The sequence below is a fragment of the Albidovulum marisflavi genome, assembly GCF_025751435.1.
GTDB lineage: Bacteria > Pseudomonadota > Alphaproteobacteria > Rhodobacterales > Rhodobacteraceae > Albidovulum > Albidovulum marisflavi.
In genome coordinates this window covers 1,568,883-1,679,958 of record NZ_JAOWKY010000001.1, presented here as the reverse complement: position 1 = coordinate 1,679,958, position 111,076 = coordinate 1,568,883, and the positions used below count along the sequence as shown (strand labels likewise).

The following is a 111,076-nucleotide window of genomic DNA, read 5'->3' as shown; positions in this document are numbered from 1 at the left end:
GGCAGCGGCCTACACCCTGAAGGAAAATGAACACATCCGGATCGACATTTTTTACGGCACCCGGTCCCGGCGGGCGCAGCACTGGATCGATCTGATTGGTCACCTCCTGTTCCTGACACCCTTCGTGGTCCTGATGACCTGGATGACGGTGCCCTACGCCTACCAGGCGTGGAAGATCGGACAGATCTCGACCAATGCCGGGGGGCTGATCATCTGGCCCGCGCGGGCGATCCTGGCCGCGGGCTTCGCGCTTCTGACGCTGCAGGCGATATCCGAGATCATCAAGAAGATCGCCGTCATGCGCGGCCTGATCGAAGACCCGCATCCCTTCGTATCGCACCAGCAGGCGGCCGAGAAAGAAGGCGCCGCCTTGGCAGGCGACGCCGCCGGCCGGAACGGGGAGAAGCCCGAATGATCGAGTTCATCGCCATCAACATGGCGCCCATCATGTTCGCCTCGCTGGTGATCTTCCTCCTGCTGGGCTACCCGGTCGCGTTTTCGCTGGCCGCGAACGGGCTTCTGTTCTTCGCCATCGGCGTCTGGCTGGCACCCTGGTCCGAACAAACCATCACGCTGGATTGGCCGCTTCTCTTCACCATGCCGCAGCGATTGTGGGGGGTCCTGTCGAACGAGACGCTCCTTGCGATACCCTTCTTCACCTTCATGGGCATCGTGCTTGAAAAGTCCGGCATGGCCGAGGACCTCTTGGACACCATCGGCCAGCTCTTCGGTCCTGTGCGGGGCGGCCTGGCCTATGCGGTCATCGTGGTGGGCGCGCTGCTGGCCGCGACCACGGGCGTGGTCGCCGCATCGGTCATCGCGATGGGGCTGATTTCGCTGCCGATCATGCTGCGCTACGGCTACGACCGGCGTGTGGCGACGGGGGTGATCGCGGCGTCGGGCACGCTTGCGCAGATCATCCCGCCCTCGCTGGTGCTGATCGTTCTGGCCGACCAGTTGGGCCGCTCGGTCGGCGACATGTACAAGGGCGCGCTCATTCCCGGCCTGGTCCTGACGGGGCTCTATCTTGGCTACGTCTTCCTCGTGTCGCTGTTCCGGCCCAAGTGGGTCCCTGCCCTTCCGCAAGAGGCGCGCACTCTGGGGCAAGGCGTGGTGTCCCTGATCGTCGCGATCATCGCCGCGATCGCGATCGGCTATGGCGCGCATGTCTGGCTTGCGCCGGTTCACGGGGCGAACGCGGATATCCTTGGCGCGGCGATGGCGGTCGCCATCATCTATGCCTTCGCGGTTCTGGACCGCGCCATGGGCCTTGGCCTTCTGAGCCGCCTTGCAGGTCAGGTGATCATGGTGCTGATCCCGCCCCTTGCGCTGATCTTCCTGGTTCTGGGAACGATCTTCCTTGGCATCGCCACCCCGACCGAAGGCGGCGCGATGGGGGCGGTCGGCGCCCTGATCCTGGCGGCCTCGAAACGGCGGCTGAACCTGGAGGTCGTGCGACAGGCTCTGATCGCGACGACGCGCCTGGCATCGTTCGTGATGTTCATCCTGATCGGTGCGCGGGTGTTTTCCCTGACCTTCTACGGGGTGAACGGCCATGTCTGGGTCGAACACCTGCTGACCGGGCTTCCGGGCGGCCAGATGGGCTTCCTGATCATCGTGTCGATCCTGGTCTTCGTGCTGGCCTTCTTCCTGGACTTCTTCGAACTGGCCTTCATCATCGTGCCGCTGCTTGCGCCGGCGGCCGAGCAGTTGGGCATCGACCTGATCTGGTTCGGCGTGATCCTTGGCGTCAACATGCAGACCTCGTTCATGCATCCGCCGTTCGGCTTTGCGCTGTTCTACCTGCGCTCGGTCGCCCCTCGGGGGGCCTACAGGGACAAGGTGACGGGTCAGGAGCTTGCGGGCGTCACCACGGGCCAGATCTACTGGGGCGCCGTCCCCTTCGTCGTGATCCAGGTCGTCATGATCGCGATCGTGATCGCCTTCCCCGGCATGGTCATGCACTACAAGGGCAAGGTCGTGGACCCCTCGACGGTCGAGATCACGATCCCCTCGCTCCAGCCCATGGGCGGGGGCATCGGCAGCGGGCTGAACGGCCTGCCCACGCTTGGAGCGCCGAAACTGGAGCCCCCCAAGGTCGATCCCTGAGCTTGCGCCAGACCAAAGGAAAAGGCCCCGGGAACACCCGGGGCCTTTCAGTTTCAGACCGCTCCCTCAGAGCTTGCCGGCTTGCTGCTGGCTCATCATGAAGACGTCGTAGTTGTATTCGGCCGTCTGCGCGTTCAGGTAGGCATCGCGGCGGAACGCGTCCTGCGAATCCTTGATCTTCTTGAACATCGCGTTGCTGGCCGAAACCTCTTCGTAGGTCGCCTGCGCCGCATCGAAGGCGGCGGTCAGGACGTCCTGCGGCAAAGGCCGCAGTTGCGCGCCGTTGGCGACAAGCGATTTCAGCGCCGTCGGGTTCTTCCAGTCGTAGCTGGCCAGCATGTCGGTGTTGGCCACGACGCAGCCCGCGCGCAGCGCCGCCTGGTAGGCCTTGGGCAGTTCGTTCCACTTGTCCAGGTTGATCATCGTGGCGATCGACGGACCACCTTCCCACCAACCGGGATAGTAGTAATAAGGCGCGACCTTGTAGAAGCCCAGCTTTTCATCGTCGTAGGGGCCGACCCACTCGGTCGCGTCGATGGTGCCCTTCTCAAGCGCAGGATAGATGTCGCCACCGGCGATCTGCTGCGGCACGACGCCAAGCTTTTCGATCACCTTGCCGGCGAAGCCGCCGATGCGCATCTTCAGGCCCTGCAGGTCTTCGACGCTGTTGATCTCCTTGCGGTACCACCCGGCCATCTGCACGCCGGTATTGCCGGCCGGGAAGGCGATCAGGTTCTGCGTCGCGTAGAATTCGTTCATCATGTCGATGCCGCCGCCGTAGTACCACCAGGCGTTCATCATCCGCGCGTTCAGCCCGAAAGGCACGGCCGCGCCCAAGGCGTAGGTCGGATCCTTGCCCCAGAAGTAGTAGGGAACGGTGTGGCATGCCTCGACCGTGCCGGAGGACACGGCCTCGGCCGCTTCCAGACCGGGAACAAGCTCACCCGCCGGGAAAACCTGGATGTTGAATGCGCCGTCCGTCATTTCGTTGACGTACCGGGCCATCGTGTCCGCCGCGCCGAAAATGGTATCGAGAGCCTTGGGGAAGGACGACGTCACGCGCCATGTGATCTGAGGATTGGACTGTGCCAGCGCGGGCGCGGCAAGCGCGGCCGAACCGGCGGCACCGCCAAGGGCAGCCTTGGTCAAGAAAGAACGACGATCCATTAAGAAGAAACCTCCCGGTTATTTTGCGGCGTCTGGACGCTCTTCGCCCCGACGCCCGAACAATAATCGGAACGTCCCGCCGTTCAAGCACGCGTTCGCCGCTGCGCGCGGTTACGCCGGGTCAACCGGAGCGTGCCGGTTGTCAACTGGCGATTTTCTCGACGAATCCTTGCGCCACCTCTTGCAATGCGCCTTGCCCGCTCGATCTTTTAGCGAAGACAGACCGGAGCATATCTTGACCTTCATCTTGTTCTTCATTGGCCTTGCGGGACTGATTGTCGGCGGGGAGTTGCTGGTTCGCGGCGCGGTGGGCATCGCGCAACGCTTTCACGTGCCCCCACTGGTGATCGGATTGACGATCGTAGGCTTCGGCACCTCGATGCCCGAGCTGTTGGTCTCGGTCCAGGCGGCGCTTGGCGGGTCCCCTGCGCTGGCGGTCGGCAATGTCGTGGGCTCGAACATCGCGAACATCCTTCTGATCCTCGGGCTTTCGGCGCTGATCATTCCGGTCACCCTGAACTTTTCGAGCCTGAAGCGCGATTTCATCTTCCTGATCGGCTCGACCTTTGCCCTTTGGGGCGTGCTGATGGATGGCGACGTAACGCGGATCGAGGGCACGGTTCTGGTTCTGGCGCTGGCCGTCTACCTTTGGATCAGCCTTTGGGGTTCGCGCGAAATTCCCGAAACCATCATTCCCTCCCGCCCCGTCTGGCAGTCCGCCCTTCTGCTTGCGCTTGGTTTCGCTGGCCTGCTTCTGGGCGCCAAGGCCCTGGTTACAAGCGCAACCGAAATGGCGCGCGCCTTCGGTGTGTCGGAGGCGGTGATCGGTCTTACCATCGTGGCGATCGGCACGTCGCTTCCCGAAATGGCAACTGGGATCGTGGCCGCGGTCAAGAAGCACCCGGAAATCGCCATTGGCAACATCCTGGGGTCGAACATCTTCAACATCCTCGGGATCCTGGGGATCACCGCGGTGATCACCCCCATTCCGGTCGGGTCCGAGTTTTCGAGCCTGGACATCGGACTTGCCGTCGCCTCGGCGCTTGCCTTCCTTGCCCTTGCGGTGCTGCCGGGGCGCGTGGGCAGGCTGGCCGGCGGCGGTTTTCTGGCAAGCTACGGCGGCTACCTGGTCTTTCTGGGGATGAGCTGAGATATCCGGGATTCGCTTTCTTGCGCCATCAAGCCAAGCTCGCGCAACAAAAGTTCAGCAAAATGATGCCCTGCGACACTTTATTCGCGCTTTTGCAGGTTGACGCTGCAATCAAGCGTGCATAATGTCCGCCGCACAGCAGCGAAAGGACCCGGGGGCGATGAACGCGATCCTCGTACTTCTTGAAAGGACGCGCATGGGCCGGTGACGGTTGCCACAAAGGTTCCCATGCGCCCCGGTCCGAATGAGCCGGGGCTTTTTGTTGCCACAGACGATGCACGAATGGAGCGATAGATGTCAGGGCAGATGACCGGCGCGAGAATGGTGGTTCAGGCGCTGAGGGATCAGGGGGTCGACACGGTCTTCGGATACCCCGGAGGCGCGGTACTTCCGATCTATGACGAGATCTTCCAGCAGAACGACATCCGCCACATCCTTGTGCGGCACGAACAGGGCGCGGTGCATATGGCCGAGGGCTACGCGCGTTCGACCGGCAAGCCGGGCGTCGTCCTGGTGACTTCCGGCCCCGGCGCCACGAACGCCGTTACCGGTCTGACCGACGCGCTTTTGGATTCGATCCCTCTTGTGGTGCTGACCGGACAGGTGCCGACCTTCATGATCGGGACCGACGGCTTCCAGGAGGCCGACACCGTCGGCATCACGCGCCCCTGCACCAAGCACAACTGGCTGGTCAAGGACACCGACAAGCTGGCCGAAACCATTCACCAGGCTTTCCACGTCGCCACCCAGGGCCGTCCCGGCCCCGTGCTGATCGACATCCCCAAGGACGTGCAGTTCGCCACCGGTACCTACGTCGCGCCCAAGGCCACCCGCACTGGCCACTATCAGCCGAAGGTCAAGGGCGACATCGACCTGATCACGGAACTGGTCGAGTGGATGGAAACCGCGCAGCGCCCGATCCTTTATACCGGCGGCGGCCTGATCAACTCCGGCCCCGGCGCCAGCCAGCTTCTGCGCGAACTGGCCGATGCGACCGGTTTTCCGGTGACATCGACCCTGATGGGTCTTGGCGCCTATCCCGCAAGCGGCAAGAACTGGATCGGCATGCTGGGCATGCACGGCCTTTACGAGGCCAACCTGGCCATGCACGGCTGCGACCTGATGATCAACCTGGGCGCGCGCTTCGACGACCGGATCACCGGGCGCATCGCAGACTTTTCCCCGCGATCCAAGAAGGCGCATGTCGACATCGACCCGTCATCGATCAACAAGGTCATCCATGTCGATCTGGGCATCGTCGGGGACGTTGGACATGTGCTTGAAGACCTTCTGAAGGTCTGGAAGTCGCGTGGCCGCAAGGTCAACAAGGAAGGCCTTGCCAAGTGGTGGGCGCAGATCGACGAATGGAAGGCGAAGAAGTGCCTGACCTATCGGAACTCCGATCAGGTGATCAAGCCGCAGTATGCGCTTGAACGGCTTGAGGCGCTGACCAAGGGGCGCGACCGCTACATCACGACCGAGGTCGGACAGCACCAGATGTGGGCCGCGCAGTTCCTGGGCTTCGATGCGCCGAACCGCTGGATGACCTCCGGTGGGCTTGGCACCATGGGCTACGGCCTGCCCGCATCCATCGGCGTGCAGGTCGCGCATCCCGACGCGCTTGTCATCAACGTCGCGGGCGAGGCGTCCTGGCTGATGAACATGCAGGAAATGGGCACGGCCGTTCAGTTCCGCGCGCCGGTCAAGCAGTTCATCCTGAACAACGAACGCCTGGGCATGGTGCGCCAGTGGCAGCAGCTTCTGCATGGCGAGCGCTATTCGCACAGCTGGTCGGAAAGCCTGCCCGATTTCGTCAAGCTGGCCGAAGCCTTCGGCTGCAAGGGCGCGAAGGTGGACAGCCCCAAGGACCTGGATGACGCGATCATGGCGATGATCGAATACGACGGGCCGTTCATCCTCGACGTTCTGGTCGAGAAGCATGAAAACTGCTTCCCCATGATCCCGTCGGGTAAGCCGCACAACGAAATGCTTCTGGGCGACGCCTCGACCGAGGGCGCGATCCAGGCTGGCGGCGCCGTTCTGGTCTGACACGAGGGGGCGGCAGGGTCTGCCCGCCCCCAGCACATTGCACCATGAAACATGCACTGCGAGAGGATGAGGGCTCATGTCCGCGCTGAAGATCAAGAAAGGCTCGTCGAGCCACTCCGCTTATGACCTGCGCGACCCCAACGCCGAAATTATCGAAGCCCACACGCTGGCCGTGATGGTCGATAACGAAGTCGGGGTCCTGGCGCGCGTGATCGGGCTTTTTTCGGGCCGGGGCTACAACATCGACAGCCTGACCGTGGCCGAGGTCGACCACAAGGGTCATCGGTCACGCATCACGGTCGTCACGCGCGGCACGCCGGCGGTGATCGAGCAGATCAAGGCGCAGCTTGGCCGCCTGGTCCCCGTGCACGAGGTTCACGATCTGACCGTCGAGGGCCCCTCGGTCGAACGCGAACTGGCACTGTTCAAGGTGGTCGGCGCAGGCGAAAAGCGCATCGAGGCACTGCGCCTGGCCGAAATCTTCCGGGCGAACGTCGTGGACAGCACCTTGGAAAGCTTCGTCTTCGAGATCACCGGCACGCCGGAGAAGATCGACGCCTTCGCGGAGCTGATGCGCCCTCTGGGCCTGAGCGACGTGGCGCGCACGGGTGTGGCGGCACTGGCGCGCGGGGCCTGACGCACACTGCACGCAGCGCCGCGGATCGAGACGGCGCGACCTGAAAACACTAGGCCCCGGCGCTTCCGCTCCGGGGCCCTTTCGTCTTTGAAGGTCGAGGCCCGATCAGGCCGCGATCTTGCCAGCTTCCTGCGCGGCAGCCAGTTCGTCGGCGTCAACCGCACCGTCTGCGTTCGCGTCGATCTCGGCGAAAAGCTCCGGCGTCAGGTCCGGGTAAGCAGCGGTCAGCTCTTCGATCGAGTAGGTGCCGTTGCCGTCCGCGTCGGTGACGACCGTCTGGGCGTTGGCGGCAGAGGCGATAGCGGCCATGGCGCCGAGTGCCAGAACGAACTTCTTCATCTTCGTTTGTCTCCGGGTAAGGGCATTTGCCCTGGAATCAGTGGCTTAAGCGCCACCGCGCGCTATTTGCTCCTCGGCCCGGATTCCCGCAAGAGCATGTTTGATGTCGGCCCCATGCAATCAGAGGGCATCGGCAATCCTTTGCCGATGCCCCGATCCGCAAGGCGATTCCTGGCTGATCGGCCTTACCCGACCAGCCCATTTTCGAGCGCCGCCTGAAGTTCGTCGGCGTCGATCTCGCCCGAGCCGTCAACGTCGATCTGTGAAAACAGCGCAGCAGTCATGTCCGGATAGGCCGCCGTCATCTCTTCCATCGAATAGGTGCCGTTGCCGTCGGTGTCACTGACCGCGGACTGCGCATGGGCAGAGGCCGCAGCGGCCAGAACGAATACGCCCGACAGGACAAGTTGCGAAAGCTTCATCGTCGTCTCCTTGGAGCAATGGGCGCAGGATCCACGCGCCCCTTCGCGTGAAAGATGGGCCGGACCGATCTGTAAGGCAATAACATCGGCCCGGAAAACCGATAACGTCGGCACACTCCGCGCTTTGACCCTGAGATAGGCAGCCTGTCCGATCCGGACCGCTGGACAGGTGGAGCTTGTTGCTAGAAAATGCCTTGATTGACGTCATTCACATGAAATCATTCGCTTATGGCAAATCATGATACCTTTGCCCCCAAGCTGGGCGACTTCACGTCCTCGGCGCCTCCTGCACGGCTGAGTCCCCTTCGCCTGGTCGTGGCCGCGATGGTATTCCTGCTGTCGGTGGTGATGGCGGCGGGTATGAATGCCAGTGTCGACGACACGTTCATCACGCTCACATATGCGCGCAACCTTGTAGAGACGGGGTTTCCGTACTGGCATCCGTCCCTCCCCCCCGTTGAAGGTTTCACCAGCCTTGGTCACGTCCTGCTGATCGCCCTGGTCCATGCGACAGGTCCGGATCCGGTGGTGGCCAGTGCCGTCGTGACCCTGACATCGCTGGCGCTTCTGTTCGCGGCACTTGCCCATGCCTTGCGCGGCATGACCTTTCTGGCCTACGCCGCCGGACTGCTGACTTTCGGCGCATGCACGAGCCTGAACACCTGGGTCAGCAACGGGCTGGACGCCGTCCCCTACACCCTCGCCTTTTTCCTTGCTTACCTGTCCACCCTTCACGCGCATGAGGCCCGGAGACTTTCGATCCTGACGGCCTTAGCGCTGATCGGGCTCGTGCTGATGCGGCCGGAAGGGATGATCATCGCGCCGGTCGTGCTTGTCCACTTCTGGCTGACAAACCGGCCCACTTCAGCGGACCGGAGGACATCGGTTCTGCTGACCGCGGCCCCGATCGTCGTGATCTTCGCGCTGACGGCCTGGCGGCTGTGGGCATTCGGGTATCCGCTGCCGAACACCTTCTATGCAAAGGCCTCGGCGACGCGGACGATAGAGGTCTTGCAGGGCCTTGAATACACCTGGACCTGGGTCAGCTCGTCGTTCGGCGCCTTGGTGCTTGCAACCCTGATCGCGATGCGGCTGGGCCTGACCCCTGTCGTGCATCTCTGTTTCGTGTTCGGGACGATCGCGCTTGTGATCTTGGAGGGGGGCGACAGCCACCCGGAATCGCGCTTCTTTCTGCCGCTGCTGCCGCTTCTTGCTGTCGACGTTGCGCGGCTGGTGAATGTCTGCTCACACGTCCCCGGAGGCAACCTCCGAGCAGTCGCGATCATCATCGCCTCACTGCTCTTCGTCCGCCAAACTGACAACGCGGCGGTTCACCATGGGTCAAGACTTGTGCCGCCTCATCTACTTCGCGGCGTTGATAAGATTACTTCCGATCAAAAGGGTACCCTCGAAATGGTGCTGGGGTCCGGCGCTTCCGCATGGGCCGCGACCGCGCAGCGGCTTGCTGCGGTCGCTTTTACCGACGACCAAATCGGTGCGGTCGACGTGGGCGCCATCGCCTACGTTACGCGGCGTCCTGTTCTGGACGCCATGGGGCTCAACCACGCCGGCATCGCCCATGCGCCAAGGCCCGAAGACTTCGCCAACAAATGGGGCAATCTAAGGTTTGATAAGGTCGCCGAGGCGGCCCCGCCGATCATATACCCAGCATTTCCATGGCAAACGGATTTCTCGTTCGACGATCTCGTTACGGGGAGGCACGCCTGCGGCCCTCTTGCGCGCGATCTTTCGTTTCGCGTCGCGCCATTTGTTGATGCTCTGGAAGAGTCCTATCTTTGCACGGCCGTCAAGGACGCCGACAGCGGCCTGGTCTTGAATTTCCTCGCGCACAGGACCGCTTACGACACCGCGCGCCTGTCCGGTCTGGACTACACGCAATCAAACTGCCTGCCCGGACTGGTGGCCGCCTGCCCCTACTAGGCCCCCGCCCGGCCGACAAAAGAAAAGGCCCCATCAGAAGATGGGGCCAGTTTCGCCGTCCAGGCTCATCCTTCATACCGCTCGGTGTTCTGCCTGCGGCCTGAACGTCGTCGAGGGCGAGCGCACCCGCCCCGGAACCACCCCCCGCGCCGTCTGTGATCCGGCGCGGAGGTTTGGATTTCTCAGCTACACCCCGACGTCCCGCCGCAGGTGTTGCACTTCATGCAGGTGCCGTTGCGCACCAGCGTGTAGTTGCCGCATTCGCCGCAGGGATCGCCCTCGTATCCCTGCATCTTGGCCTTGGCGCGGGCGTCCATCGTGACCGTGCCGGTGACGATCGCCGTGGCCCCGGCTGCGGAAGCCGCGGCCGTGACGGGCACCAGCGTGTTGAGCGCAGCGATCGGATCGCCCGCAAGCGCCGTCGCGCCCACGCCGCCCTGCAGCACCACCAGTTCCTGCGGCAGACGCTTCCTCAGGTATCCGGGAGAAGCGACCTGCTTGAGCATTTCAAGCGACTTGGAGGCTGCCGTCTCGGTTACCTCCGTGACGTTGGCCTTGCCCTCTTCGGCACCGCCGCCGAGGTCGTCGAAGGTCGCGCCCTGCGGCTTGACATGCGCAAGGTCGGTCCGGTCCAGGTAGCTGACCGCCAGTTCGCGGAAGATGTAGTCGAGGATCGAGGTCGCATTCTTGATCGAGTCGTTGCCCTGGACCATGCCCGCCGGTTCGAACTTGGTGAAGGTGAAGGCGTCCACGAACTCTTCCAGCGGCACGCCGTACTGAAGGCCGACCGAAACCGCGATGGCGAAGTTGTTCATCATCGCCCGGAAGCCCGCACCTTCCTTGTGCATGTCGATGAAGATCTCGCCCAACTGGCCGTCCTTGTACTCCCCCGTCCGCAGATAGACCTTGTGTCCGCCCACGATCGCCTTCTGGGTATAGCCCTTGCGGCGCTCGGGCAGCTTTTCCCGGTGGCGACGGACGATTTCCTTGACGACGATCTTCTCGACGATCTTTTCGGCCAGCACGGCGGCTTTTTCCTGCGCCGATCCGGTTGCCAGAACCTCTTCGGCCTCCTCGTCGTCCTCGACCAGCGCCGAGGCGAGCGGTTGGGACAGCTTGGATCCGTCGCGGTAGATCGCGTTGGCCTTCAGCCCGAGGCTCCAGCTCAGTTCATAGGCCGCCAGCACGTCCTCGATCGTCGCCGAGTTCGGCATGTTGATGGTCTTGGAGATCGCACCAGAGATGAAGCTTTGCGCCGCCGCCATCATGGTGATGTGGCTGTTGACCGACAGGAAGCGCTTGCCCTTCTTGCCGCAGGGGTTCGCGCAGTCGAAGACGTGGTAGTGTTCGGTCTTCAGATGCGGCGCCCCTTCCAGCGTCATCGTTCCGCAGACGTGGTCGTTGGCGGCTTCGACCTGCGCGCGGGTGAAGCCCAGGTGCCGCAGCAGATCGAAGGTCGGGTCGTTCAGTTTTTCGGCCGGGATGCCCAGCGTGCCGGTGCAGAATTCAGACCCCAGCGTCCACTGGTTGAACACGAAGCGGATGTCGAAGGCCGTGGGCAGGGCTGCCTCGATCTTCTCAAGCTCCGCCTGGCCGAAGCCATGGCCGATCAGCGCCGTGTGGTTGATGCCGGGGCAGTTGCCAAGCGAGGCATGGCCGACGGCATAGGCTACGATCTCTTCGATCTGGGCCGAACCGTAGCCCAGAGTTTCCAGGGCCGCCGGGACCGAGCGGTTGATGATCTTGAAGTAGCCGCCGCCCGCGAGCTTCTTGAACTTCACGAGGGCAAAGTCGGGCTCGATGCCGGTGGTGTCGCAGTCCATCACCAGGCCGATCGTGCCGGTCGGGGCGACGACGGTGGTCTGGGCATTGCGGTAGCCGTGCTTTTCACCCAGGGCCAGGGCCTCGTCCCACGCCGACTTCGCAAGGGCGACAAGGGATTGGTCGGGAACGTTCGCGTGATCAAGCGCGACCGGCCTGACCTCCAGCGCCTCGTAGCCATCGGTGCGGCCGTGGGCGGCGGTGCGGTGGTTCCGTATCACGCGCAGCATCTGGTCACGGTTCTGAGAATAGGCGGGGAAAGCGCCAAGCTCGCCCGCCATCTCGGCCGATGTCGCGTAGCAGACACCGGTCATGATCGCGGTCAGCGCGCCGCACAGCGCCCGTCCCTCGTCGCTGTCGTAGCCCAGCCCCATGTTCATCAGGAGGCCGCCGATGTTGGCATAACCCAGGCCCAGCGTCCGATAGTCGTAAGACCGCTGCGCGATTTCCTTCGAGGGAAACTGCGCCATCAGCACCGAGATTTCCAGCGTAACCGTCCAAAGGCGCGTGGCATGGACATAGCCTTCGGCGTCGAATTTGCCGCCCTTGTAGAAGGTCAGCAGGTTCATCGACGCCAGGTTGCAGGCCGTGTCGTCCAGGAACATGTACTCCGAGCACGGATTCGATCCGCGAATCTCGCCATCCGCCGGGCAGGTGTGCCAGGCGTTTACGGTGTCGTGGAACTGGATGCCCGGATCGGCGCAGGCCCAGGCGGCGTGGCCGACCTGCGCCCAAAGTTCGCGCGCCTTCACGGTCTTGGCGACCTTGCCGTCGGTGCGGCGGATCAGTTCCCAGGGCGCGTCGTCCTTCACCGCCTTGAGGAAGGCGTTGGTGACGCGAACGGAGTTGTTGGAGTTCTGGCCAGAAACGCTCGCATAGGCTTCCGAGTCCCAGTCGGTGTCGTAGGTCGGGAACTCGATGCTGTCATAGCCCTGCTTGGCGTAGTCCAGCACGCGCTTGACGTAGGTTTCCGGGATCATCGCGCGCTTTGCGCCGCGGATAGCGGCCTTCAGCGCGTCGTTCTTCGCCGGGTCGACCGCATCCTCGGTCGAACCGTCCCATTGGCGAATTGCCGCGAAGATCTCGTTCAGTTGCTTTTCATGCGACTTTGAACCGGCCACGAGCGAGGCGACCTTCTGTTCCTCGATCACCTTCCAGTTCACGAACTGCTCGATATCCGGGTGATCCATGTCGCAGATCACCATCTTGGCCGCACGGCGCGTGGTTCCGCCCGACTTGATCGCGCCCGCCGCGCGGTCGCCGATCTTGAGGAAGCCCATCAGACCCGAGGACTTGCCGCCACCCGAAAGCTTTTCGCCCTCGCCACGGAGAGACGAGAAGTTGGTGCCGGTGCCCGAGCCATACTTGAACAGCCGCGCCTCGCGGACCCAAAGGTCCATGATCCCGCCCTCGTTCACCAGGTCGTCGGCGACCGACTGAATGAAGCAGGCGTGCGGCTGGGGATGTTCGTATGCCGACTCTGATTTGGTCAGCTTGCCGGTCTTGTAGTCGACGTAGAAGTGCCCCTGCCCCGGCCCGTCGATCCCATAGGCCCAATGCAGCCCGGTGTTGAACCATTGCGGGGAGTTCGGCGCGGCCATCTGTTCGGCCAGCATGCAGCGCATTTCGTCGTAATAGGCCTCGGCATCGGCCTCGGTCGTGAAGTAGCCGCCCTTCCAGCCCCAGTAGGCCCAGGCACCCGCCAGGCGGTCATAGACTTGCTTGGCCGAGGTTTCGCCGCCGTAGCGCATCTCTTTGGGAAGGCGCTGAAGCGCCTCTTCGTCGGGCACCGAGCGCCAGAGGAACTCCGGCACACCCTTTTCCTTCACCTTCTTCAGGCAGGCGGCGACGCCGGCCTTCCGGAAATACTTCTGCGCCAGAACGTCGGACGCAACCTGGCTGAAGCCCTTCGGCACCTCGACGGAGTCATTGCGGAATACGATCTTGCCGTCGGGGTTGCGGATTTCCGAAACGGTCGTGGTGAACTCGATCTCGGAATAGGCGCCCGAACCAGCTTTGGTAAACTTTCTTTCGATCTTCATCTCTGCCCCGTTTCGCTTGCGGTCGTCTGCCGCTTCGTTGCTTCCCCTTCGGGCGGCGCCTTCAAGCACTCTTGCCCGTTTCGCCGTAGGGAAAAGCTATCCCGGCATCCGCAGATCACCCCGCGGACCGGCACCGCAACCCAGGCGGCTTTTCTTTTCGCTTTCCCCGTCAGGACCACTAGATTTAGTGGCGTCCGTTTCGGCCTGCACAAATTGACGTGTAACCGCACGTTGGGTCAACATCATTTTTCGTTCACGCGGGTGTTATTTTTCGTTGACCTTTGGGCCAGGCGCCAATCGGCAGAACGGGCAATGATTCATGCACAGGTCATGACGAGTCGGGCGCGCCCCGAAAAGCCGAAGAAATGAGGGGGCTTGGCCTCAGATGTTCACCAATAGCTTGAAATTATCCACAGAGACCCATCTCGTCGCTCTGCCGTAACGATCGAGGGGACTATGGCAAATAAACGACAGAAGGCAGCGATTACCTTTTTCGCGATCCGGCATGATGTCTTCAGGAGGATGGTCGGGGCGAGAAGATTCGAACTTCCGACCTACGGTACCCAAAACCGTCGCGCTACCAGGCTGCGCTACGCCCCGATGCCCCGTCTCTAACCGCTTGGCGGCCTATTGGAAAGGGCTGTTATTCGCCCACGCAGCTCCAAAGCGCGTGATCCTGGTCCAGCGAGGGATGGCGCAGCTCGGCACCTTCGGCGATGCCCAGACGGCGCGCCAGGCCCCCGTTGATCTCAAGCACGTATTCGATGTTGTCTCCGCCCGGAATCAGGGTTTCGTCGAGCGGGACGGCGCCTTCATGCACCTTCGCTACCCGCCCGTCCGGTTCGATGAAGATCATGTCCAGCGGAATCAGCGTGTTCTTCATCCAGAACGACACGCCGCGCGGGCCATCGAAGATGAACAGCATCCCCGCCCCCGACGACATGCTTTCACGGTGCATGAGTCCTTTTGAGCGTTCTTCCGGCGTCTTCGCAAGCTCGACGCGGAAACGGGCCTTTCCACCATCCCAACGAAGTTCGGCCACATCGTCCGAGCAGACTGCGAACGCCGGCGCGCCGGCGAATGCCACGGCAAGGCACAGGAGCGCGCTGCGGATCACTTGGTTTCCCTCAGCCCCGCTTCCCACGACGTCACCTGAGCGGCCATGCGGCCGCGCTTGCCCTCGATCACGCGCAGACCCACCGCCTCCCCCGGAGCGAGATCGGCAAAGCCCGAGCGGCGCAGCACTTCGATATGGATGAAGACATCCTCGGGCCGGGCGAAGATGTTGGCGAAACCGAAGCCCTTTCCCTTGTCGAACCATTTGACCCGGCCCGGCTCCAGCGGAAGCGAGAGAATCATGGCCATGTCGCTGTCGCCCAGATCCTCGATCGGCGGCGCCGTTTCGCCCTCGGGCGGAAGGATCTCAAGCACCTCGACAGCCTGGGCCCCGCGCCCCGTCACCTGGACCATCACGGTGATGCGCGCGTTGTCCGCGACCGATCCCTGACCAAAGTTCCTTAGTACATTGGCATGCAACAAAATGTCACCGGCATCATCGTTGCCGATAATGAACCCAAACCCCTTCGCCGGGTCGAACCACTTCACCCGTCCGGAAACCCGTTTCGATGCGGGTTCTTGTTGCGTCATCTGCGTGCCCAGTCTTCCACGTTTAGGAGTAATATATCGGCCTTCGGTAACTCGCATGACGCGCAGCGCCAATCAAGCAAACAACGTGAAGACCGAAAAATTAACCTCCGCCATTTTTTTTGCTCCACCGCTACGGGTTGAGTCGCTGAATGTGCCAGTCATGCAACAAGCTTTCCCTTGTCCACCTGAACCTGTCGTGAAGCCGAAACGCGCCGTCTGCCCAGAACTCGATCTCGAGCGGGCGGATACGAAAGCCGCCCCAGAACGGGGGACGCTTGGGGTTCGGGCCGTGCTCGGCGGTGACGCGGGCGACTTCGGCCATGAGCGCAAGACGCGAGGACAGCGGCTGCGATTGATCCGAGGCCCAAGCGCCAAGCCTGCTCTTGAGCGATCTTGACGCGTAGTAGTCATCCGCCAAGGGCCCTTCTTCGCGGGTGACAAGCCCTCTGACCCGGACCTGCCTGCGAAGGGACTTCCAGTGCAGGACAAAAGCCGCCTTGCCAGCGCCCTCGATCTCGCGGGCCTTGGCGGAGCCGTAATTGGTGTAGAAGACAAAGGCATCGGCCTCAATCTCCTTCAAGAGAACCATCCGCACGTTCGGAAGGCCGTCTTTGTCTACAGTCGCAAGCGCGATTGCATTGGGATCGTTGGGCTCGGTGCCCTCGGCCTCGGCGAGCCAGGACCGTGCAATCGCGAAAGGATCTTCCCCGGCAAATATACCGCTTCTGTCCGCCATCGGCCACCCTTGTCTGCATCGGAAAGTCGATCTGTCCGTTTTCGCGAGGTCATGTTTGCACAATTAAAGCCCTGCCGATCAACCCTTGCGTTACACTTGCGGCATTCTGCGACATGTCCTAATGGGATAACTCGCAGAACAAGCCGTCGGGGGCAGACATGACAACGAAGCTGATGGCTGGGAAGCGCGGCCTGATCATGGGGCTGGCGAATGACAAGTCCATCGCGTGGGGAATCGCCAAGGCTGTCGCCGAACAGGGTGCCGAGCTTGCATTTTCCTACCAGGGGGAAGCGCTGAAGAAGCGTGTCGAACCGCTGGCGGCAGAGCTTGGATCCAACCAGATCATGGAATGCGACGTGTCCGACGAGGCGTCTCTGGACGCGCTTTTCGACCGGCTCTCGAAGGACTGGGGCAAGCTCGACTTTGTCGTGCATGCAATCGGCTTTTCGGACAAGAACGAACTGCGCGGCCGCTACGTCGACACCAGCCCCGCCAACTTCCGCATGACGATGGACATCTCGGTCTACTCCTTCACCGCTGTCTGCCAGCGCGCGGCTGCGATGATGCCCGATGGCGGCAGCCTGCTGACGCTGACCTATTACGGCGCGGAACGCGTGATGCCGCACTACAACGTCATGGGCGTCGCCAAGGCCGCTCTTGAAGCCTCGGTGCGTTACATCGCCGAGGATCTGGGCAAGGACGGCATCCGCTGCAACGCGATCTCGGCCGGCCCGATCAAGACCCTGGCCGCCAGCGGGATCGGCGATTTCCGCTACATCCTGAAGTGGAATGAGCTGAACTCTCCGCTTCGCCGCAACGTCAGCCAGGACGAGGTCGGCAAGTCCGCGCTCTACCTCCTGTCCGATCTGGGTTCGGGCGTCACGGGCGAGGTGCATCACGTCGATGCCGGCTACCACCTTGTCGGGATGAAGGCCGTGGACGCCCCCGACATCGACGTCGTGACCGGCCGCAAGGAGTGATCAGATGACCGACCGCCTGCCGCATGAAAAGGGGTTCCACGTTTCCTGGGACCAGATTCACCGGGACGCACGCGCATTGGCCTGGCGGTTGGACGGCAAGGGCCCCGATGATGGCGGCTGGCGGGCGGTCGTAGCGATCACCCGCGGCGGGATGGCGCCCGCGATGATCGTGAGCCGCGAACTGGACATCCGCGTCGTCGACACGATCTCGGTCAAGTCCTACAACCACCAGGCGCAAACTCAGCCGCGCGTGATCAAGGCCCCGCAGGCCGACATCATGGGCGACCAGGGCGAAGGCGTGCTGGTCGTCGACGACCTTGTCGACACCGGCAAGACGCTGGAACTGGTGCGCAAGCTTTATCCCAAGGCGCATTTCGCCACCGTCTATGCCAAGCCCGAGGGGCGCGGAATGGTGGACACCTACATCACCGAGGTCAGCCAGGACACCTGGATCTTCTTTCCCTGGGACATGGCGCTGCAATACGTCGAGCCCTACCGCGGGCGCGACTGACCGCTCAGGGGGGCGCCGACGATGGTGCGCCGCAATGCAGCCCGTATCGCCCGGTGGCTCCACGAGCTTTTCGAAGCCTCGCTTGTCATCAAGGGCCTTCTCGCGGCCGCCGAGGGGGCTGCAGGACTTGGCCTGCTTCTGACCTCGAACGCGGTCATCCAGAATTTCGTCGACTGGATGACGCGGAACGAGCTGGCGCAGGATCCGACGGACCCGATGGCCCTGTGGGCGCAAAGCCTCGCACAGGGTTTTTCGTTCCAGGCGCAGCATTTCTACGCGATCTACCTGCTCAGTCACGGCGCGCTGAAGCTTGCGATGGTGCTTCTGCTTGCCGTGCGGGTCGTGTGGGCCTATCCCGCATCGATGGCGGTGCTGATGGGCTTCATCGTCTACCAGGTGCACCAGTGGTCGGCGTCGGGATCCTTGCCATTGCTGGCGCTTTCGGCCTTCGACGCGATCATGATCGCGCTGGTCTGGCGCGAATGGCGGGCGCTTCGGAGACCGGATCATCAGGGCTGAGGCTTCGGCGGCCATTGCCTGACCGCTCGGCTTCCGCCAAAACAGGCCAAACGAACAGGAGCTGGCCGTGTCACTTCCCCTGAACCCCGCGATGGCCGCAACGTTTGCCCCGCCGGTCATGGAAGCGCGCCGCTGGCTTGACGGCGTCAGCTTCCCGGCAGACCGGCCGCTCCTGAACGTAAGCCAGGCTGCCCCGGTCGATCCGCCGCCGGATGGCCTGCGCCAGGCTTTGGCCGAGGCCGCGCTCAACAATCCTGCGGCCCATCTGTACGGGCCGGTGCTGGGCTTGCCTGATCTGCGGGCCGAGGTCGCCACGCAATGGTCCGCGGCCTATGGCGGCGCCATCGCCGCGGACGAAGTCGCGATCACCCAGGGCTGCAACCAGGCCTTCTGCGCCGCGCTTGCGACGCTTGCGGGCGCCGGGGATGAAGTGATCCTTCCAACCCCTTGGTATTTCAACCACAAGATGTGGCTGGACCAGCAGGGCATGAAGGCCGTTCCCCTGCCGACCGGCGAACGACTGATCCCCGATGCCGGCGCGGCAAGCCAACTGATCACGCCCCGCACGCGGGCGATCGTCCTGGTGTCGCCCAACAACCCCGGCGGCGTCGAGTACCCGGCCGAGACCTTGCGCGCCTTCTTCGATCTGGCCCGTGCGAAGGGTATCGCGCTGATCGTCGACGAAACCTACCGCGACTTCGATGCCCGCAGCGGCGCGCCCCACGACCTGTTCACCGACGACGATTGGCGCGGAACCCTGATCCAGCTTTATTCCTTCTCGAAGGCTTATCGCCTGACCGGGCACAGGGTCGGCGCGATCGTCGCGGATCGCGCACGACTGGCGCAGGTCGAAAAGTTCCAGGACTGCGTCGCCATCTGCCCCAGCCAGCTTGGGCAGATCGGCGCGCTGTGGGGGATGCGGAATCTTTCCCAGTGGGTTGCGGGCGAACGGGACGAAATCCTGGCCCGGCGCGCAGCGATGAGCGCGGCCTTCGCCGACCTTCCCGGTTGGCGCATCCTGGGCTGCGGCGCCTATTTTGCCTATGTCGAACAGACCACCGGCGTCGCATCCCCCGATCTTGCCAAAAGGCTGGTTCGCGAAGCGGGCGTGCTGATGCTGCCCGGAACGATGTTCATGCCCTCGGACGACCCGCGCGCCGCGCGCCAGATGCGCATCGCCTTCGCCAATGTCGACCGTCAGGGCATCGCAGAGCTTGCCCAACGCCTTGCTTCCTGGCGGGCGTGATCCAGCGGTCCCTTGCCCCCTGCGGGCCTCTGCCCTAAACACCGTCAAAACCCTCTGACCGGAGCCCCGCGACATGTCCACCAAGCTGCGCAACAACAAGGGCAAGAATACCGTCATCTGGATCCTGATGGGCCTGATGGTGGCGGGGCTTGGCGGCTACGGCGTCACGAACTTCGGCGCGGGGATCGGGTCGATCGGATCGGTGGGCGGGCGCGACGTCGACCTTCGCGACTATGCACGCGCGCTGAACCAGGAAGTCAGGGCCATGTCGGCACAGCTTGGCACGCCGATCAGCTTCGCCCAGGCGCAGCAGTTCGGGGTCACGGCACGTGTTCAGGCGCAACTTTTCGCGGCCACCGCGCTTGACGGCGAAGCGGATGACCGGGGTCTGTCCGTGGGCGACGCCGAGGTGCGCCGCCAGGTGACGGGGATCCAGGCGTTCCGCGGCCTTGACGGCAGCTTCGACCGCGAAGCCTACAAGCTGACTCTGCGCCAGGAGGGGCTTACGGAAGCGGAGTTCGAAATGCGCCTTCGGGCGGACGCGGCCCGTGGCCTGTTGCAGCGCGCGATCATCGGCGCGGCCGCGGCGCCCGAAACCTTTCTGACCTCGGTCGCGAACTGGACGAACGAAACCCGTGACTTCACCTTGGCGGAACTGATCGCCTCGGACCTTGACGCGCCGGTCGAGGCGCCTTCGGAAGACGCGCTGAAGGCCTATTACGACACCCACCCCGAGGATTACACGAAACCCGAAACGCGCCAGATCACCTATGTCTGGCTGTCGCCCGAGATGGTCCAATCCGACATCGAGATCGACGAGGCCACGCTGCGCAACGCCTACGAAGAGCGCATCGACGAATTCGTCGTCCCTGAAAAGCGGCTGGTCGAGCGCCTTGTTTTCGCGAGCGAGGATGAGGCCAAGGCAGCAAAGGCGCGACTCGAATCCGGCGAGGTCAGTTTCGAACAGCTGACCGCGGAACGCGGGCTGACGCTGGCCGACATCGATCTGGGCGAAATGTCCAGGCAGGAACTGGGCGCGGCGGGCGACGCGGTCTTTGCCATGGAGGAGCCGGGCGTGGTCGGGCCCCTGCCCTCGAACCTTGGACCCGCGCTGTTCGCGATGAACGGGATCCTCGCCGCGCAGGAAACCTCGTTCGAGGAAGCGCGCGACATGCTTCTGCCAGAGCTGACCATCGACCGCGCCCGACGCCTGATCCTTGACCGCAGCGAATCCATGGCGGACGTGCTGGCGGGCGGCTCGACGCTGGAACAGGTCGCCGAGCAGGAAAAGATGCAGCTGGGCCAGATCGAGTTCAACACCGAAACAAGCGAGGGCATCGCCGCCTACGCCGACTTCCGTGACGCCGCCGAACAGGCCACGGCGGAGGACTTTCCGCAACTTGTAGAGCTGGAGGACGGCGGGGTGTTCGCGCTGCGCCTTGACGGGATCGACCCGCCGACCGTGCGCCCGATGGACGACGTGCGCGAGGCACTGATCGCGGACTGGATACGCGCGGAGACGCACAGCCGTCTGCTGGCGAAAGCGACCGAGGTGCAGGCCGCGCTTGACAACGGCAGCACCCTTGCCGCGCTTGGGCTGGTGACCACGCACTACGATGGCTTCGCGCGATCGGGCCATCTGGCCGACACGCCGGGCATCGTCGCCGAGCGCGCCTTCGAACTGGAAGAGGGCAAGGCAAGTGTCGTTGACGCCGCCGCACGTGTCTTCGTCGTGCAGGTGGACGCGATCCATGCCGCGGATGCGGCAGAGGCCGCCAGCTACGCGAATGCCCTTGAGCCGCGCATCGAACAGTCGGTCGCGGGCGATATGCTAGAGCTGTTCACGACGGCGCTTGAAAACGAAAAAGGCGTCACCGTCGATCAGTCCGCGATCAACGCCGTGCACGCGCAGATGCAGTAGGACCGGACACGTGGCTCTTATCCCCTCTTTCGCGGAATTCGAGGCCGGCTGGAACGCGGGCAAGAACCAGTTGGTCTTCACCCGGCTTGCCGCCGACCTCGACACGCCCGTGTCGCTGATGCTGAAGCTTGCCGACGCCGGTCGGATGAGCTTCATGCTGGAAAGCGTGACGGGCGGCGAGGTCCGCGGCCGCTATTCGGTCGTCGGGCTGAAACCGGATGTGATCTGGGATTGCAGCGGCACGCGAAGCCGCATCAACCGGCAGGCACGCTTCGACGCCGAGGCGTTCGAACCGCTTGACGGGCATCCGCTGGACACGCTGCGCGCCCTGATCGCCGAAAGCCGCATCGACATGCCCGAGGGCATTCCGGCGATCGCGGCGGGGCTTTTCGGCTATCTCGGCTACGACATGATCCGCCTGGTCGAGCATCTGCCGAACATTAAGCCCGACCCGATCGGCGTTGCCGACGCGACCCTGATGCGCCCGACGATCATCGCGGTCCTTGACGGGGTCAAGGGCGAGGTGACGGTCTGCTCGCCCGCATGGATCGCCTCGGGCCTGACCGCGCGCGCGGCCTACGCCCAAGCGGCCGAGCGGGTGATGGACGCGGTCCGCGACCTGGAGCGCGCGCCGGCAAGCGAAACCCGCAGCCTGGGCGACACCGCGCATCTGGGCGAGATGAAATCGAACTTCACCCCCGAAGGCTATCGCGCCGCGGTCGAGAAGGCCAAGGAATACATCCGCGCAGGGGACATCTTTCAGGTCGTGCCCTCGCAGCGCTGGACGGCGGATTTCAAGTTGCCGCCCTTCGCGCTCTACCGCTCTCTTCGCCGCACCAACCCCTCGCCGTTCCTGACCTTCTTCAATTTCGGAAGCTTCCAGATCGTCGGCGCCAGCCCCGAAATCCTCGTGCGCCTGCGCGATGGCGAGGTGACGATCCGCCCCATCGCCGGCACCCGTCCCCGCGGCGGAACGGTCGAGGAAGACAAGGCGCTGGAAGCCGACCTGCTGGCCGACAAGAAGGAACTGGCCGAGCATCTCATGCTACTGGACCTTGGCCGCAACGATGTGGGCCGCGTGTCAAAGGTCGGCACGGTCCATCCCACCGAGAAGTTCATCATCGAGCGCTACAGCCACGTCATGCACATCGTGTCAAACGTCGTGGGTGAAATTCGCGAGGATGAGGACGCCCTCTCGGCCCTGCTGGCGGGACTTCCCGCAGGCACGGTTTCGGGCGCGCCCAAGGTTCGCGCCATGGAGATCATCGACGAGCTTGAGCCGGAAAAACGCGGCGTCTACGGCGGCGGCGTCGGATACTTCGCCGCGAATGGCGAGATGGACATGTGCATCGCGCTGCGCACGGCGGTGGTGAAGGACGAAAAGCTTTATATCCAGGCAGGCGGCGGCGTCGTCTATGACAGCGACCCCGAGGCGGAATTCCAGGAAACCGTCAACAAGTCCAAGGCGCTAAAGAAGGCGGCCGAAGACGCGGGCCTGTTCATCCGCCGGGGCAACGCCTAGACGGGCGGGAAAGCATCCCGCCCGTTCCGGCACGGCGGCGTCACCGTTCGCCAAGATCCGCGATCATCCCCGCTGATACAGGGGCAAGCGTGACACCTTTCGGGCCTGTCGCAACCCAGGCTTCCAGCGCCTTCAAGGTCTCTGGATAGGCATGCGCGACGATGACCGAGCGGCCCTTCTGCCCGGCGTCGAAGGCGGCGCGCTCCAGAAGCCGGCGAACAGCGTCGGCGTCTTCCTTGTACTCGTCGACCACGCGGTCGACGCTTGCGTGGGGCACGCCGGCCTGCTCGGCGGCCTGGCCCGCCACGTTCAGCCCGCGCGCGTAGGTGATCAGACCTCGCCCGTCATCCTTGAGCGCTATGGCCAGGTGCTTGACGACTTCGCGGTCGATCTGGAACAGCGCGTCCGGGGCGGGGATCATGGCGATGCTTTCGGGCAGCGAGGCCGAAAGCGCCTCGACCGCCACCTGGATGTCCTTGCCGGTCATGCCGCGCTGCAACCCGTTGCGGGCAACGATGGCAATCTCGAAACCGGCGGCGCGGTAGTCGGCAGCACGCGCACGCGCCTCGGAACTGTTGGGGTCGACCGCGATGGTCACAGGGAAGCCAAGCCCCCGGATCGTCTGCTCGTCCACGCCGTCGAACCCTTCGCCCGGATCCAGAAGGACGATCGACACCGTCGGGCCCACCCCTGCAAGATCGAAGGGCGCGGCATTGCGCAGCAGCGGGGGAAGCTCTTCGCTGTCCTCCTCGGTCGCGGCCGGCAGAGGTTCCTCCGCGTTGCCGTCGGCCTGCGTGCCGATCGTGGGCAGTTGGGTGACCTTCTGGCCCGGCATCGCGCCGTCGGTCGTGCCAGTCGATGACAACTGCTCCGCCAATCCTGCCTGCGGCACCGTCGGTTCGGCCTCGGCCTCGGCCTCGGCGGCCACGGCCGGCTCTTCCTTCGGCTCTTCCGTCAGCTCTTGCGATGCCTGCGCCGACTCCGCGGCGCCTTCACTTGCCGGCTCGTCCGAGGCTCCGCTGGCTTCGGGGATCTGCGGCAAGGCATTGCCCGCGCTTTCCGCGACGGGCTGGGAAACCGGCTCGGTCGCCTCGGCATCGACCGGGGCGCTGGCGTCTTCCTCGGGCGCCGCTGACGCGGTCGTCTGCTCGGTCACCTGCGGCGCCTCTGGAGCGGCGGGCGCTTCCGTCTGGCTTTCGGGCTGGTCGGCGGTGCTGACTTCGGCCAGTTCCGGCGCGCCCTCCGCGGCAGGTTCCGAGACCATGGGCACCTGCTGGTCGGCGGCGGTATCTTCGGCCGCGGCAACGGTCGCCGCCTCGTCAGGCTTGGCCTTCGCGAATTCCGATCCGGCTGGCACCTCGACGATGGGCGTCTCCGGTGCAGGCTGCCCCTCCTGGCTTGCGCTTTCCGAGGGCGCGGGTTCGACCTCCGGCTGCACCTCGGTCTGGGCCTCGGGCTCCGGCATCGCGGCGGGCGCTGAATTGCCTGGCGCCCTGGCCGCTTCGCCCGCGGCGCGCACGGCCGCAAGCTGCGCGCCCGGAGGTGCCGCCTGCAGCGACAGGATCGCCGCGGTTGCCCCCCCCAAAATGGTTCCCATCAACAGTCCCGCCAATACACTTTTGCCCAATTTAGCCTCCGGCTCATGGATGCCCAGACCGCTTCCGCCCTTGACCCCGGCGCGCGGCTCTGACCATGTATAGCCCGACCTGCCACGGGGTTCATCCCCAGAATGCCGTTAGACCGACCGGGACCCGCGCCATGTTGCTGCTGATCGACAATTACGACAGTTTTACCTACAACCTCGTGCATTATTTCGGTGAACTGGGCGCCGATGTCGTCGTTCAGCGCAACGATGCACTGAATGTGCAGGAAGCCATGGCGATGCGGCCGCAGGCGATCGTCCTGTCGCCCGGCCCGTGCGATCCGGATCAAGCCGGGATCTGCCTTCCGCTGACGCACGCCGCCGCCGAGACCGGAACGCCGCTTCTGGGTGTCTGCCTGGGGCATCAGACCATTGGTCAGGCCTTCGGGGGAAAGGTCGTGCGCTGCCACGAGATCGTGCACGGCAAGATGGGCGCGATGCACCATGAAGGTAAGGGCGTTTTCGCGGGGCTGCCCTCGCCATTCCAGGCCACCCGCTATCATTCGCTGGTGGTCGAGCGTGACAGCCTTCCCGACTGCCTTGAGATCACCGCGTGGCTTGAAGACGGGACGATCATGGGCCTGCGCCACCGAGAGCTGCCGATCGAAGGCGTTCAATTCCATCCCGAATCCATCGCATCGGAACACGGGCACCAGATGCTTCGGACCTTCCTGGAAGGCGCGGGCGTGGACCTGAAGGTTCCGGCATGAGCGATATCCGTCCGCTGATCGGCCTTGCCGCCGAACGTCCTCTGACCCGTGATGAGGCCGAGGCGGCATTCGAGGCGCTGTTCGAAGGGGCCGCGACCCCCAGCCAGATGGGCGGCCTGCTGATGGCCCTGCGCACTCGCGGCGAAACGGTCGAAGAGATTGCGGCCGCGGCGCGCGTCATGCGCGCCAAGTGCAACAAGGTGCGCGCGCCCGAAGGCGCGATGGACATTGTGGGCACCGGGGGCGACGGCAAGGGAACCCTGAACATCTCGACCGCCACGGCCTTTGTCGTCGCAGGCGCAGGCGTGCCTGTCGCCAAGCATGGCAACCGCAACCTGTCCTCGAAATCCGGGGCGGCCGACGCGCTGACGCAGATGGGCGTTAACGTCATGGTGGGGACCGAGGTCGTCGAGAAGGCGCTGAAAGAGGTTGGCATCGCCTTCATGATGGCGCCGATGCACCACCCGGCGATCCGCCATGTCATGCCGACGCGCGCAGAGCTGGGCACACGCACGGTCTTCAACCTGCTGGGTCCCCTGACCAACCCCGCCGGGGTGAAGCGTCAGTTGACGGGGGCCTTTTCGCGCCAGTGGATCCGGCCGATGGCCGAAACGCTTGCCGCGCTTGGCTCTGACCGGGCCTGGCTCGTGCATGGCGGCGACGGGACGGATGAGCTGTCGATCGCGGGCGTAAGCTGGGTCGCCGCGCTTGAGGACGGAGCGGTCCGCGAATTCGAACTGCACCCCGAGGACGCCGGCCTGCCGGTCCACCCGTTCGAGGCCATAATGGGTGGCACGCCGGAAGACAACGCGACCGCCTTCCGCGCGCTTCTCGACGGAGCGAAGGGCGCTTACCGCGATGCGGTCCTCCTGAACGCCGCTGCGGCGCTTGTGGTTGCGGGTTCGGTAGACGACCTGAAGGCGGGCGTCGCCAGGGCCGCCGAAAGCCTGGATTCCGGCGCGGCCAAGGCCAAGATCGACGCGCTGGCACGCCTCACATCGGACGCATGATCCCGGAAGCCTGGGCACACCTGCCCTTCTTCAGCCGCGATTGGCCGCGGATCGCGGCGGCCTTGTCGAATGAAACGCGCGCGGTCCTGCCGCCCGAGGCGCAACGCTTTGCGGCGCTGACACTGACGCCGCCGTCAGCCGTCCGTGCAGTGATCCTGGGACAGGATCCCTACCCCACGCCCGGCCACGCCCATGGCCTGGCCTTTTCCGTGGAGCCGGATGTCAGTCCGCTGCCCCGATCGCTCAGGAACATCTTTGCAGAGATGTCCGCGGACATCGGCGCCTGTCCCGGCAACGGCGATCTCAGGCCATGGGCGCGGCAGGGTGTCTTGCTGCTGAACACCTGCCTGACGGTGCCCGCGGGTTCGGCGGGCGGCCATTCAGGGCTGGGCTGGCAGCGGCTGGCGCAAGAGGTTCTGGCCGAGGTGTCGCAGCGCCCGTGCGCCTTCCTGCTGTGGGGCGGTCACGCGCAGGCGTTGCGCGGCCACATTCGGGATGGCGATCATCTGATCGTCGAAACCGCCCATCCCTCTCCCCTTTCTGCCCGGCGCGGATTTTTCGGCTCTCGTCCCTTCAGCCGGGTCAACGGGTGGCTGACGGCCCGAGGCCGGCCGCCGATCAACTGGACCGGCTGATGCGCCGCCGCCGCGACTTCACGGCCCGCGTCCGGGCGGGGTATTTGTGCAATCAGGTGGCAGAGGGGCTTTTCGCCCCGCAAGCGGACGGATAAGACAAGGCATGGACATTCTCGACAAGATCAAGGCCTACAAGCTTGAGGAAATCGCGGCGGCGAAGGCCGCCCGGCCCCTTGCAGAGGTCGAAGTGGCAGCGCGCGCGGCTGGACCCGTGCGCGGCTTTCATGCGGCGCTGACGCGGGCAGAGGCGACGGGCTATGGCCTGATCGCCGAGATCAAGAAAGCGTCACCTTCCAAGGGGCTGATCCGCGCTGATTTCGATCCCCCCACGCTGGCGCGCGCATACCAAGCCGGCGGCGCGACCTGCCTGTCGGTCCTGACCGATGCGCCATCCTTTCAGGGCGCGCCCGAATATCTGACCGCGGCACGGGCGGCCTGCGCACTGCCCGCGCTTCGCAAGGATTTTCTCTACGACACCTACCAAGTGGCCGAGGCGCGCGCCTGGGGCGCGGACTGCATACTGATCATCATGGCATCGGTCGATGATGCGCTGGCGGCCGAACTGGAAGACGCCGCGCTTCACTGGGGCCTAGATGCGCTGATCGAGGTGCATGACGAAGCCGAGATGGAGCGGGCGCTCAGACTCAAGTCTCCCATGATCGGGGTCAACAACCGCAACCTGAAGACCTTTGAGGTATCGCTGGACACGACGCGGCGCCTCGCGCCCATGTTGGACGAAGGGCGCATGCTGGTCTGCGAAAGCGGGCTTTTCACGCCGGGCGACCTTGCGGAAATGGCTCAGGTCGGGGCGCGCAGCTTCCTGATCGGGGAAAGTCTGATGCGCCAGGCCGACGTGACGGCCGCGACACGGGCGATCCTGGCCGATCCGGTGGGTGTCTGACATGGCGCTGACGCATTTCGACAACGAGGGTAACGCGCACATGGTCGATGTTTCGGCCAAGGACGTGACCGATCGTGTCGCGGTCGCCGAAGCGCGGGTCGAGATGCTGCCAGAGACGCTGGCGCTGGTGACCTCAGGCACGGCCAAGAAGGGCGATGTGCTTGGGGTTGCACGGCTGGCCGGCATCATGGCCGCGAAGAAGACCGCTGACCTGATTCCGCTTTGCCACCCGCTTCCGATCACGAAGGTCGCCGTGGACCTGCACCCGGACCCGAACCTGCCGGGCGTGCGGATCACCGCGACCGTCAAGACAACGGGTCAGACAGGGGTCGAGATGGAGGCGCTGACCGCTGCCTCGGTCGCGGCGCTGACCGTCTACGACATGCTGAAGGCGGCAGAAAAATCGATGCGGATCGAAGGGTTGCGCGTCGTCCTTAAGGATGGCGGCAAGTCCGGCCGCTACGAGGCCGCGGAATGATCCAGGTCCAGGAGGCGCTTGAGCGGGTTCTGTCGCTCGTCAACCCAACCGGAATCGAAAGCGTGCCACTCCGCCAGGCCGCGGGCCGCGTCCTGGCCGAACCGGTCTCGGCGCGCCTGACCCAGCCCCCCTTCGCCGCCTCGGCCATGGACGGCTATGCCATCCGCGAAGGCGACCACCACGCCGGGCGGGTCCTTACGGTCATCGGGGAGGCTGCGGCCGGCCGTGGATATTACGGCACGATATCTGCGGGACAGGCCGTGCGCATCTTCACCGGCGCGCCCGTGCCCGAGGGCGGCGAGCGCGTTGTGCTGCAAGAGGATGTGGCGCGCGAAGGCGATCGCATCACCCTTGGCCCGCGCCTGGAGGAGGGCCGCCACATACGCGCGGCGGGCCAGGATTTTGCCGCAGGGGACCGGATTGATGCGCCGCGCCGGATCGGACACAAGGACATCGCGCTTCTGGCCGCGATGAACGTCCCCGAGGTGTCGGTGCGCCGCCGTCCCGTGGTGGCTTTCCTGTCCACTGGCGACGAACTGGTCATGCCCGGCGAAGAACCCGGTCCCGATCAGATCGTCGCGTCGAACGCACTGGCCCTTGCCGCCTTGGCCGAGGCGGAAGGCGCCGAGGCGCGCGTGCTGCCGATCGCCAAGGACACCGTTGCCTCGCTTCGCTTCGCGCTGTCGCTGGCCGAAGATGCCGACATGATCGTCACCATCGGTGGAGCCTCGGTCGGTGATCATGATCTGGTTGGCAAGGTGCTGGCCGAGTTGGGAATGGAACAGGCGTTCTGGAAGATCGCCATGCGCCCCGGCAAGCCGCTGTTGGCGGGCAGGCTGGGCAATACCGCGATAATTGGATTGCCAGGAAATCCCGTATCCTCAGTTGTTTGCGGACATATCTTCATGGCGCCCGCAATTCGCGCCATGCTGGGCCTGCGCGATCCGGCGCCCGTGCCGATGCGGGCCACGCTGGCCGAGCGCGTCGATCCGAACGGGCCGCGGGCGCATTACATGCGGGCGGTGGTCACACCGCGCGACGGCATGCCCGAGATCCGCGCCCTGCCGCGCCAGGACAGCGCACTCTTGTCGGTCCTGGCGCAGGCAAACGCGCTCCTGATCCGTCCCGTAGGCGATCCGGCGCGGGCAAGCGGTGAGACCGTCGACTACATCCCGATCTGAAAGGTGTTGTCCCCTATCCGCCCGACTTGTTGACACAAATCGGGAACACGCGTAGAACATTTGCGAACACATACACCGAACCAACCGGGGAAACGGTCGCGATGTTGACACGCAAGCAGTTGGAACTTTTGGATTTCATCCAGACCCGCATGGCGCGCGATGGCGTCCCCCCCTCGTTCGACGAAATGAAGGAGGCGCTGGACCTCCGGTCCAAGTCGGGCATCCACCGGCTCATCACCGCCCTGGAGGAACGGGGCTTCATTCGCCGTCTTGCCCATCGCGCCCGCGCAATTGAGATCGTGAAGCTGCCCGAAACGATGGAAAAGCGCGGATTTCAACCCCGCGTGATCGAAGGCGACAGGCATTCCCCGCCCGCAGGCGCCATGCCGGTCGAGGCGGCACATGCGCTGGAACTGCCGGTCATGGGCCGCATCGCCGCCGGCGTCCCCATCGAGGCGATTTCCGAGGTGTCGCATCACGTTGCCGTGCCGGGTTCGATGCTGTCGGGCAAGGGCGCGCACTACGCGCTTGAAGTTCGCGGAGACTCCATGATCGACGTGGGCATCAACGACGGCGACATCGTGGTGATCCGCGAACAGGGCACGGCCGAGAATGGCGACATCGTCGTAGCGCTGGTCGAAGGCCACGAAGCAACGCTCAAGCGGTATCGCCGCCAAGGGGGAATGATCCTGCTTGAGGCGGCGAATCCGGCCTATGAAACGCGCGTCTTGCCGGAAGCGATGGTGAAGGTGCAGGGACGACTGGTTGGACTTATCCGCTGCTACTAGGTTCGACACCCGCCGCGTTGCTGCCATTTCCTCAGTTGTCCAGCCGCCAGGCGCGAAGCGCCCTGTCGTTCCAAAGCCGCTTGCCAGACAGATCGCGCGCCGCAAGTTGCTGAACGCGCCCGCTTTGGTCCAAGCCCAGAGCCAGCGCGCCGGTCCGCGCAAGCGACTGCGCATCGTAAAGCAGGCACTGCGGCCTACCCCCGTGCCAGTATCCTTCCATCACGACAATGGCGCCCGGCCGGCACAGATCCTCGGCACGGCGAGCTGCAAGCTTTCCGGTCACGTGCCACAGGGTGAAGGGCCCAAGCCCTGCGCTGACCTTGCCACGTATGCCGACAAAGGCTTTGCGGGCGTAGGCCTCGGCCTGTTCCGCTTGGTCACCGTCAGCCTCTAGCCAACTGGAGGCGACGAAGCTTGCGCCCGTTTCCTTTGACAGCGCCCTGCCCCGTTCCGTCATGACACCTACAAGGCGTCCCTCGGCTGCAACCAGGACAAGCGGACGTTCGGCAAGGCTCCAACTCAGAAGACCCAAGGCGACCCCCGACGCACCCAGCAGGTTCAGCCATCGGGCACGCGACAGAGCGATCGCAATGGCCCCGAGACTAACCAGCGGCATCACCGAAGCCGCCGGTGCCGGAACAGGGATCACCGCGCCATCCAGCCCAGCGACTGTCTCTGCTATCGTCAGGATCAATCGGCACCCCGTTTCCATGACCCAAAGCGCCGGTCCGGCCAGCCCCAAGGGGGCGAGCAAGCCCGCAATGACCCCCGCGGGCATCACCGCGAGCCCCATCAGCGGAACGGCGGCCAGGTTGGCGACAAAGCCGTACTCGGCGATCCGGTTGAAATGCGCCGCCGCGATCGGGGCGGTGGCGGTGCCTGCCGCCAATGAGGACAGGCACAGCGCAACCGCAGGACGCAGCAGGGACGGAACGCGATGCGCGATGCCTTTCCAGTGCTGGAAGGCGACGATGAGCGCGACCGTGGCGCCGAATGACATCTGGAATCCCGGCTCCACAAGGCTTTCGGGCTCAAGCCCCAGCACGATCATCGCGGCGATCGCGACCGATCGCAGCGACAGCGCCCTCCGGTCAAGAAGAACGGCCGAAAGCATCACTGCCGCCATTATGAAGGCCCGCCGCGTGGCGACGCTGGGACCGGCAAGGAACAGGTAGAAGCACGCGGCCAAAAGCGCCGCGATCGCTGCGATCTTCTTGGTGTCAAGCCGAAGCGCGACGGGTGGGACAAGCGCCAGCCCGTATCGGCACAGGGCAAAGACAAAGCCTGTCAAAAGCCCCATGTGCAGCCCCGAGATCGAGATCAGGTGAGAAAGATTCGAGTCGCGCAGCGCCTCGGTCGTGGCGCGCGAAACCCCGGAGCGGTCGCCGGTCATCAGGGCCGCTGCGAAGGCGCCTGCCTGCCCCTCCATCCGGGACTGCATCGCGCGCGACAATGCGATGCGGGCGCGAAAGGCCCAAACGTCCGTCTCGCGCTGCGCCGACGCCAGGATCGTCACCGGGTCGCGCGTGTAGCCCACGGCCCCTAACCTTGCGTACCAGGCGATGCGCTGAAAATCGAAGCCCCCAGGCTCCACCGGGCTGTCAGGGGGCGAGAGGTGGGCGACCAGGCGCACCAATTGGCCCGGTTCGGCCGCGAATCCGTCATCCCCGTGCAGCGCGATCCGGACCCGCTCAGGCGTGCGCGACCTTGCGACGACGTTCAATGTAACATCGTCCAGGGTAAGCCGGACCTGGTCGGAAAACGACCGGTCGATGCCGACGACCCTTCCGGTCACGGGCCCATAGTAGCGATCGGCAAGAACCGGCGCCGCCACCATCTGGGTGCGCGCCATCGACGCCAGCAGGCCCGCCAGTACCAGCACAAGGGCCACGGCGGGCACATGCCATCGCTCAGCCCCCCTGACGCGGAGAACCAGACCGGCCGCGATTCCCACCGCGGCGAGCAGCGCGGACGCCACCCCCGGCTCTTCGGATGCCGAGAAGAAGGCGCCGATTCCCAGTGCGAACACGACCGGAGCCCAAGGCAAGAGATCGCCACGTGACGCCGCCAGATCGTCGAGCAGGCTGCCGAGACGCCGCGCCGCTGCCACCATCGCACCTTGTTTCCCAGCCGGGCTTTGCCTAATGAACGCGGGTCAGCCTGAACGCTTTTAGTTTCCGAAAGGTTAACGCGCCCATGACCCAGATCGTGACCCGTTTCGCCCCATCGCCCACGGGCTATCTGCACATCGGTGGCGCGCGCACCGCGCTGTTCAACTGGCTTTACGCGCGCGGCCGCGGCGGCCGGTTCCTTCTGAGGATCGAGGATACCGACCGCGAACGGTCGACGCCCGAGGCGACCGACGCCATCCTGCGCGGGCTGACCTGGCTTGGGCTGGACTGGGACGGCGACGTGGTCAGCCAGTTCGAACGCCGCGACCGCCATGCCGAGGTGGCGCACGAGATGCTGGCGCGAGGCCATGCCTACAAGTGCTATTCCACGCAGGAAGAGATCGAAGCCTTCCGCGAGGCCGCGCGGGCCGAGGGCCGCTCGACCCTTTTCCAGAGCCCGTGGCGCGATGCGGACCCCGCCACGCATCCCGACGCTCCCTACGCCATCCGGCTGAAGGCCCCCCGCGACGGCCAGACGATTATCGAGGACCAGGTGCAAGGCACCGTCACCTTCCGCAATGACCAGCTGGACGACATGGTTTGTTTACGTTCGGACGGTACCCCCACATACATGCTGGCGGTTGTCGTGGACGACCATGACATGGGCATCACGCATGTGATCCGGGGGGATGACCACCTGAACAACGCCGCGCGCCAGACGCAGGTCTACAATGCGATGGGCTGGACCGTGCCGGTCTGGGCGCACATCCCCCTGATCCACGGGCCGGACGGCAAGAAGCTGTCGAAACGTCACGGCGCGGTCGGGCTCGAGGAATACCAGGCCATGGGATACCCCGCAGCCGGGATGCGCAACTATCTGGCCCGTCTGGGCTGGGCGCACGGCGACGCCGAATTCTTCACCGACGAACAGGCCCGGGAATGGTTCGACCTTTCGGGAATCGGGCGGGCGCCTGCACGGCTCGACTTCAAGAAGCTTGAAAACCTGTGCGGCCAGCACATCGCGGTCACACCCGACGATCAGCTTTTGCCTGAAATTGAGGCATTTCTTGAGGCCGCCGGGCAACCCGCGCTTTCGCAGTTGCAGAAAGATGGCTTGGCGCGCGCGCTCTACTGCCTGCGCGAAAGGTCAAAGACGTTCCCGGAACTCATTGACAAGGCTCACTTTGTGCTGGCGTCTCGCCCCTTGGTCATCGAGGAGAAGGCACAGGCGGCACTCGATACGGTATCCCGTGGTATACTGCACGAATTGACGCCGCAACTGCAAAATGCTAGCTGGTCAAGAGATGAACTGGAGGCTGTCGTCGCCGCCGTTGCGGGTGCTCACGGGCTGGGTCTTGGAAAGATCGCAGGTCCCTTGCGCGCCGCTTTGGCCGGGCGGACGGTCACACCCAGTGTCTTCGACATGATGCTTGTCCTGGGGCAGGAAGAAACCATTGCCCGCCTCATGGACGCGACGGCCTGAGCCTTGGAATGGGGCACGGCCAACAGGGTCACGTTTGCCGGTCCTGAACCGGTGAACCATGAAGAGAGGGACGGACATGGCCGAGACGAAGAAGACCGCTACAATCACGATCGACGGGAACACCTTTGACCTGCCGGTGATGTCGCCCACCGCCGGCCCCGAAGTGATCGATATCCGGAAGCTCTACGCGCAGGCCGGCGTGTTCACCTATGATCCCGGCTTCACATCGACCGCGGCGTGCGACAGCTCGATCACCTATATCGACGGTGACCTTGGCGAGCTTCTGTATCGCGGTTACCCGATCGAACAGTTGGCCGAAAAATCCCACCATCTTGAGGTCTGCTACCTGCTTCTCTACGGCGAGCTGCCGAATGCCGCGCAGATGCGGGATTTTGAGAACCGCGTGACACGGCACACGATGCTGCACGAGCAGATCCAGTACTTCTTCCGCGGCTTCCGCCGCGACGCCCATCCGATGGCGACGATGGTCGGCGTCGTGGGCGCGCTGTCCTCGTTCTACCACGACAGCCTTGAAATCTCGGATCCCTGGCAGCGCGAGGTCGCGGCGATCCGGATGATCGCGAAACTTCCGACCATAGCGGCCTGGGCCTACAAGTATTCGATCGGCCAACCCTTCGTGTACCCGAAGAACTCGCTCTCCTACGCGGGCAACTTCCTGCACATGTGCTTCGCCGTCCCGTGCGAGGACTACGTCGTTCGCCCTGAACTTGAGCGTGCGATGGACCGCATCATGATGCTGCACGCGGACCACGAACAGAACGCCTCGACCTCGACCGTGCGCCTGGCGGGGTCTTCGGGAGCGAATCCCTTCGCCTGCATAGCGGCCGGGATCGCGTGCCTGTGGGGACCCGCGCATGGCGGCGCCAACCAGGCCTGCCTTGAAATGCTGCGCGAAATCGGCTCGGTCGAGAACATTCCCGACGCGATCCGCCGCGCGAAGGACAAATCGGACCCGTTCCGCCTGATGGGCTTCGGCCACCGCGTCTACAAGAACTTCGACCCGCGGGCCAAGGTCATGAAGGAATCGGCGGACGAGGTGCTGGACCTTCTTGGCGTGAACGACAACCCGCTGCTGCAGGTCGCCAAGGAGCTTGAGCGCATCGCGCTTGAGGATGACTACTTCGTCGAGAAGAAGCTGTATCCCAACGTCGACTTCTACTCCGGCATCATTCTTGAGGCGATGGGCTTCCCGACCTCGATGTTCACGCCGATCTTTGCGCTGTCGCGCACTGTCGGCTGGATCTCGCAGTGGAAGGAAATGATCGGCGATCCGCAGCAGAAGATCGGTCGTCCGCGCCAGCTTTACGTCGGCCCCACCCGTCGGGACTACCGCAAGGTGCAAGAGCGCTGATCCTTGCCTCGCATGGAAATCGGGCCGCCCTTCGGGGCGGCCCTTTTCATTTGCGCGGATCCAACGGCAAGGGGCGCGCGACCATCAGGCCACGGCATGTTCCTTGCTGATCTTGTCGGCCTCCTTGCCATAGATCTCTTCATAGTGATCGAATTCGGTCTCGTGCCACGCCGTCCCCTGCGTCGAGGACCCGAGCGCCATCACCAGATCCTCGGTCGCCGAGGCGGGGATAAGCGCGCGGAAGATATCCCAGCCGCGGAACGCCGGGTCGGCATCGAAGCCCAGCACCTGCCCCTTCATGGACGAAACCAGCGACACCATGGCGCCCGAATAGATCGACGGGACATGGATATCGACCCGCTCGATCGGCTGCAGAAGAACCGGGCCCGCCTTCTGAAGCGCCTCGCGCACGCCCATTCGCCCGGCCGTGCGGAACGCGTAGTCGGAACTGTCGACCGAATGCGACTTGCCGTCGGTCAGGGTCACTGAAATGTCGATGACCGGAAAACCCATCGGTCCCTTCGTCAGCGCCTCGCGTGCCCCCTCCTCGACCGAAGGGATGTAGTTGCGCGGCACCGCGCCGCCCTTTACGACCTCGTCGAAGCGGAAGCCTTCGCCGCGCCCGACCGGGCTGACGGTCAATGCGACATCGGCGAACTGCCCCGCGCCGCCAGACTGCTTGCGGTGACGGTAGTGCTCCTCGACCCGAGATGAGATCGTTTCGCAATAGCGTGGCGCGGGCGCGTCGATCGTGACCTCGATCCCGAAATCCTCGGCCAGCGCAGCAAGGGTCTGACGCTGGTGCATGGGGCCCTGAAGCCGGATAGCGACGTGGCCTGTGCCTTCATCCTGTCCGACGGACAGCGTCGGGTCGGCCTCGGCCAGACGTGACAGGGCCGTGGACAGGCGCACCTCGTCACGTTCGTTCGCGGGCTTGACGATGCGCGTCAGCGCTGGCGGGCATCCCCGCGCCCAATCCGGCGCGGCATGGACGGCGGAACTGGAAAAGAGCTTTCCGGCGTCAAGCTGGTCGGACTTGACGGTCAAGGCGATCTCGCCCGGCGGCAGCCTGTCGACTTGGCTCTTGCCGCCCATTTCGGTCATCCCGCCAAGGTTGTCGCCGCCAAGCTGCGCCCCGACCGCCACACCCTCGGCCAGCGCTCGAAGGAACACGCATTTGCCCAGGTGCTTGCGGTTCTGCGCATGGAAGCCGACAGCAAGCGCGTCGGACTGTCCCAGCCGGGCCTTCAGCGCGTCGACCTGAGGCGCTTCGTGCCGGAGCGCCTTCATCAGCCGCATGACACCGTTCATGTGACTTGCGGCACCCATGAAGGTCGGGATCAGGACGCTGTCCTGTGTTTCGCGGCGGGCGATCGCGAACAGGGCGCCGGTCGCCGGTTCGTGATCCTCGATCAGTTCCTCAAGCAGCGCATCGTCGAAATCGGACATGTGCTCCAAGAGTTCCGCCCGCGCTTCGTGTTCGCGGTCGACCTCTGCCTTGGGGATGGCGACGAGTGTCGAGGGCTGGCCTTCGCGGTAACGCCACGCCCGTTCCGATATGAGGTCGATGGCGCCCACGACCTGGCCGCCCTCGCGGATCGGTATCTGGCGAAGAACGATGGCGTGATTGGTGTAGGCCTGAAGCGCCGATACGATGTCGCGCACGCGCCCCTTGGGTGCGTCCATCCGGTTGATGAATATCATGCAGGGCACACCCGCCTCTTCGATGGCCCGAAGCCAGGGGGCGGCTAGAACCGCCTCATCCGGATCGGCGGCAACGCAAAGGATCGCAACGTCGGAAGCCAGCAGCGGCGCCCCCGCCATGCGCGCGAATTCGGGGCCGCCCGCCATGTCGATCGCGCACCAGTCTTCGCCCATGAAACCGAAGCGGGTCAGCGCCAAGTGACCCGCGGTTTCGACGCGCGCGGGCGTGCCGTCCAATGTGGCGAGCTGTTTGACCAGCTCGCTCTTGCCCGAATGCGATGGGCCGAGAACCGTGATGCAGCGCATGAAAACCTCCCCGTTCGGCACATTGAAGAGGGTGCGGCGCAACGCCGGCCCCCCGTGCCAAGGGGCCATGCGCCCTCTGGTTCAACCTTCGGGCGGGAAAGGGGCTTGGTCAAGCGGGGACATGGCCGGGTTGCGGAAAAGCGCCCCTTGGCGGGTCAGCGGCCTTCGAAATGCGCGGGGCGTTTTTCAAGGAAAGCGATGACGCCTTCCTTGAAATCGTTGGTCATGCCGCATTCGCCCTGCAACTTGGCCTCGAGCGAAAGCTGACCGTCAAGATTGCGGTCCCAAGCCCCCCTGAGCGCGGTTTTGACGTTGCGGTAGGCGACGGTCGGTCCCTTGGCCAGATGATCGGCCCTGGCGCGCCAATGCGCGGCGAAGTCGGCATCCGGCACGCATTCCCAGATCATGCCCCAGTCCGCCGCCTGGCGGGCGGGTATGCGGTCGGCGAACAGCGCCGCCCCCATCGCCTTGGCAAAGCCCATCTGGCGCGGCAGCCACCAGGTGCCGCCCGCGTCTGGCAAAAGCCCGATCCGGGTGAATGCCTGGCTGAAAAACGCGCTTTCGGCGGCGATGACAACATCGGCTGCAAGTGCAAGGTTCGCCCCGGCGCCGGCAGCCGCGCCATTTACGGCGGCGATGACTGGCACCGGGCAGTCATAGACCGCACGCAGCATGGGTTCGTATTCATCCCTGAGCGTGCGCTCCAGATCGATTTCGGCGATCTGCGCCCGGTCGCCCAGGTCCTGTCCCGCGCAGAAGGCACGCCCCGACCCTGTCAGCACCACGCAGCGCGCCGCTTGCGCCGCGCTGCGCAGGGCATCGGTGATCTCGGCGCGCATCTGGGTATTGAGCGCGTTCATCACATCGGGTCGGCTGAGCGTGATGACGGTCAGTCCCTCGTTCGCTTCGGTCGTGATCGTCTGATAGGCCATCGCCGGCTCTCCCCTTCTTGCCGGCGACAGATTAGCGGCAGCGGCAGGAAGGGGAAGGGGAACGGTGCGTCACTCCTTCAGGATTTCCCGAAGGCGCCGCGCTTCGTCGTCGTTGAGTGGGGCTGGCGCGGGTTCGGCTGCGCTGCCGCGCCGGCGCAGGTATATCGCCGCGCCGCCCATCGCGATCAGCAGCATCGCCGGGCCGGCGAACCACAGAATGATGTTGGCGCCCCTTGCCTCGGGTTCGAACAGCACGAACTCTCCGAACCGGTCGACGACATAGTCGATAACCTCGTCATCGCTGTCGCCCGCAACCAGCCGTTCGCGCACGACAAGGCGAAGGTCGCGCGCGACAGGGGCGTTGGAGTCGTCGATCGTCTCACCTTGGCAGACCGGGCAGCGCAGCACGGCGGAGATGTCGCGCGCGCGCGCCTCGAGCGCGGGGTCGGACAGGATTTCGTCCGGCTGCACGGCAAGCGCCGGCGCCGCGGCAAGGAAAAGGATCAGCAGGATTCGCTTCATGCGACCTACTCCGCCGGTGCCGGGGACGCCGCGGCGTTGCTGCGTCTTGCCCCGGCCGCCACCCTGTAACGGCGGTCGGACAGGCTGAGCAGGCCGCCGATCGCCATCAGGATCGACCCGGCCCAGATCCAATTGGCAAAGGGTTTGACGTAGGTGCGCACTGCCCAGCCACCGTCCTTCTGCTCATCTCCGATCACGAGATAGACGTCGCGCAGGAAGCCGTTGTCGATTGCGGCCTCGGTCGTCGGCATGTTGGCGACGGGGTAGAACCGCTTTTCCGGATAAAGCGTGGCGATATGTTCGCCGTGAAGGTCGACCTCCATCGTCGCCATTGTGGTCATGTAGTTTGGGCCCTGCTTCTTTTCCACGGCGGCAAGGGTCACGTCGTAGTCACCCAGTGAGAAGGTTTCGCCCACCTTGGCAACGCGGATATCCTCGACATTCCACGCCATGAGCGTCGAAACCCCGATGAAGACGATGCCAAGGCCGGAATGGGACGCGGCCTTGCCCCAGTCGGCGCGCGGCAGCCGCTTGAGTCGGGCAAGGCGGCGGCCGGAGCGGTGCCACAGCTCCGAGGCCGCGCCCGCGACCAGCCACGTGCCCAACGCGATGCCGACCGGCGCCAGAGCGGACCGGCCCGTCTGCAGGGCGAAAGCCAATGCGCCAAGTGCAAAGGCAAGGACAAGCGCCCCCGACAGCGGCCGCAGCGTCTTTGCCAGGGATCCCCGCTTCCACGGCAGCATCGCCCCGATGGGCAGGAGGATCGCAATCAGAACCATGAACGGCGTGAACGCCTTTTCGAAGAAGGGCGGCCCGACAGACAGCTTGCGATCAAAGAACATCTCGGCAAAGAGCGGCCAGACTGTGCCGATGAAGACAACGAAGGCAGAGACCGCCAGCAGGACATTATTGATGACCAGCGCCGATTCGCGGCTGACCAGCCCGAAGACGCCGCGCGCCTCAAGCGATCCTGCGCGCGCCGCATAAAGCGTAAGCGCGCCGCCGATGAAGACCGCAAGGATCGCCAGGATGAACACGCCCCGCTCCGGATCGTTTGCGAAGGCGTGCACGCTTGTAATGACGCCCGAGCGCACGATGAACGTGCCGATCAGCGAGAAGCCGAAAGCAAGGATCGCAAGCAGGATGGTCCAGCTTTTCAGCGACTCGCGCTTTTCCACGACGACGGCGGAATGAAGCAGCGCCGCCGCCAGCAGCCAGGGCATGAAGCTGGCATTTTCGACCGGATCCCAGAACCAGAAGCCGCCCCAGCCCAGTTCGTAGTAGGCCCACCAGGACCCCAGCGCGATGCCGATCGTCAGGAACATCCAGGCGGCAAGCGTCCAGGGCCGCACCCAGCGCGCCCACGCGGCATCGACACGCCCTTCGATCAGCGCTGCGACCGCAAAGGAAAACGCCATCGAAAGGCCGACGTACCCGAGGTAGAGAAACGGCGGGTGGAAGGCCAGGCCGGGATCCTGCAGCAGCGGGTTCAGATCGCGCCCGTCGAAGGGCGGAAAGGCAACGCGGTCGAATGGATTCGACGTCAGCACGATGAAGGCCAGGAAGGCCACGCCGATCATCGCCTGGACCGACAGAACCCGCGCCAGAAGCCTGGGTGGCAAGCCGTCGCCGAAAACGGCTGCCGCTGCGCCGAACAGGGCCAGGATCAGCACCCAGAGCAGCATCGATCCTTCGTGGTTCCCCCAAACGCCCGCGACCTTGTAGAGCATGGGTTTCAGCGTGTGGGAGTTTTCGACGACCACGCGCAGGGAGAAGTCCGAGGTGACGAAGCCGAACGTCAATGCCGCGAAGGCTGCCGCGATCAGGACAACCTGCATCTTGGCCGCCGGCACCGCTACGGCGATCCAGCCCGGCCAGCCCTTCCAGGCGCCGATCAGTGGAATGACGGCCTGCACAAGGGCGACGCCCAAGGCCAGGATGAGGGTGAAGTGGCCAAGCTCTGCTATCATGGAGACGCAGCATAATGTGTCGGCGCGGCAGGGCCAATGGGCTGCGCGCGCATGTCGCGGGATATCCGGCCGCCGCCCTCCGTGATCGGTATTCGATATTGTTATCCGATTTTTTCACTCAGGTATTGACGGGGCGCGCACGATGATACAACAGAGCAGCATGCTATCCGACAAAAGGACTCAGGATATGAAAACCCAGCTGATGCTGTCGCTGCCGCTCATGGCGATCGCCCTGCCCGCACTGGCGCAAGAAGTGAACGTCTATTCCCATCGCCAGCCCGAGCTTGTTCAGCCGCTGTTCGACGCCTTCACCAAGGAAACCGGCATCGACGTCAACGTGGCCTTCGTCGACAAGGGCATGGTGGAGCGCCTGGTGTCCGAGGGCAGTCGCAGCCCCGCCGACCTGGTGATGACCGTGGACATCGCGCGGCTCGCACAGATCGTCGACGCCGGCGTGACGCAGCCCGTCGAGTCCGAGGTGCTGACCGCCAGCATCCCCGCCGAGTTCCGCGATCCCGGCAACCAGTGGTTCGGCCTGACGACGCGCGCGCGGGTCGTGTACGCGTCGAAGGACAGGGTGGCCGATGGCGAGGTCACGACCTACGAAGATCTGGCCGATCCGAAATGGCAGGGCCGTATCTGTACCCGTCCCGGCACACATGACTACAACCTTGGCCTGATGGCCGGCGTGATCGCGCATGACGGCGAAGAGGCCGCGAAGGAATGGGCCACGGGGCTGCGCGCCAACCTGGCTCACAAGCCCGAGGGCAACGACCGCAGCCAGGTCAAGTCGATCTGGGCGGGCGAATGCGATATCTCGCTTGGCAACACCTACTACATGGGTGCGATGCTGGCCGATCCCGAACAGAAGGAATGGGCCGACAGCGTTCGTATCGTCTACCCGGTCTTCAAGGACGGCGGCACCCACGTGAACGTTTCCGGCGTGGCGATGACCAAGGCCGCGCCGAACCGCGACGACGCGCTGAAGCTGATGGAATTCCTTGCGTCCGACGAAGCCCAAGCGATCTACGCCGAACTCAACCACGAATTCCCGGTCAAGCCGGGTGTCGCAAAGTCGGAACTGGTCCAGAGCTGGGGCGACTTCACGCCAGACAGCGTGAACCTGGCAGAACTTGCCAAGCTTAGGCCGGCAGCGCTTCGGATCATGGAAGAAGTGAACTTCGACGGCTGAGTCTCCCTTCCCGGCTGTCAAGATGAGGCCCCGGCAGAACCTGCCGGGGTCTTTCCTTTGGCGCTGGACAAGCCGGCGCCACCGGGCCAAATTCGGCGCCTCGGAGGGCTGGACATGGCGCGCAAGATCATCATCGACACCGATCCTGGGCAGGACGACGCGGTTGCGATCCTGCTGGCGCTGGCCTCGCCAGAGCTTGATGTTCTGGGCATAACGGCAGTCGCGGGCAATGTTCCGCTGGACCTTACGGCGCGAAACGCCCGCATCGTGTGCGAGATCGCGGGCAGACCTGAGGTGCGTGTCTACGCGGGCTGCGACCGGCCCATGGTGCGAAAGCTTGTCACGGCCGAATATGTGCACGGCAAGTCCGGCCTTGACGGGATCGAGCTTTTCGAGCCGGGAATGCCCCTGCAGCCCGACCATGCCGTCGACTTCCTGATCGACACGTTGCGGCGCGAAGCGCCGGGAACGGTGACGCTCTGCCCGCTGGGCCCCCTGACAAACATAGCGACGGCTTTTGAACGCGCCCCCGACATTGTGAACCGCGTGGCAGAGATCGTCCTGATGGGCGGGGCCTATTTCGAGGTGGGCAACGTCACGCCCGCTGCCGAATTCAACATCTATGTCGATCCGGAGGCCGCGGACATCGTGTTTTCGGCAGGCGTACCGATCGTGGTTGTTCCGCTGGACGTCACGCACAAGGCGCTGACATCGCGGGCGTGGGTCGAACGGCTGCGCGCGATGGGCACGAGCGTCGGCAATGCCGTGGCGGGTCTGACCGATTTCTTCGAACGCTTCGACATGGCGAAGTACGGCAGCCAGGGCGCGCCGCTGCATGACGCCTGTGTCATCGGCTATCTGCTCAAGCCCGAACTGTTCACGGGCCGCCACGTCAACGTGATGATCGAGACCAAGGGTGAATTCACCGTGGGCATGACGGTGGCGGACTGGTGGCGCGTGACGGGACGGGAACCCAACGCGATGTTCCTGGGCGGCATCGACCGGGACGGGTTTTTTGAAATCCTGACCGAACGGTTGGCGCGGCTTTGACCGTTTTGCTGACGCTCGCCGCGCCAGAGGATCTGGATCGGCTTTTGCCTCTGGTCGCGGCCTATCAAGACTTCGAGGGGATCGAGACGTCAGAGGCGTTTCGCCGTGCGGCGCTGGTTCCGCTTCTGGACGGCACGAAACTTGGTGCGGTGTGGCTGATCGGACCGCGCGCGGCGCCGGTGGGCTACATCGCGATGGGGCTTGGCTGGTCGATCGAACTTGGCGGGCCAGATGCGTTCGTCGACGAACTTTTCGTTCTGCCAGAGGCGCGCGGGCAGGGTGTTGGCCGCGCGGCGCTTGCCCACCTGAGCGCGGAACTGAAGGTGCGCGGCGTTGTCGCCCTGCACCTGGAAGTGGCGCGAGACAACCGTGACGCACAGAGATTTTACGAGCGTGAGGGCTTTCAGGCGCGGGATCGCTATTTTCTCATGACCAGACAGCTCTAGATTATGAACATGACCTTAGCCCTGCCCTTCGACAATTCCTATGCGCGGCTGCCGGACCGCTTCCATGTGCGGCAGAACCCCGTTCCCGTGGCCGATCCTGGCCTGATCGCGGTCAACGATGCGCTGGCGCGCGACCTGGGGCTGGATCCAGACGCGCTGCGCACCCCCGAGGCGATCGCGGCCCTTGCCGGCAACACCGTGCCTGGGGGCGCGCAACCGCTGGCGCAGGCCTACGCCGGACACCAGTTCGGCGGATGGGTGCCGCAGCTTGGCGACGGGCGCGCGATCCTTCTGGGCGAGGTTGTGGCGCCGGACGGGCGCCGCTTCGACATTCAGCTGAAAGGCGCGGGACGGACGCCGTTTTCGCGCAGCGGAGACGGGCGTGCCTGGATCGGCCCGGTGATCCGGGAATACATCCTGTCCGAGGCCATGGCCGCGCTCGGCGTGCCGACCACGCGGGCCCTGGCCGCGGTGACGACGGGCGAGCCGGTCTTGCGCGACTCCGCCCTTCCCGGGGCGGTTCTGACGCGTGTGGCCGCCAGCCATATCCGGGTCGGCACGTTTCAGTATTTCGCGGCGCGCGAAGACGCCGAGGCTTTGGACATCCTGACCCGCCACGTCATCCAGCGCCATTATCCGGATGTGGAGGGGCCGCTTGGGCTGCTGGATGAAGTGACCGCGCGTCAGGCGCGGCTGATCGCGCGGTGGATGAGCCTGGGGTTCATCCACGGGGTGATGAACACCGACAACATGGCCGTATCCGGAGAGACCATCGACTACGGCCCCTGTGCCTTCATGGATGCCTACCACCCGCGCAAGGTCTTTTCGTCGATCGATCAGTTCGGACGCTACGCCTATGGCAACCAGCCGCGGATCGCGGTCTGGAACCTGGCGCAGTTCGCATCCTGCCTGCTGCCATTGATGGGCGAAGAAGCCACCGCGGTCGAGGCCGCGAGCGACAGCATCAACCGCTTTCCCGCGATCTACGAAGACGAATGGCTCCGCCTGTTCCGCGCGAAGATCGGGATCACCACCGCGGCGGATGGTGACTATGCCCTGATTGCGGGGCTACTTGATATCATGGCGGAACAGGGCGCCGACTTCACAAGGGTTTTCCGCGGACTGGGCACTGGCCTGGCCGTGGCCGAGTTCGCCGACACCACGCTTTTCGCGGAATGGGAACAGGTCTGGCGCACGCGCATCGCCGATGAGCACGATCCCCAAGCGGTCATGCAGGCCGCGAACCCCGCCTACATTCCCCGCAACCACCGTGTTGAGGAAGCGATCCGTGCCGCAACGTCGGGCGACCATGCCCCGTTCCACCGGCTGAACGCCGTGCTTGCGCGCCCCTTCGAGGACCGGGAAGAAGACGCGGCCTATGCGCTTGCGCCCCTGCCCGAAGAAGAGGTCCGCCGCACGTTCTGCGGAACCTGATCCGTCCTACCGCCGCTTGCGAAACAGGCGGCGGTTGGCGGCAATGAATTCCCTAAGCGCCGCGGTCAGTCCGCCAAGCTCTTGCCCTTTCAGGTAGGCGAGGCCCGCGATCGCGCCGATGCTGGCCCCGATCGTGTCCACGATCAGATCCCCCATGGTGTCGAGCAGGCCAGACTTTTGCATGTTGAAACCGAAGAGTTGGTCCATCGCGAACTCGAAGATTTCCCACAGCGTGCCAATGGACAGGGCAAAGCAGAAGCTGATGAAGGCGACGGCCCAGGCCGGCGCGGCATAGCGGTCGCCCTTGAAAAGCATGAAGACGAACAGGAACCCGGCCAGCCCGAAGCCCACTGCCGAGCCGCCGTGCAGGATCACGTCCCACCACCAGTAGCGATGGTAGAAATCAAACGCCTCGCCCAGGAAGATCGTGCCGAAGATGAAAAGCACGATCCAGGCGAAGAAACGGACCGGCAGGCGTATCCCGAACCGGCGCGAAGCGACGACGGGAAGGATCGACAGGCCAAAGGTCGCGGCGGACACGAAGGCAAGCGACCAGCGGCCCTGGAACAGCGCCAGGACGAACGCTACGACCAGCACCGCCCAGATCATCTGGACCAGTATCGGCTGACGCAGGATGCGACGGTACAACATCAAAGAAAGAAAGGTGCGACCTTGTACGGCTTCAAGTCCCGCGCCGGGGGCGCTACACCGGGACCATGAAACTGCGTCTCGCCTCTTACAACGTCCACAAGTGCGTGGGTCTGGACCGCCGCCGCAAGCCGCATCGGATCATCGATGTCATCAACGAGGTCGACGCCGACATCGTCGCGCTTCAGGAGGTCGACCTACGACTGGGCAGCCGCCCGGCGGCCCTGCCCCTGCCCCTGGTCGAGCATGAGACCGGCTACCATGTTCCCGATTTCGCCCCGGAAAGTCCAAGCCTGGGCTGGCATGGGCAGGCGATCCTGCTGAGGCAGGGCATCGAGGTCACGGAAATCCGCCGCATCCTCTTGCCTGGGCTTGAGCCGCGTGGCGCACTGATGGCCGAACTGGCCTGCGACGGCCTGCGCTTTCGCATCATCGGCGCCCATCTGGGGCTTCTGCGCCGCTACAGGCTGATGCAGATGGCGGCGATCCGGGCCGCTGTATCGGCCCGCGCGGTCATGCCGACGGCAATCCTGGGCGATTTCAACGAATGGTCGTCGCGCTACGGCATGACCCCCTTGACCGATGACTTCCGCGTTCACGCACCCGGCCGGTCCTTTCCCGCGGCGCGGCCGATCGGACGACTTGACCGGATCGGGCTGTCGGAGGGCTGGCATCTGAAACAAGCGGGCGTTCATGCCTCGACGCTCGCTCGGATCGCCTCGGATCACCTGCCGGTCTGGGCCGACGTCACGCTTTCCTTGGACGGTTGATCAGGACGATCCCCACGGCGACCAGGATCAGCGCCGCGAACAGCCGCGGCCCGACGGGTTCGTCCAAAAGCAGCCAGCCAAGCGCGACGCCGAAGACCGGGGTCAGGAAAGCAAAGCTTGCCACGCCCGAGGCCGGATAGACGGACAGAAGCCAAAGCCAGAAGGCGAAGCCCGCCGCTACGACGACCACGCCCTGATAGAGCAGCCCCGCCAGGTGAATGGGTTGAAGATCCCGGATGAAGGGGCCGAAGAACGGCGCGGCCAAAAGCAACAGAGGCACCGACACAAGCACCTGCCAGAACAACTGCATGTCCGGGCGCAGCCGCGCCAATCGCGTGGCGCGCGCCAGGATCGCGATCGCGGCCCAGCACATCGCCGCGACGACCGCGCAAAGGTCACCGGCCAAGCTTGACTGTCCGCCGGGGACGCGATCGCTGAGCGCAAGAGCAACGCCGGAAAAGGCCGCGGCAAGACCGACGATGCGCATCCCGTTCAACCGTTCGCCTGGCAGCAGGAAATGCGCGGCCAGCGCCATCCAGACCGGCATCGAATACAGAAGGACGGCCGTTCGCGTCACCGTGGTAAGGTCAAGCGCAAGGAACATGAACAGGAATTCGAACCCGAAGACGAGCCCCACCGCGACCCCGGGCCCCGCCATGTCGCGCGAAAGCCGCGCCGGGCGTCCACGCCAGCGCATCCAGCCCCAAAGCGCCACCACGGCGATCAGCGATCGCAACCCCGCGAAGAACACCGGCTGAAGCCCCGCGTTGACCATCTTGATGATGATCTGGTTGAACGCCAGGAACAGGGCAAATCCGCCAAGCGCGACTGCCCCGAAAGCGTCGATGCCGTTGCTGCGCTCCATGTTCCCCCCTCGACCGCCTGCGCGACCGGAAGCGCTTGACGCCCCGATGTCAAGGGCCGGCGGCCCGAAACCGGGGCTCCCGGAACGGGAAAAACGCGCTTTAACCTTGGTCGCTATGGGCTTAAACCCGGCATCGGACTCGGGGAACCGGACGCATGGCGAAAAGCATCATCGCGCGCTGCGAGGCCAAGGGCCTCAGACTGACCGAACAGCGTCGGGTGATCGCGCGCGTGCTGGAGGAGTCGGACGACCATCCCGATGTCGAAGAGCTTTATGCCCGCGCCTGTGTCGTCGACCCCAAGATTTCGCTGGCCACGGTCTACCGGACCGTGCGGCTTTTCGAAGAGGCGGGGATCCTTGAAAAGCATGAGTTCGGCGATGGCCGCGCGCGCTACGAGGATGCCGAGCGGGCGCATCACGACCACCTGATCGACCTGAACACGGGCGAGGTGATCGAGTTCTGCGACCCGGAGATCGAGGCGCTTCAGGAAAAGATCGCCGCGCGCTTGGGATACAAGCTCAAGGGCCACCGGATGGAGCTTTTCGGCGTTCCTGTAAAGCCCCGGAAAAAGGGCTGAGTGGGATGTCCAACCTCCGCGGCATCGCTCTTATCCTCTACGCGATGGTTGTCTTTTCCATCGAGGACGCGCTGATAAAACTGCTGTCGCAAACCCTGCCCATCGGTCAGATCCTGGTGATCGTCGGGGTTGCCGGCGCGCTTGTCTTCTTCATCGCGGCGGGGGATGGTGGCAGGGCCGCGACGGTCCGCGCGGGGCTTGTGCCAGTCGTTCTTCTGCGAACCGTCGGCGAAGGTTTCGGCGCGCTGACCTTCGTCACTGCCCTGTCGCTCCTGCCCTTGTCGACGGTCGCCGCAGTGTTCCAGGCCACACCCCTTGCCGTGACGGCCGGCGCCGCGATCTTCATGGGAGAGCGCGTCGGATGGCGGCGCTGGATCGCCGTCCTCCTGGGGTTCGCGGGCGTCCTGATGATCATACGCCCCGGAACCGAAGGTTTCCGGATCGAGGCGCTTCTTGTCGTCATCACGGTCATCGTCATCGCCATGCGCGACCTGGTCACGCGGCGCATACCCCCGCACGTCCCGTCGGTCGCAGTATCCTTCTACGGCTTCCTGGCCGCGGCAGTGGCCGGCGCGGTCCTGATCGCACTTGGGGAACGCCCCATCATGCCGGGCAGCAACGAGTTGTGGATGATCGCCTTGATGATCGCCGCCTCCACTACCGGCTACTATGCCATCGTCGCCGCGATGCGGCTGGCAGAGGCGTCCGCGCTGATGCCCTTCCGCTATGCCCGGCTTGTGCTGTCGCTTGGGATCGGTGTCGTCGTCTTTGCCGAGCACCCGGACGCGATGACGCTGGCCGGCGCCGCGGTGATCGTTGGCGCCGCATTCTACACCTATGTTCGCGAACGACGGTTAGCGCTAACGCTTCAGGTTGCCTGATTCCTCTTTCCCTCGCGCGGGCAAGCGCGTAAACACCGCCGCAACAGTCATTTCCGGCGCCAGGGAGAGCCTCATGAGCACGATCATCGACATCCACGCCCGCGAAATCCTCGACAGCCGCGGCAATCCGACCGTCGAGGTCGACGTGACGCTTGAGGACGGAACACTGGGCCGCGCCGCGGTTCCCTCGGGGGCGTCCACGGGTGCGCACGAAGCGGTTGAAAAGCGCGATGGCGACAAGACACGCTATCTGGGCAAAGGCGTGCTTGAGGCGGTCGCGGCCGTGAATGGCGAGATCGCGGAAAACCTGCTGGGCGCGGACGCGACCGAACAGGTCGAAATCGACCGCCTGATGATCGAAATTGACGGCACGCCGAACAAGGCCCGTCTGGGCGCGAACGCAATCCTTGGCGTGTCGCTCGCTGTCGCCAAGGCCGCGGCCGATTTCACCAGTCAGCCGCTTTATCGCTACGTGGGCGGCACAAACGCCCGCGTCCTGCCGGTGCCGATGATGAACATCATCAACGGCGGCGAACACGCCGACAACCCGATCGACATCCAGGAATTCATGATCATGCCCGTCGCCGCCGCGAACATCGGCGACGCGGTGCGCATGGGATCCGAGGTCTTCCATACGCTGAAGAAGGAACTTTCGGCGGCGGGCCTGGCCACGGGCGTCGGAGACGAGGGTGGTTTTGCCCCCAACCTGTCGTCCACCCGCGCGGCGCTGGACTTCATCCTGAAGGCGATCGAGAAGGCGGGCTACAAACCTGGCGACGACATCTACCTTGCGCTGGATTGTGCCTCGACCGAGTATTTCAAGGACGGCAAGTATGTCCTGTCCGGCGAAGGCAAGACCCTGTCACCCGAGGAAAACGTCGACTACCTGGCAGCGCTGGTCGCCGATTATCCGATCATCTCGATCGAGGACGGCTGTGCCGAGGATGACTGGGCCGGCTGGAAACACCTGACCGACGTTCTGGGCAGCAAATGCCAACTGGTAGGCGACGACCTGTTCGTGACGAACCCCGCACGCCTGTCGCAGGGGATCAAGCAGGGCGTGGCGAACTCCATGCTGGTCAAGGTCAACCAGATCGGCACGTTGACCGAAACGCTTCAGGCCGTCGATATGGCCCACCGTGCGCGCTACACCAACGTCATGTCCCACCGTTCGGGCGAGACCGAGGACGCAACCATCGCCGACCTCGCGGTCGCCACCAACTGCGGCCAGATCAAGACCGGATCGCTTGCGCGCTCGGACCGGCTTGCGAAATACAACCAGCTGATCCGGATCGAGGAGATGCTGGGCGAAACCGCAGAATACGCGGGCCGGTCGATCCTGCGCGGATAAGGCATGCAGGCATGGGCCTTGCGCTCAACAACGCTTTGGCTTTGCTGATCGAGGCGTGGCTGGTCTGGGCTGTGGCACGGGCCGGCTACGCGGCCAGCGACGCCGCGCTGTTACGCTGGCCGCTCGCCCTGATCGCAACGACGCTCGTGGTTGCGCTTTGGGGGCTGTTTGCGGCACCCAAGTCGGCACGAAGGCTTGGCGACAGCGGATTGATTCTGTTCAAGATCGGGGCCATCGCCGTTGGCGCCACGGCCACGGCCCTGGTCTACGGCCCGGTTCAGGCTGCCGTTTTCGCGGCCTTTGCGGCCACCCAACTGGCGCTGGCGGTGCGCCTTGGCGTTCTTTAGCGCCACGCCCTTACAGCGCGACCTTGTATTCCTGGATCGTGTTGCCGCCATCCACGACGATCAGCTGACCGGTCATGTAGCTTGCCTCCTCTGCGGCGAGGAACAGGACGGCGTGGGCCACTTCTTCGGGGCGGCCGGGACGACCCAGCGGCGTGTAGCGGCCAGCCGTGATCTCGGCCTCGCTGGACGATCCGGTCTGAATCCATCCCGGGCCGACGCAGTTCACGGTCACCCCCTTTGGACCTACGTCGATCGCCAGGGCGCGCGTCATGCCCAGGATGCCGGCCTTGGCCGTGGCGTAGATCGACGATGTGGGAATGCCGACCACCGGCCCCGTGACCGAGGACATCTGGACGATGCGTCCGTAGCCGCGCGCCGTCATGCCCGGCAGCACCGCCCGCGTCATGCGAAAGACCGAGGTCAGGTTGATGTCGATGCCGCAGGCCCAGTCGGCGTCGGGCGTGTCCGCCAGACCAAGGGACTCGGTATCGTGCCCCGTCTGCACCATGCCTGCGTTGTTCACAAGGATCTCGATCGGCCCAAGCGCGGCCTCGGTCTGGGCAACAAGCCGGTCCACGTCTGCCTGACGCGTCAGGTCGGCGGTCGTGGCGAAGGTACCGTCGGCCCCAAGCTCTGCGTGCCGGTCGTGGATGCGGTCGGTGGTCGAGGTGATCGCGACCTTCGCCCCCTGCGCCTTCAGCACCTTGGCGCAGGCAAAACCGATGCCGCTGCCGCTGCCCGCCCCGGTCACAAGCGCCACCCTGCCCCGCACTCCCGCCATGTCCGTCTCCCCGCCAGGTCACTCCACTCCAGACTAGCTGCCCGAAGCATCGGCAAGCAACGGGCTTGCGGGCGGTCCGGACTGGCGTCATGGTCCAATCCATGACTGCCGATGATATCATTCAGACGCTGGACCTGCGGCCGCACCCTGAAGGGGGCTGGTACCGCGAAACATGGGTTGCGCCTGGAGAGGGCCGCCCGTCGGGCACCTGCATCTACTTCCTACTGCCCGCGGGCGAGCGGAGCCACTGGCACCGCGTCGATGCCGATGAGATTTGGCACCATTACGCAGGCTCCCCTGCGATAGTTTCCACATCAGAAACGGAAAAAGGGCCCGCCACGGACAGTGTGCTTGGAAAGCATATCTTGGAGGGGGAAAGGCCCCAGATCGTGGTCCCCGCTGAACACTGGCAATCCGCGCGGACGACCGGCGACTGGACGCTGGTGGGCTGCACCGTTTCGCCGGGCTTCCGTTTCGAGGGTTTCGAGCTTGCGGCACCCGATTTCGACATCTCCCGCGGCTGACCATTTCGCGGGCCTGAACGGAAAACGACGCATAAGGCGCGAAATGGCGGATCACCGAGACTTTCTTTCCGGCCTGTCCCCCGACCACAAGGCCGATCTGACGCGAACCAGTGACTGGGCGGGGCTCATCCATCTGGCCCTGCACGGCGGGCTGATTGCGCTTTTTGGAACGCTGATCGCGCTCCAGATTCCGCTCTGGCCGCTGCTTCTGCCGGTTCAGGGCATCCTGATCGTCTTTCTTTTCACGCTGGAGCACGAATGCACGCACCGGACGCCCTTCCGTTCACCGGCGCTGTCGGATTGGGTCGGGCGGGTCAGTGGGCTGCTGATCTTCCTGCCGTTCGAGTGGTTTCGCTACTTTCACCTGGCCCATCATCGTTTCACAAACATTCCGGGACAGGATCCGGAGCTTGAGGGCACCAAGCCCAGGACGCCCGGCCAATGGATCCTGCATGTCTCCGGTCTGCCGCTGTGGCGCGCCAATCTGGCGCTGATCCTGCGCCTGACGACGGACCGGGAGCGGGCGGCCTACCTGCCCGAGCGCGCCCTGCCCCGGATGAACCGCGAAGCGCGTATCATGCTTGGTCTCTACGCGCTTGCGGCCATGTCGCTCTGGTGGTCGCCGCTTCTGCTTTGGGTATGGCTGCTGCCCATCGTGATCGGGCAGCCTTTCCTTAGGCTTTACCTGCTGGCCGAACATGGCGATTGCGCCTTTGTGGCCAACATGTTCGAGAATACCCGCACCACGTTCACCAACGCCCTTATCCGGTTTCTGGCCTGGAACATGCCCTACCACGTGGAACATCACGTCTTTCCCGCGGTGCCCTTCCACCGCCTGCCTGACCTGCACCAGCTGATGCGGCAGAACCTGAAGGTGACGGCCAGGGGATACACCACCTTCACGCGCGACTACCTGGCGCGGCGGCTGCGCTGAATGTGTCGGTGACAAAGTGACGGTGGCGGGCAACGGAGCGTTCCGCTAGTCAGGCCGCGAGCCAGGGGGGTCGCGATGGCAGAGGTACGGACACCGGGAATTCAGACTGGCGACACCTTGCCGGGCTTCCTGTTCGCGCTTGCGGCCTACGTGCTTTGGGGATTCCTGCCGCTTTACATGAAGGCGCTGGCGCATATCCCGCCGCAAGAGGTGATCGCTCACCGCGTCCTGTGGTCGGTTCCGGTGGCCGGCGCGATCCTGATCGCGACGGGCCGCACCGCGGATCTGATGCGTGCGTTGCGCACGCCACGAATGCTGGGCATGGCGGCCGTTACGGCGGCGCTGATTTCGCTCAACTGGGGGATCTATGTCTGGGCGATCGGGTCGGGCCATGCGCTGGACGCGGCGCTTGGCTATTACATCAACCCGCTGTTCTCGGTCTTTCTCGGCGCGGCGCTGTTGGGCGAACGGCTGTCCAGGCTGCAGTGGCTGGCAATCGCGCTGGCCGCGCTTGCCGTGGCGATCCTGACGATCGAGGCGGGGCGCCTGCCGATGGCCGCGCTGGCGCTGACCTTGACCTGGGGTTGCTACGCCTTTTTCAAGAAGTGGCTGCCGATCGGACCAAATCAGGGCTTCATGCTGGAGGTGCTGCTGCTGACGCCCCCGGCGCTGGCCTATGTGGTGTGGCTTGCCGGTAGCGGGCAGGGCCATCTGCTTGCAGGTTCGACCTTCGATAGCTGGATGCTTGCAGGTTGCGGCGTCGTCACAGCGGTTCCGCTGGTGCTTTACGCAAACGGCGCAAAACGGCTGACGCTGTCGACCATCGCGATCATGCAGTACATCGCGCCAACCATGATCTTCCTGACCGCGGTCTTCGTCTTCGGCGAGGAATTCGATACGACTCGCAAGATCGCGTTCCCCCTGATCTGGGCTGCGCTGGCGATCTACACCACGGCGATGGTGCGCGGCCGCCGGCGCGTCGCGGTTTAAAGCCGTCTATATCTCGATTGCGGGCGGATAGTTGATCAACCCGCCGCCCACTGCCGCCCCGACGCCCGTGGTCGTGGGACAGGATGTCGGCATTCCACGCGCCACACGAACGGCAAGATAGGCGAAGGCCTGCGCCTCAAGCATGTCGCCATCCAGCCCCACCTCCTCGACGGGCGAAACGGGCGCGTCGAGTTCATCGTCCAGCATCGCCATCAGCGTCACGTTGTGGCGCCCGCCGCCGGTGACAAGAATGCGCTCGGGCGGCAGGGGGAAATGATCGGCGGCCAGTCCCACAGCCACGGCAGCGGCACAAGTCAGCGTGGCGGCTGCATCGGCGTCCGACAGATCGGCAACCATGTCCAGAAGCCCGTGGAAGTCGTTCCGATCCAGCGACTTCGGCGGCATCTTCAGGAAATACGGATGATCCAGGAAGCGCGCGATAACACCCCGGTCGACCTTGCCGTCGGCGGCGATCCGACCGGCGCTGTCATATGAAAGACCCAGGCGCATCACCATGAGATCATTCACGGGTGCGTTCGCCGGGCCCGTGTCGAACGCGAGGCAAGCCCCGGGCACCTCGGGCGCGGGTTGGGTGGGATCGACCCATGTCAGGTTCCCGACACCGCCGAGGTTCAGGAAGACAAGGGGCGCGCGGGCATTCATCCAGCGCGCGCAGGCGAAGTGGAAGAAGGGGGCAAGCGGCGCCCCCTGCCCGCCCAGATGCATATCCGCGGAACGGAAATCCCAGGCCACGGGCCTGTTCAGAAGCTCCGCCAGCCGCGCCCCGTCACCGGCCTGATGGGTGCGCCGCCCGCCTGGATCGTGGGCCAGGGTCTGGCCGTGAAATCCTACAAGCTCCGCGTCGGCGGCCAGGGAGGCCATGACCTCGGCGTGGGCGGCCTCGATCACGCGCGCGGCGGCCGACACGCCCGGCCCGCCCGGCCATTGCCCGAAGGCCGCGCGGATCACGATGCTTTCATCCTCGGAGTACGGGCGATAGGCCGTGTCGCCGAAGGCCTCGATCCGGTGGCCGTCGGTCAGCACCAACGCCGCATCGACCCCGTCGAGCGAGGTTCCTGACATGGCGCCAAGCGCCCAGATGGAACCGGATTTCATCATGCCCTTTTCCTCGCCCGCCCCCACAGATATACGCAAGGCGCAATCTATGGGACAAGCGGCGATGACCTACCATCCGAAATCCGATTTCATGCGCGTGATGATCGAGCGCGGCTTTCTGGCCGACTGCACCGATTATCAGGGCCTGGACGAGGCTTTGGCAAAGGGGGTGGTTCCCGCCTACATCGGCTTCGACGCGACCGCGAAATCGCTGCATGTGGGATCCCTGATCCAGATCATGATGCTGCGCTGGCTTCAGAAGACCGGGCACAAGCCCCTGGTCCTCATGGGTGGCGGCACGACCAAGGTCGGCGATCCTTCGTTCCGCGCCGAGGAGCGGCCGCTTCTGACACCGGCGCAGATCGACGACAACATCGCAGGCATCAAGCGCGTCTTTTCCGCCTACGTCGCGTTCGGCAGCGCGCCGACCGACGCCCTGATGCTGAACAACGCCGAGTGGCTGGACGAGCTTAACTACCTTGATTTCCTGCGCGACATCGGCCGGCATTTCAGCGTCAACCGGATGCTGTCGTTCGAAAGCGTGAAATCGCGGCTGGACCGCGAACAGTCGCTGTCGTTCCTCGAATTCAACTACATGATCCTCCAGGCCTACGACTTCCTTGAGCTGAACCGCCGCTACGGCTGCCTTTTGCAGATGGGCGGCTCGGACCAGTGGGGCAACATCGTCAACGGGATCGACCTGACACGCCGGGTTCTGGACAGGGAGATCTATGGCCTTACTTCGCCGCTGCTGACCACCTCGGACGGCAAGAAAATGGGCAAGTCGGCCTCCGGCGCGATCTGGCTGAACGCGGAAATGCTGAGCCCGTACGAGTTCTGGCAGTTCTGGCGCAACACCACGGATGCCGACGTCGGGCGTTTCCTGAAGCTCTACACCGAGCTTCCGCTTGACGAATGCGAGCGGCTGGGTTCGCTCGAGGGGGCCGAGATCAACCAGGCGAAGGTGATCCTTGCGAATGAGGTGACGACCCTGGCCCACGGCGCAGAGGCGGCGGCCGCGGCCGAGGCGACAGCGCGCGAGGTCTTTGAAAAGGGCGGCGTGGGTGAGGATCTGCCGACGCTGAAGCTGACGCCGGAAGAACTGGGCGACGGCATCAGCCTGGCGCAGCTGATCGTGCGCTCGGGCCTGGCGAAATCGGGCAAGGACGCGAAGCGCCTGATCGCCGAGGGCGGCGCACGAGTGAATGACGACCTGGCGACGGACGCCGGCCAGATGTTCGGCGCAAGCCACCTGGTTGAGCCCCTGAAGCTGACGGCAGGCAAGAAGCGTCACGCGCTTGTGGTGCTGGGCTAGTCGGCGGGCGGCGTCGTGGCCACCGCGCAACGCATCGTCGCGGTCGACCTGGCGCGCGGCGGTGCGCTGGTCGGGATGGTGGCCTTTCACCTGACCTACGACCTTGCGATCTTTGGGTTCATTGACGCGGCGGTGCCGTTCAGCGGCTTCTGGTGGGTCCTTGCCCGCGCGGTCGCGGGGGCCTTCCTGTTTCTTGCAGGCGTCAGCATGTGGCTTGCCCATGGGCGGTCATTTCGCCCGCGGGCCTTTCTTCGGCGCCTTGCGGTTCTAATCGCGGCGGCGATGCTGGTATCGGCGGCAACATGGTTGGCCATGCCGGGAAAGTTCGTCTACTTCGGCATCCTTCACTCGGTCGCTGCAGCCAGCATCCTGGGCCTGATCTTTCTTCGGGTTCCCGCCCTGTGGACCGCCATTGCCTCGGGTCTGGTCCTGTTCGCCCCAGCGGCTTTGCGCGATGAAGCCTTCAACAGTCCCTGGCTCTGGTGGACAGGCCTTTCCACGGTCTGGCGGGCGGCCGCGGATTTTGAGCCTGTGCTGCCCTGGTTCGCACCATTTCTGGCGGGCATGGCCCTGGGACAAACCGGCGTTCTGAAACGGTTGCCGTTGTCAGCGGGTGGCATGCGGGCCCTGCGCCCGGTGGCCTGGGCGGGCCGGCATAGCCTGATGATCTATCTTGTCCATCAGCCGATCCTGATAGGGCTGGTCTGGTGCGTCGCACAACTGTTGCATCGGGGCTAGGCTCGAAATGAAAACTCCGCCCTGGATTCACCGGGGCGGAGCCTGTGCGTCACAATTCGGCTGAGGGAAGGATCAGTTCGCGACGGTCACGTCGACCATGACGTCGGGATCGGAAACCGCCCCGCTCTGACCTTCGCCGCGCTTGATCTGATCGACGACATCCATCCCTTCGATCACATGGCCCACGACCGTGTATTGGCCGTTCAGGAACTCGCCCGGGGCGAACATGATGAAGAACTGTGAATTCGCGCTGTCGGGATTTTGCGAGCGCGCCATGCCGACGGTGCCCCGCAGGAACGGTTCGGCAGAGAACTCTGCGGGAATGTCGGGAAGCTCTGACCCGCCCATGCCGGCCATGGAGAGATCTCCACCCGACTTGCCGAACTGCACGTCGCCGGTCTGCGCCATGAAACCGTCGATCACGCGGTGAAAGACAACGCCGTCATAGCCGCCGGCTTCGGCGATCGCCGTGATCTGCTTGACGTGCAGCGGCGCCACCTCGGGAAGCAGGTCGATGACGACACGACCGGTCGCTTGGCCAGTGACCTCGATCACGAGGTTGGGGCCGGGGCCGTCGGTCGTGTCGGCTTCGGTCCCAGACTGGGCGACCGCAACCATGGTTCCAAGCGCGAGGAAGCCCGCTGCGAAAAGACCACCCGCAATAAGCCGCGGATCACGCATCGGCAGCCACCTTGACCGAGATCATGCGGTCGGGGTTCATCGGCGGCTCGCCGCGCTGGATCTTGTCGACATGTTCCATTCCCGCAATCACACGACCGTAAACCGTATACTGGCGGTTCAGGAAGTGGTTGTCCTTGAAGTTGATGAAGAACTGGCTGTTGGCCGAGTTCGGGTTCTGCGACCGCGCCGCACCCAGCGTTCCGCGGTCATGCGGGACGCCGGAGAATTCGGCGGGCAGGTCCGGCAGGTCCGAACCACCGGTTCCCGCGCGGCGCGGATTCCAGCCCTGCTCCATGTTCGCGTGCTCCACGTCGCCCGTTTGGGCCATGAAGCCGTCGATCACGCGATGGAAGGCGACGTTGTCGTACTTGCCCGCGCGCGCCAGCTCCTTCATCCGCTCGCTGTGTTTGGGAGCCACATCGGGCAGAAGCTCGATCACGACGGGGCCGTCCTTCAGTTCGATGATGATGGTGTTCTCGGGATCCTTGATCTCGGCCATTATGGTCTCCTCGCGAAAAGTTTCGCGGAACCTAGTGCGGGTGCGGGCGTATTGGAAGGGCAAAGCGACGGCTTCGGTTGACCTTTGCCGAATGTTGCGCTGAATGGGCGGGAAAGGCGGGGGCTGGACCCGCATATGAAAGGATACCGCGATGCGCTGGAAAACCCTCGATGACATGGACCTGCAGGACAAGACGGTGCTTGTCCGTGTGGACATCAACGTCCCCGTGGAAGCCGGCCAGGTTACCGACGCGACGCGCATCGAAAAGATCGTGCCCACGGTCAACGACATCCTTGAAGCGGGCGGGCGACCCGTGCTGCTGGCCCACTTCGGGCGCCCCAAGGGTCAGGTCGTGCCCGAAATGAGCCTTCGCATCACTGTTCCCGCGTTGGAAAAGGCGCTTGGACGACCTGTCGTCTTTGCCGAGGACTGCATCGGCGGCCCTGCCAAGAAGGCTGTCGCGGCGATGAAGCCGGGAGATGTGGTGCTTCTGGAAAACACGCGTTTCCACAAGGGCGAGGAAAAGAACGACCCGGTGCTGGCCGCCAGCATGGCTGCGCTTGGACAGGTTTATGTCAACGATGCCTTTTCTGCCGCGCACCGGGCCCATGCCTCGACCGAGGGGATCGCGAAGATCATGCGCTCCTGCGCGGGCCGGCTTATGGAAGCGGAGCTGAAGGCGTTGAACGCCGCGCTTGGCGATCCCGAGCGGCCCGTCGCCGCGGTGGTCGGGGGGGCCAAGGTTTCGACCAAACTCGACCTGCTGGGAAACCTTGTCACCAAGGTCGATCACCTGATCATCGGCGGCGGCATGGCCAACACCTTCTTGGTCGCCAAGGGCGTCGGAGTGGGCAAATCGCTGGCTGAACACGACATGGCCGAGACCGCGCGGTCGATCCTTGCGAAGGCGCTGGAAAGCGGGTGCGCGGTACACCTTCCCACCGATGTTGTCGTCGCGAAAGAGTTCGCGGCGGGCGCTGCAAGCCAGGTTGTCCCGGCCGATGCCTGCCCCGAGGACGCCATGATCCTTGACGCCGGTCCGGAGTCGGTCGCCGCCATCGGCGCTGTCTTCGAACAGTGCCGGACCCTGATCTGGAACGGCCCATTGGGCGCCTTCGAGATCGAGCCTTTCGACGCGGCGACGAACGCGGCGGCGCGCAAGGCCGCAAAGCTGACCAAGGCGGGGCGACTGGTGTCGGTCGCCGGCGGCGGCGACACGGTCGCCGCACTGAACAAGGCCGGGGTCGCGGGGGATTTCACCTACATCTCGACCGCTGGCGGCGCCTTCCTTGAGTGGATGGAGGGCAAGGTCCTTCCGGGGGTCGCCGCGCTGGCGGAATGAACGGACCAGTGCACTGGCCGGCACGGGCCTGGGACGCCAGTTCCATGGCTGTGCTTGCATAGGCCGTCATGGCAAACGGGAGATTGGGGCGTTCTGGCCGTTTACGCGTCGCCTGGCTTTCGCGACGATGACCAAAGCTGGACGCCCCCCCTTTTTCAGTGGCAGAACACCCGGAAGCGTATCCAGAAAATTCGAGCTGCCCTGATCCTCAGGAAAGGTGGTTTCGACATGCGTAGGGATGCCCTTTCCCAGGGCCATTGTTAACGCCACCACATTTGCATCGCCCCCAACGCTCGCCTAAGAGTCGTTCGAGGGCCACGAGCCCAGGAAATCCTCGGCGGAGAGAATGATGGCACGGCAGGATCAGGCGAAACAGATGCGCACGGGCAAGGGTTTTATCGCAGCCCTTGATCAGAGCGGCGGCTCCACGCCCAAGGCGTTGAAACTTTACGGCATCGCGGAGGGCGCCTGGTCGAATGACGAAGAGATGTTCCAGCTGATTCACGAGATGCGCAGCCGTATTGCGACCTCCCCCGCCTTCACTGGTGACCGGGTGGTGGGCGCGATCCTTTTCGAGAGAACCATGGACGGCGAGATCGGCGGAAAACCGGCGGCCCGGTACCTTTGGGAAGACCGCGGCGTCGTACCATTCCTGAAGATCGACAAGGGGCTTGAAGGCGATACCGATGGCGTGAAGCTGATGAAGCCCATCGGCGGACTTGACGCGCTGCTGGAACGCGCCGTCAAGGCCGGGATCTTCGGCACCAAGGAGCGTTCGGTCATCGATGCCGCAAATCCCAAGGGCATTGCCGACTGCGTGGCGCAGCAATTCGATCTGGCGCGACAGGTTCTGGCGCATGGCCTGATGCCGATCATCGAGCCTGAGGTCACGATCTCCATCCCCGACAAGGCAGAAGCCGAGGACATTCTTCTGGCCGAAATCCTCAAGCAACTGGACGCGCTGCCCGAAAGCACCGAGGTCATGTTGAAACTGACGCTGCCGACAAATCCGAACCTCTACAAGCCACTCGTGGATCACCCCAAGGTCATGCGCGTCGTGGCCCTGTCCGGCGGCTACAGCCGTGAGGAGGCAAACGCACATCTGGCGAAGAACAACGGCATGATCGCGAGCTTCTCGCGCGCATTGACCGAAGGTTTGTCTGCACAGCAGTCGGATGAAGAGTTTGATGCAAAGCTGGATCACGCCATCCAGTCGATCTACGACGCGTCGATCACCTGAACCGGCTTTCACGATACAAATCAGGGGATTCCCTTAGCGAATCACCTGTGCCATTATGCCTCGCAGTCGCCCGTCAGAGGTGGCAGCGAGGCAAATCATGAGCGCGACACGCAACTCCCCCCGGATCGGGCCGGTCCTTTACTATGCAGGGGCCATGGCGGCGGCCTTCTATTTCACCTTCGCCGCTGTGCAAGGGGATTTCGGCGTGTTTCGCCGTGTGCAGATCGGCGCCGAGAAAGCCAGCCTGATCGAAGAGCGCGATCGCCTGCAGCACGAGGTGACGCGGATGGCGAACCTGACCCGCCGCCTTTCGGACGATTATCTGGATCTTGACCTGCTCGACCAGCAGGCGCGCGATGTGCTTGGCCTGCTTCGTTCCGACGAACTGGTCATTCGCTGATCGCGCCGGGGCAATCTTTGACACGCGGAGCGGAAATTTCGCTCGCACTTTCGCCTTCTATGCAGTAAGAATAGTTCAACGTTGAACTACTTTTCCGCCATTGGGAGGTTGCCGCTATGGCCGCAAGAAAAGGCGCAGCGAAATCAAACACATCGAAAGAAGAGCTGCTTTCCTACTACCGCGAAATGCTGTTGATCCGGCGATTCGAGGAAAAGGCCGGCCAACTCTACGGCATGGGCCTGATCGGCGGCTTCTGTCACCTGTACATCGGTCAGGAAGCGGTTGTCGTCGGGCTGGAGGCCGCTGCCGAAGAGGGCGACAAACGCATCACATCCTACCGTGACCACGGGCACATGCTGGCGTGCGGAATGGACCCGAAAGGCGTGATGGCGGAACTGACCGGGCGCGAGGGCGGGCTGTCCAAGGGCAAAGGCGGTTCGATGCACATGTTTTCCAAGGAAAAGCACTTCTATGGCGGCCACGGGATCGTGGGCGCGCAGGTTCCCCTTGGGGCTGGCCTGGCCTTCGCCGACAAGTACAAGGGCAACGGTCGGGTGACCTTCACTTACTTCGGCGACGGCGCGGCCAACCAGGGCCAGGTCTACGAGACATTCAACATGGCGGCGCTTTGGAAGCTGCCGGTGATCTTTGTGATCGAGAACAACCAATACGCCATGGGCACGGCCCAGAGGCGCTCGACCTCCACCCCCGAACTGCACACGCGCGGCCTCGCATTCGGAATTCCGGGTGAAACGGTTGACGGGATGGACGTGCTGGCCGTCAAGGCCGCAGGTGAAAAGGCAGTGTCGCACTGCCGCGAGGGCAAGGGCCCCTACATCCTGGAGGTCATGACCTACCGCTATCGTGGGCACTCGATGTCGGACCCCGCGAAGTATCGCACCCGCGAAGAAGTCCAGAAGATGCGCGACGAACGCGACGCGATCGAGCATGTGCGCGATCTGCTGTTGCAGGGCAAGCATGCGACAGAGGACGACCTGAAGGCCATCGACAAGGAAATCAAGGCAGTCGTCAACGAGGCTGCCGAGTTCTCGAAAGAAAGCCCCGAGCCGGCGCTCGAAGAGCTTTGGACCGACATATACGCGTGAGGGGGGACTGACGCATGGCTACCGAAATTCTGATGCCCGCCCTGTCGCCGACGATGGAGGAGGGAAAACTCGCCAAGTGGCTGGTCAAGGAGGGCGACACCGTCTCTTCCGGCCAGATCATCGCGGAGATCGAGACCGACAAGGCCACGATGGAGTTCGAGGCGGTTGATGAAGGCACCGTCGGCAAGATCCTGATTGCCGAGGGGACGGAGGGCGTGAAGGTGAATACGCCCATCGCCGTGCTGGTCGAGGAAGGCGAAAGCGTTTCGGACCTTGCCACGCCCGTGCAGGAAACGGCGTCAGCCACGCCTGAAAAACCGGCATCGGCCGCGCCTGCAACGGCGGCTCCTGCCGCGCCAGCCGCAGACCGGTCACCCGACTGGCCGGAAGGCAACGCAATGAAGACCATGACCGTTCGCGAGGCTCTGCGAGAGGCGATGGCCGAAGAGATGACGCGCGACGAAGATGTCTATCTCATGGGCGAGGAGGTGGGCGAGTATCAGGGCGCCTACAAGATTTCGCAGGGTCTGCTTGACCAGTTCGGCTCGAACCGCGTGATCGACACCCCCATCACCGAGCATGGCTTTGCCGGGATCGCAGTGGGTTCGGCCATGGCGGGTCTGCGCCCGATCGTGGAATTCATGACTTTCAACTTCGCAATGCAGGCGATTGACCACATCATCAACTCTGCCGCCAAGACGCTTTACATGTCGGGTGGCCAGATGGGCTGCCCCATAGTCTTCCGGGGCCCCAATGGTGCCGCAGCCCGCGTGGCGGCGCAGCACAGCCAGGACTACGCGGCATGGTACGCTCAGATCCCCGGCCTGAAGGTCGTTCAACCATATTCCGCGGCCGATGCGAAAGGGCTGCTGAAAACCGCGATCCGCGATCCGAACCCGGTGATCTTCCTCGAGAATGAAATTCTGTATGGCCGGTCTTTCGAAGTGCCGGATATGGAGGATTTCACGATCCCGTTCGGCAAGGCCAAGGTCTGGCGCGAAGGGTCGGACGTGACGATCGTGTCGTTCGGCATCGGGATGACACACGCGCTTGACGCCGCCGAAAAGCTGGCGAGCGAGGGAATCAGCGCCGAAGTGATCGATCTACGAACACTGCGCCCCATAGACTACGACACCGTCATCGCATCCGTGATGAAAACGAACCGTTGCGTGACGGTCGAAGAAGGTTGGCCGGTCGCCTCGGTCGGCAACCACCTTTCCGCGGTGATCATGGAGCGCGCGTTCGACTGGCTCGATGCGCCAGTAGTCAACTGCACTGGCAAGGACGTGCCGATGCCGTATGCGGCAAATCTGGAAAAGCTGGCGCTGGTGACTTCTGACGAGGTCGTATCGGCGGTCAAGAAAGTCACCTACCGTTGAGGAGATGAGACGATGGCAACCGAAATCCTGATGCCCGCACTGTCTCCGACGATGGAGGAGGGGACGCTCGCGAAATGGCTGGTGAAGGAGGGCGATACCGTCACCTCCGGAGACATCATGGCCGAAATAGAAACCGACAAGGCCACGATGGAGTTTGAAGCGGTCGATGAGGGGATCGTCGGCAAGATTCTGATCGCCGAGGGCACATCGGGCGTGAAAGTGAACACGCCGATCGCGATCCTCGTCGAAGAGGGTGAAAGCCCGGACACCGCAGCCGCACCAGCGGCAAAGCCCGCCCCTGCCCCAGCTGCCTCCACTTCTGCACCTTCGGCAGCTCCTGCTGTGGCGCAGCCGTCTGTCTCTGCTGCCTCAAGCGGAAGCCGGGTCATGGCGTCGCCTCTTGCGCGGCGGCTTGCAAAGGAGAAAGGGCTAGACATCAGCACCTTGACCGGATCCGGGCCGCATGGCCGGATCGTCAAGTCGGATGTTGAGGCGGCATCAGAAACGCCGAAGGCTGCGGCACCGACGATCGCAGAGGCGCCCGCAACGCAGGCGCAACCTGTTGCGGCCCCAACTGGCATGCCATCCAGCATCGTCGCCAAACTCTACGAGGGTCGGGAATATACAGAGATCGCCCTTGATGGAATGCGCAAGACGATCGCTGCGCGCCTGACGGAAGCCAAGCAGACGATCCCTCATTTCTATCTGCGCCGCGAGGTTCGGCTTGATGCGCTGATGAGTTTCCGGGCGCAGTTGAACAAGCAGCTCGAAGCCCGCGGAGTAAAGCTGTCGGTTAATGATTTCATCATCAAGGCCTGCGCCAACGCACTGCAAGCCGCGCCTGATGCAAACGCAGTATGGGCAGGAGATCGAATTCTCAAGCTTAAACCATCTGACGTCGCTGTTGCCGTGGCGGTCGAAGGCGGCCTGTTCACACCGGTCCTAAAAGACGCAGAAAAGAAGACACTCTCCGCTCTCTCTTCCGAAATGAAGGACCTGGCGGCGCGCGCCAAGACCAAGAAACTCGCGCCCCACGAGTATCAAGGCGGGAGCTTTGCCATTTCGAATCTGGGAATGTTCGGGATCGAGAATTTTGATGCCGTCATCAACCCACCTCATGGCGCCATTCTGGCCGTGGGCGCTGGCGTCAAGAAGCCCGTGGTCAAGGCAGACGGAGAGCTTGGGGTGGCGACGGTCATGTCGATGACGCTGTCCGTCGATCACCGCGTTATTGACGGCGCGTTGGGCGCGACGCTGCTTCAAGCAATCGTAGACAATCTGGAAAATCCGCTGTCCATGCTCGCTTGATCAGACGGGCCTAGTAAAATGGCCGGGGATTTTTGCCCCGGCCACTTTCGCCCAACAGTTCAATTGTAGCGATCACAAGAGTGGCGCTTCGCCCCCGAACTTTAGCCATGATATCACGACCTTAGCGCGTCTCTTGAGCAGGCTGCAGCCTGACTAAAGAGCCATCGCGCCGACAGAATGTCGCCTGGACCGGATCATATGCCGTCGTCAATCAGCTGATCCATCGCCAAAGCCGGTTGTGCGCAACCCGCTTCTCCGATCACCTTGGCCGGAACGCCGGCGACTGTCGTGCATTTCGGAACATCGTGCAGCACAACCGATCCCGCGGCGATACGAGAGCAATCGCCGACATGGATATTCCCAAGGACCTTGGCACCCGCACCAATCAGCACCCCGTTCCCGATCTTCGGGTGGCGGTCGCCATCTTCCTTGCCAGTGCCGCCCAGCGTCACCGAATGAAGCATCGAGACGTTGTCGCCTACCACTGCGGTTTCCCCAATCACGATTGAATGGGCGTGGTCAATCATGATGCCTTTGCCAATACGCGCGCCGGGATGGATATCCACCCCAAAGACTTCGCTCACACGCATCTGGACAAAGTAGGCCAGATCACGACGCCCCGTCATCCACAGCCAATGGCCGATGCGATAAGCCTGAACCGCCTGATAGCCCTTGAAGAAAAGAATCGGCTGCAGAAAACGATGGCAGGCCGGATCTCGGTCATAAACCGCAACGCAGTCCGCGCGCGCCGACTGGCCGATTTCAGGGTCCGATGCCAATGCTTCATCCGCAATCTCACGCAGAATCTGCTCGCTCATCTCACCCGAGGCGAGCTTGAGTGAAAATCTGTACGCCAGAGCACGTTCCATCGACGGATGGTGCAAGACGCCGGAATGTATCAACCCTCCAAGCAGCGGCTCGTCACGAACCGCCGCCCGCGCCTCTTCGCAAATATGCGTCCAAACCGGATCCACCGATGCTACTTTGGGCTTTCTCTGGGCCATGGGAACACCTCCGCGCTAGCTTTCGTATATCAGATAGGCGAGCACGGCGAAACCTGTAGTGACACGGCTAAGCTTTCAAGCCAGCGTCGGCGGGCCAGCGCCTGAGCGCCGGCTCTCAACCGCGAAAACTCGCGTACTGGCTTGGATCACAAGTCCGGAAGGCCAAGAGTCAGATAGTGAACCGCGATCCTGACGGCTCCATCGGCAAAATCGCCGCCTGAAGCGTCCAGTTGCATGGCTGTCGGTGAGTAGAAAGCCGTCGGCTGTCCAAGCAATCCTCTCGCATAAGAGCCTGCCGCGAGTCCGAGACCAGATCCGAAGCGTCCTGCTGCACCAGGATTTCCCAACTCCCAACTCGACAGAGTGCCCGTAATCTCACGGATGACACGCGCCGTGACACCAATGACCATGGCATTGGAAGGGATGATGGCGACCGTCGTCGAAACCGGCCCCGAGATCACATCGTGATCGATCTCGGCAACGCTTGCCGATAGTCCTGCATTGTGAGGCGATAGCGTTATCTGACCACCTCTCCATACCGAACCATCGTGTATTGCTGATTGGCCCACGTCGGCAATGTAGGCGCGCCAGCCGCGCGCCGGCGCGGCAAAGACCCATCCGCTATTCGAACCGATGGCGACATTGCCATCTTGCCCGCTCCACTCATTGACCGCACCTGCAGGCACGCCGTAGCAGGCGCCGTTCAGAACGGCTAGCGGGGGCATGGTCTGACTGTTTGATTGCAGCGTGAGCTGTACCAGCCCGTCGAGCCGCATTAATGCCTCGTTGACCGTCACGTGCTTTTGTGCCTGCGACGCCTGAACGAGAGGCAATCCCAACTGGGCTGTTTCATGCATCGATGATCATCCTTGTGAATGCGCCCGCCCCGAAGGCATCGGACAGTTGTGCGACATGGATTTCAAACGGAGCAGCGACCGCATCAGAACGGATCATCTCGGCGCTGTAGATCCAGTTGGGCTGCGCCACCGTCACCTCCCGGCGTATCGAGGTACCTTGAAGAACCCGCACGAGGTACGCTTCCTGGCTCTCTCCCAGCGGCACTTCAATCCCGCTCCAGCTATCGCCGCCTAGCCGGGTTCGGCGAACCCAACTTATGGAAAGTTGGTCACCCACCCATGCACCGCGAAGGTGACATGGAGAATATGGGCGAAGACCAGCCCCCTGAAAGGCCTCGGTAAAGTGTTGATATGATGGATCCTCACAACCACGCATGGCAGGTCCCACACGATAGTGGCGCACCAAATCTCGTGCCTCGATCGGCAGGGCGACCTGTTTGGGTGTTCCATCAAGAAGTACGACATAGCTGCCTGCCGGCCAGATTTCCGGAGTCACGGCGTCTGTGCCCGCCTGAGATCGAAGTCGCAGTCTCAGGTCATAGGTTTCCGGGCCAACCAACTGCGCCTCAGCGAACTGGAAGACCTCCCAGTTTGCCGGGCTTCCGTCCCCGATCGCCATCATGTTTGCGCCGTTCAACACCCGCTCCGGATCTACGGAACTCAGTGCTCCTCCGCTGACCTTGACCCTCAGGGCATCTCCCCGATCCCATACCCCTGCCTCCGACCGCCTGAGCAAAGTCAGGGTCTGCCCTATCACCGCGGGCTTGGTCATCACCTGATCAAGCATGTAGCCCGCATCGGAATCCGAGCCATAAAGCGCAACGCTGCCTGGCCACGGCTCTGATGTCGCGGCGACATAAGGGGCGTGGGCAACCTGGTCGCCGTGGAGAAGCGGCAGGTCTAGAAACAGGGCGACAACGGGCAGCGGTGGGGAAAACGGACGTGAAGCCACGGTCTCTTCTGCTTCGTCCGAGGGCTCGAACGCTGCGCCCTCTACGCGAACCGCTTCAATCTTCAGCGCACCGGAACGCTCGATCTGGTCGATGCGATACAGTCGATCTTGGAACGACACGACATCGCCTGCAGCAAGGTCGCCCATCGACGGCGGTAGGGCAAAACGTGCGCCGTCGCGTGCAATGCGTGCTTCGGTCAACCAGCGCTCGACGATCCGCTGCCCCTCGCTGCGCGTCAGGGAAAGATTCAACTCGGATTGGGAAACCGTCTTGGTGTCTTCATCAGGAAAGATAGCTTCGACCGTACGTGCTTCATAGTTGCCGTCCGCTTCGACGAAGTTCAGGCGTACGCGACCAGATATTTCAGCCTCAGGGGCACGATCGGTTTCGAACCAACCATCCATCTCCTCCGTCACTGCAAGCTCATGCGCCGCAAGGTCTCGATTGGCCCGCCCATCCCGCGTTCGGAAAGAAAGCACGCCATCTCGTTCTGCCGCCTCGAATCCGTAGCCCAGCATCAGGGGCTGCAGCGCTGCCCGCCCTGTCCCAACGACTGCCACCGAATAGCCACGAACGAGACCGTGCAAACGCGACACGTCGATGTCCCAAAGCCCCGAACGGTCGCATATCTCTGCAACCACGGCTGCCAGCGGTTGCGATAGCGCACGGCCATTTAGCCAGTGCCCGCGCACATAGTTTTCCGCATCCGACCACAAAGCTGCATTTCCGGGAAAAAACGGAAAGGGCCGTGCGTCCCATGACCAAACATAAGCATGATCCATGTCGATCATCTGCCCGCCGAAAACGGTCGATACCGGGTTTCGTGCGGGATCCCCCCAGTATGCCAACACCGCACGCAGGTATTGCATCTGAATAAGGTCGTCTCGCCTCCCGTTGGAACCGTAGGGCAATGCGCTTTCGGTAGATTTGGGGTCTAGGAACTTGTTCGGCTCATTCGTACCGCGGTCTATCGCGGCACATCCAAATTCGGCAAAGCGAATGGGCTTGGATTGCGGCACCCAAGGGGTTGGCACAGTCTTTCGCACCCCGGCAATGCGCTCATAATGCTGATTGTCCCACCAGGCACGGAAATCCTTCACCCGCCAGACCCACGGCTCTCCGTACGCGTCATCTTTGATCGAGGTTCGAATTTGCGCCGCGCGATGGGCTGCATTGGCGTAGTACCAATCGTAGTACTCTCCACCCTCGATATTCGACTGCAGGTAGTCCAGATCGTATATCGATCCCCAGGCCGCGTCCGCATGTTCCTGTCCCTCACGCCAGTCCGACAACGGCAGGTAGTTGTCGACCCCCACGAAATCCACGTTCGGATCGGCCCAGAGCTTATCAAGCGGGTAAAGCAGATCGCCGGACGGGTCTTGATAGCAATTGTACTCTGACCAGTCGGCTGCGTAGCTGATCTTGGTATCGGCCCCCAGGATCGACCGGACATCCGCTACCAACTGACGCAGCGCTTCGACTGCGACAAAGGCGTCCTCCTCCCCCCTTATTCGCGTAAGCCCTCGCAGCTCTGAGCCGACCAGAAAGCCTTCAACGCCTCCTGCCGCTGCGCAAAGATGCGCGTAGTGCAAAATGAACCGGCGATACGACCACTCTGCGGGCCCATGGTAACTTACGGTTGTGCCGCTTACCGCGAAATCGGACACTCTCGCAGTCCCGAAAAACGCTGCGACTTCACTGTCTGCACCCGCCGACCGGTCAGGCGATCCCAGCCTACCCGGAGCAACGGACAAGGTGATCCGGCCGCGCCAGGGCAGAACAGGTTGTTCCGAAGCGTCGCTCCAAGGGTCGGAAAGACCATTGCCTTCAATCTGCTCCATCAGAAGGAAAGGACAGAACATCACGGATTGTCCACCAACCCGGATCGCCGTGATCGCCTCGATGACAGAGTCGTCGGCTGGTGTACCCCCATAAACGGGTCGGCCGTCCCTGCGTGCCACAGCTTCCGCGGCGCCGAGCGATATGCCTCCCGCGCGCCAGGTCATCCCCTGCCCCTCGCGCAGCGGATCCTCAACCTTCGGCTTCACTTCGCAACTTGCGCAGCGAAGATCGCTGCCAAACCAAGACACAAGCAACGAAACGGACCCGCAATTTGGAAGCTCCTCTCGCAGAGCCCGAAGCGATGCCGAAAAGTCGGTTCCCCCTGATGGCGAATGGACGTTGGCCGAAACATTCCGGCCAAGCCCTTCGTTGTAGTGAACCGGCGTCGTCGCAAGTGCATACTCGCCAGTTCCTGGAATAAGCACGACACCCCGAACGCCCTCATGAAGATCAGACGCGGCCCGCGCTCCCTGCCCCTGTGCGGCACGGAAAACCTCGAACGAAAGCTGCGGCACCCGGTTTCCGAAGCGCGTCACGTCCAAGTCCTCGAAAACCACGTAGGCGATGCCCCTGTAGGCAGGTACGTTACCCATCCCTTCCACCGCCTCGATCTTCGGGTCTGGCATCTGGTCGCGAGCGCCCGTGTAGACCCGCATGATCACATCTTCCGGCGATATCTCGACCCCGTCGGCCCACACACGGCCGACGCGGGAAATCTCGCCCTCGCACAGCGCCACTGCCAGACTTACCGAGTATGCGTATTCCGAAACTCTGGGACTTGTCGGCGCGCCCTTGCCTCCGCCCGAGGTGGTCACTTGTTCCCGGAAGCGCGTGGCCCAGATCACCTGCCCCGAGACTCGCATCCGCCCCCAGACAAGGCCCACCGGTGCGCCCTCGCTGGCACCTGTCAGACGAAACCGGTCAATCCTTCCGGTTTCGACCGCACGAGAACCCGATCCCAGTAACCGCTGATCGATCATGCGGCCCACCGAAGCTCCGATCGCCCGCCCGATCACTGCCCCGGACAAGCCAAGGATGCTTCCTCCGAAGCCTGCTCCGGCAAAGGCGCCCGCGGCCGACAGTAGAATGGTGGCCATTGGAGCCCTCCTTAAGGAAAATCGAACCTTGCCACGACACGGCGGAGCCAAGGGGCGGTCAGCGCGCTCTCGACAACTCCGTGCCCCGAATACGCGTGGATGAAACTTCTCTGACTCGAAGAAATCCCAAGGTGCTTTGCGACCGAACCTTCGCGCATCCGGAACAGCAGCACCTGCCCGGCACCGGCTTCTTCGTGACAGGGCACAAGATGCCGGCTGGCGGCAGCCCACAATCGCTCTTTTCCTTCGGGCTCCGACCAATCTAGCGTGTAGGCTGGCACGTGCTCAGGCTCGGCTCCGTACAGCTCGCGCCACACTCCACGCAAAAGCCCAAGGCAGTCGCATCCCGCGCCTTGGCATGAAGCCTGGTGCCGATACGGCGTACCTATCCAGTCACGGGCAATCTCTACCGCCAAAAGTCCATTCGCCGTCATCGCCGCAGACTCCCGCCATCATGCACCGCGCCGGCAGACGGATAGTTGACCAGCCAATCGTCGCCTGGGATGTCCGGAAACCCCTGAAAGTTAACGATATTCGAAAACTTCAGCCTGCATGTTTCCGCGCGTTTATCGCACCCGGCTTCGATCCGGACAGTGTCTCCCTGCCTGGGCGCAATGCCAACGGATTGCCAAAGCTCCAGTTCGCGGCCAGTGCCTCTTGCGCGGTCGTTCTTGACGACGCCGATCAAACCCTTGGCCTCACCATTCAGAACGGTCAGGCGCCCTTTCTCAAACCAGCGATCGTCGAACCCGGCAAAGGCAGAAAAATGAAAGATCCGTCCGTCCTCGATGAATTCAACGGGCAGCTCGGCGCTGTACCCCGGAAGCCGCGTGTCAAATCCGCAGGCGGCGCTGCCCAAAACGGTCGAGCATCGCGCGTGGTAAATACGTCCCTGCGGCTGGTTAAGCGCCTCAGACAAGCCGCGCAGTTCCGCGGTGAACGCGCCGCCTTTACGAGAAATTTCGCCTAGAGAGCCGCGAAAGATCAGCGCCCTCTGCGCCGGGTCCATCCAGTTGACCAGCCAAGCCTTGACCTCGGCGCCGTCATATCGACCGGCCAGAATGTCGGTTTCCGTGATTGCGTCTGAGCTCAGCGCGCCGAAAGCCTCTGAGTTGTCTACCGCAAGCCCCGTTCCGGATTGAATGGCCTTGGCAGTCAGACCGGTATCGGCGTGGAACTCGATATCTTCGAACCGCAAGATGCGGTCGTGATCGGTGAAACCAAGGACCATCCCGTCTCGACGCGTGACGGCAAACGCCCTTGCGATCGTCGTCGCTCCTGTCGCCAGATGGGCAGACATTGCTTCGCCAAACCCGCTCACAATCGCACCTCTACAACCGGCACATTGGGGACTTCGCCCGCCTGGAAGGAGGCGACCGACACCTGGATCGCGTCGGCATCGAACCGAACGGGTACATCGAACTCGTACCCCGCCGTCACGGTTTCTCCGACCGAAGGTGGCGAGGCGAAGTTGATCATTCCCGTCCCCGGATCGACCGAGAAGTGAACACCCTCGGCAAGCTCGTCCCCTTGAAGTCCGACGCACACTGTCCCGGCGACAGGTTTCGCGATGCGTCGCACCTGTGAGTGACCGCCTGAGGTATAGGTCTTGATCAGTTGGAATTCGCTTCGCACGCCATCACCCGATCCGATCACTTGGTCGGCGAATGCATGCGCGGACGATGGCGAGCAGGATTTGTAGTCCGCCCAGTCTTTCCAACGGAAGGCATGCAACTGCCCTTGGCGCGCTTCGAAAAAGGCGATCAACTCTGCGATGTCATCAAGGCTGCGCAAGCTGACGCCCGCGTCATAGCGACGGCGTGTCTCGGCCCAAGGGGTATTTCTTTCCTCGAAACCGTTGGCCAGCGTCACGATCTCGGTGCGCCGCTCTGGCCCGCCGAGCGAGCCGAAGCTCAGCTTTACGGGAAATCGAACCTCATGAAAGGCCATCCTTCGTCCTCACCTGTTACGCTCGCCACGCGCCAGAGCGCGCGCCATTTGCGCGGCGATCTGGCTCTGGCTCCTGGAAAATCCCTGTACGTCTGGCGTGCTGACGTTGATGGTCACGCTGACAGGTCGACCGCCGCCAGAGCTTTGCACCCCCAGCCGTCCGTCCGCACCGCGCGCAAGCGGCATGATCGCCTCTGGCCCGGCCTCGCCCATCAGACCGGTTGCGCCGCGCATCGCGAACATGGTCGGCGAACTTACGATGCCACCGCGGGCGAAGGGCATGACGCGGCCTTGCGCAAAACTGCCGCCTTTCTCGAAGGCGAACATGCCCCCCAAAGCGGCATTGAGCCCGTTCGCAATCGCACCGCCCAGCGCGTTTTGAACAGGGGCCATCGCGATGTTGTAGACAGCGTCCACCATCGATTGCGCGACGTCTCTCAACGCGTCGGAAAATTTGACGCCGTCGAAGATCAGACCGTCGAACGCGCTGCGCAGTCCGCTACCTATACTGCGCGACAGAGAGTTCACCTCGCGCCCCGTGAAGATCATGCTGTCCCGCATGCGCAGCAGCTCTGCATCAAAGGCGGCCGCCATGATGCGCGCGCCGCCCAAGGATTGCTCCAGCGTCGCGGCCTGCGCCTCAAGGCCGTCCAACCCGTCCGTTATCGGCATTTCCTTATCCTTCCGTCTTGTCCGGCCAGGCAGAGATCAGCTCGTCCAGCCGCGTCCGATCCATGGGCTTCACCGATCCGGGACCGCCCAGCATCAACACCAGTTCCGCCGGCGTCAGCCGCCAGAACTCCTTCGGCTTCAGCCGCAAGTGGACAACCCCCACCTTCAGCAGCGCGGGCCAGTCAAATTTCCGCATCAAGCCCCCGGGGTCGTGAAAGCGCGTGCAAGCAGTTCAGCCGCCGCACGCGCCGCCGCCATGGGGCCTCCGGCGATCTCGGAGACGATCAGGTCCTCTGCCGTTCCATGCCAACCGCCACCGCGCAGCCCGGCAACGACCAGCAAAAGGACATCGCGCGCCGAAAATCGGCCTGTCTCGAACCGCTCGGCCAGTTCGACCAGCGACCCCTCGCCTAGCGCCGATTCAAGCTCTGCCAGCGCGCCAAGCGTCAACTTGGCGACACGACGCTCGCCATCCAGAACGATGGCAACCTCTCCAGCCCATGGATTTGCCATCAGACCGCCACCACCGGCGTGAAGGTCAGGGCGCCCGCCGAGGCCAACGAAAGCTCGTATGTGGCCTCTCCGTTGTAGCTGCCTGCATACTCGATCGACGTGATCTGGAACGGACCTTCGACCACACCGAAATCCGGAATGATCACCTGAAAGACGCCGACGGTACCGCCAAAGAAAAGCTGACGAGCGCGCTCGTCAGTGTTGCTGTCCAGAAACACGCCGGATCCGGAAACTGAGGCCGAGCGCACCCCGGCGCCCCCCAGCAGCTCCCGCCAACCACCCTGGCTGTCCAGACTCGTGATGTCGACCGTCTCAGCGTTGAAGCTGATCCGCGTCGCCCTGAGCCCCGCGATGGTTTCGAACTGCCCGCCCCCCGTCTGGTCAAGCTTGATGAGCAGGTCCTTGCCGTTCTGTGCCGCCATGTTCGGTCTCCGAAAAATGATGATAGGGGCTTCTACGCCCCGTGTTCTCGCGCTCAGGCCGTGGAAAGCTCCGGCCCATCCTCGACCCGTGCCCTGAACGTCAGGTCGATCCGCCGAACGTCCGCTTCCTCGACGCGGCGCGCTCGGGCGCGCATGAACCAGAGTCCCACCAGCCTGCCACGCGCCAGCGCCAGCGGCGCACCAACCAGCGCATCCGAGACAGCCGCAGCGACCTCTTTCGCTGTTTGAAATCCGGCCGCATCGGTCACGACCGAAACAACGAACTCGTGATACGCGCCCGAGCCTGATTGGTCCGAGGCGTCGCGCACGTCTTCGGGTCCCAACGAAACATAGGTCCCCGCCACGATCCCCGGTGGGGCGGCATCGTAAATGGCCCCCGACACCAGCGCGGAAAGCACACTGTCGCCAGTCAGCCGCTGGTAAATCGCCGCTTGAAGAGACGCCGCCATGCCGTAGCTCATGAGAGGACCTCCTCGAGCGCAAAACAGGTCAGGTAGCGCCCCCCAGGGCCATCTTCGGCGACGGCTGTGATCCGGAACACCCTTGTGCCCTCACGCAAACGCTGTTCCGGCTTGGGACGGCGGGCGGTACCAAAGGGCGCGGCCCTTACCGTGATGCGGTAGCTAACGGTCGAAACGGTCACGAACTCACCTGCCCGTTCCCTGCCAGAAACCACGTCGATCGCCGCCCACAGGACGCCCTTTTCCTGCCAGCTGGTTTCATAGCCACCCGCGCCATCAGGCTCGCGCGCAGCTTCCTCAAGCACCAACCGCCGGTTCAGCTGCACATTTCTCATGCCGCCCCCCCACCAAGAACGCGCACGTTGCGCCAGCGCTCGATCAGGGCGGCTATTCCGAAGGACATGGAAGCGGCCTTGCCCGCTTCGTGTCTGTGCTCGTGATACTCCGCCGCCAGAAGGAACACGGCTTGCGCCAGATCGGGCGGCACGTCGGCCCAGGCTGCCCCGAACCCCGCCGTGAAAGCCACCTCAACCGTGCCGCCCGCCGGAATTGCTGGAAGGTATCCACCCGCCCCTTTCAGTTTTGGCCGGTGCGGGTCGCGCTCCAACGCATAGCGCGCGGGATCGACCGTCTCTGCTGCCCCGGCCGCGTCCCGTAGTGTGACCGAGCCGATCGCCAGGACCGGCGCGATAGGCAGGGCGTGCACCCAGTCATCGCGCCAATCCACGATCTCCAGCCTGAAATCGCGCGCAAGGATCGCCTTCCCGGTCCGCATTTCGATGGCGGCAAGCGCTGCGCGCAGGTAGCTTTCCGCGAGCGCGTCCTCTGCTCCGTCATCGGCAAACCCGGTGCCGAGCCTCAGATGGTCCTTGAAAGCCTGCACCGGCAGCGCGGCTTTCGCGACCGGGTTCAACTCGATCAGCGTCATTGGGAACACTCCGAAAGTCTGACCCTCTTCCCGAGGAAAGGGCGCGAGGCGATCCGGTGCCGCTCGGACGGAGGGAGCAGCTAGACGACACCGGCCGGGACTCCCCGCGCCCATCCGGACCGGACAGGACTGTCCGGTCCACCCGCGGGTGCCTTACGACACCGCGAATTTCAGCAGCTTGATCGCTGCAAAGTCGCTCACGTCGCCGCCGACGCGCTTGGAGGCATAGAACAGCACATGCGGCTTGGCCGAGAAGGGGTCGCGAAGCACCCGCATGTCGGGACGTTCCGCGATGGTGTAGCCATTGTGAAAATCACCGAAAGCGATGGCATAGGCGTCGGCCGAAATGTCCGGCATGTCTTCGGCGATCAGCACGGGGTAACCCATCAGGCGCGCAGGCTCCCCGGCCTGAAGCCCGTCGGACCACAGGAACCGCCCGTCCGCATCCTTCATCTTGCGCACGGCACCCGCGGTCTTCGAGTTCATGACGAAGGTCGCGTTCGCCCGGTATTCCGCGTTGAGCGCGTAGACGAGATCGACGATGGCGTCCGATGCGTTGGTCGCGGCAAAGTCGCCCGCCGCGCCGGTCGGAACGTAACCCAGCGCCCCCCAGGCCCAGACCACGTCATCGACGGCGCTATGGGTCAGGAAGCCCTTGGGCTTGTCCACGCCGTCACCCGAAACAAACGCCTGCGCCTCGGCGCGGGCGAACTTGTCCGCGATCCGGCCCGCCAGCCACCCTTCGATGTCGAAGGCGCTGTCATCCAGAAGCCGCTGGCTGGCTTTCGGCATCGCCGCCAGTTCGTGCAGCGGGATCGAGATGCGATCGATCTGCGGCGTCCCGCTTTCCGACAGCACGGCCGTTTCCGTCGCCCAGCCGGACCCCAAATCGGTGTGATCGACCAGCACGTCGAAGCTTGAGGCCTCGACGTTGACCACATTGGCGATGGACCGGATCGAAGCCATCGACTTCAGCACCCCGCGAATGCGGTCAGAGGTCTCGGGATCGACCAAGAACCCGCCCTCCGCATTCACCTGCGTGTTCAAGGCCTTGCCTTCCAGCGCAAGGCCGCGCAGCGCATCATCGTCACCAGACCGCAGGTAGACGGCGAAGGCCTTCTTGTGCGGGGCGTCAAGATCGACGGCGGTGGAAAGCGCCGGGCGCCCGAGGGAATTTCCGGCGGCGTAAGATTTGCGGTCCAGCATGGTCAGTCGCTCTTCCTGTTGTTGCAGCTTCGATTTCACGTTGTCCTGAAAGCCCTTGAATTCGTGCAGAAACCCCTGCAGCGCGGCTTTCACGGCCTCGGCCGGAGCGTCGGGAACGCCCTCTCCGGCCCGAGCCTTCGTCTCGGTCTTCCTCATCCCGTCACCTCACGTCAGGGTTGGTTTAGGTGGTCATTGGCCCGCCAGCGTCCGGCGCGCCTGCTCAAGCGCTGCGGCCATATCGCGCAGGGCCATATCAGACGGGGCATCCCCTTTGGCGGCGACCCGCGCCTCGGGCAGCATCGGAAAGGTGACCAGAGACACCTCCCACAGCTCCACTTCACGAAGAAGCCGCTGACCCTTGGCGTCACGTTCGACCGTAATCGCGCGGTAGCCTATCGAAAGCCCATCGATCGCCCCTGCCGCAAGCAGGGCCGCCGCCTCGCGCCCCTTCTGGACTTCGGTCAGGATGCGGCCTTTGACCTTCAGGCCGCGCGCATCCTCGGTGATCTCGTCCCAGACCCCGATCGGTTGGGCGGGATCATGCTGCCAGAGCATCTTGACCGCGCGCCCCTCCTCTTTCAGCCGGACAAGCGAGCGGCGATAGGCGCCGATTTGAACGATGTCGCCCCCCTGATCCGCCACCCCGAACAGCGAGGCATAGCCCTCGATCCGGCAGCCGTCGGTAAGCGCGACATCTCCTCCCAGCCGGCAGAACTTCGTCTCCAGCCCGTAATCCATCGTCATCTTGTGGCTTTCCTATTTCGTTCCGAATTCCAGAACCGACTGAGCCGCCTGGCTCAGGATGACCCCGACGACTCCGAAGACGGTCATCCACAACCGCTTCTCCACGCCCTCGATCATCGCCTCGATCCGTTCCAACCGTCTTTCGACCGTCTCGAACTGCAATGCCATGATCCGTTCGGTCGTCTCAAAGCGATGCTCGTGGGTGCATTCGAACGGCTCCTTCAGATAGCGCGACCCCGCCGCCACCTCAGCGGCCCTCGGCCAGCGGCGGCAGCCCCAGGATTGCGCGTTTCTCCGCCTGTGTCAGGAAATCGGCCTCTCCGACGCGTTTCCATTGCTGATCGCGTTCAGAGGCCAGCGCGGGCACCTGATCCAGATCCGGTCGCAGCTGCACCGGTTCGTCCAGATGTGTGGACAGCCAGTATCCGACCGCCGCCGCCACGCGCGTGGCCAGCGGCAGCACCGTCAAACGGTAGAACGCGCGGTTCGCCTCCTGGTAGTTGGCATAGGTCGCATCCCCAGGGATGCCCAGAAGCATGGGGGGCACGCCGAAGGCCACAGCGATCTCGCGTGCGGCCGCCTCTTTCGTCTTCTGGAACTCCATGTCCGAGGGGCTGAACCCCATCGGCTTCCAGTCAAGCCCGCCCTCCAGCAGCATCGGCCGCCCGGCATTGCGCGCGCCTTGATGATGTGCTTCCATCTCGCTTAACAGGCGGTCATACTGATCTGCCGAAAGGCTCCCCTGCCCATCGACACCACGGTATACGATAGCACCCGAAGGCCTTGCGGCATTGTCGAGCAGCGACTTGGACCAGGCCGACGCGCTGTTGTGAACGTCGATGGCCACCGCCGCCGCCTGAAGCGGCGACAGGCCATAATGGTCGTCTTGCGGGTGAAAGCTGCGGATATGGCAGACAGGGTCGACAGGCCCGGACATGTCAAAGCGGTGCTTGCGCGCGCCCACCGCATACTCATAGGCGACGGGCCAACCATCCGCACCCGGCACGACCGACATTCGGTCAGACCGCAGCACATGGAGTTCCTTGGGCAGACCGCCCGGCCCCACGGCTTCCAGATAGCCGTTCCCGCTCAGCAGCAGCTGGCCATAGAGAGCCTCGAAAAGCTCCGCGCGTCCTTGTCCGGGGTTTGGACGCTGCATCAGGTCGACCACCGGATGCGCCTCGTAGCGTCGTTCCCTGTCTTGGCAGATCAAGGGCAGCGCGGCGGCCGCCTCGGCGATCAACTTGACCGCGCGAAACCCGACTGGGTTCCCGGAAAATCCGGTGCGGGTCAGGCTGACAGTATCCCGCGGACTCCAGGCCACGCGCCCTGCGGTTCCCCATGCAACCACGCGCCCCGTGGCCGACGCCTTGCGCTCCGGCACGGCCTCGTTCCCGCGTCGAAAAATATTCCACGCCATCCCTTACTCCTGTCTGATGATGCGGCCCCGCCCCGTTCCGGTGCTTGGAGCACCGGAGGAACGTCCGACCAACGCCTGCGGCGCACCCTGGTTGCACCGGGCTTAAAGGCTGCGGACCTGCGGCCGCTGCCAACGCGAAGCGGGTTCAAGCAGCAACTCTGTCAGTGCCCAAACCAACGCATCGACGCGATCGGGGCTTCCCCGCCCCTCATACCCCGCCACCGTCATCCGGCACATCTGATCTTCAAGCCGTCCAAGGCCGCGAACGTGATGCACCCGTCCCTGTTCGTAAAGCGCCGCTACCGGTTCGGCGCGCGCAGCCTTGCCCGCGATAGCCGACACCCCGCGATAGGGGATCAGCGGATCGACCTGACGGACCACGCTTTCAACCAGCTTGCCACCCTGGTTCACTTCGGCCACCAGCCGGTCTGCCCCGTGCCTGCGAAACGCCTCCACCGCCGCCGTGGCCCACTCCAGGGGTGATCCCGACACGCTGGCATCTTCCAGAACCCAGGCGCGCCAGGTTTCCGGCGCGCCATCGGTCAAGGCTCCTGCAACCACGATCCCGCATTCGTCGGCGCCGGTCTTCCCCGACACCGCGGGGTCTACGGCCACAACGATGCGGGAAAATCGCGCCGGCGGGTCGCTGCGACCGGCCTCGATCATCCTGGTGGTCCACAGCGCGCCTTCGACATCCTCCAGAAGCTCTCCCTCCAGTTCCTGCCGCCCCAGGCGCGTTCCCGCATATCGTACCTGCACCTCTGCCAGGAAAGAACCCGCAAGATGCGCCTTGTTCGCTTCGGTGGGCGCATGTGTAATGACCGTCGTGGGATTGTTCAGAATGGCTTTCAGAACACCCACGTTCCTCGGGGTCGTCGTGACCACCTGGCGTGGATGATCACCGAGCCGAAGGGCGAACTGAAGCATGTCCCAAGCTTCTTCCGCCCGCTTCCACTTCGCGAGCTCATCGACCCAGGCCGCGTCGAACTGCGGTCCCCGCAATGTCTCCGGCTCATAAGCGGAAAAGACCTGCGCAACCGCCCCGTTCGGCCAGACCAGACGCTTTCGCGTCGCTTCCCAGACGGGTCTGCGATCTGGCGGGGAACAGGCCATGATCCCGCTGTCGCCAAAGATCATCACCTCGCGCACCTGCTCGACCGTTTCGCCGACCAGTGCTACGCGCTTCGCCCGACCGGGGTCCAAGGGACACGACCCCTCGACCTCGGCCCGCACCCATTCCGCGCCTGCACGCGTCTTGCCAGCGCCGCGCCCCCCCATGATCACCCATGTCTTCCAGGCCCCGTCCGGCGCAAGCTGATGCGGCAGCGCCCAGAACTCGAACAGCCAGGGCAACGACATCAGCGCGCCCTCGCTCAATCCTGCCATGAACTCATCAACCACTTCCGGCGTCGCGCAGGCGAGCCAAGCGGCGGCCGATCTCATTTCGTGCGGCGTCGAAGTCGAGCGCGTAGTCGTGAACGACGCCTGCCTGCTCTTTGCTGAGTTTTGCAATCCGGTTGTTCTCCTCCAGAAACAGCGTCAGGGCCTTGCGCAAATCCGACGCAACGCTGGCCCCCTTGCCATCCCACTCACCGCTGTTCATGCGCCGGATCAGAGCTTCGAGCTCGGTCACCGTCGTCGCGAACAGCATCTGCGTCTGCGCGATCATCGATTGCGCAGCCGGCTCTTCCGCCGTGAACCTCAATGTCATCAGGTCTTGGTCCGCCTCTCATGCCTGTCCGCACGAGCGAAACGAAAAAGCGGCTCCGGGGTGTCACCCCGCCGCCGCTCGCCCACTTCTTCTAGCATGCCCGAAGGTATACTTTGGACCGCTCGGGAAGTCAAGTGAAATTCGTTTTAATACAGATGGTTACAGGTCGCCCCGTTAACTTCCTTTTAACTTCGGGCGCCCTGTCACGCCTGACGGGTCCCGCCGACCACGATCGGCAAGACTCGCAGTGGCAATACGCCATGGCCAGCGGATCGCCCTCAACCTCAAGTTCGACTGCACCGCAAAAACACTTTCCAGATGTCGCCATGATCTCGCGTCCCCCTGTTGCTGCCCGTGCCGGGTCAGACCCCGGTTCTTCGCCCAACAGCACGAAAACAGCGCGATTTCAGCGAATCGCAGAGGTGGGAGTCGGTCTCAGCCGCCGTCGCCCTTCTGGGCCTCGATCGCCCGCCACTTGGCGACATTGCGGTTGTGCTCGTCCAGGGTCTCGGCGAACACATGCCCGCCCGTTCCGTCGGCGACGAAGAAAAGGTAGTCGGTCTGCGCAGGGTTCAAGGCCGCGTGGATGCTGTCCTCACCCGGGTTGGCGATCGGTGTCGGCGGCAAGCCCTCGATGACATAGGTGTTGTAGGGCGTTTCCTTCCTCAATTCGCTTTGACGGATTCCCCGCCCCAGCACACCCTTGCCTTCCGTCAGCCCATAGATCACGGTCGGGTCCGTCTGCAGACGCATGCCCTGCCGCAGCCGGTTCACAAAGACGCTTGCGACCACGGGGCGCTCTTCGGGCACCCCGGTTTCCTTTTCCACGATCGAGGCCATGACCAAAGCCTCTTCAGGTGTGTCATAGGGCAGATCATCGGCTCGTTCGGCCCACAGACGATCAATCGCGGCACGCTGGCGCGACTCCATCTCGGCCAGAAGGTCAGCCCTGTCCGATCCGCGCTTGATCTCATAGCTGTCGGGCTTCAGATAGCCTTCGTCCGGGACTTCGCCCGCTGCGCCCGTCAGGAATTCCGCGCGCTTCAGAGCCTCGACCACCTGCCAGCTGGTCACGCCTTCCGCCAGGGTGACGCGGATGCGCGTGTCGGCATCCTCGGCGATCTCGACATAATCCTGCGGGGCTGCTTCTTGCGCCGGGTCGAACTTTACCTTTTCAACATAGCGATTGGCCACCGCGTCCAGTTCCCGCACGACGATGTCGGAGGACGCGACGCCGATGCGATAGTTGATCTCTGTCCCGCAGGTGGAACGCCCGCTGCCCGCGACAATCGCCACGATCTCCTGCATCGAGTCGCCCGGCTGGATCAGGTACGATCCGGCCTTCAGTCCCGACGCGCGCCCCTCGTAATCGGCACCTACCTTGAAGATGTAGGCCGACGTGACGGCCCCCTTCTCCTCAAGCCCTTCGGCCACCTGCCACAGTTTGGCGCCAGAAGGCACCTTGAAGCAGATGGCCTGCCCCAGCGGCCCCTCGCCGACATACTGGCGTTGAGACCAAGCCAGAACGCCGGCCGCGACAACCATCAGGACGACGGCAACGGAAAGGAAGTTGGAGGCGATGTTGCGCCACATCAGTCCTTGACCCGCCCCAGAACCAGCGAGGCATTGGTGCCGCCGAAACCGAAGCTGTTGGACAGCGCCACGTCGATCTTGCGCTTGACCGCCCCATTTGCCGCGAGGTCAAGCTTCGGCGTGACAGCCGGGTTTTCCAGGTTGATCGTCGGCGGCGCCACCTGATCACGCAGCGCCAGCACGCAGAAGATCGCTTCGACCGCGCCCGCTGCGCCCAGAAGGTGCCCGATCGACGACTTGGTCGACGACATCGTGGCGTCGGCCGCGTGGTTTCCCATCAGGCGTTCGACCGCGCCCAGCTCGATCGTGTCCGCCATGGTCGAAGTGCCATGCGCGTTGATGTAATCGATGTCGGACGGCTGCAGGCCGGCGCGTTTCAGCGCCGCTGACATGCAGCGATAGGCGCCGTCTCCGTCCTCGGAAGGGGCGGTGATGTGATAGGCGTCGCCGGACATGCCGTAACCCAAGACTTCGCAATAGATCTTGGCGCCCCGCGCCTTGGCGTGTTCGTACTCCTCAAGCACGACGACACCGGCGCCCTCGCCCATGACGAAACCATCGCGGTCGCTGTCGTAGGGGCGGCTTGCCTTCGTCGGGTCGTCCGCCCGCTTGGTGGACAGCGCCTTGCAGGCATTGAAGCCCGCAATGCCGATCTCGCTGATCGGGCTTTCGGCACCGCCGGCCACCATCACGTCCGCATCGCCCCACTGGATCAGACGCGCCGCGTCACCGATCGCGTGCGCACCTGTCGAACAGGCTGTCACGACCGCATGGTTCGGCCCCTTGAAGCCGAAGCGGATCGATACCTGGCCCGACACCAGGTTGATGAGAGCCCCGGGGATGAAGAAGGGCGATACGCGCTTGGGCCCCTTGTCCTTGATCAGCACCGCCGTTTCAGCGATCGAAGTCAGACCGCCAATGCCCGAGCCGATCATGACGCCGGTGCGCAAGCGGCTTTCTTCGTCCTCGGGGCGCCAGCCGGAGTCCTCGACCGCCATCTGCGCGGCGGCCATGCCATAAAGGATGAAGTCATCGACTTTGCGGCGGTCCTTCGCCTCCATCCACTGATCGGGGTTGAAGGTGCCGTCGCTGCCATCGCCAAAGGGAATTTCGCAGGCATAGGTCGTGATCACGTTCGACGTGTCGAACCGCGTGATTGGTCCCGCGCCCGACTGACCGGCCAGAAGCCGCTTCCACGTCTCCTCGACCCCGCACGCCAGCGGCGTGACCATCCCAAGACCTGTGACAACTACCCGCCGCATCGCCCGTCCTCGTTCTTGCCGTGCTTCAGCGGTTAGATACACGGCATTGGAAGGGACGGGCAAGGCCCGTCACCCCAACCGGCACCAACCAGCTGACACTCAAATGAATTCCGCGGCCTGTTGCCGCGTGGGCCGCGCCTCGACCAGCGCTTCGGCAAGGTCAACTGTCCGGTTGAACAGCGCCCGCCCGACGATCGCGCCAGAGACGTCTCCAAGCAGCTTAAGCCGAGAGATGTCGTCAAGCGTCCGCACGATTCCGCTGGCGATCACCGGCACGCGGGTCGAACGCGCGATGCCCTCGATCATGCCCAAGGCCGCATCCGCACCCTCGATATCCGCCGCGATGTCGGTGACGATGATTCCCGCAAAGGGCGTATCCGCAAACGCGTTGATGAAACCCTCGGCCGTATAGGCGCTTTGCGCTTTCCAGCCCTCGACCATCACCTGCCCCTGCCAGACATCAACGGCCAGAACGATCTGATCCACATGCCGGTTTGCCAGCTCCTTGACCAGGTGGGGGTTCTGGGCCGCAAGCGTGCCCACGACGATGCGCCCGGCGCCCAGGTCGATCCATTCCTCGATCCGATCGCGCGAGCGAAACCCGCCGCCCAGCTGCACGGGGATGCCAGCCTCGCGGATGATCCGGAGTACGAGGTCACGGTTCTGCGAGTCGCCTGCAACCGCGTCGAAATCAGTGACATGCATCCACTCGGCGCCTGCATGGGCGAACTCCTGTGCCTTCTCGACAGGATCCACATGCCAGATCGCCGCCTCGGACATGTTTCCCCTGGGAAGACTCACACAGCGCCCGTTCTGCAATTCGATCGTCGGATAGATTATCATAGGGCCCTCCTTGGTGTTTTCCCTGAGCCGGCCACGGATCATCCATGGCGACCTGGAGCTCCTTGAAGACAAGCCTAACAGGAAACCCGCCAAAGTCTCAAATGCATTTGCTTGGCGCGCAGATTGTCGCTGCAATGCTAGGTCCTTGAAAACAGGACCTGCCTTCGCGGCCTCCAGCCGCCTGCGAGATCCGGAATCCCCCTGCAGGCATCGGCTTGCGGCAACATCCATTTGTGGCGACCAGAATGCGCCATGGCCCGGACCTCGGTGATCGAAGGCTCTGGCCAAAAGAAAAACGGCGCCCCGTGGGGCGCCGCTAGAAAGACTGTTTCGAAGACGATCAGGCGGCTTCAGAGATGAACTTCACCGCATCGCCGAAGGTCTGGATCGTCTCGGCCGCGTCATCGGGGATCTCGATGCCGAACTCTTCCTCGAACGCCATGACCAGTTCCACGGTGTCAAGGCTGTCAGCGCCCAGATCGTCGATGAACGACGCATTCTCGGTCACCTTGTCCTCGTCCACGCCCAGGTGCTCGACGACGATCTTCTTCACGCGATCAGCGATGTCGCTCATGTCAAATCCTCATTTTCGCGGGACTGCCCCGCCCTTGCTTCCTTGCTCGTTCAGAGCGGTTCTGGCCCTGCATAATACAAAGCCGCCGGTAAAAGCTTGGCCTCCCCGGCAAATCTGCGCCGCCTATAGCATAGTCTTTGCACGAGGCAAACGCTTTCGCAACCGCGCCATGGTGCGGCTCAGATCATCGCCATGCCGCCATTGACGTGCAGTGTCGTGCCCGTGACATATCCCGCCTCTGGACTGGCAAGGTAAAGCACTGCCGCACCGATCTCGTCCGCATCTCCCATGCGCCCTGCGGGAACCTGCTGAAGGATCTTGCCCTTCTGGTCGTCGTTCAGCTTGTCGGTCATTGCCGTGGTGATGAAACCGGGTGCGACGCAGTTGACGGTGATTCCCCTGCTCGCAACCTCGTAGGCCAGGCTTTTCGACATGCCGACCATGCCCGCCTTGGCGGCCGCGTAGTTGCCCTGCCCGGGGTTGCCGGTAGCGCCCACGACAGACGAAATGTTGACGATACGGCCCCAGCGCGCCTTCATCATGCCGCGCAGCACACCGCGGCACAGCCGGAAGGTCGAGGTGAGATTGACCTCGATAACGTCGCGCCATTCCTCGTCCGACATCCGCATGAAAAGGTTGTCACGCGTGATGCCGGCGTTGTTCACGAGGATATCGACCGATCCCATCGCCTCGACGGCCTGCTTGGGCAGCGCCTCGACCGCTGCGGCATCAGCCAGGTTGCAGGTCAGCACGTGCGCCCGCTCTCCAAGTTCATCGGCCAGCGCCTGAAGCGGCTCAAGCCGCGTGCCCGACAGCGTGACGGTCGCGCCCGCGCCATGCAGCGCCCGCGCGATCGCTCCGCCGATGCCACCCGATGCGCCCGTTACCAGCGCCGATTTTCCTGTCAGATCGAACATGTCGCCCTCTATTCCTCTAATCCCAGATCCCCACTGCCCGCATCGCGCGCGCGGAGCTTATCCCCTTGCCGCGGCCACGTCTTCTGGCGTCCCGATCGCGCGCGTCTCCGCTTCCTTGGCGATCCGGCGGATCATGCCCGACAGCGCCTTTCCGGCACCGACTTCCCAGAATGAGTTCACGCCCTGCCTCGCCATCCACTGAACAGACTCCCGCCAGCGGACGGACCCCGTGACCTGCTCGACCAGCAGGCTGCGGATCAGCTCGGGATCGGTCACCGCAATCGCGCGCACGTTCGCGACCAGCGGCACCGCGGGTTCATTGATCGTCACATCGTCCAGCGCCTCTGCCATGACCTTGGCGGCGGGTTCCATCAGCGCGCAATGGAACGGCGCGCTGACCGGCAGAAGCAGCGCCCGCTTCGCCCCCTTCGCCTTCGCGATCTCGACTGCGCGTTCGACCGCGGCCTTGTGGCCCGAGACCACGACCTGCGCGGGGTCGTTGTCGTTCGCGGCCTGACAGACCTCTCCCTGGGCCGCCTCCGCGGCCACGCTGGCGGCCGCATCGAAATCAAGCCCCAGAAGGGCAGCCATTGCGCCGACGCCGACGGGCACGGCCTCCTGCATGGCCTTGCCGCGCAGCCGCAGCAGACGTGCGGTATCCGCAAGGCTCAGCGCGCGCGCCGCGCAAAGCGCAGAGTATTCTCCAAGCGAATGCCCCGCCACGAACGCCGCAGAGGTCACGTCGATCCCCTCGGCCTCAAGCGCGCGCATCGCCGCGATCGATGTCGCCATCAGCGCGGGCTGCGCGTTCTGCGTCAGCGTCAGATCCTCCTGCGACCCTTCCCAGATCAGGGCCGAAAGCTTTTCACCGAGGGCCTCATCGACCTCGTCGAACACTGCCTTTGCGGCAGGATAGGCATCGGCCAGTGCCTTGCCCATGCCCGTCACCTGTGCTCCCTGCCCCGGAAAAACGAACGCACGCGTCATCTGGTCCCCCTCATTCGCCGTTTCATACCCGCATAGCGCGCGCGCGCGCGCCGCGCAATGCGCCCCGGGGCTAGGCAAAAGCCGCCGCCGTCGCCATCATGCCCCGACGCAGGAGGTGTCTGGATGCCACGCTACCATGGCCAGCACGGGTACGGCCCCGTGATCCGGATCTTTCACTGGCTCACGGCGATCCTGATCGGCGCGGCCGCGTTGCGTGGTGTGACCATGATCGCTCTGCCCGCCACGACCGACGCAGAGGTGGCAAGAATCTTTTCCGCCTTTTCCCTCCACAAGACCCTCGGCATCGCGGCCTTGGCCGTGATCCTTTTGCACATGATCGCAAGGCTCGTCACAAGGGACCCGGGCCCCCTGCACCCCGAGCGACGGGCCGAAGTCTTCCTGGCGCGAACCACGCAGCTTGTCATGTGGGGAGGGATGATCCTTTTGCCGCTATCGGGCTGGCTGCGTCACGCCTCCGCACCGGGCTTCGCGCCGATCCTGTGGCCGTTCGGCCAGTCGCTGCCCGGCGTCCCGGCCGACGAGCGGCTTTCGCTGATCTTCCAGACCGTGCATCTCTACGCGGGCTGGACGCTGGCCGCGGCGGTCGCCCTGCACATCATTGGCGCCGCGAGACACGCCGTGCTGGACCAGGACGCCACCCTTGCGCGGATCACGACCGGCGCCGGCCCCTACGCCCCGCCTGCAGGCTTTCCGATGGTGCCGCTTGGCATCGCCGCCCTTCTGTGGATGGCCGTCCTTGCCTATGGCCTGCGCCAGGCACCCGAACCAATCCCCGACCCTTTCGTCGACTTCCAGGGCGGCGCCGAGCTGCAGACGGCGCCGGAACCAGACCTGTCCGCGGCCTCCCCTGCCGGGCAGGATGCCGAAGTTCCGCTGGACACAGACCAAGAAACGATCGACATGCCAAGACCGCCATCGGATTGACCCTGCGACGCGCCGCTTGCATCCCGCGCATGTTCCTCTATAAGGCCGCATCCTTCCGCTTTCACGAAACCGGCGTAGCCTCTCGTGGCGGGCCGCGGAGGGTTTGCCCGCCTATGAAGCCGCCCGAGACGAAAAAGGAGCATACATGCCGCTGTACGAGCATGTCCTCATCGCGCGTCAGGACCTTTCCAACGCGCAGGCCGAAGGGCTCATCGAACACTTCTCCACGGTCCTCGCGGACAACGGCGGCAAGGTCGTCGTTTCCGAGTACTGGGGCGTCAAGACGATGGCCTACAAGATCAACAAGAACCGCAAGGGCCACTACGCCTTCCTGCGCACCGACGCGCCGTCGGCCGCCGTGCAGGAGATGGAGCGTCTCGCCCGTCTGCATGACGACGTGATGCGCGTGATGTCGATCCGCGTCGAGGCCCACGAAGATGGCCCCTCGGTTCAGATGCAGAAGCGCGACGATCGTGGCGACCGTCCCGAGCGCGGCGAACGCCGCGAGCGTCGTTGATCCGGGCTTGAGGAAAGGAACCTAACACATGGCGAACAAACCGTTTTTCCGCCGCCGCAAGGTCTGCCCGTTCTCGGGTGAGAATGCGCCGAAGATCGACTACAAGGACGTCCGTCTGCTTCAGCGCTACATCTCCGAGCGCGGCAAGATCGTCCCGGCCCGCATCACCGCCGTTTCGGCGAAGAAGCAACGTGAACTGGCGCAGGCCATCAAGCGCGCCCGCTTCCTCGCGCTTCTGCCCTATGCCGTGAAGTAAGGAGAGAGGCACATGCAAGTCATCCTTCTGGAACGCGTGGCCAAGCTTGGCCAGATGGGCGAAGTCGTCAAGGTCAAGGACGGCTACGCGCGCAACTTCCTGTTGCCGCAGGGCAAGGCGCTGCGCGCCTCCGACGCCAACATCAAGAACTTCGAAGCCCAGAAAGCCCAGCTCGAAGCCCGTAACCTCGAAACCCGCAAGGAAGCCGAGGCGCTGGCCGGAAAGCTGGACGGTCAGTCCTACATCGTGATTCGCTCGGCCTCCGACGCCGGTGCGCTTTACGGTTCGGTCACGCCCCGCGACATCGCGGACGCGGCCACCGCGGCGGGCTTCTCGATCGACCGCAAGCAGATCTCGCTCATCGCTCCGATCAAGGAACTGGGCCTGCACGACGTGTCCGTCATCCTGCACCCCGAGGTTTCGGTCTCGGTGTCGGTGAACGTCGCACGTTCGGCTGAAGAAGCCGAGCTGCAGGCTTCGGGCAAATCGATCCAGGAACTGGCGGCGGAAGCCGAGGCTGCGGCCGAGTTCGAGATCGCCGAACTGTTCGACGAAGTCGGCGCGGCCGCTTCCGACGAGTAATCGGGCCACATCTCCCAAAAACGAAACCGCGCCGGTTCGCCCGGCGCGGTTTTTCTTTGTCATTAAGACTTCGCGGTTTGTCCCCGGAGCGGACTTGCCGCTTGTCGTTACCACTTTTCCCCGAACGGACGCAGATCCATCTCGAAGGTCCAGGCCGAGCGCTCCTGCCGCGCCAGCATCAGGGCGGCTTCCGCGATCCGGTCGGGCTGAAGGAAAAACTCGTCCGGCTTGCCCGCCGCAAAATTCTCGCGCGTGTCCGCCGTGTCGATCACGCCATCGATCACAAGGTATGAGACGTGCACGCCCTTCGGCCCAAGCTGCTTTGCCAAGGATTGCGCCAGTATGCGTTGCGCCGCTTTCGCTGGCGCGAATGCCGTCGTCCAGACGTTTCCGCGCAACGATGCTGTTGCGCCCGACACGATGATGTTTCCTGCAGAGCGCTCTGCCATTCTGGGGCCAAGAACCTGCGCCGCCACGAAGAGCCCAAGCACGCCCACCCGCCAGCTTTGCTCAAAGCGGTCCACCGACACCTCTTCCAGCGCCCCGAAAGCGGCGATGTCCGCGTTGTATATCAGCGTGGAGATCGGCCCCTGCTGATCCTCGATCAGCTCGATGGCCGCGCGAACCGCAGAGGGATCACCAGCGTCACAAGAGTAGCACCGGACGTCGCTGGTCGATGACTGGCGACCCAACTTCGCGCCTGAGCGGCTAAGCAATGAAAGATCGTAGCCAGCGGACATGAAGCAACGCGCATAAGCGGCGCCAAGGCCCGGCCCGAATCCGACGATCGCGCATAGGTCTTTGCCGTTCATGAATGAAGCCCCTGGTGTTTCGATCTCCCCAAGTCAGGATAGCACATTCCTGGAATGGTTGGAAAAATGGCCCCAAAGGCCAGATGCCATTGGGGCGCAGATTGGTTGCAGCCGCCTATCGGGGGCATTTGTTCCAAGACACAATCCGACGAAATTCCACACGAAATCGCTTTGCCGCGGGCGCATTGCAGTGGCCCGTTCCCGTCATCTGCCTGTCGCCAGCGGGAAAGACACTTTGCCAGCAGCGCGCTACCCGGGTGCAAACAGCACAGGTAGACGCATGGCCTTCGCCGCTCCCACCCTTCAGCCCGGCCATGCTTCCGCCGCGGGTGTCGTCTATCTTGTCGCGGGCATCTCGGTCTTTTCGGTACAGGACCTGATCCTCAAGCTTCTGAGCGGCGATTACCCGCTCTACGAGATCATGGTGCTGCGCAGCCTGACTGCAACGCCCTTGCTTCTTGCCCTGGTCATCATGAACGGAGGGCTTCGCAGCCTGGTTGGCCGGGGCTGGACCGCCATGCTCTGGCGCGGGGTCGTGATCTGTAGCGCCTACTTCGGCTACTATCTGGCCCTGGCCTCACTTTCGCTTGCGACCACCGCAGCGCTTTATTTTACCGCCCCCCTGTTCATCACGCTGTTTTCCGTGCTGATCCTGCGTGAACACGTGGGTCCGCGTCGCTGGGCCGCCGTCGCCATCGGCTTTCTTGGCGCGGTCGTCATGCTGCGGCCGGGGTCAGAGCTTTTCGACTGGGCGGCGGCGCTTGCGATCGGATCGGGCCTGACCTATGCCGCCGCCATGGTTCACGCCCGCCACTTGGGCACGCGCCACAGCGCGGCGGCGCTTGCGTTCTGGGGCAACCTCGTCTTTCTGGGGTGCGCGCTGGCTCTGGCAGCCGTCTTTCACGACGGAAGCCTTCAAAGCGGAAGTCATGCCACGCTTGGCTTTCTGGCGCGCGGCTGGGTCACGCCGACGTTGCGCGATGCGGCGCTGATGGTCTCCACGGGCGTCATCGCCGCGGCGGGCCTGACACTGCTGACACAGGCCTACCGGGTGGCAGAATCCAATGTCGTGGCGCCATTCGAATATACCGCCATGATCTGGAGCGTCATGTTCGGCTGGGTCTTCTTTCGCGATCTGCCCGACGCCCAGGGCTGGCTTGGCATTTCGATGATCATCGGCGCCGGGCTGTATGTTCTATACCGAGAGGGTATTCGCTCCCGGCGCTGAGTCACCCCATCTGCTGTCCGGGGGTGGAGCGCATGATCTCCCGCTCCTCGTCCGTCATGTCCTCGGCGATTCCCTCGAACAAAGGCGTCGACAGGTAGCGCTCTCCGGTATCGGGCAACATCACCAACATGACGGATCCGGACTCCGCCTTCTTGGCGGTGTGCATGGCTGCGGCCAGGGTGGCGCCTGAGGATATTCCGACGAAGATCCCCTCTTCCGCGGCTAGGCGCTTGGCCCATGCGACGCCCTCGGCGCCGGGCACCGGGATCAGTTCATCGTAATAGGCCTTGTCCAAAGCCTCCTGCAGCACCAGCGGGATGAAATCGGGCGTCCATCCCTGGATCGGGTGAGGTTCCCAGGCAGGATGCCCCTGTGCGGGGGCCCCGTCAGATTCGCGCTGTTGCGGCGTCCCACTTTCGACCAGCGCGGCGTTGGACGGTTCGGTCAGGATGATCCGAGTTTCCGGGCGCGCCTTGCGGATCACCCGCCCTATCCCGGAAATCGTACCACCGGTGCCATAGCCGGTCACGATGTAGTCCAGCCGCTCCCCCTCGAAGTCGGCCATGATTTCGCGCGCCGTGGTGCTTTCATGAATGTCAGCATTGTCCTTGGTCTCGAACTGGCGCGCAAGGAACCAGCCATGCTTTTGAGCCAGCTCGGCCGCCTTTCGATACATTCCAACGGCCTTTTCCGCGCGAGGCGTAAGCACGACCTTGGCCCCCAGCATCCGCATCAGCCGCCGCCGTTCGATCGAAAAACTGTCGGCCATCGTCACGACCAGAGGATAACCCTTGGCCGCGCACACCATGGCAAGCCCGATGCCGGTGTTCCCCGACGTCGCCTCAACCACCGTCTGGCCTGGCTTCAGCCGTCCCTCACGCTCTGCCGCCTCGATGATATTGACAGCCAGCCGGTCCTTGACCGAGGCGCCAGGATTGAAAGCCTCGATTTTTACATAGACCGTGACATGCTCCGGCGCGATCCGGTTGAGGCGGACGACCGGCGTATTGCCGATCGTGTCCAACACGCTGTCGTAACGGCGACCACGGCCAGCGGTGCTCCTGATGCTATCGCTCATGGTGTCCCCTTTCTGATGGCGGTACCAGAGTACGCCATGAACGGCTTGGAAGGAACCTCTTGACGTGCCGCTCAGACCAGCGGCCGCGTGATGGCCTCTCTTGCCTTGGCCAGGGTCTGGCGAAACGCGGCCTTTGCGTTGAAGGCGCCTTCCGGCAGGGCGTCCACGACCGCTTCGGCCCAGTCCAGGTATGCTTCACGCCGCGAAACGGGCCAGTTCACCGGCGGGGTTTCCGCCACGGCGCGGACGTTCGACATCTTGTCACAGATCTTCAGAAGCGCCGCCCCTTCGGACTTGGCGGGTGCGTGCAATATCTGGTGACGTTTGCGATCCTCGGCGCCAAGCGATTTGTCGTCGGTCAGTTCCTGGACAATCGCCGTTATGTCCGCACCGAACCGTTCGCAAAGTTCTTCGGCAGTGACGCCGCAATCCTCGATCGTGTCGTGCAGCCACGCCGCCGCGATCACGGTCTCCGAGGCACCGAAGCGAACGGCCAGGGCCGCGACCTCCTCAAGGTGCACGATGTAGGGTTCGCGCGCCGCGCCCTTGCGAAATTGGCCCTGATGCGCACGCTCGGCGAATTGCCGTGCTTGCTCAATGATGTCCATGAACACTCCATCCGGCCAGCGACCGCGGGCGGTCAACCCAGCGACGCGGGAAGCATGGCCGATTTACGATTTCGGGAAAAGAAGGCAATGCCTTCGCCTTCAGCATGGCAGCCTGCGCGGCGATTGCAAGCGCAAAAAAGAAAGGGCCGCACCATCAGGCGCGGCCCCCTTGATTCTGATCCGGCCGAAGGCTCAGATTTCGTCGAGCGCCTCGACGGCCTTCTGAAGATCGTCCTTCGACACTTCCTTTTCGTTCACCTTCGCACCGGCGAAAATGAAGTCGACGACCTTGTCCTCGAAGATCGGGGCGCGCAGCTGCTGCTGCATCTGCGGGTTCTTCTGGACGAATTCGAAGAAGGCGCGTTCCTGACCTGGATACTGGCGCGCCTGCGTCAGGACCGCCTGGGTCATCTCGGCATCTGTGACCTCGACGTTCTGCTTGCGGCCGACTTCGGCCAGCAGCAGCCCAAGGCGCACGCGGCGCTCGGCCAGGGCCTTGTGCTCGTCCGTCGGCTCAATGGCGCCGTGGTCATGCCCGTGATGGTCGGGATGGTCCTCGTGCCACAGCTGGTGCGCGATCTGGTGCGCCTCGGCGTCCACAAGGCTGGGCGGCAGCTCGAAGCTGACCAGCTTGTCCAGCTCATCCAGAAGCGAACGCTTCATGACCGCACGGGCGGCCGAGACGTACTCGGCTTCAAGCCGTTCCGTCACCTGGGCCTTGAGCGCATCCAGGCTTTCCGCGCCGAAGCGCTTGGCCAGCTCATCGTCGATCTCGGCGGGTTTGGGCGCCTTCACGGCCTTGACGGTGCAGTCGAAGACCGCAGCCTTGCCGGCCAGATGTTGCGCGCCGTAGCTTTCGGGGAACGTCACTTCGACGGCCACTTCCTCACCGGCCTTGGCGCCGACCAGCTTTTCCTCGAAGCCCGGGATGAACGCGCCCGAACCCAGGACAAGCGGATAGTCCTCGCCAGCGCCGCCCTCGAAGGGCTCGCCGTCAATCTTGCCGACGAAGTCGATCACGACCTGATCGCCGTCCTTGGCCTTCGAACCCTTCTTGCGGTCCTCGAAGCTCTGGGCGTTGGACGCGAGGTTGTCGAGCGCTTCCTGAACCGACTTCTCGTCGGCCTTCACCACCAGCTTTTCAAGCGAGATGTTCGACGCATCCAGTTCGGGGATCTCGGGCAGCGCCTCGTAGGACATCTCGACGACGACGTCCTGACCTTCGGACCAGTTTTCGCCGTCCTTCATCTCGACCTTTGGCTGAACGGCCGGGCGGTCGCCGGTCGCGTCGAAATGCGACTTCATCGCACCGTCGATCGCGTCCTGCATCGCATCGCCCAGAATCCGCTGGCCGAACTGCTTGCGCAGCATCGCAAGCGGCACCTTGCCCTTGCGGAAGCCCTTCATCTCGATCTCGGGCTGCGCCTCGACGAGCTTCTCGGTGACTTTCTTGTCCAGATCCGCAGCCGGCACGGTGATCGTGTAGCTGCGCTTCAGACCTTCCTTCAGGGTCTCGGTGACCTGCATTCCTTCGTCCTTTTCCATCATGGTGCGGGTGGAGGGACTTGAACCCCCACGCCTTGCGGCGCCAGAACCTAAATCTGGTGCGTCTGCCAATTTCGCCACACCCGCATTTCCCGTAAGGGGCAGCCCGCGAAAACCACCCCCCAAATCCGCGCCCTTCTAACAAGTCCCGGACAGGGATGCGAGAGGAAAAAACCGTGTCCGGACCTCTGCCGGGGCGCTGCGGCGGGCACTCGATACCCACGAAATGCCGCCCCATGATCGCAATGTTGACAGATTCCTTCGACAGCATTGGTTCACAGTTGGTTAACAGGTGCTGCCATGTCCTTGATGTTTACTGACAACCTCGCCCGTACTGCGCCCTCTCTCGACGAAGGCACGTTCCACGGCATCGCCGAAGGAACCCGGATTTTCACCGCGACCGGCCTTCAGCCGGTGGAAACGCTGTGCGCCGGCGACAGGATCATCACGCGCGAGGGTATGCGCGAACTGCAACGCGTATGGATCGAGGACCATGCAGGCCCGTCGATCCACGTCAAGGCCAGCACCCTTGGCGCACAGCAGCCGACGCAAGACATGACGTTTTCGGCGGGAATGCCGGTGATCATGCGGCAGTGGCGCAATCGCGGCCGCGGGTCGAAGGCCGTCGTGCCGCTTCTTCGCCTTGTGGACGGGGTCGAGATCTGCCGCGGCGAGGATGAGATCCTGCGCACCTTCACGCTGCAATTCGATACCGACCAGGTCGTCTATGCCGCCGGGCTTGAGGTCTTCTGCGCGGGCACAGGCATCGAAAACGAAGAGTGGTTCAAGCGCGGCAACATCTTCCTCGACTAGGGCTCAAAGCCCCAGGTCACGGAACACCGCCGGCAGTTGCTCGGGCAGGTCCTCCGCGATGAGGCCGGGTCCGAACGTCCTTGCGCATTCGACATGAAGCCAGGCGGCGGTCTCTGCCGCCTGCATCGGCGCGAAACCCCGCGCCAGAAGCCCGGCGATGAAGCCTGATAGCACGTCGCCCGACCCCGCCGTGGCAAGCCAGGGCGCCGCGCGGTCGTAGTGGGCCGAATGGACGGAACACAGGCCAGCGGCATGTGCGATGACCGTGTCAGCCCCCTTGAACACAACGATGCACCCGAGCTCCGCGGCAACCTCCCGCGTGGCATCAACCTTGGAATAGGCGGGGCCGCTTTTTGCAGTGGTCTTGAGCCTCTTGGCGGACTGCGGCGACAGGCGGGCGAATTCGCCCTCATGGGGCGTCAAAACACACCCCCCGTGCAACTTTGCCCTGAGATGCTTGTGCGCCCCGACCATCGTCAGCGCGTCCGCATCGAGCACGACGCGTTTCTGGCTGTCCAGAACAGCCTCCAGAAGTGACACTGCCCGCGGATCGAGACCGAACCCCGGACCGACGCAAACTGCATTTACCCGGTCATCATCAAGCAAAGCCGCTGCGTCATCCGCTTCGCGGATCATGATCGCATCGACCCGAGCCGCCGTTTCCGCCACGGCGTCGTGAGGAACGACGAGCGTGACCAACCCGGCCCCGATGCGCAGCGCTCCACGGGCAGCGAGCCGCGCCGCACCGCCTCGCCCCGGCCCGCCAGACAGCACCAGGGCGTGCCCTTGATGATATTTGTGCAGATCGACGCGCTTTCGCAGGCCAACTGCTCCGGGCGCCGAGTAATAGGCTCCCCCGGAAGTGTTGGGCCGCGCGACTTCGCGCGCAAAGGCCCGTGCCGCAATCGGATCGATGGCATCCGCACTTCGGCCTTCCGCTGCATCGCGGGCGGCTTTGTCGAGGCCGATATCAACCACAGCAACACGGCCGCAATGGAGTGGCCCCTGTCCGATAACGTGACCCAGTTTCCGCCGCTGGAAGGTCACGGTGAGATCGGCGGCGGGCACATACATCCCAGCCGCACCCGCCCCTTTCTGAAGGGGAAGCCCGGAGTCGAGGCACAATCCCGATGGACAATCCACCGCGACCAGCGCCTTTCGCGCTGCGCTCCGCCCCTTAAGGCCGAGCAGGAATCGTTGCACATCGACTGCCGCACCCTCGAGCGGCCGTGAAAGACCGGTTCCAAAGAGCGCATCAATGATGACGGCTCCGTCATGACGCCTGATGTCGATGGACCGGCCCGAGAGCGGGTTGACCTCCCCCATCCCCCGCCACCGCTCATAATTCACCCGCGCATCCGGCGGCAGTTTATCGGGCTCGCCGTAGAGAAAGACCTCCACCTCCCAGCCCCACTCCTTCAACAGTCGTGCGACGATGAAGCCGTCGCCGCCATTGTTGCCCGGCCCGCAAAGCACCACCGCCCGGTGCGAAGTCTCGCGGAGCTCCGGCCATTCGTCGAATATCGCCGCGACCACGCCCCGCCCAGCGCGTTCCATCAGTTCGAGGCCCGTGACCTCTCCCGAGGCAATCGCGGCCTGTTCGATGGCACGCATCTGGGCGGCGGTCAGCAGTTCGGCCATGCGCAAAGCCTCCAAAGTTCTCAAACCGCCGCAAATGCGGGCGCGTTGCACAAAATTTAATCACACGCGCCGGAATCGGCCCGGCAGCCAGCCTTCGGAAAGACTAGCCAATTGTGCAGGCGCGGCGAAAGTGGTGACAGAGGCCCGACCGCGATGAAACCCCCAAGGGAGTCGGCCCATGAAAAAGATCGAAGCCATCATCAAGCCCTTCAAACTCGATGAGGTGAAGGAAGCCCTGCAGGAAGTGGGCGTCCAGGGGCTTTCGGTGATCGAGGTGAAAGGCTTCGGGCGCCAGAAGGGCCATACCGAACTTTACCGCGGGGCCGAATACGTGGTGGATTTCCTGCCCAAGGTGAAGATCGAGGTTGTGCTGTCCGACGACATGGTGGACACCGCGATCGATGCGATCGTCTCTGCGGCCCGCACCGACAAGATCGGCGATGGCAAGATCTTTGTCAGCCCCGTCGAACAGGTCATCCGCATCCGCACCGGTGAAACCGGCGAGGACGCGATCTGAAACACCCCGGAGGCCTCAGGCTTCCGGCCCGAAACCCCAAGGAAAGGATCAAAGGATGAGCGCTATCGAGAATGCTCTGAAACTGATGAAGGACGAGGAAGTCGAATACGTCGACATCCGCTTCACCGACCCCAAAGGCAAGCTCCAGCACGTGACGCTGGTGGTGGACCTGGTCGACGAAGAGTTCTTCGAGGAAGGCTTCATGTTCGACGGTTCCTCCATCGCCGGCTGGAAGTCGATCGACCAGTCCGACATGAAGCTTATCCCGGATGCGAGCTCGGTCTACATCGACCCGTTCTACGCGGAAAAGACCATGTGCGTGCACTGCAACGTGGTCGAGCCGGACACCGGCGAGCCCTACAGCCGCGACCCGCGCGGCACCGCATCGAAGGCCGAAGCCTACCTCAAGGCCTCGGGCATCGGCGACACCGCCTACTTCGGTCCCGAAGCCGAATTCTTCATCTTCGACGACGTGCGATACTCGGTCACGCCGTCCAAGGTCGCCTACCAGATCGATGCGCATGACGCGGCCTGGAACACCGACACGGAATACGAGATGGGCAACCTCGCCCACCGCGCGCAGCACAAGGGCGGCTACTTCCCGGTCAACCCGATCGACGCAGCCCAGGACCTGCGCGGCGAGATGCTTTCGACCATGAAGCGCATGGGCATGAAGGTCGACAAGCACCACCACGAGGTGGCGACCGCCCAGCACGAACTCGGCCTGATTTTCGGCGGTCTCGTCGAACAAGCCGACAACATGCAGAAGTACAAGTACGTGATCCACAACGTGGCCCACGCCTACGGCAAGTCGGTGACCTTCATGCCGAAGCCGATGAAGGGCGACAACGGCTCGGGCATGCACGTCAACATGTCGATCTGGAAGGACGGCAAGCCGCTGTTCGCCGGCGACAAGTATGCCGACCTGTCGCAGGAAGCGCTGTGGTTCATCGGCGGGCTGCTCAAGCACGCCAAGGCGCTCAACGCCTTCACGAACCCCTCGACCAACTCCTACAAGCGCCTCATCCCGGGCTTCGAAGCACCGGTTCTGCGCGCCTACTCCGCCCGCAACCGTTCGGGCTGCGTCCGGATCCCGTGGACCGAGTCGCCCAAGGCCAAGCGCGTCGAAGCCCGCTTCCCGGATCCGGCCGCGAACCCGTACCTGGCGTTTGCCGCCCTGCTGATGGCCGGCCTCGACGGCATCAAGAACAAGATCGATCCGGGCCCGGCTTCGGACAAGGACCTCTACGATCTTCCGCCGGAAGAACTGGCCGAAATCCCGACCGTCTGCGGCTCGCTGCGCGAAGCGCTTGAAGAGCTTGAGAAGGACATGGACTTCCTGCTGGCGGGCGACGTCTTTACCCGCGACCAGATCGAAGGCTATGTCGGGCTGAAGTGGGAAGAGGTCTACGCCTACGAGCACACGCCGCACCCGATCGAGTACCAGATGTACTACAGCTGCTGATCGCAGGCGCGAATACCGAGGGGCCCCGCAAGGGGCCCTTCTTTTTTGACAGCCAGGATAGCGTCCGCGCAGCCTTCCCTACCGTTCCGCCCCCGATTCTACACCCTCAGCTCCTGCGCCGTTTCCCCGCCTTGGCCCCGTCATGACCTGCTGCGGCTGGACTCGGAATTCCCGACTGCCCCGCCCTATCCCCTCACATTGCTTCGCTTTGGACAGGTCAGACGATTCCCGACCAATCGCGGCTTCTGCGAACGTGCGCATCGGCGTGAAACAATACTTCGGTATAGGAATACTATCTTGGATTGCAGGTCACTGCCGGCACACACACGTAAAAGTTGATTTTTGTATGAAACGCCACTCTTGCGTGTAATCGCTCTGGTGAGCCGACGGTTTTGACGCTTTATTCAGAACAGGGCGGGCGAAAGGAAGCCAAGTGGCGGAAGTTCATACAATAGCGGCGGCAGGCGCGGAGGTCCGCTCGGAGATTTCAAGCGCTGTCGGCACGGCGGTGCACAGCCTGAGAACCCACGCAGGCATCACCCTGCGCGAGCTGGGGAAGAAATCCGGCGTTTCGCCCGCGATGATCTCCCGGATCGAAAACGGGCAGGTCTCGCCCTCTCTCTCGACGCTGGAATCGCTCGCGGCCGCCCTGGATGTTCCTGTCATCTCTTTCTTCCAGAACACGGTTCACAAGGCCGACATCGCCTTTGCGCGTGCCGGTGAGGGCCTTCAGGGCAAGCGGATTTTTCCCGGGCATTCGCACGACTACCGCATCCTTGGCAGCTTCACCAATCATGCACTTCGCTTTTCCGCGACGCGCGTGACGCTCCGGCAGTCGGACAACGGGACGCATCCCATCTATCACAACACCGGCTACATGCTGATCAACGTCATCGAGGGGAACTGCGTCTACAGCTGCGGCGACAATCTTTTCGAGATGGGGCCGGGTGATACGCTGAGTTTTGACGCCCAACTCCGTCACGGCGTGGTCTCTGCGCAAAGCGATACCGTCACATTCATGGCCGTGTCGGCCAGGCCGGCCTGACAAGCGCCGGAAATCCCGAACCCTGGGGCAGACGACCTTCGCTTGCCCTCCCCTCCGGGTGCGTTAACTATGGCCGGGAACAAGAGGTCACGCCCCCTGTCGCGGCGGGCGCTTGACGCGGGATGGGAATTAAGTTAGTTATGACTAACAAACAAACGGAAGCATCCACGCAGCTGCAAGACAGCATCAGGCGCCTGCAGTGGCACCTGTGGCGTCTTTGGCGACAGGAGTCGCAGGACAGCGGCAGCATGGATCTGACCTCGACCGAGTACGACTATCTTGATGTCGTCGCTTGGCACCCGGAAGGGTTGCGCCTGACCGACCTGGCAGAGCGCATGGGCGTCAGCAAAGCTTCCGCCAGTGCCATGGCCTCAAAGCTCGAGGCGCGGGGATACCTGGAACGGAGCCCCGACCCCGACGACAAGCGTGCGAGCCTGATCCGCCCCACGCCCAAGACCAGCGCACTGGAAAGCGAGGAAAGCGCCATTCACGCGCGCGCAGCAGCCAGCCTTTCCGCTGAGCTGAGCGCCGAGGAACTGGCTCGGTTCGAAGAACTCTTTGAGAAAGCCTGTCGGGGGTTGCCCTCCGCCTGACAGGTGGAGGTTGCGATGGTGACGAAATCCCTGACCCGGACCTTCTGGTCCTACACACTGCCCGCCATGGCCGCGCTGATGGTCAGCGGGCTTTATGCCGTCGTGGACGGCGTCTTCATTGGTCATGCGCTTGGGGCGGACGGGCTTTCGGCTGTCAACCTGGCCTGGCCGATGGCCGGTGTGATCTGGGCGGTGGCGATGCTGGCCGGGATGGGCGGCGGCGCGCAATTGGGCGCGGCACGCGGAGCGCAGGACGATCGCGCCTGTGGCCAGACGCTTGGCGTCACCCTGGCGCTGATCGCGGTTCTGGGCACGGTGACGGGCGCGGCGATCCTGACGCTTGGCGGGCCATTCCTGGCAGTGCAGGGCGCCAGCGGCGAACTCGCCGGGATGGGCCTTGGCTACCTGTCCGTCCTCGGCTGGGGCGCGCCGGTGGTGATGGCCGGAATGGCCCTTCCCCTGCTCGTGCGCAACCTTGGCGCGCCCCGACTTGCCACGGTGGCGATGCTGGCAGGCGCGGCGATCAACGTGGTGTTCGACTGGCTGTTCGTGGTGAAGCTGGATCACGGATTGGCGGGGGCCGCCCTTGCAACGGTGATCGCCGAGATCGTGGTGATCGCGCTGTGCCTGGCCGCGATGGGCAGGGTTGGCGCGCTGCGCGGACTCTGGCCGGGGCGCAATGTGACCGCGCGCGCCGCACGCATCGTCGCAACCGGCTTTTCCTCGATGATCATGGCACTCTACGTCAGCTTCGTCGTCGTACTGCACAACATGCTGTTTCTGCAGCACGGCGGCGCGCTGACGCTGGCGGCCTACACGGTCGCGGGCTATGTCATGTGCGTCTTCTACTACTTCTCGGAAGGGGTGGCGGGCGGAATGCAGCCGCTGACAAGCTACTTCCACGGCGCGCGTGACCGGATGCGGATGGCGCAGGTGCTGAAGCTGGCGCTCATGCTCGGCCTCGGTGGTGGGGCCGCCTTGACCGCACTGGTCGTGGCCTTTCCGGCACCCGTGGCCCGGATCTTCGCCGGCAACGACGCCGCTCTGATCGCCGAGGCCGCGCATGGGCTCAGGCTGCATCTTTCGGCCATGGTGCTTGACGGATTCATCGTCTTGTCGGCGACCTATTTTCAATCCGTCGGCCAGGCGCGCAACGCGACGATCATCACCGTGGGGAACATCGCTGTGCAATTGCCCTTCCTGATCGTGCTGCCGCGCTTGATGGGCACGGACGGCGTCTGGCTGGCGATGCCCCTGTCCAACATCGCGCTGTCCGGGGTCGTCGTCTGGATGCTGTGGCGCGCGCACCGTGGTGTCTTCGCGCGCGCAGCCGTCCTTGCGCGTCGCGCGCTTGAATCACCGGCACCTGCCTGCGACTACTGATGGCCTGCCCGGCTCTTGCGCCGGGCAAGCCACATCAGACCCCAAGATGCCGGTCCGCGATCTGGGTCGTGACGTCGGCCATGGCGCCCGACCAGACCGTCTCTCCTCGCTCAAGGATCACCGCGCGGTCCGCGACGGCCGAGATTTCTTTCAGCGACTTGTCGATCAGGAGGATCGAAAGGCCCTGCTGCTTCAAGGCACGGATCGCCGCCCAGATCTCGTGCCGGACCGAGGGCGCCAGACCCTCGGTCGCCTCGTCCAGAATCAGAAGGCGGGGATTGGTCATCAGCGCCCTAGCGATCGCCAGCATCTGCTGCTCGCCGCCCGAAAGGGTACGGGCGGTCTGACCCAAGCGCTCGCCCAGACGGGGAAAAAGCGCCGTGACGCGCCCAAGGTCCCACGCCCCCGGCCGCGCCGCGACAGCCAGGTTTTCGGCCACCGTCAGCGGAGCGAAGGTGCGGCGCCCTTCGGGCACCAGGCCGATACCCAATTGTGCCGCGCGGTGCGACGGAAGGCGCAGAAGATCGACACCGGCGAATACGATGCGCCCCCCGGTCGCGGGCATCATGCGGCAGATCGTGCGCACCGTCGTCGTCTTGCCCATGCCGTTGCGGCCCATCAGCGCCACGACCTCGGCCTCGTCCACGCCAAGGCCGACGCCGAACAGCGCCTGAACCGGTCCGTAGGCGGCCGTCACGGCCTCAAGCTCCAGCAGCCTGCTCATGCGTCTTCCCCCAGATAGGTGCGGCGCACCTCGGGGTTGGCGCGGATTTCCTCGACGCTGCCCGTCGCGATGATGCGGCCGTAGACCAGAACCGAGATGCGGTCAGCCAGGGCAAAGACCGCGTCCATGTCGTGTTCGACCAGCAGGATTGGCGCCTCGCCCCGCAGGTCGGACAGAATCACGGTCAGGTCCTTTGCGCCCTCGGCCCCCATGCCGGCCATCGGCTCATCCAGCAGAAAGGCACGCGGGCGCATGGCAAGCGCCATCGCGATCTCAAGCCTGCGGCGCTCGCCATGCGACAGGGCGCTGGCCGGCACCCTTTCGCGCAGGGCGAGCCCGGCCTGCTCCAGATGGAATCGAGCCGGATCCGTCAGCCCGCGATCGGCCAGTGCGGGACGAAGAAAGCGGAAGACACCCCCGCCCGCCCCCAGGACCGCAAGCATGGTGTTTTCCAGCGCCGTGAATTCGGGCACGATCGAAGAGACCTGAAAGCTCCGCGCCAGACCCAGCCGCGCGCGCGCCGCGGGATCCAGCGCATCGATCGCCTGCCCTTCGAAGCTGACCGTTCCCGCGTCCTGCCGGATTTCCCCGGTGATCTGCTTGATCAGCGTGGACTTTCCCGCGCCGTTCGGACCGATCAGGGCGTGGATTTCCCCGCGCCTCAGGTCCAGCGTGACACCGTCGGTGGCCTTGAGCGCGCCGAAGCTCTTTTCCAGGCCACGAATGTCCAGGATCACGTCAGACACGGCGCATCCCCCTGGCAAGAAGCCCCAGGATGCCGCCGGGGGCGTAAAGCACGATCGCCAGCAGCAGCAATCCCAGCAACGCCTGCCAGTATTCGGAAACACCGCCCAGAAGCTGCTCGAGCAAGATGAAGACACCCGCCCCCGCCACCGGCCCCGCCAGCCGCCCCACGCCGCCCAGGATGACGAAGACCATGATCTCGCCCGACATGTGCCAAGACAGCATCGCGGGGCTGACAAAGCGGTTGAGGTCGGCATAAAGTGCGCCCGCCAGCCCGACGATCGCCGCCGACAGGACGAAGGCCGTCAGTTGCAGCGCAAACGGACGGATGCCAGAGGCCATCACCCGTTGCCGGTTTGCCCGCGCCGCCTGCAGCGCCAAACCGAAGCGGGACCGCGTTACAAGCGCGGAAAACGCCATCGCCATCGCCAGAAGCACGGCCGATATCGCGAAGAACTGGAGCGGTGCAAAGGTGTTCAGCCCCGGAAAGCTGTTGCGCACATAGAATGACAGCCCGTCCTCGCCGCCATAGGCGCGCCAGCTGATCGCGAAGTAGTAGACCATCTGCGCGAAGGCGAGCGTTACCATGATGAAATACACGCCCGTCGTGCGCAGCGACAGCGCCCCGATGACCACCGCGGCCAGCGCTGTCACCACCATCGCCATGGGCCAGATGCCCAGCATCTCGGCGCTGCCTGCGATCGTGAAGGGAAAGGTGGTGACCGGGGTGCCCGCCGCCGCGTGGCTGGCGAAAATTCCGGTGACATAGCCGCCGATCCCGAAAAAGACCGCGTGACCGAAGGACACCATTCCCCCGTAGCCAAGCGCAAGGTTCAGACCCACACCGGCCAGTGCAAGGATCGCGGCCTTGGTAGCCAGAGTCACAACATATGGGGCCCCGTAGACATGCGCGCCAAAGGCGACGGCGACCAGAGCGGCAAAGACGGCGGTATTGAGGGCTGCGTCGCGTCCCATCCTAAGCCCGCGCCCCGTAAAGGCCCTGCGGACGCCAGATCAGCACACCGGCCATCAGGATGTAGATCAGCATGGAACCAAGCGCGGTTCCGATCCCATTCGCCGCCGATACCTCCATGACCCTCGCAAAAAGCGATGGCAGCAGCGCCTTGCCCAGCGCATCGGTCAGTCCGACCAGAAGCGCCGCGACGAAGGCCCCCTTGATCGAACCGATCCCGCCTATGACGATCACCACGAAGGCCAGGATCAGAACCGGTTCCCCCATGCCCACCTGCACGGACTGGATCGTGCCGACCAGCGCCCCCGCAAGCCCCGCCAGCGCCGCGCCAAGCGCGAAGACGGCCGTGTAGAGCCTGGCGATGTCGACACCAAGTGCTGCCACCATTTCCCGGTCCGCCTCGCCCGCGCGGATGCGGATCCCAAGCCTTGTTCGGGAAATCAGCAGCCACAATCCCACCGCGACCGCCACCCCGACCCCGATGATCGCCAGCCGGAACAGCGGGTATTGCAGACCGCCGGGCAGCATGACCGCGCCCGACAAGGCGGAAGGCAGGGTCAGGTATAGCGGGAAGGATCCGAACACCCAGCGCGCTCCCTCCGAAAACACCAGGATCAGCGCAAAGGTCGCCAGGACCTGTTCCAGATGATCGCGCGCGTAGAGCCTCCGGATCACCACCACCTCGACCAGCGCGCCTGCGGCGGCGGCGGCGGACAGGCTCGCGATCAACCCAAGCGCAAAGGACCCGGTCGCGCCCGCCACCCAGGCGCAGGCGAAGGCGCCGAGCATGTAAAGCGACCCGTGCGCCAGGTTGATCAAACCCATGACCCCGAAGACAAGCGTCAGCCCCGCAGCCATCAGAAACAGCGTCATCCCGTATTGCAGGCCGTTCAGGACCTGCTCTGACAGAAGCATCACCGGATCAAGTCTCCGTAACGGGGCCGGAACACTCCCGGCCCCAGCCGCTTACATCTTGCACTCTTCGGCGTAGGCGTCGCCACGGTCCTCAAGCGCCACGCCCACAAGCTTGTTGGTGTAGATGTCGCCCTCTTTCACCACCTCGCGGACATAGATGTCCTGGATCGGGTGATGGTTCGGCCCGAACCTGAACTCGCCGCGGGTCGAGGCGAAGTCCGCGGCCTCAAGCGCGGCGCGGAACGCGTCCTGATCAGCGACATCCGCCTTGGCCTTGGCCGACAGCAGCAGGTTCGCGGTGTCGTAGCCCTGGCTCGCGTAAAGTGACGGCAGCCGTCCGTATTCGGCCTGGAACGCCTCGACGAACGCCGTGTTCGCCTCGTTGTCCAGATCCTTGTTCCATTGCGAGGTGTTGCGCACGCCAAGCGCCGCATCGCCGACCGCCTGAAGGATGTTCTGATCGAAGGAGAACGCTGGCCCGATCAGGGGTATGTCCACGCCCGATTCCGCGTATTGCTTCATGAAGGCGATGCCCATCCCGCCCGGCAGGAAGAAAAAGACGCTGTCGGCGCCGCTTGCGCGGATCTGGCCGATCTCGACGGCGTAGTCGGTCTGACCCAGCTGGGTATAGACCTCGCCGGCGGCGGCGCCTTCGTAGAAGCGCTTGTAACCGGTGATGGCGTCCGTGCCCGCGGGATAGTTTGGCGCCAGCATGAAGGAATTCTTGTAACCGGCGGAATTCGCATAGGCGCCTGCCGCTTCATGCAGGTTGTCGTTCTGCCAGGCCACGTTGAAATAGTTCTGGTTGCAGCCAGCGCCCGCCAGCGCCGAAGGACCGGCGTTGGGCGACAGATAGAACTTGCCCTGCGCCACCGCTGCCGGCACCACTGCCATCGCAAGGTTCGACCAGATGATCCCGGTCAGCACATCGACCTGGTCCGACTGGATCATCTTGTCCGCGATCTGCACGGCCACGTCAGGCTTTTGCTGGTCGTCCTCGACGATGACTTCGACATCGGTCGCGCCCGCTCTCTTGAGCGCAAGGTTGAACCCGTCGCGCACGTCGATGCCAAGCCCCGCACCGCCGCCCGAAAGCGTCGTGATCATGCCGACCTTGATGCCCTCGGCCGTGGCCGCACCCGCGCCCAACGCCACGGCGGCGATCGTTCCTAGCAGGATATGTCTGGATTTCATCTGTTCTCACTCCCCGGTCTTGTTTGCGCTCACCTTGAAGGGTTTGCCCTTGCTTGCAAACCCGAATTTCACGTCGCGTGCAGCTCAGCCGTCGCGGCCGCGCAGCCGGAACCGCTGGATCTTGCCCGTCTGGGTTTTCGGCAGCGCTCCGGTAAAGACGATTCGGCGCGGATACTTGTAGGGCGCGATCATCCGCTTGACATGTTCCTGAAGCCTCAGGATCGTCGCATCGTCCGGCGGCACACCCTCCATCAGGACGACATGCGCCTCGACGACCTGGCCCCGCTCATCATCCGGAGCCCCCACGACAGCGCATTCCAGCACGTCGTCATGCGCCAGAAGTGCGGCCTCCACCTCGGGGCCCGCGATGTTGTAGCCAGACGAGATGATCATGTCGTCGTTGCGCGCGGCAAAGTGGAAGTAGCCGTCCTCGGTCTGAATGAACGTGTCGCCCGTGATGTTCCAGCCGTTCTGAACGTAGGTTTTCTGGCGTTCGTCGGACAGATACCGGCACCCCGTTGGTCCCTTCACCGCCAGCCTGCCGGGAGAGCCGCGCGGAACCTCATGGCCGTCGGCATCGACAACCCGTGCCTCGTATCCTTTCACGGGGCGCCCGGTGCAGGCCGGACGGTGGTCGTCGAAGCGGTTGGTGACGAAGATGTGCAGCATCTCGGTGGCGCCGATCCCGTCCAGCATCGGCTTGCCAGTCTTGGCGATCCATTCCTCGTAAACCGGCGCCGGAAGCGTCTCTCCCGCGCTGACGGCTGCACGAAGCGAGGACAGGTCGGCACCCTCGTCCATCGCTTTCAACATCACCCGGTAAGCCGTTGGCGCAGTGAAGCAAATCGTGGCCCTGTGTTCCTCGATGATCGATATGAGGTTCGCCGGCGTAGCCTGTTCCAGCAGCGCCGCAGCCGCACCGAAGCGCAGGGGAAAGACGGCAAGCCCCCCCAGGCCGAAGGTGAAGGCAAGCGGCGGCGAACCCACGAAGACGTCCTCTGGCGTGACCTCAAGTACCTCCTTCGCGTAGCCGTCGGCGATGATCAAAAGGTCGCGGTGGAAATGCATGGTGGCCTTGGGCTCACCCGTCGTGCCGCTGGTGAAGCCCAGAAGCGCCACGTCGTCACGGCCCGTCTTCGCGGCGTCGAAACGCACCGGCTTTCCAAGCGCGATGCGGTCCAGCTCGGCATCGTGGTTCGCCGTGCCGTCAAAGCCCACGACCTTCTTCAGGAAGCGTGACCCCTTGGCGCAGCTGATCATCTCGTCCATCAGGCGCGTATCGCACAGCGCCAAAGCGACTTCGGCCTTGTCCACGATCTTCGAAAGCTCGCCGGAACGAAGCATTGGCATGGTGTTGACGACAACCGCGCCAGCCTTGGTCGCAGCCAGCCAGCACGCGACCATGGCGGGATTATTCGCGGACCTTATAAGCACACGATTTCCTGGCCTTAGTCCACAATCCTCAACCAATGCATGAGCGATCCGGTTCGACCAGTCCGCAAGTTCCTTGTAGGTGCGCAAGCGTCCGTTGCCGATCAGCGCCGTGTGGTCGCCATATCCCTTTTCGACCATCCGGTCGCACAGTTCGACCCCGGCGTTCAGCCAGTCCGGGTAATCAAAACCGTCAAGCCGGATCTCGGGCCAAAGCGCGGCCGGTGGCAGGTTATCCCGCGTGAACCTGTCTTCGTGTCCCGTTGGTCCGATCATGTCCGATCCCCCCCAAGCCGTGCGTCGCCACCCTGCGGAATGACCGCCGTCGCCTCGATCTCGACCTTGGCGCGGTCCTCGACGAGGGCGACGACCTGAACCAGCGCCATCGCAGGGTAGTGGCGGCCGATGATCTGCTTGTAGAAGGCCCCCACCTTCTTGAGATTGCCCAGATACTCCCGCTTGTCGGTAACGTACCACGTCAGCCGCACAAGATGCTCGGGCCGCGCCCCGGCACAAGCCAGCACCTCCACGACGTTTCGCAACGCCTGCGCCGTCTGTTCGGCGAAATCTTCGCTCTCAAAGACGCAGTCGCCGTTCCAGCCAACCATGCCGCCTGTAAAGACCATCCTGCCCTCGGCAGCGACGCCGTTCGAATAACCGATCGCGGGCTTCCACCCCTTCGGATGCAGCATGTCATGGCTCATCAGGTTCCTCCATGAAGGCGGTTATGCGGTCGCGCAGATGCGTCGGCCAAGGCTGCGGACGTCCGGCCTCATCGACAAGGACAAGCGTCGGCAGGGCGGTCATGCGGTGGCTCGACCCGCAATGTGCCTCGATCCTGAAACCGATAGAGCTGCGCCCCAGTTTCTCGACCGACAAGCGCCAGTCCAGCATGTCCTCCAGCCGGCTGGGCGCGTGGAAGTCGGCCTGCATGCGCGCGGTCGGCGCCCCCTCGCCCGCGGCCATCATCGCGGCAAAGGAATACCGCGCGACGTCGCGGAAAAAGCCTTCGCAGACCGAGTTCGTCATCTCGAAGTACCTGGGATAGAAGACGATCCCCGCCGGATCGCAATGATTGAACTCGACGCGGATCGACCGGCGATAGATCATCCAAGCGCCCTCGCGATGATCAGGCGCTGAACGTCCGAGGCCCCCTCGTAGATCCTCAGCGCCCGGATTTCCCGGTATAGGCTCTCGACCACCGACCCCTGCCGCACGCCGTCGCCTCCGTGAAGCTGCACCGCCGTGTCGATGACCTGCTGCGCCGCCTCGGTGGCGTAAAGCTTCGCCATCGCCGCCTCGCGGCTGATGCGCGGGGCGCCCTGATCCTTGGCCCAGGCCGCACGATAGACCAGCAGCGCCGCAGCATCGATCCGGACCGCCATGTCGGCCAGATGCCCCTGCACGATCTGGTGGTCCGCCAGCCGCCCCCCGCCCGGGCGCAGCCGCGCCACGCGCGCCATCGCCTCATCCAGCGCGCGGCGCGCAAAACCAAGTGCAGCCGCACCGACGGTCGGACGGAAATGGTCCAGCACCGTCATCGCAACCTTGAAGCCTTGCCCGGCTTCACCGATCAACGCGCTCGCGGGCAAGCGCACCTCCTCAAACCTCAACCGCGCCAGCGGATGCGGCGCCATGACATCGATGCGACCGTCGATGTGCAGGCCGGTCGCGTCGGCCGGCATCAGGAAGGCAGACAGCCCCCTGGCCCCCTCACCTTCCCCGGTGCGCGCGATCACGACATAGACATCGGCGATCCCGCCGTTCGAGATGTAGGTCTTTTCCCCCGACAGAACCCAGTCCGCGCCGTCACGCCGCGCCGCAGTCGCTGTCTGCGCGACGTCCGACCCCGCGTCAGGCTCGGTCAATGCGAACCCCGCGATCGCGTCGCCCGAACGGGTTCGCGCCAACCACGCGCGCTGCGGCTCCGAGCCGAACAGACTGACCGCGCCCATGCCCAGCCCCTGCATCGCAAAGCAGAAATCGGCCAGGCCGTCATGGCGCGCCAGCGTCTCCCGGATAAGGCACAGCGTGCGGATGTCCAGCCGCTCGCCCTCGCCCGCACCCGTCGCAACCAGCCAGCCGGATGCGCCCAGCGATGCCACCAGCCCCCGGCAGGCGGCATCGACATCGTCGTGATTGACCGGCAGGTGGCCGCGGCACCAGTCCTCCAGCCGCGCCGCCAGGTCGCGGTGACGCGCTTCGAAGAACGGCCAGTCCAGGAAGCTTCTGTCGCTCATCCCTTCTTCTTTTCCCAAGTATCCCGGGGGTCCGGGGGCGGCGCCCCCGGGCTTGCCCTCAGTTCCCTTCGAATGCCGGCTTTTCCTTCTGGACGAAGGCCCGGTAGGCACGTTCGAAATCCCGCGTCTGCATGCAGATCGCCTGCGCTTGCGCCTCGGCCTCGATGGCCTGCTCAAGCCCCATGTTCCACTCGTGGTTCAGCTGAGTCTTCGTCATGCCGTGCGCGAAGGTCGGACCCGACGCGATCCGCCCAGCCAGGGTCCTTGCTTCGGCCTCAAGACTTTCCGCCGGATGGATCGCATTCCAGAAGCCCCAGTCCAAGCCTTCCTGCGCGCTCATGCTGCGGCCGGTGTACAAAAGTTCGGCCGCCCGCCCTTGCCCGATGATCCGGGGCAGCATGGCGCAGGCGCCCATGTCGCAGCCTGCAAGCCCCACCCGGGTGAACAGGAAGGCGCATTTGGCCTCGGGCGTGGCGACCCGCAGGTCTGACGCCATGGCAAGGATCGCACCGGCCCCCACCGCGACACCGTCGACGGCGGCGATGATCGGCTTGGTGCAGTTCAGCATCGCCTTCACCAGGTCGCCGGTCATCCTCGTAAAGGCAAGAAGCTCCTTCATCTCCATCCCGACAAGAGGGCCGATGATCTCGTGGACATCCCCGCCGGAACAGAAGTTGCCGCCATTCGGCGCAAGGACAACAACGTCGACATCGTCCGCATAGGGTAGCGCCCGAAATGTGTCGCGCAGTTCGGCGTAGCTTTCGAAGGTCAGGGGATTCTTGCGCTCAGGCCGGTCCAGACGGATGACGGCGATCCGGTTCTTGACCTCCCACAGGAAATGAACCGGGTTTAGGCTTGCCATGGATCTCATTGCTTTCCAAACCTTTTCAGCACTTCGGTCAGCTGGTCGATATCGCCCTCGGACAGGTTCGCGAAGATCGCATCAACCTCTTGCTCATGGTCGGCGGCAAGGACCTCAAAAACGGCAAGCCCGGCTTCGGTCAGCGTCACGAAGACCGTGCGCCGATCGGTTTCTGAGGGAGATCGCTTGACCAACGCTTCCGCCTCCAGCCGGTCGACCACGGCCGTCGCGTTCCCGTTCGACACCAGAAGCATTCGGGACAGTTCGCTCATCGTCACGCCCTCGCGGCGACGATAGAGCGCGGCCATCACGTCGAAGCGGGGCAGCGTCGTGCCATGCTGGACGCGCAGGAACTCCCGCAGCCTGTTCTCGGCCGTGCGCGTGACACCCAGCATCCGGATCCAGAGTTTGAGGCGGCGCTTGGACAGATCGCTCATGCCTCCCCTCCGTCGATCGCCAGCGCCTGGCCGTTCACCCCTTCCGATCCCGGAGCGCACAACCACAGCGCGCAGGCCGTGACCTCGGCGGGCTGGATCAATCGGTTCTGAGGGTTCATCGCCGCAAGCGCT

Annotated in this window: 114 protein-coding genes and 2 tRNA genes (2 of these 116 only partly in view); 52 read left to right on the top strand and 64 right to left on the bottom strand. The window is 64.0% G+C overall.

Features of this window, described 5'->3' with window-relative positions; all coding sequences use genetic code 11:
* Both OEW28_RS08180 and OEW28_RS08175 read left to right on the top strand, forming a co-directional pair.
* On the top strand, positions 1–415 hold the 3' portion of the coding sequence (locus OEW28_RS08180) for a TRAP transporter small permease subunit (RefSeq protein WP_263734205.1). 191 nt of this gene lie to the left of the window's left edge; only the last 415 of its 606 coding nucleotides appear in the window; its start codon lies beyond the left edge, outside the window; its stop codon occupies positions 413–415.
* Positions 412–2,109 carry a TRAP transporter large permease gene (locus OEW28_RS08175; protein ID WP_263734204.1) on the top strand — a complete coding sequence of 566 codons (1,698 nt, stop codon included), beginning with the start codon at positions 412–414 and terminating at the stop codon, positions 2,107–2,109. Before OEW28_RS08180 ends, OEW28_RS08175 begins: the two co-directional genes overlap by 4 nt.
* A gap of 66 nt (positions 2,110–2,175) precedes the next feature.
* On the opposite strand, the gene OEW28_RS08170 is transcribed toward OEW28_RS08175, so the two are convergent.
* Positions 2,176–3,276: a TRAP transporter substrate-binding protein gene (locus OEW28_RS08170; RefSeq protein ID WP_263734203.1), complete on the bottom strand. Its 1,101-nt coding sequence runs from the start codon at positions 3,274–3,276 to the stop codon at positions 2,176–2,178.
* Between the two features lie 235 nt (positions 3,277–3,511).
* Between OEW28_RS08170 and OEW28_RS08165 the strand changes: the two genes are divergently transcribed.
* The 3 genes from OEW28_RS08165 to ilvN all read left to right on the top strand — a co-directional run bounded on the left by OEW28_RS08165 (position 3,512) and on the right by ilvN (position 7,112).
* Entirely contained in the window at positions 3,512–4,426 is a 915-nt protein-coding gene (locus OEW28_RS08165) for a calcium/sodium antiporter (protein ID WP_263734202.1), read from the top strand.
* 294 nt (positions 4,427–4,720) lie between these two features.
* The gene (locus tag OEW28_RS08160; protein ID WP_263734201.1) at positions 4,721–6,475 is read left to right on the top strand and encodes an acetolactate synthase 3 large subunit; all 1,755 of its coding nucleotides are present in this window, start codon (positions 4,721–4,723) and stop codon (positions 6,473–6,475) included.
* Between the two features lie 76 nt (positions 6,476–6,551).
* Complete coding sequence (ilvN, locus tag OEW28_RS08155) at positions 6,552–7,112, top strand: acetolactate synthase small subunit (RefSeq protein ID WP_263734200.1); 561 nt, start codon at positions 6,552–6,554, stop codon at positions 7,110–7,112.
* Positions 7,113–7,217: 105 nt separating this feature from the next.
* Here ilvN and OEW28_RS08150 read toward each other — a convergent pair whose 3' ends face one another.
* Positions 7,218–7,451 carry an EF-hand domain-containing protein gene (locus OEW28_RS08150; protein ID WP_263734199.1) on the bottom strand — a complete coding sequence of 78 codons (234 nt, stop codon included), beginning with the start codon at positions 7,449–7,451 and terminating at the stop codon, positions 7,218–7,220.
* 185 nt (positions 7,452–7,636) lie between these two features.
* Positions 7,637–7,873 carry an EF-hand domain-containing protein gene (locus tag OEW28_RS08145; protein ID WP_263734198.1) on the bottom strand — a complete coding sequence of 79 codons (237 nt, stop codon included), beginning with the start codon at positions 7,871–7,873 and terminating at the stop codon, positions 7,637–7,639.
* 228 nt (positions 7,874–8,101) lie between these two features.
* On the opposite strand from OEW28_RS08145, the gene OEW28_RS08140 reads away from it, so the two are divergent.
* Positions 8,102–9,814: a hypothetical protein gene (locus tag OEW28_RS08140; protein WP_263734197.1), complete on the top strand. Its 1,713-nt coding sequence runs from the start codon at positions 8,102–8,104 to the stop codon at positions 9,812–9,814.
* A gap of 182 nt (positions 9,815–9,996) precedes the next feature.
* Here the strand turns inward: OEW28_RS08140 and OEW28_RS08135 are convergent, their stop codons facing one another.
* From OEW28_RS08135 to pdxH, 5 genes are all read right to left on the bottom strand, one after another.
* A complete protein-coding gene (locus OEW28_RS08135) occupies positions 9,997–13,677 on the bottom strand; it encodes a vitamin B12-dependent ribonucleotide reductase (RefSeq protein ID WP_263734196.1) in 3,681 nt (1,226 codons plus the stop codon).
* Between the two features lie 523 nt (positions 13,678–14,200).
* Positions 14,201–14,277, bottom strand: a tRNA-Pro gene (locus OEW28_RS08130).
* A 43-nt stretch (positions 14,278–14,320) separates the two neighbouring features.
* Positions 14,321–14,794 carry a DUF192 domain-containing protein gene (locus tag OEW28_RS08125; RefSeq protein WP_412174783.1) on the bottom strand — a complete coding sequence of 158 codons (474 nt, stop codon included), beginning with the start codon at positions 14,792–14,794 and terminating at the stop codon, positions 14,321–14,323.
* Positions 14,791–15,324, bottom strand: coding sequence for a cold-shock protein (locus OEW28_RS08120; protein ID WP_263734195.1), 534 nt, complete (start codon positions 15,322–15,324; stop codon positions 14,791–14,793). Before OEW28_RS08120 ends, OEW28_RS08125 begins: the two co-directional genes overlap by 4 nt.
* A 130-nt stretch (positions 15,325–15,454) precedes the next feature.
* Positions 15,455–16,060 (bottom strand): pyridoxamine 5'-phosphate oxidase, encoded by a 606-nt coding sequence (gene pdxH / locus OEW28_RS08115; protein WP_263734194.1) that lies wholly within the window; start codon positions 16,058–16,060, stop codon positions 15,455–15,457.
* Positions 16,061–16,218: 158 nt separating this feature from the next.
* Here pdxH and fabI point away from each other — a divergent pair, with 158 nt between their 5' ends.
* From fabI to trpE, 6 genes are all read left to right on the top strand, one after another.
* Complete coding sequence (gene fabI / locus OEW28_RS08110; RefSeq protein ID WP_263734193.1) at positions 16,219–17,040, top strand: enoyl-ACP reductase FabI; 822 nt, start codon at positions 16,219–16,221, stop codon at positions 17,038–17,040.
* A 4-nt stretch (positions 17,041–17,044) separates the two neighbouring features.
* Positions 17,045–17,551 (top strand): xanthine phosphoribosyltransferase, encoded by a 507-nt coding sequence (gpt, locus tag OEW28_RS08105; RefSeq protein WP_263734192.1) that lies wholly within the window; start codon positions 17,045–17,047, stop codon positions 17,549–17,551.
* A gap of 21 nt (positions 17,552–17,572) precedes the next feature.
* Positions 17,573–18,070 (top strand): DUF2127 domain-containing protein, encoded by a 498-nt coding sequence (locus tag OEW28_RS08100; RefSeq protein WP_263734191.1) that lies wholly within the window; start codon positions 17,573–17,575, stop codon positions 18,068–18,070.
* Between the two features lie 67 nt (positions 18,071–18,137).
* Entirely contained in the window at positions 18,138–19,316 is a 1,179-nt protein-coding gene (locus OEW28_RS08095) for an aminotransferase (protein ID WP_263734190.1), read from the top strand.
* Between the two features lie 73 nt (positions 19,317–19,389).
* Positions 19,390–21,237, top strand: coding sequence for a peptidylprolyl isomerase (locus OEW28_RS08090; RefSeq protein WP_263734189.1), 1,848 nt, complete (start codon positions 19,390–19,392; stop codon positions 21,235–21,237).
* Positions 21,238–21,247: 10 nt separating this feature from the next.
* Positions 21,248–22,759, top strand: coding sequence for an anthranilate synthase component I (trpE, locus tag OEW28_RS08085; protein WP_263734188.1), 1,512 nt, complete (start codon positions 21,248–21,250; stop codon positions 22,757–22,759).
* A gap of 40 nt (positions 22,760–22,799) precedes the next feature.
* Here the strand turns inward: trpE and OEW28_RS08080 are convergent, their stop codons facing one another.
* On the bottom strand, positions 22,800–24,356 hold the full coding sequence (locus tag OEW28_RS08080; RefSeq protein WP_263734187.1) for a divergent polysaccharide deacetylase family protein: 1,557 nt from the start codon (positions 24,354–24,356) through the stop codon (positions 22,800–22,802).
* A gap of 161 nt (positions 24,357–24,517) precedes the next feature.
* Here OEW28_RS08080 and OEW28_RS08075 point away from each other — a divergent pair, with 161 nt between their 5' ends.
* The 7 genes from OEW28_RS08075 (at position 24,518) to lexA (ending at position 30,104) form a co-directional block, all read left to right on the top strand.
* A complete protein-coding gene (locus OEW28_RS08075; RefSeq protein ID WP_263734395.1) occupies positions 24,518–25,111 on the top strand; it encodes an anthranilate synthase component II in 594 nt (197 codons plus the stop codon).
* Positions 25,108–26,121, top strand: coding sequence for an anthranilate phosphoribosyltransferase (gene trpD / locus OEW28_RS08070; RefSeq protein ID WP_263734186.1), 1,014 nt, complete (start codon positions 25,108–25,110; stop codon positions 26,119–26,121). Before OEW28_RS08075 ends, trpD begins: the two co-directional genes overlap by 4 nt.
* Positions 26,118–26,756: a uracil-DNA glycosylase gene (locus OEW28_RS08065; protein WP_263734185.1), complete on the top strand. Its 639-nt coding sequence runs from the start codon at positions 26,118–26,120 to the stop codon at positions 26,754–26,756. The genes trpD and OEW28_RS08065 overlap by 4 nt, the downstream gene beginning before the upstream one ends.
* Before the next feature lie 103 nt (positions 26,757–26,859).
* Positions 26,860–27,657 (top strand): indole-3-glycerol phosphate synthase TrpC, encoded by a 798-nt coding sequence (trpC, locus tag OEW28_RS08060; RefSeq protein ID WP_263734184.1) that lies wholly within the window; start codon positions 26,860–26,862, stop codon positions 27,655–27,657.
* 1 nt (position 27,658) lies between these two features.
* Positions 27,659–28,135, top strand: a complete 477-nt coding sequence (gene moaC / locus OEW28_RS08055) for a cyclic pyranopterin monophosphate synthase MoaC (RefSeq protein ID WP_263734183.1) — start codon at positions 27,659–27,661, stop codon at positions 28,133–28,135.
* Positions 28,132–29,316: a molybdopterin molybdotransferase MoeA gene (locus OEW28_RS08050; protein ID WP_263734182.1), complete on the top strand. Its 1,185-nt coding sequence runs from the start codon at positions 28,132–28,134 to the stop codon at positions 29,314–29,316. Before moaC ends, OEW28_RS08050 begins: the two co-directional genes overlap by 4 nt.
* A 101-nt stretch (positions 29,317–29,417) precedes the next feature.
* Positions 29,418–30,104, top strand: a complete 687-nt coding sequence (lexA, locus tag OEW28_RS08045; protein ID WP_263734181.1) for a transcriptional repressor LexA — start codon at positions 29,418–29,420, stop codon at positions 30,102–30,104.
* 31 nt (positions 30,105–30,135) lie between these two features.
* Here lexA and OEW28_RS08040 read toward each other — a convergent pair whose 3' ends face one another.
* The gene (locus OEW28_RS08040) at positions 30,136–32,217 is read right to left on the bottom strand and encodes a ComEC/Rec2 family competence protein (protein ID WP_263734180.1); all 2,082 of its coding nucleotides are present in this window, start codon (positions 32,215–32,217) and stop codon (positions 30,136–30,138) included.
* Between the two features lie 83 nt (positions 32,218–32,300).
* Between OEW28_RS08040 and gltX the strand changes: the two genes are divergently transcribed.
* Both gltX and gltA read left to right on the top strand, forming a co-directional pair.
* A complete protein-coding gene (gene gltX, locus OEW28_RS08035; protein ID WP_263734179.1) occupies positions 32,301–33,698 on the top strand; it encodes a glutamate--tRNA ligase in 1,398 nt (465 codons plus the stop codon).
* A 76-nt stretch (positions 33,699–33,774) separates the two neighbouring features.
* Positions 33,775–35,070 carry a citrate synthase gene (gene gltA / locus OEW28_RS08030; RefSeq protein ID WP_263734178.1) on the top strand — a complete coding sequence of 432 codons (1,296 nt, stop codon included), beginning with the start codon at positions 33,775–33,777 and terminating at the stop codon, positions 35,068–35,070.
* A gap of 84 nt (positions 35,071–35,154) precedes the next feature.
* Here gltA and OEW28_RS08025 read toward each other — a convergent pair whose 3' ends face one another.
* From OEW28_RS08025 to OEW28_RS08010, 4 genes are all read right to left on the bottom strand, one after another.
* Positions 35,155–37,080 carry an elongation factor G gene (locus OEW28_RS08025; RefSeq protein WP_263734177.1) on the bottom strand — a complete coding sequence of 642 codons (1,926 nt, stop codon included), beginning with the start codon at positions 37,078–37,080 and terminating at the stop codon, positions 35,155–35,157.
* A 155-nt stretch (positions 37,081–37,235) separates the two neighbouring features.
* Positions 37,236–38,012 (bottom strand): enoyl-CoA hydratase-related protein, encoded by a 777-nt coding sequence (locus OEW28_RS08020; protein ID WP_263734176.1) that lies wholly within the window; start codon positions 38,010–38,012, stop codon positions 37,236–37,238.
* A 69-nt stretch (positions 38,013–38,081) separates the two neighbouring features.
* Positions 38,082–38,534, bottom strand: coding sequence for a cytochrome c-type biogenesis protein (locus OEW28_RS08015; RefSeq protein ID WP_263734175.1), 453 nt, complete (start codon positions 38,532–38,534; stop codon positions 38,082–38,084).
* A gap of 5 nt (positions 38,535–38,539) precedes the next feature.
* Positions 38,540–40,504, bottom strand: a complete 1,965-nt coding sequence (locus OEW28_RS08010; RefSeq protein ID WP_263734174.1) for a heme lyase CcmF/NrfE family subunit — start codon at positions 40,502–40,504, stop codon at positions 38,540–38,542.
* Positions 40,505–40,691: 187 nt separating this feature from the next.
* Between OEW28_RS08010 and OEW28_RS08005 the strand changes: the two genes are divergently transcribed.
* From OEW28_RS08005 to OEW28_RS07990, 4 genes are all read left to right on the top strand, one after another.
* Positions 40,692–41,696 carry a Fe(3+) ABC transporter substrate-binding protein gene (locus tag OEW28_RS08005; RefSeq protein ID WP_263734173.1) on the top strand — a complete coding sequence of 335 codons (1,005 nt, stop codon included), beginning with the start codon at positions 40,692–40,694 and terminating at the stop codon, positions 41,694–41,696.
* Positions 41,697–41,810: 114 nt separating this feature from the next.
* On the top strand, positions 41,811–42,746 hold the full coding sequence (locus tag OEW28_RS08000; RefSeq protein ID WP_263734172.1) for a nucleoside hydrolase: 936 nt from the start codon (positions 41,811–41,813) through the stop codon (positions 42,744–42,746).
* Entirely contained in the window at positions 42,743–43,192 is a 450-nt protein-coding gene (locus tag OEW28_RS07995; protein ID WP_263734171.1) for a GNAT family N-acetyltransferase, read from the top strand. The genes OEW28_RS08000 and OEW28_RS07995 overlap by 4 nt, the downstream gene beginning before the upstream one ends.
* Before the next feature lie 9 nt (positions 43,193–43,201).
* A complete protein-coding gene (locus OEW28_RS07990; RefSeq protein ID WP_263734394.1) occupies positions 43,202–44,626 on the top strand; it encodes a protein adenylyltransferase SelO in 1,425 nt (474 codons plus the stop codon).
* A 6-nt stretch (positions 44,627–44,632) separates the two neighbouring features.
* On the opposite strand, the gene OEW28_RS07985 is transcribed toward OEW28_RS07990, so the two are convergent.
* Positions 44,633–45,277 (bottom strand): hypothetical protein, encoded by a 645-nt coding sequence (locus tag OEW28_RS07985; protein ID WP_263734170.1) that lies wholly within the window; start codon positions 45,275–45,277, stop codon positions 44,633–44,635.
* Positions 45,278–45,342: 65 nt separating this feature from the next.
* On the opposite strand from OEW28_RS07985, the gene OEW28_RS07980 reads away from it, so the two are divergent.
* Positions 45,343–46,044 carry an endonuclease/exonuclease/phosphatase family protein gene (locus OEW28_RS07980; protein ID WP_263734169.1) on the top strand — a complete coding sequence of 234 codons (702 nt, stop codon included), beginning with the start codon at positions 45,343–45,345 and terminating at the stop codon, positions 46,042–46,044.
* On the opposite strand, the gene OEW28_RS07975 is transcribed toward OEW28_RS07980, so the two are convergent.
* The gene (locus OEW28_RS07975) at positions 46,022–46,909 is read right to left on the bottom strand and encodes a DMT family transporter (RefSeq protein ID WP_263734168.1); all 888 of its coding nucleotides are present in this window, start codon (positions 46,907–46,909) and stop codon (positions 46,022–46,024) included. The two genes, OEW28_RS07980 and OEW28_RS07975, sit on opposite strands and share 23 nt — an antisense overlap.
* A 155-nt stretch (positions 46,910–47,064) precedes the next feature.
* Here OEW28_RS07975 and OEW28_RS07970 point away from each other — a divergent pair, with 155 nt between their 5' ends.
* The 4 genes from OEW28_RS07970 to OEW28_RS07955 all read left to right on the top strand — a co-directional run bounded on the left by OEW28_RS07970 (position 47,065) and on the right by OEW28_RS07955 (position 50,066).
* Positions 47,065–47,487 carry a Fur family transcriptional regulator gene (locus tag OEW28_RS07970; RefSeq protein ID WP_263734167.1) on the top strand — a complete coding sequence of 141 codons (423 nt, stop codon included), beginning with the start codon at positions 47,065–47,067 and terminating at the stop codon, positions 47,485–47,487.
* A 5-nt stretch (positions 47,488–47,492) separates the two neighbouring features.
* Complete coding sequence (locus OEW28_RS07965; RefSeq protein WP_263734166.1) at positions 47,493–48,368, top strand: DMT family transporter; 876 nt, start codon at positions 47,493–47,495, stop codon at positions 48,366–48,368.
* Between the two features lie 73 nt (positions 48,369–48,441).
* Positions 48,442–49,719 carry a phosphopyruvate hydratase gene (gene eno, locus OEW28_RS07960; protein ID WP_263734165.1) on the top strand — a complete coding sequence of 426 codons (1,278 nt, stop codon included), beginning with the start codon at positions 48,442–48,444 and terminating at the stop codon, positions 49,717–49,719.
* Between the two features lie 11 nt (positions 49,720–49,730).
* Complete coding sequence (locus tag OEW28_RS07955; protein ID WP_263734164.1) at positions 49,731–50,066, top strand: YrdB family protein; 336 nt, start codon at positions 49,731–49,733, stop codon at positions 50,064–50,066.
* Between the two features lie 10 nt (positions 50,067–50,076).
* Here the strand turns inward: OEW28_RS07955 and OEW28_RS07950 are convergent, their stop codons facing one another.
* Positions 50,077–50,847: an SDR family NAD(P)-dependent oxidoreductase gene (locus tag OEW28_RS07950; RefSeq protein WP_263734163.1), complete on the bottom strand. Its 771-nt coding sequence runs from the start codon at positions 50,845–50,847 to the stop codon at positions 50,077–50,079.
* A 101-nt stretch (positions 50,848–50,948) separates the two neighbouring features.
* On the opposite strand from OEW28_RS07950, the gene OEW28_RS07945 reads away from it, so the two are divergent.
* The 3 genes from OEW28_RS07945 (at position 50,949) to rarD (ending at position 53,295) form a co-directional block, all read left to right on the top strand.
* A complete protein-coding gene (locus tag OEW28_RS07945; RefSeq protein WP_263734162.1) occupies positions 50,949–51,371 on the top strand; it encodes a cupin domain-containing protein in 423 nt (140 codons plus the stop codon).
* 43 nt (positions 51,372–51,414) lie between these two features.
* The gene (locus tag OEW28_RS07940; RefSeq protein ID WP_263734161.1) at positions 51,415–52,305 is read left to right on the top strand and encodes a fatty acid desaturase; all 891 of its coding nucleotides are present in this window, start codon (positions 51,415–51,417) and stop codon (positions 52,303–52,305) included.
* Positions 52,306–52,380: 75 nt separating this feature from the next.
* Entirely contained in the window at positions 52,381–53,295 is a 915-nt protein-coding gene (rarD, locus tag OEW28_RS07935; protein ID WP_263734160.1) for an EamA family transporter RarD, read from the top strand.
* Positions 53,296–53,301: 6 nt separating this feature from the next.
* Here the strand turns inward: rarD and OEW28_RS07930 are convergent, their stop codons facing one another.
* On the bottom strand, positions 53,302–54,414 hold the full coding sequence (locus OEW28_RS07930) for an anhydro-N-acetylmuramic acid kinase (RefSeq protein ID WP_263734159.1): 1,113 nt from the start codon (positions 54,412–54,414) through the stop codon (positions 53,302–53,304).
* A gap of 61 nt (positions 54,415–54,475) precedes the next feature.
* Between OEW28_RS07930 and tyrS the strand changes: the two genes are divergently transcribed.
* Together tyrS and OEW28_RS07920 are read left to right on the top strand one after the other, a co-directional pair.
* Entirely contained in the window at positions 54,476–55,726 is a 1,251-nt protein-coding gene (gene tyrS, locus OEW28_RS07925; protein ID WP_263734393.1) for a tyrosine--tRNA ligase, read from the top strand.
* 15 nt (positions 55,727–55,741) lie between these two features.
* Entirely contained in the window at positions 55,742–56,464 is a 723-nt protein-coding gene (locus tag OEW28_RS07920; RefSeq protein ID WP_263734158.1) for a heparan-alpha-glucosaminide N-acetyltransferase, read from the top strand.
* A gap of 72 nt (positions 56,465–56,536) precedes the next feature.
* Here OEW28_RS07920 and OEW28_RS07915 read toward each other — a convergent pair whose 3' ends face one another.
* Both OEW28_RS07915 and OEW28_RS07910 read right to left on the bottom strand, forming a co-directional pair.
* Positions 56,537–57,145, bottom strand: coding sequence for a peptidylprolyl isomerase (locus OEW28_RS07915; protein ID WP_412174782.1), 609 nt, complete (start codon positions 57,143–57,145; stop codon positions 56,537–56,539).
* A complete protein-coding gene (locus OEW28_RS07910) occupies positions 57,138–57,644 on the bottom strand; it encodes a peptidylprolyl isomerase (RefSeq protein WP_263734157.1) in 507 nt (168 codons plus the stop codon). Before OEW28_RS07910 ends, OEW28_RS07915 begins: the two co-directional genes overlap by 8 nt.
* A gap of 151 nt (positions 57,645–57,795) precedes the next feature.
* On the opposite strand from OEW28_RS07910, the gene OEW28_RS07905 reads away from it, so the two are divergent.
* The 6 genes from OEW28_RS07905 to OEW28_RS07880 all read left to right on the top strand — a co-directional run bounded on the left by OEW28_RS07905 (position 57,796) and on the right by OEW28_RS07880 (position 64,419).
* The gene (locus OEW28_RS07905; protein WP_263734156.1) at positions 57,796–58,986 is read left to right on the top strand and encodes a phosphoglycerate kinase; all 1,191 of its coding nucleotides are present in this window, start codon (positions 57,796–57,798) and stop codon (positions 58,984–58,986) included.
* 349 nt (positions 58,987–59,335) lie between these two features.
* On the top strand, positions 59,336–60,226 hold the full coding sequence (locus tag OEW28_RS07900; RefSeq protein WP_263734155.1) for a fructose bisphosphate aldolase: 891 nt from the start codon (positions 59,336–59,338) through the stop codon (positions 60,224–60,226).
* A 97-nt stretch (positions 60,227–60,323) separates the two neighbouring features.
* Complete coding sequence (locus OEW28_RS07895) at positions 60,324–60,626, top strand: septum formation initiator family protein (RefSeq protein ID WP_263734154.1); 303 nt, start codon at positions 60,324–60,326, stop codon at positions 60,624–60,626.
* A 116-nt stretch (positions 60,627–60,742) separates the two neighbouring features.
* On the top strand, positions 60,743–61,732 hold the full coding sequence (gene pdhA / locus OEW28_RS07890; protein WP_263734153.1) for a pyruvate dehydrogenase (acetyl-transferring) E1 component subunit alpha: 990 nt from the start codon (positions 60,743–60,745) through the stop codon (positions 61,730–61,732).
* A 14-nt stretch (positions 61,733–61,746) separates the two neighbouring features.
* Entirely contained in the window at positions 61,747–63,111 is a 1,365-nt protein-coding gene (locus OEW28_RS07885) for a pyruvate dehydrogenase complex E1 component subunit beta (RefSeq protein ID WP_263734152.1), read from the top strand.
* A 12-nt stretch (positions 63,112–63,123) separates the two neighbouring features.
* Positions 63,124–64,419 (top strand): pyruvate dehydrogenase complex dihydrolipoamide acetyltransferase, encoded by a 1,296-nt coding sequence (locus tag OEW28_RS07880; protein WP_263734151.1) that lies wholly within the window; start codon positions 63,124–63,126, stop codon positions 64,417–64,419.
* 194 nt (positions 64,420–64,613) lie between these two features.
* Here the strand turns inward: OEW28_RS07880 and cysE are convergent, their stop codons facing one another.
* The 26 genes from cysE to fabD form a co-directional block, all read right to left on the bottom strand.
* On the bottom strand, positions 64,614–65,423 hold the full coding sequence (cysE, locus tag OEW28_RS07875) for a serine O-acetyltransferase (RefSeq protein WP_263734150.1): 810 nt from the start codon (positions 65,421–65,423) through the stop codon (positions 64,614–64,616).
* Between the two features lie 146 nt (positions 65,424–65,569).
* Positions 65,570–66,280, bottom strand: coding sequence for a DUF2793 domain-containing protein (locus tag OEW28_RS07870; protein WP_263734149.1), 711 nt, complete (start codon positions 66,278–66,280; stop codon positions 65,570–65,572).
* The gene (locus OEW28_RS07865) at positions 66,273–70,172 is read right to left on the bottom strand and encodes a baseplate multidomain protein megatron (protein WP_263734148.1); all 3,900 of its coding nucleotides are present in this window, start codon (positions 70,170–70,172) and stop codon (positions 66,273–66,275) included. The genes OEW28_RS07870 and OEW28_RS07865 overlap by 8 nt, the downstream gene beginning before the upstream one ends.
* 11 nt (positions 70,173–70,183) lie before the next feature.
* Positions 70,184–70,606 carry an NlpC/P60 family protein gene (locus tag OEW28_RS07860; RefSeq protein ID WP_263734147.1) on the bottom strand — a complete coding sequence of 141 codons (423 nt, stop codon included), beginning with the start codon at positions 70,604–70,606 and terminating at the stop codon, positions 70,184–70,186.
* Positions 70,603–71,472 carry a DUF2163 domain-containing protein gene (locus OEW28_RS07855; protein ID WP_263734146.1) on the bottom strand — a complete coding sequence of 290 codons (870 nt, stop codon included), beginning with the start codon at positions 71,470–71,472 and terminating at the stop codon, positions 70,603–70,605. Before OEW28_RS07855 ends, OEW28_RS07860 begins: the two co-directional genes overlap by 4 nt.
* A gap of 17 nt (positions 71,473–71,489) precedes the next feature.
* Positions 71,490–72,122: a DUF2460 domain-containing protein gene (locus OEW28_RS07850; protein ID WP_263734145.1), complete on the bottom strand. Its 633-nt coding sequence runs from the start codon at positions 72,120–72,122 to the stop codon at positions 71,490–71,492.
* A 9-nt stretch (positions 72,123–72,131) separates the two neighbouring features.
* Positions 72,132–72,794, bottom strand: coding sequence for a phage tail tape measure protein (locus tag OEW28_RS07845; RefSeq protein ID WP_263734144.1), 663 nt, complete (start codon positions 72,792–72,794; stop codon positions 72,132–72,134).
* A 4-nt stretch (positions 72,795–72,798) separates the two neighbouring features.
* Positions 72,799–72,990, bottom strand: a complete 192-nt coding sequence (locus tag OEW28_RS07840) for a rcc01693 family protein (protein WP_263734143.1) — start codon at positions 72,988–72,990, stop codon at positions 72,799–72,801.
* The gene (locus OEW28_RS07835) at positions 72,990–73,307 is read right to left on the bottom strand and encodes a gene transfer agent family protein (protein ID WP_263734142.1); all 318 of its coding nucleotides are present in this window, start codon (positions 73,305–73,307) and stop codon (positions 72,990–72,992) included. Before OEW28_RS07835 ends, OEW28_RS07840 begins: the two co-directional genes overlap by 1 nt.
* Positions 73,307–73,729 carry a phage major tail protein, TP901-1 family gene (locus OEW28_RS07830; RefSeq protein WP_263734141.1) on the bottom strand — a complete coding sequence of 141 codons (423 nt, stop codon included), beginning with the start codon at positions 73,727–73,729 and terminating at the stop codon, positions 73,307–73,309. Before OEW28_RS07830 ends, OEW28_RS07835 begins: the two co-directional genes overlap by 1 nt.
* 53 nt (positions 73,730–73,782) lie before the next feature.
* Positions 73,783–74,211: a DUF3168 domain-containing protein gene (locus OEW28_RS07825; protein WP_263734140.1), complete on the bottom strand. Its 429-nt coding sequence runs from the start codon at positions 74,209–74,211 to the stop codon at positions 73,783–73,785.
* On the bottom strand, positions 74,208–74,546 hold the full coding sequence (locus OEW28_RS07820) for a head-tail adaptor protein (protein ID WP_263734139.1): 339 nt from the start codon (positions 74,544–74,546) through the stop codon (positions 74,208–74,210). Before OEW28_RS07820 ends, OEW28_RS07825 begins: the two co-directional genes overlap by 4 nt.
* Positions 74,543–75,139, bottom strand: a complete 597-nt coding sequence (locus tag OEW28_RS07815; RefSeq protein WP_263734138.1) for a head-tail connector protein — start codon at positions 75,137–75,139, stop codon at positions 74,543–74,545. The genes OEW28_RS07820 and OEW28_RS07815 overlap by 4 nt, the downstream gene beginning before the upstream one ends.
* A gap of 153 nt (positions 75,140–75,292) precedes the next feature.
* Entirely contained in the window at positions 75,293–76,501 is a 1,209-nt protein-coding gene (locus OEW28_RS07810) for a phage major capsid protein (protein WP_263734137.1), read from the bottom strand.
* 33 nt (positions 76,502–76,534) lie between these two features.
* The gene (locus OEW28_RS07805) at positions 76,535–77,089 is read right to left on the bottom strand and encodes an HK97 family phage prohead protease (RefSeq protein WP_263734136.1); all 555 of its coding nucleotides are present in this window, start codon (positions 77,087–77,089) and stop codon (positions 76,535–76,537) included.
* 12 nt (positions 77,090–77,101) lie between these two features.
* Complete coding sequence (locus OEW28_RS07800) at positions 77,102–77,335, bottom strand: GTA head formation protein, RCAP_rcc01685 family (RefSeq protein ID WP_263734135.1); 234 nt, start codon at positions 77,333–77,335, stop codon at positions 77,102–77,104.
* 1 nt (position 77,336) lies between these two features.
* Positions 77,337–78,509, bottom strand: coding sequence for a phage portal protein (locus OEW28_RS07795; protein WP_263734134.1), 1,173 nt, complete (start codon positions 78,507–78,509; stop codon positions 77,337–77,339).
* A 102-nt stretch (positions 78,510–78,611) separates the two neighbouring features.
* Positions 78,612–79,952, bottom strand: coding sequence for a DNA-packaging protein (locus OEW28_RS07790; RefSeq protein WP_263734133.1), 1,341 nt, complete (start codon positions 79,950–79,952; stop codon positions 78,612–78,614).
* A complete protein-coding gene (locus OEW28_RS07785) occupies positions 79,903–80,178 on the bottom strand; it encodes a hypothetical protein (RefSeq protein ID WP_263734132.1) in 276 nt (91 codons plus the stop codon). The genes OEW28_RS07790 and OEW28_RS07785 overlap by 50 nt, the downstream gene beginning before the upstream one ends.
* 172 nt (positions 80,179–80,350) lie before the next feature.
* Positions 80,351–80,548 (bottom strand): GFA family protein, encoded by a 198-nt coding sequence (locus tag OEW28_RS18930; RefSeq protein WP_459542695.1) that lies wholly within the window; start codon positions 80,546–80,548, stop codon positions 80,351–80,353.
* 107 nt (positions 80,549–80,655) lie between these two features.
* Positions 80,656–81,813 (bottom strand): endolytic transglycosylase MltG, encoded by a 1,158-nt coding sequence (gene mltG, locus OEW28_RS07780; protein WP_263734131.1) that lies wholly within the window; start codon positions 81,811–81,813, stop codon positions 80,656–80,658.
* Positions 81,813–83,075: a beta-ketoacyl-ACP synthase II gene (fabF, locus tag OEW28_RS07775; RefSeq protein ID WP_263734130.1), complete on the bottom strand. Its 1,263-nt coding sequence runs from the start codon at positions 83,073–83,075 to the stop codon at positions 81,813–81,815. Before fabF ends, mltG begins: the two co-directional genes overlap by 1 nt.
* Positions 83,076–83,174: 99 nt before the next feature.
* A complete protein-coding gene (locus OEW28_RS07770) occupies positions 83,175–83,918 on the bottom strand; it encodes a 1-(5-phosphoribosyl)-5-[(5-phosphoribosylamino)methylideneamino]imidazole-4-carboxamide isomerase (RefSeq protein WP_263734129.1) in 744 nt (247 codons plus the stop codon).
* A gap of 340 nt (positions 83,919–84,258) precedes the next feature.
* Positions 84,259–84,492: an acyl carrier protein gene (locus OEW28_RS07765; protein ID WP_261494656.1), complete on the bottom strand. Its 234-nt coding sequence runs from the start codon at positions 84,490–84,492 to the stop codon at positions 84,259–84,261.
* Positions 84,493–84,671: 179 nt separating this feature from the next.
* A complete protein-coding gene (gene fabG, locus OEW28_RS07760; RefSeq protein WP_263734128.1) occupies positions 84,672–85,409 on the bottom strand; it encodes a 3-oxoacyl-ACP reductase FabG in 738 nt (245 codons plus the stop codon).
* A gap of 57 nt (positions 85,410–85,466) precedes the next feature.
* On the bottom strand, positions 85,467–86,396 hold the full coding sequence (gene fabD, locus OEW28_RS07755) for an ACP S-malonyltransferase (protein WP_263734127.1): 930 nt from the start codon (positions 86,394–86,396) through the stop codon (positions 85,467–85,469).
* A 123-nt stretch (positions 86,397–86,519) separates the two neighbouring features.
* On the opposite strand from fabD, the gene OEW28_RS07750 reads away from it, so the two are divergent.
* The 4 genes from OEW28_RS07750 (at position 86,520) to rplI (ending at position 88,696) form a co-directional block, all read left to right on the top strand.
* Positions 86,520–87,341: a cytochrome b gene (locus OEW28_RS07750; protein ID WP_263734126.1), complete on the top strand. Its 822-nt coding sequence runs from the start codon at positions 86,520–86,522 to the stop codon at positions 87,339–87,341.
* Positions 87,342–87,486: 145 nt separating this feature from the next.
* A complete protein-coding gene (gene rpsF, locus OEW28_RS07745) occupies positions 87,487–87,858 on the top strand; it encodes a 30S ribosomal protein S6 (RefSeq protein ID WP_263734125.1) in 372 nt (123 codons plus the stop codon).
* 28 nt (positions 87,859–87,886) lie between these two features.
* Positions 87,887–88,114, top strand: coding sequence for a 30S ribosomal protein S18 (gene rpsR, locus OEW28_RS07740; RefSeq protein WP_261494662.1), 228 nt, complete (start codon positions 87,887–87,889; stop codon positions 88,112–88,114).
* A 12-nt stretch (positions 88,115–88,126) separates the two neighbouring features.
* On the top strand, positions 88,127–88,696 hold the full coding sequence (gene rplI / locus OEW28_RS07735) for a 50S ribosomal protein L9 (RefSeq protein ID WP_263734124.1): 570 nt from the start codon (positions 88,127–88,129) through the stop codon (positions 88,694–88,696).
* A 107-nt stretch (positions 88,697–88,803) separates the two neighbouring features.
* On the opposite strand, the gene OEW28_RS07730 is transcribed toward rplI, so the two are convergent.
* Positions 88,804–89,508 (bottom strand): SDR family NAD(P)-dependent oxidoreductase, encoded by a 705-nt coding sequence (locus tag OEW28_RS07730; RefSeq protein WP_263734123.1) that lies wholly within the window; start codon positions 89,506–89,508, stop codon positions 88,804–88,806.
* 280 nt (positions 89,509–89,788) lie between these two features.
* Here OEW28_RS07730 and OEW28_RS07725 point away from each other — a divergent pair, with 280 nt between their 5' ends.
* The gene (locus OEW28_RS07725) at positions 89,789–90,736 is read left to right on the top strand and encodes a DMT family transporter (protein ID WP_263734122.1); all 948 of its coding nucleotides are present in this window, start codon (positions 89,789–89,791) and stop codon (positions 90,734–90,736) included.
* Between the two features lies 1 nt (position 90,737).
* On the opposite strand, the gene cysK is transcribed toward OEW28_RS07725, so the two are convergent.
* From cysK to OEW28_RS07705, 4 genes are all read right to left on the bottom strand, one after another.
* Entirely contained in the window at positions 90,738–91,814 is a 1,077-nt protein-coding gene (gene cysK / locus OEW28_RS07720; RefSeq protein ID WP_263734121.1) for a cysteine synthase A, read from the bottom strand.
* A gap of 71 nt (positions 91,815–91,885) precedes the next feature.
* Positions 91,886–92,422 (bottom strand): HD domain-containing protein, encoded by a 537-nt coding sequence (locus tag OEW28_RS07715; RefSeq protein ID WP_263734120.1) that lies wholly within the window; start codon positions 92,420–92,422, stop codon positions 91,886–91,888.
* A 192-nt stretch (positions 92,423–92,614) separates the two neighbouring features.
* Positions 92,615–93,949: a trigger factor gene (tig, locus tag OEW28_RS07710; RefSeq protein WP_263734119.1), complete on the bottom strand. Its 1,335-nt coding sequence runs from the start codon at positions 93,947–93,949 to the stop codon at positions 92,615–92,617.
* Positions 93,950–93,969: 20 nt separating this feature from the next.
* Positions 93,970–94,054, bottom strand: a tRNA-Leu gene (locus OEW28_RS07705).
* Between the two features lie 213 nt (positions 94,055–94,267).
* On the opposite strand from OEW28_RS07705, the gene OEW28_RS07700 reads away from it, so the two are divergent.
* The gene (locus OEW28_RS07700) at positions 94,268–94,780 is read left to right on the top strand and encodes a Hint domain-containing protein (protein ID WP_263734118.1); all 513 of its coding nucleotides are present in this window, start codon (positions 94,268–94,270) and stop codon (positions 94,778–94,780) included.
* Between the two features lie 3 nt (positions 94,781–94,783).
* Here the strand turns inward: OEW28_RS07700 and OEW28_RS07695 are convergent, their stop codons facing one another.
* On the bottom strand, positions 94,784–96,421 hold the full coding sequence (locus OEW28_RS07695) for an NAD(P)H-hydrate dehydratase (protein WP_263734117.1): 1,638 nt from the start codon (positions 96,419–96,421) through the stop codon (positions 94,784–94,786).
* Between the two features lie 178 nt (positions 96,422–96,599).
* Between OEW28_RS07695 and OEW28_RS07690 the strand changes: the two genes are divergently transcribed.
* The 5 genes from OEW28_RS07690 to OEW28_RS07670 all read left to right on the top strand — a co-directional run bounded on the left by OEW28_RS07690 (position 96,600) and on the right by OEW28_RS07670 (position 101,424).
* Entirely contained in the window at positions 96,600–96,938 is a 339-nt protein-coding gene (locus OEW28_RS07690; RefSeq protein WP_263734116.1) for a P-II family nitrogen regulator, read from the top strand.
* A gap of 55 nt (positions 96,939–96,993) precedes the next feature.
* Positions 96,994–98,403, top strand: coding sequence for a type I glutamate--ammonia ligase (gene glnA, locus OEW28_RS07685; RefSeq protein WP_263734115.1), 1,410 nt, complete (start codon positions 96,994–96,996; stop codon positions 98,401–98,403).
* Positions 98,404–98,911: 508 nt separating this feature from the next.
* Positions 98,912–99,448, top strand: a complete 537-nt coding sequence (locus OEW28_RS07680; RefSeq protein WP_263734114.1) for a helix-turn-helix domain-containing protein — start codon at positions 98,912–98,914, stop codon at positions 99,446–99,448.
* A gap of 140 nt (positions 99,449–99,588) precedes the next feature.
* Positions 99,589–100,041 (top strand): MarR family winged helix-turn-helix transcriptional regulator, encoded by a 453-nt coding sequence (locus tag OEW28_RS07675; RefSeq protein WP_263734113.1) that lies wholly within the window; start codon positions 99,589–99,591, stop codon positions 100,039–100,041.
* Between the two features lie 15 nt (positions 100,042–100,056).
* The gene (locus tag OEW28_RS07670; protein WP_263734112.1) at positions 100,057–101,424 is read left to right on the top strand and encodes an MATE family efflux transporter; all 1,368 of its coding nucleotides are present in this window, start codon (positions 100,057–100,059) and stop codon (positions 101,422–101,424) included.
* A gap of 34 nt (positions 101,425–101,458) precedes the next feature.
* On the opposite strand, the gene OEW28_RS07665 is transcribed toward OEW28_RS07670, so the two are convergent.
* From OEW28_RS07665 to OEW28_RS07610, 12 genes are all read right to left on the bottom strand, one after another.
* Positions 101,459–102,148 carry an ABC transporter ATP-binding protein gene (locus OEW28_RS07665; protein WP_263734111.1) on the bottom strand — a complete coding sequence of 230 codons (690 nt, stop codon included), beginning with the start codon at positions 102,146–102,148 and terminating at the stop codon, positions 101,459–101,461.
* Entirely contained in the window at positions 102,145–102,894 is a 750-nt protein-coding gene (locus OEW28_RS07660; protein ID WP_263734110.1) for an ABC transporter ATP-binding protein, read from the bottom strand. Before OEW28_RS07660 ends, OEW28_RS07665 begins: the two co-directional genes overlap by 4 nt.
* Entirely contained in the window at positions 102,887–103,867 is a 981-nt protein-coding gene (locus tag OEW28_RS07655) for a branched-chain amino acid ABC transporter permease (protein ID WP_263734109.1), read from the bottom strand. Before OEW28_RS07655 ends, OEW28_RS07660 begins: the two co-directional genes overlap by 8 nt.
* Before the next feature lies 1 nt (position 103,868).
* Complete coding sequence (locus tag OEW28_RS07650; RefSeq protein ID WP_263734108.1) at positions 103,869–104,780, bottom strand: branched-chain amino acid ABC transporter permease; 912 nt, start codon at positions 104,778–104,780, stop codon at positions 103,869–103,871.
* Positions 104,781–104,831: 51 nt separating this feature from the next.
* Positions 104,832–105,974: an ABC transporter substrate-binding protein gene (locus OEW28_RS07645; RefSeq protein ID WP_263734107.1), complete on the bottom strand. Its 1,143-nt coding sequence runs from the start codon at positions 105,972–105,974 to the stop codon at positions 104,832–104,834.
* Between the two features lie 84 nt (positions 105,975–106,058).
* The gene (locus tag OEW28_RS07640) at positions 106,059–107,681 is read right to left on the bottom strand and encodes an AMP-binding protein (RefSeq protein ID WP_263734106.1); all 1,623 of its coding nucleotides are present in this window, start codon (positions 107,679–107,681) and stop codon (positions 106,059–106,061) included.
* Positions 107,678–108,109, bottom strand: a complete 432-nt coding sequence (locus OEW28_RS07635; protein WP_263734105.1) for a RidA family protein — start codon at positions 108,107–108,109, stop codon at positions 107,678–107,680. Before OEW28_RS07635 ends, OEW28_RS07640 begins: the two co-directional genes overlap by 4 nt.
* The gene (locus OEW28_RS07630; RefSeq protein ID WP_263734104.1) at positions 108,099–108,515 is read right to left on the bottom strand and encodes an acyl-CoA thioesterase; all 417 of its coding nucleotides are present in this window, start codon (positions 108,513–108,515) and stop codon (positions 108,099–108,101) included. The genes OEW28_RS07635 and OEW28_RS07630 overlap by 11 nt, the downstream gene beginning before the upstream one ends.
* Positions 108,512–109,645: an acyl-CoA dehydrogenase family protein gene (locus tag OEW28_RS07625; protein WP_263734103.1), complete on the bottom strand. Its 1,134-nt coding sequence runs from the start codon at positions 109,643–109,645 to the stop codon at positions 108,512–108,514. The genes OEW28_RS07630 and OEW28_RS07625 overlap by 4 nt, the downstream gene beginning before the upstream one ends.
* A gap of 58 nt (positions 109,646–109,703) precedes the next feature.
* Positions 109,704–110,507, bottom strand: a complete 804-nt coding sequence (locus tag OEW28_RS07620; protein ID WP_412174781.1) for an enoyl-CoA hydratase family protein — start codon at positions 110,505–110,507, stop codon at positions 109,704–109,706.
* A gap of 5 nt (positions 110,508–110,512) precedes the next feature.
* Complete coding sequence (locus tag OEW28_RS07615) at positions 110,513–110,944, bottom strand: MarR family winged helix-turn-helix transcriptional regulator (protein WP_263734101.1); 432 nt, start codon at positions 110,942–110,944, stop codon at positions 110,513–110,515.
* On the bottom strand, positions 110,941–111,076 hold the final stretch of the coding sequence (locus OEW28_RS07610) for an SDR family NAD(P)-dependent oxidoreductase (protein WP_263734100.1). 605 nt of this gene lie beyond the right edge of the window; the window shows 136 of its 741 coding nt (coding positions 606–741); the start codon falls outside the window, past its right edge — the gene reads right to left on this strand; it ends in the stop codon at positions 110,941–110,943. The genes OEW28_RS07615 and OEW28_RS07610 overlap by 4 nt, the downstream gene beginning before the upstream one ends.

Excerpts from the sequence above, each read along its gene's own strand:
- OEW28_RS07825 (WP_263734140.1), bottom strand. The coding sequence starts at position 74,211 with ATGAGCTACGGCATGGCGGCGTCTCTTCAAGCGGCGATTTACCAGCGG.
- OEW28_RS07635 (WP_263734105.1), bottom strand. The coding sequence starts at position 108,109 with ATGAGCCATGACATGCTGCATCCGAAGGGGTGGAAGCCCGCGATCGGT.
- tyrS (WP_263734393.1), top strand. The coding sequence starts at position 54,476 with ATGACCTACCATCCGAAATCCGATTTCATGCGCGTGATGATCGAGCGC.
- rplI (WP_263734124.1), top strand. The coding sequence starts at position 88,127 with ATGCAAGTCATCCTTCTGGAACGCGTGGCCAAGCTTGGCCAGATGGGC.
- fabI (WP_263734193.1), top strand. The coding sequence starts at position 16,219 with ATGACAACGAAGCTGATGGCTGGGAAGCGCGGCCTGATCATGGGGCTG.
- trpD (WP_263734186.1), top strand. The coding sequence starts at position 25,108 with ATGAGCGATATCCGTCCGCTGATCGGCCTTGCCGCCGAACGTCCTCTG.
- gltX (WP_263734179.1), top strand. The coding sequence starts at position 32,301 with ATGACCCAGATCGTGACCCGTTTCGCCCCATCGCCCACGGGCTATCTG.
- OEW28_RS07930 (WP_263734159.1), bottom strand. The coding sequence starts at position 54,414 with ATGATGAAATCCGGTTCCATCTGGGCGCTTGGCGCCATGTCAGGAACC.
- eno (WP_263734165.1), top strand. The coding sequence starts at position 48,442 with ATGAGCACGATCATCGACATCCACGCCCGCGAAATCCTCGACAGCCGC.
- OEW28_RS07870 (WP_263734149.1), bottom strand. The coding sequence starts at position 66,280 with ATGCATGAAACAGCCCAGTTGGGATTGCCTCTCGTTCAGGCGTCGCAG.
- fabF (WP_263734130.1), bottom strand. The coding sequence starts at position 83,075 with ATGCGGCGGGTAGTTGTCACAGGTCTTGGGATGGTCACGCCGCTGGCG.
- OEW28_RS08020 (WP_263734176.1), bottom strand. The coding sequence starts at position 38,012 with ATGGCCTATCAGACGATCACGACCGAAGCGAACGAGGGACTGACCGTC.
- OEW28_RS07655 (WP_263734109.1), bottom strand. The coding sequence starts at position 103,867 with ATGGGACGCGACGCAGCCCTCAATACCGCCGTCTTTGCCGCTCTGGTC.
- OEW28_RS07765 (WP_261494656.1), bottom strand. The coding sequence starts at position 84,492 with ATGAGCGACATCGCTGATCGCGTGAAGAAGATCGTCGTCGAGCACCTG.
- OEW28_RS08170 (WP_263734203.1), bottom strand. The coding sequence starts at position 3,276 with ATGGATCGTCGTTCTTTCTTGACCAAGGCTGCCCTTGGCGGTGCCGCC.
- OEW28_RS08135 (WP_263734196.1), bottom strand. The coding sequence starts at position 13,677 with ATGAAGATCGAAAGAAAGTTTACCAAAGCTGGTTCGGGCGCCTATTCC.
- OEW28_RS07910 (WP_263734157.1), bottom strand. The coding sequence starts at position 57,644 with ATGGCCGAGATCAAGGATCCCGAGAACACCATCATCATCGAACTGAAG.
- OEW28_RS07615 (WP_263734101.1), bottom strand. The coding sequence starts at position 110,944 with ATGAGCGATCTGTCCAAGCGCCGCCTCAAACTCTGGATCCGGATGCTG.
- OEW28_RS07785 (WP_263734132.1), bottom strand. The coding sequence starts at position 80,178 with ATGATCGCGCAGACGCAGATGCTGTTCGCGACGACGGTGACCGAGCTC.
- OEW28_RS07625 (WP_263734103.1), bottom strand. The coding sequence starts at position 109,645 with ATGAGCGACAGAAGCTTCCTGGACTGGCCGTTCTTCGAAGCGCGTCAC.
- OEW28_RS07885 (WP_263734152.1), top strand. The coding sequence starts at position 61,747 with ATGGCTACCGAAATTCTGATGCCCGCCCTGTCGCCGACGATGGAGGAG.
- OEW28_RS07790 (WP_263734133.1), bottom strand. The coding sequence starts at position 79,952 with ATGAGATCGGCCGCCGCTTGGCTCGCCTGCGCGACGCCGGAAGTGGTT.
- OEW28_RS08090 (WP_263734189.1), top strand. The coding sequence starts at position 19,390 with ATGTCCACCAAGCTGCGCAACAACAAGGGCAAGAATACCGTCATCTGG.
- OEW28_RS07955 (WP_263734164.1), top strand. The coding sequence starts at position 49,731 with ATGGGCCTTGCGCTCAACAACGCTTTGGCTTTGCTGATCGAGGCGTGG.
- OEW28_RS07650 (WP_263734108.1), bottom strand. The coding sequence starts at position 104,780 with ATGCTTCTGTCAGAGCAGGTCCTGAACGGCCTGCAATACGGGATGACG.
- mltG (WP_263734131.1), bottom strand. The coding sequence starts at position 81,813 with ATGTGGCGCAACATCGCCTCCAACTTCCTTTCCGTTGCCGTCGTCCTG.
- lexA (WP_263734181.1), top strand. The coding sequence starts at position 29,418 with ATGTTGACACGCAAGCAGTTGGAACTTTTGGATTTCATCCAGACCCGC.
- OEW28_RS07815 (WP_263734138.1), bottom strand. The coding sequence starts at position 75,139 with ATGACGCTGATCGAGTTGAACCCGGTCGCGAAAGCCGCGCTGCCGGTG.
- OEW28_RS07770 (WP_263734129.1), bottom strand. The coding sequence starts at position 83,918 with ATGATAATCTATCCGACGATCGAATTGCAGAACGGGCGCTGTGTGAGT.
- OEW28_RS07985 (WP_263734170.1), bottom strand. The coding sequence starts at position 45,277 with ATGTTGTACCGTCGCATCCTGCGTCAGCCGATACTGGTCCAGATGATC.
- fabG (WP_263734128.1), bottom strand. The coding sequence starts at position 85,409 with ATGTTCGATCTGACAGGAAAATCGGCGCTGGTAACGGGCGCATCGGGT.
- OEW28_RS07945 (WP_263734162.1), top strand. The coding sequence starts at position 50,949 with ATGACTGCCGATGATATCATTCAGACGCTGGACCTGCGGCCGCACCCT.
- OEW28_RS07695 (WP_263734117.1), bottom strand. The coding sequence starts at position 96,421 with ATGGCCGAACTGCTGACCGCCGCCCAGATGCGTGCCATCGAACAGGCC.
- OEW28_RS07810 (WP_263734137.1), bottom strand. The coding sequence starts at position 76,501 with ATGAGGAAGACCGAGACGAAGGCTCGGGCCGGAGAGGGCGTTCCCGAC.
- OEW28_RS08065 (WP_263734185.1), top strand. The coding sequence starts at position 26,118 with ATGATCCCGGAAGCCTGGGCACACCTGCCCTTCTTCAGCCGCGATTGG.
- gltA (WP_263734178.1), top strand. The coding sequence starts at position 33,775 with ATGGCCGAGACGAAGAAGACCGCTACAATCACGATCGACGGGAACACC.
- OEW28_RS08075 (WP_263734395.1), top strand. The coding sequence starts at position 24,518 with ATGTTGCTGCTGATCGACAATTACGACAGTTTTACCTACAACCTCGTG.
- OEW28_RS07640 (WP_263734106.1), bottom strand. The coding sequence starts at position 107,681 with ATGATCGGACCAACGGGACACGAAGACAGGTTCACGCGGGATAACCTG.
- OEW28_RS07980 (WP_263734169.1), top strand. The coding sequence starts at position 45,343 with ATGAAACTGCGTCTCGCCTCTTACAACGTCCACAAGTGCGTGGGTCTG.
- OEW28_RS07860 (WP_263734147.1), bottom strand. The coding sequence starts at position 70,606 with ATGACGGCGAATGGACTTTTGGCGGTAGAGATTGCCCGTGACTGGATA.
- trpC (WP_263734184.1), top strand. The coding sequence starts at position 26,860 with ATGGACATTCTCGACAAGATCAAGGCCTACAAGCTTGAGGAAATCGCG.
- OEW28_RS07675 (WP_263734113.1), top strand. The coding sequence starts at position 99,589 with ATGACTAACAAACAAACGGAAGCATCCACGCAGCTGCAAGACAGCATC.
- OEW28_RS07840 (WP_263734143.1), bottom strand. The coding sequence starts at position 72,990 with ATGCGGAAATTTGACTGGCCCGCGCTGCTGAAGGTGGGGGTTGTCCAC.
- OEW28_RS08140 (WP_263734197.1), top strand. The coding sequence starts at position 8,102 with ATGGCAAATCATGATACCTTTGCCCCCAAGCTGGGCGACTTCACGTCC.
- OEW28_RS07970 (WP_263734167.1), top strand. The coding sequence starts at position 47,065 with ATGGCGAAAAGCATCATCGCGCGCTGCGAGGCCAAGGGCCTCAGACTG.
- OEW28_RS08100 (WP_263734191.1), top strand. The coding sequence starts at position 17,573 with ATGGTGCGCCGCAATGCAGCCCGTATCGCCCGGTGGCTCCACGAGCTT.
- OEW28_RS08145 (WP_263734198.1), bottom strand. The coding sequence starts at position 7,873 with ATGAAGCTTTCGCAACTTGTCCTGTCGGGCGTATTCGTTCTGGCCGCT.
- OEW28_RS07795 (WP_263734134.1), bottom strand. The coding sequence starts at position 78,509 with ATGGCGTGGAATATTTTTCGACGCGGGAACGAGGCCGTGCCGGAGCGC.
- OEW28_RS07845 (WP_263734144.1), bottom strand. The coding sequence starts at position 72,794 with ATGCCGATAACGGACGGGTTGGACGGCCTTGAGGCGCAGGCCGCGACG.
- OEW28_RS07855 (WP_263734146.1), bottom strand. The coding sequence starts at position 71,472 with ATGTCTGCCCATCTGGCGACAGGAGCGACGACGATCGCAAGGGCGTTT.
- OEW28_RS07865 (WP_263734148.1), bottom strand. The coding sequence starts at position 70,172 with ATGGCCACCATTCTACTGTCGGCCGCGGGCGCCTTTGCCGGAGCAGGC.
- OEW28_RS08015 (WP_263734175.1), bottom strand. The coding sequence starts at position 38,534 with ATGAAGCGAATCCTGCTGATCCTTTTCCTTGCCGCGGCGCCGGCGCTT.
- OEW28_RS07880 (WP_263734151.1), top strand. The coding sequence starts at position 63,124 with ATGGCAACCGAAATCCTGATGCCCGCACTGTCTCCGACGATGGAGGAG.
- rpsF (WP_263734125.1), top strand. The coding sequence starts at position 87,487 with ATGCCGCTGTACGAGCATGTCCTCATCGCGCGTCAGGACCTTTCCAAC.
- OEW28_RS07940 (WP_263734161.1), top strand. The coding sequence starts at position 51,415 with ATGGCGGATCACCGAGACTTTCTTTCCGGCCTGTCCCCCGACCACAAG.
- rarD (WP_263734160.1), top strand. The coding sequence starts at position 52,381 with ATGGCAGAGGTACGGACACCGGGAATTCAGACTGGCGACACCTTGCCG.
- OEW28_RS08000 (WP_263734172.1), top strand. The coding sequence starts at position 41,811 with ATGGCGCGCAAGATCATCATCGACACCGATCCTGGGCAGGACGACGCG.
- OEW28_RS18930 (WP_459542695.1), bottom strand. The coding sequence starts at position 80,548 with ATGGCGACATCTGGAAAGTGTTTTTGCGGTGCAGTCGAACTTGAGGTT.
- OEW28_RS07715 (WP_263734120.1), bottom strand. The coding sequence starts at position 92,422 with ATGGACATCATTGAGCAAGCACGGCAATTCGCCGAGCGTGCGCATCAG.
- glnA (WP_263734115.1), top strand. The coding sequence starts at position 96,994 with ATGAGCGCTATCGAGAATGCTCTGAAACTGATGAAGGACGAGGAAGTC.
- OEW28_RS08005 (WP_263734173.1), top strand. The coding sequence starts at position 40,692 with ATGAAAACCCAGCTGATGCTGTCGCTGCCGCTCATGGCGATCGCCCTG.
- OEW28_RS07730 (WP_263734123.1), bottom strand. The coding sequence starts at position 89,508 with ATGAACGGCAAAGACCTATGCGCGATCGTCGGATTCGGGCCGGGCCTT.
- ilvN (WP_263734200.1), top strand. The coding sequence starts at position 6,552 with ATGTCCGCGCTGAAGATCAAGAAAGGCTCGTCGAGCCACTCCGCTTAT.
- OEW28_RS07915 (WP_412174782.1), bottom strand. The coding sequence starts at position 57,145 with ATGCGTGATCCGCGGCTTATTGCGGGTGGTCTTTTCGCAGCGGGCTTC.
- OEW28_RS08050 (WP_263734182.1), top strand. The coding sequence starts at position 28,132 with ATGATCCAGGTCCAGGAGGCGCTTGAGCGGGTTCTGTCGCTCGTCAAC.
- OEW28_RS07670 (WP_263734112.1), top strand. The coding sequence starts at position 100,057 with ATGGTGACGAAATCCCTGACCCGGACCTTCTGGTCCTACACACTGCCC.
- OEW28_RS07975 (WP_263734168.1), bottom strand. The coding sequence starts at position 46,909 with ATGGAGCGCAGCAACGGCATCGACGCTTTCGGGGCAGTCGCGCTTGGC.
- OEW28_RS08150 (WP_263734199.1), bottom strand. The coding sequence starts at position 7,451 with ATGAAGAAGTTCGTTCTGGCACTCGGCGCCATGGCCGCTATCGCCTCT.
- OEW28_RS08080 (WP_263734187.1), bottom strand. The coding sequence starts at position 24,356 with ATGGGAACCATTTTGGGGGGGGCAACCGCGGCGATCCTGTCGCTGCAG.
- OEW28_RS08025 (WP_263734177.1), bottom strand. The coding sequence starts at position 37,080 with ATGCGCTGCATCACGGTTCTCGGCCCATCGCATTCGGGCAAGAGCGAG.
- pdhA (WP_263734153.1), top strand. The coding sequence starts at position 60,743 with ATGGCCGCAAGAAAAGGCGCAGCGAAATCAAACACATCGAAAGAAGAG.
- OEW28_RS07665 (WP_263734111.1), bottom strand. The coding sequence starts at position 102,148 with ATGAGCAGGCTGCTGGAGCTTGAGGCCGTGACGGCCGCCTACGGACCG.
- OEW28_RS07820 (WP_263734139.1), bottom strand. The coding sequence starts at position 74,546 with ATGAGAAATGTGCAGCTGAACCGGCGGTTGGTGCTTGAGGAAGCTGCG.
- OEW28_RS07620 (WP_412174781.1), bottom strand. The coding sequence starts at position 110,507 with ATGGCAAGCCTAAACCCGGTTCATTTCCTGTGGGAGGTCAAGAACCGG.
- gpt (WP_263734192.1), top strand. The coding sequence starts at position 17,045 with ATGACCGACCGCCTGCCGCATGAAAAGGGGTTCCACGTTTCCTGGGAC.
- OEW28_RS08010 (WP_263734174.1), bottom strand. The coding sequence starts at position 40,504 with ATGATAGCAGAGCTTGGCCACTTCACCCTCATCCTGGCCTTGGGCGTC.
- moaC (WP_263734183.1), top strand. The coding sequence starts at position 27,659 with ATGGCGCTGACGCATTTCGACAACGAGGGTAACGCGCACATGGTCGAT.
- OEW28_RS07950 (WP_263734163.1), bottom strand. The coding sequence starts at position 50,847 with ATGGCGGGAGTGCGGGGCAGGGTGGCGCTTGTGACCGGGGCGGGCAGC.
- OEW28_RS08175 (WP_263734204.1), top strand. The coding sequence starts at position 412 with ATGATCGAGTTCATCGCCATCAACATGGCGCCCATCATGTTCGCCTCG.
- OEW28_RS07725 (WP_263734122.1), top strand. The coding sequence starts at position 89,789 with ATGGCCTTCGCCGCTCCCACCCTTCAGCCCGGCCATGCTTCCGCCGCG.
- OEW28_RS07805 (WP_263734136.1), bottom strand. The coding sequence starts at position 77,089 with ATGACGATGGATTACGGGCTGGAGACGAAGTTCTGCCGGCTGGGAGGA.
- fabD (WP_263734127.1), bottom strand. The coding sequence starts at position 86,396 with ATGACGCGTGCGTTCGTTTTTCCGGGGCAGGGAGCACAGGTGACGGGC.
- tig (WP_263734119.1), bottom strand. The coding sequence starts at position 93,949 with ATGCAGGTCACCGAGACCCTGAAGGAAGGTCTGAAGCGCAGCTACACG.
- OEW28_RS08160 (WP_263734201.1), top strand. The coding sequence starts at position 4,721 with ATGTCAGGGCAGATGACCGGCGCGAGAATGGTGGTTCAGGCGCTGAGG.
- OEW28_RS07690 (WP_263734116.1), top strand. The coding sequence starts at position 96,600 with ATGAAAAAGATCGAAGCCATCATCAAGCCCTTCAAACTCGATGAGGTG.
- OEW28_RS07850 (WP_263734145.1), bottom strand. The coding sequence starts at position 72,122 with ATGGCCTTTCATGAGGTTCGATTTCCCGTAAAGCTGAGCTTCGGCTCG.
- OEW28_RS07645 (WP_263734107.1), bottom strand. The coding sequence starts at position 105,974 with ATGAAATCCAGACATATCCTGCTAGGAACGATCGCCGCCGTGGCGTTG.
- OEW28_RS07905 (WP_263734156.1), top strand. The coding sequence starts at position 57,796 with ATGCGCTGGAAAACCCTCGATGACATGGACCTGCAGGACAAGACGGTG.
- OEW28_RS07630 (WP_263734104.1), bottom strand. The coding sequence starts at position 108,515 with ATGATCTATCGCCGGTCGATCCGCGTCGAGTTCAATCATTGCGATCCG.
- pdxH (WP_263734194.1), bottom strand. The coding sequence starts at position 16,060 with ATGGCGGACAGAAGCGGTATATTTGCCGGGGAAGATCCTTTCGCGATT.
- OEW28_RS07965 (WP_263734166.1), top strand. The coding sequence starts at position 47,493 with ATGTCCAACCTCCGCGGCATCGCTCTTATCCTCTACGCGATGGTTGTC.
- OEW28_RS08120 (WP_263734195.1), bottom strand. The coding sequence starts at position 15,324 with ATGACGCAACAAGAACCCGCATCGAAACGGGTTTCCGGACGGGTGAAG.
- cysK (WP_263734121.1), bottom strand. The coding sequence starts at position 91,814 with ATGAGCGATAGCATCAGGAGCACCGCTGGCCGTGGTCGCCGTTACGAC.
- cysE (WP_263734150.1), bottom strand. The coding sequence starts at position 65,423 with ATGGCCCAGAGAAAGCCCAAAGTAGCATCGGTGGATCCGGTTTGGACG.
- OEW28_RS07895 (WP_263734154.1), top strand. The coding sequence starts at position 60,324 with ATGAGCGCGACACGCAACTCCCCCCGGATCGGGCCGGTCCTTTACTAT.
- rpsR (WP_261494662.1), top strand. The coding sequence starts at position 87,887 with ATGGCGAACAAACCGTTTTTCCGCCGCCGCAAGGTCTGCCCGTTCTCG.
- OEW28_RS07700 (WP_263734118.1), top strand. The coding sequence starts at position 94,268 with ATGTCCTTGATGTTTACTGACAACCTCGCCCGTACTGCGCCCTCTCTC.
- OEW28_RS07830 (WP_263734141.1), bottom strand. The coding sequence starts at position 73,729 with ATGGCGGCACAGAACGGCAAGGACCTGCTCATCAAGCTTGACCAGACG.
- OEW28_RS08040 (WP_263734180.1), bottom strand. The coding sequence starts at position 32,217 with ATGGTGGCAGCGGCGCGGCGTCTCGGCAGCCTGCTCGACGATCTGGCG.
- OEW28_RS07750 (WP_263734126.1), top strand. The coding sequence starts at position 86,520 with ATGCCACGCTACCATGGCCAGCACGGGTACGGCCCCGTGATCCGGATC.
- OEW28_RS07900 (WP_263734155.1), top strand. The coding sequence starts at position 59,336 with ATGGCACGGCAGGATCAGGCGAAACAGATGCGCACGGGCAAGGGTTTT.
- OEW28_RS07835 (WP_263734142.1), bottom strand. The coding sequence starts at position 73,307 with ATGGCAAATCCATGGGCTGGAGAGGTTGCCATCGTTCTGGATGGCGAG.
- OEW28_RS07990 (WP_263734394.1), top strand. The coding sequence starts at position 43,202 with ATGACCTTAGCCCTGCCCTTCGACAATTCCTATGCGCGGCTGCCGGAC.